The organism is Anaerotignum sp. (genome assembly GCF_040307045.1).
In the GTDB taxonomy this organism is placed as follows: domain Bacteria; phylum Bacillota; class Clostridia; order Lachnospirales; family Anaerotignaceae; genus Chakrabartyella.
The window spans coordinates 230,687-346,029 of record NZ_JAWRKF010000020.1; the positions used below are offsets into that span (position 1 = coordinate 230,687).

At 37.4% G+C, this 115,343-nt stretch carries 109 protein-coding genes, 1 tRNA gene, 1 pseudogene and 1 other annotated feature (2 of these 112 running past the window's edge); of the genes and pseudogenes, 78 read left to right on the plus strand and 33 right to left on the minus strand.

Annotated features, from left to right (window positions below):
- From ABVZ64_RS11130 to ABVZ64_RS11140, 3 genes are all read right to left on the minus strand, one after another.
- On the minus strand, window positions 1-227 hold the beginning of the coding sequence (locus tag ABVZ64_RS11130) for an ABC transporter permease (protein WP_352401084.1). The gene continues 592 nt to the left of window position 1, outside the view; only the first 227 of its 819 coding nucleotides appear in the window; the start codon lies at window positions 225-227; the stop codon falls past the left edge of the window.
- Complete coding sequence (locus tag ABVZ64_RS11135; RefSeq protein ID WP_352401085.1) at window positions 217-963, minus strand: ABC transporter ATP-binding protein; 747 nt, start codon at window positions 961-963, stop codon at window positions 217-219. Before ABVZ64_RS11135 ends, ABVZ64_RS11130 begins: the two co-directional genes overlap by 11 nt.
- 202 nt (window positions 964-1,165) lie before the next feature.
- Window positions 1,166-1,288 carry a hypothetical protein gene (locus ABVZ64_RS11140; protein ID WP_352401086.1) on the minus strand — a complete coding sequence of 41 codons (123 nt, stop codon included), beginning with the start codon at window positions 1,286-1,288 and terminating at the stop codon, window positions 1,166-1,168.
- A gap of 385 nt (window positions 1,289-1,673) precedes the next feature.
- On the opposite strand from ABVZ64_RS11140, the gene ABVZ64_RS11145 reads away from it, so the two are divergent.
- Window positions 1,674-2,054 carry a metallopeptidase family protein gene (locus tag ABVZ64_RS11145; protein WP_352401087.1) on the plus strand — a complete coding sequence of 127 codons (381 nt, stop codon included), beginning with the start codon at window positions 1,674-1,676 and terminating at the stop codon, window positions 2,052-2,054.
- A 466-nt stretch (window positions 2,055-2,520) separates the two neighbouring features.
- On the opposite strand, the gene ABVZ64_RS11150 is transcribed toward ABVZ64_RS11145, so the two are convergent.
- The 3 genes from ABVZ64_RS11150 to ABVZ64_RS11160 are packed head-to-tail and all read right to left on the minus strand — an operon-like array spanning window position 2,521 to window position 4,470.
- A complete protein-coding gene (locus ABVZ64_RS11150) occupies window positions 2,521-2,988 on the minus strand; it encodes a VOC family protein (RefSeq protein WP_352401088.1) in 468 nt (155 codons plus the stop codon).
- 29 nt (window positions 2,989-3,017) lie between these two features.
- A complete protein-coding gene (locus tag ABVZ64_RS11155; protein ID WP_352401089.1) occupies window positions 3,018-4,184 on the minus strand; it encodes a UxaA family hydrolase in 1,167 nt (388 codons plus the stop codon).
- A gap of 1 nt (window position 4,185) precedes the next feature.
- Window positions 4,186-4,470 (minus strand): UxaA family hydrolase, encoded by a 285-nt coding sequence (locus ABVZ64_RS11160; RefSeq protein WP_352401090.1) that lies wholly within the window; start codon window positions 4,468-4,470, stop codon window positions 4,186-4,188.
- 251 nt (window positions 4,471-4,721) lie between these two features.
- On the opposite strand from ABVZ64_RS11160, the gene ABVZ64_RS11165 reads away from it, so the two are divergent.
- A complete protein-coding gene (locus ABVZ64_RS11165) occupies window positions 4,722-4,994 on the plus strand; it encodes a hypothetical protein (protein WP_352401091.1) in 273 nt (90 codons plus the stop codon).
- Between the two features lie 49 nt (window positions 4,995-5,043).
- Here ABVZ64_RS11165 and proS read toward each other — a convergent pair whose 3' ends face one another.
- Window positions 5,044-6,480 (minus strand): proline--tRNA ligase, encoded by a 1,437-nt coding sequence (proS, locus tag ABVZ64_RS11170; RefSeq protein ID WP_352401092.1) that lies wholly within the window; start codon window positions 6,478-6,480, stop codon window positions 5,044-5,046.
- 116 nt (window positions 6,481-6,596) lie between these two features.
- Window positions 6,597-6,799, minus strand: a binding site (T-box leader).
- 181 nt (window positions 6,800-6,980) lie between these two features.
- Here proS and ABVZ64_RS11175 point away from each other — a divergent pair.
- From ABVZ64_RS11175 to ABVZ64_RS11190, 4 genes are all read left to right on the plus strand, one after another.
- Window positions 6,981-7,502, plus strand: coding sequence for a cysteine hydrolase family protein (locus tag ABVZ64_RS11175; RefSeq protein WP_352401093.1), 522 nt, complete (start codon window positions 6,981-6,983; stop codon window positions 7,500-7,502).
- A 9-nt stretch (window positions 7,503-7,511) separates the two neighbouring features.
- Window positions 7,512-8,633, plus strand: a complete 1,122-nt coding sequence (locus ABVZ64_RS11180) for an aminopeptidase (RefSeq protein ID WP_352401094.1) — start codon at window positions 7,512-7,514, stop codon at window positions 8,631-8,633.
- Between the two features lie 411 nt (window positions 8,634-9,044).
- A complete protein-coding gene (locus tag ABVZ64_RS11185) occupies window positions 9,045-11,120 on the plus strand; it encodes a methyl-accepting chemotaxis protein (protein WP_352401095.1) in 2,076 nt (691 codons plus the stop codon).
- Window positions 11,121-11,471: 351 nt separating this feature from the next.
- The gene (locus ABVZ64_RS11190; protein WP_352401096.1) at window positions 11,472-12,590 is read left to right on the plus strand and encodes a C40 family peptidase; all 1,119 of its coding nucleotides are present in this window, start codon (window positions 11,472-11,474) and stop codon (window positions 12,588-12,590) included.
- 220 nt (window positions 12,591-12,810) lie between these two features.
- On the opposite strand, the gene ABVZ64_RS11195 is transcribed toward ABVZ64_RS11190, so the two are convergent.
- Window positions 12,811-14,187, minus strand: a complete 1,377-nt coding sequence (locus tag ABVZ64_RS11195) for a serine hydrolase (RefSeq protein ID WP_352401097.1) — start codon at window positions 14,185-14,187, stop codon at window positions 12,811-12,813.
- Between the two features lie 396 nt (window positions 14,188-14,583).
- On the opposite strand from ABVZ64_RS11195, the gene ABVZ64_RS11200 reads away from it, so the two are divergent.
- Genes ABVZ64_RS11200 through holA form a run of 6 tightly spaced genes read left to right on the plus strand, consistent with a single transcriptional unit; the run spans window position 14,584 to window position 21,359 of the window.
- Window positions 14,584-14,856 carry a ComEA family DNA-binding protein gene (locus ABVZ64_RS11200; protein WP_352401098.1) on the plus strand — a complete coding sequence of 91 codons (273 nt, stop codon included), beginning with the start codon at window positions 14,584-14,586 and terminating at the stop codon, window positions 14,854-14,856.
- A 14-nt stretch (window positions 14,857-14,870) separates the two neighbouring features.
- The gene (locus ABVZ64_RS11205; RefSeq protein ID WP_352401099.1) at window positions 14,871-15,560 is read left to right on the plus strand and encodes a response regulator transcription factor; all 690 of its coding nucleotides are present in this window, start codon (window positions 14,871-14,873) and stop codon (window positions 15,558-15,560) included.
- A gap of 16 nt (window positions 15,561-15,576) precedes the next feature.
- A complete protein-coding gene (locus ABVZ64_RS11210; protein ID WP_352401100.1) occupies window positions 15,577-17,001 on the plus strand; it encodes a sensor histidine kinase in 1,425 nt (474 codons plus the stop codon).
- A 60-nt stretch (window positions 17,002-17,061) separates the two neighbouring features.
- Window positions 17,062-18,018: a GerMN domain-containing protein gene (locus tag ABVZ64_RS11215; protein ID WP_352401101.1), complete on the plus strand. Its 957-nt coding sequence runs from the start codon at window positions 17,062-17,064 to the stop codon at window positions 18,016-18,018.
- 4 nt (window positions 18,019-18,022) lie between these two features.
- Complete coding sequence (locus tag ABVZ64_RS11220) at window positions 18,023-20,383, plus strand: DNA internalization-related competence protein ComEC/Rec2 (protein WP_352401102.1); 2,361 nt, start codon at window positions 18,023-18,025, stop codon at window positions 20,381-20,383.
- Window positions 20,343-21,359 (plus strand): DNA polymerase III subunit delta, encoded by a 1,017-nt coding sequence (gene holA, locus ABVZ64_RS11225; RefSeq protein WP_352401103.1) that lies wholly within the window; start codon window positions 20,343-20,345, stop codon window positions 21,357-21,359. Before ABVZ64_RS11220 ends, holA begins: the two co-directional genes overlap by 41 nt.
- Before the next feature lie 265 nt (window positions 21,360-21,624).
- On the opposite strand, the gene ABVZ64_RS11230 is transcribed toward holA, so the two are convergent.
- The 4 genes from ABVZ64_RS11230 to ABVZ64_RS11245 form a co-directional block, all read right to left on the minus strand.
- Complete coding sequence (locus tag ABVZ64_RS11230) at window positions 21,625-22,182, minus strand: cyclase family protein (protein ID WP_352401104.1); 558 nt, start codon at window positions 22,180-22,182, stop codon at window positions 21,625-21,627.
- 292 nt (window positions 22,183-22,474) lie between these two features.
- The gene (locus tag ABVZ64_RS11235) at window positions 22,475-23,047 is read right to left on the minus strand and encodes an ANTAR domain-containing response regulator (RefSeq protein ID WP_352401105.1); all 573 of its coding nucleotides are present in this window, start codon (window positions 23,045-23,047) and stop codon (window positions 22,475-22,477) included.
- 29 nt (window positions 23,048-23,076) lie between these two features.
- A complete protein-coding gene (locus ABVZ64_RS11240) occupies window positions 23,077-24,351 on the minus strand; it encodes an adenylosuccinate synthase (protein ID WP_352401106.1) in 1,275 nt (424 codons plus the stop codon).
- A gap of 376 nt (window positions 24,352-24,727) precedes the next feature.
- On the minus strand, window positions 24,728-25,507 hold the full coding sequence (locus tag ABVZ64_RS11245) for a 3'-5' exonuclease (RefSeq protein WP_352401107.1): 780 nt from the start codon (window positions 25,505-25,507) through the stop codon (window positions 24,728-24,730).
- Window positions 25,508-25,639: 132 nt separating this feature from the next.
- Between ABVZ64_RS11245 and ABVZ64_RS11250 the strand changes: the two genes are divergently transcribed.
- The 3 genes from ABVZ64_RS11250 (at window position 25,640) to ABVZ64_RS11260 (ending at window position 27,636) form a co-directional block, all read left to right on the plus strand.
- Window positions 25,640-25,891, plus strand: a complete 252-nt coding sequence (locus ABVZ64_RS11250; protein ID WP_352401108.1) for a hypothetical protein — start codon at window positions 25,640-25,642, stop codon at window positions 25,889-25,891.
- Between the two features lie 21 nt (window positions 25,892-25,912).
- Entirely contained in the window at window positions 25,913-27,016 is a 1,104-nt protein-coding gene (locus ABVZ64_RS11255) for an iron-containing alcohol dehydrogenase family protein (RefSeq protein WP_352401109.1), read from the plus strand.
- A gap of 68 nt (window positions 27,017-27,084) precedes the next feature.
- On the plus strand, window positions 27,085-27,636 hold the full coding sequence (locus ABVZ64_RS11260) for an N-acetylmuramoyl-L-alanine amidase family protein (protein WP_352401110.1): 552 nt from the start codon (window positions 27,085-27,087) through the stop codon (window positions 27,634-27,636).
- A 413-nt stretch (window positions 27,637-28,049) separates the two neighbouring features.
- Here ABVZ64_RS11260 and ABVZ64_RS11265 read toward each other — a convergent pair whose 3' ends face one another.
- Both ABVZ64_RS11265 and ABVZ64_RS11270 read right to left on the minus strand, forming a co-directional pair.
- Complete coding sequence (locus tag ABVZ64_RS11265) at window positions 28,050-28,664, minus strand: SGNH/GDSL hydrolase family protein (RefSeq protein WP_352401111.1); 615 nt, start codon at window positions 28,662-28,664, stop codon at window positions 28,050-28,052.
- Between the two features lie 15 nt (window positions 28,665-28,679).
- Window positions 28,680-29,429 (minus strand): LytR/AlgR family response regulator transcription factor, encoded by a 750-nt coding sequence (locus ABVZ64_RS11270; RefSeq protein ID WP_352401112.1) that lies wholly within the window; start codon window positions 29,427-29,429, stop codon window positions 28,680-28,682.
- A gap of 86 nt (window positions 29,430-29,515) precedes the next feature.
- Between ABVZ64_RS11270 and spoIIIAA the strand changes: the two genes are divergently transcribed.
- The 19 genes from spoIIIAA to recN all read left to right on the plus strand — a co-directional run bounded on the left by spoIIIAA (window position 29,516) and on the right by recN (window position 44,531).
- A complete protein-coding gene (spoIIIAA, locus tag ABVZ64_RS11275; RefSeq protein WP_352401113.1) occupies window positions 29,516-30,484 on the plus strand; it encodes a stage III sporulation protein AA in 969 nt (322 codons plus the stop codon).
- A complete protein-coding gene (gene spoIIIAB, locus ABVZ64_RS11280) occupies window positions 30,481-31,002 on the plus strand; it encodes a stage III sporulation protein SpoIIIAB (RefSeq protein WP_352401114.1) in 522 nt (173 codons plus the stop codon). The genes spoIIIAA and spoIIIAB overlap by 4 nt, the downstream gene beginning before the upstream one ends.
- 20 nt (window positions 31,003-31,022) lie before the next feature.
- Window positions 31,023-31,217: a stage III sporulation protein AC gene (spoIIIAC, locus tag ABVZ64_RS11285; RefSeq protein WP_066051238.1), complete on the plus strand. Its 195-nt coding sequence runs from the start codon at window positions 31,023-31,025 to the stop codon at window positions 31,215-31,217.
- Between the two features lie 12 nt (window positions 31,218-31,229).
- Window positions 31,230-31,613 (plus strand): stage III sporulation protein AD, encoded by a 384-nt coding sequence (spoIIIAD, locus tag ABVZ64_RS11290; protein ID WP_352401115.1) that lies wholly within the window; start codon window positions 31,230-31,232, stop codon window positions 31,611-31,613.
- A 12-nt stretch (window positions 31,614-31,625) separates the two neighbouring features.
- Entirely contained in the window at window positions 31,626-32,723 is a 1,098-nt protein-coding gene (locus tag ABVZ64_RS11295) for a stage III sporulation protein AE (RefSeq protein WP_352401116.1), read from the plus strand.
- A 14-nt stretch (window positions 32,724-32,737) separates the two neighbouring features.
- Window positions 32,738-33,241 (plus strand): stage III sporulation protein AF, encoded by a 504-nt coding sequence (locus tag ABVZ64_RS11300; protein WP_352401117.1) that lies wholly within the window; start codon window positions 32,738-32,740, stop codon window positions 33,239-33,241.
- A 20-nt stretch (window positions 33,242-33,261) separates the two neighbouring features.
- Complete coding sequence (locus ABVZ64_RS11305; RefSeq protein ID WP_352401118.1) at window positions 33,262-33,819, plus strand: SpoIIIAG-related protein; 558 nt, start codon at window positions 33,262-33,264, stop codon at window positions 33,817-33,819.
- 12 nt (window positions 33,820-33,831) lie between these two features.
- Window positions 33,832-34,467, plus strand: a complete 636-nt coding sequence (locus ABVZ64_RS11310) for a SpoIIIAH-like family protein (protein WP_352401119.1) — start codon at window positions 33,832-33,834, stop codon at window positions 34,465-34,467.
- 469 nt (window positions 34,468-34,936) lie between these two features.
- The gene (locus ABVZ64_RS11315; RefSeq protein WP_352401120.1) at window positions 34,937-35,302 is read left to right on the plus strand and encodes an Asp23/Gls24 family envelope stress response protein; all 366 of its coding nucleotides are present in this window, start codon (window positions 34,937-34,939) and stop codon (window positions 35,300-35,302) included.
- A gap of 78 nt (window positions 35,303-35,380) precedes the next feature.
- Entirely contained in the window at window positions 35,381-35,785 is a 405-nt protein-coding gene (nusB, locus tag ABVZ64_RS11320) for a transcription antitermination factor NusB (protein ID WP_352401121.1), read from the plus strand.
- A gap of 181 nt (window positions 35,786-35,966) precedes the next feature.
- Window positions 35,967-37,202, plus strand: coding sequence for an exodeoxyribonuclease VII large subunit (xseA, locus tag ABVZ64_RS11325; RefSeq protein ID WP_352401122.1), 1,236 nt, complete (start codon window positions 35,967-35,969; stop codon window positions 37,200-37,202).
- Window positions 37,177-37,416, plus strand: coding sequence for an exodeoxyribonuclease VII small subunit (gene xseB / locus ABVZ64_RS11330; RefSeq protein ID WP_352401123.1), 240 nt, complete (start codon window positions 37,177-37,179; stop codon window positions 37,414-37,416). The genes xseA and xseB overlap by 26 nt, the downstream gene beginning before the upstream one ends.
- Entirely contained in the window at window positions 37,413-38,300 is an 888-nt protein-coding gene (locus ABVZ64_RS11335) for a polyprenyl synthetase family protein (protein WP_352401124.1), read from the plus strand. Before xseB ends, ABVZ64_RS11335 begins: the two co-directional genes overlap by 4 nt.
- Window positions 38,301-38,333: 33 nt before the next feature.
- Complete coding sequence (locus ABVZ64_RS11340; protein ID WP_352401125.1) at window positions 38,334-38,762, plus strand: divergent PAP2 family protein; 429 nt, start codon at window positions 38,334-38,336, stop codon at window positions 38,760-38,762.
- Window positions 38,763-38,785: 23 nt separating this feature from the next.
- The gene (dxs, locus tag ABVZ64_RS11345) at window positions 38,786-40,672 is read left to right on the plus strand and encodes a 1-deoxy-D-xylulose-5-phosphate synthase (RefSeq protein WP_352401126.1); all 1,887 of its coding nucleotides are present in this window, start codon (window positions 38,786-38,788) and stop codon (window positions 40,670-40,672) included.
- Window positions 40,662-41,471: a TlyA family RNA methyltransferase gene (locus tag ABVZ64_RS11350; protein WP_352401127.1), complete on the plus strand. Its 810-nt coding sequence runs from the start codon at window positions 40,662-40,664 to the stop codon at window positions 41,469-41,471. Before dxs ends, ABVZ64_RS11350 begins: the two co-directional genes overlap by 11 nt.
- A gap of 18 nt (window positions 41,472-41,489) precedes the next feature.
- Window positions 41,490-42,341 (plus strand): NAD(+)/NADH kinase, encoded by an 852-nt coding sequence (locus tag ABVZ64_RS11355; protein WP_352401128.1) that lies wholly within the window; start codon window positions 41,490-41,492, stop codon window positions 42,339-42,341.
- A 30-nt stretch (window positions 42,342-42,371) separates the two neighbouring features.
- Complete coding sequence (argR, locus tag ABVZ64_RS11360) at window positions 42,372-42,827, plus strand: arginine repressor (protein WP_313525994.1); 456 nt, start codon at window positions 42,372-42,374, stop codon at window positions 42,825-42,827.
- A gap of 21 nt (window positions 42,828-42,848) precedes the next feature.
- Window positions 42,849-44,531: a DNA repair protein RecN gene (recN, locus tag ABVZ64_RS11365; RefSeq protein ID WP_352401129.1), complete on the plus strand. Its 1,683-nt coding sequence runs from the start codon at window positions 42,849-42,851 to the stop codon at window positions 44,529-44,531.
- A gap of 69 nt (window positions 44,532-44,600) precedes the next feature.
- Here the strand turns inward: recN and ABVZ64_RS11370 are convergent, their stop codons facing one another.
- A complete protein-coding gene (locus ABVZ64_RS11370; protein ID WP_352401130.1) occupies window positions 44,601-45,020 on the minus strand; it encodes a helix-turn-helix domain-containing protein in 420 nt (139 codons plus the stop codon).
- Between the two features lie 280 nt (window positions 45,021-45,300).
- Between ABVZ64_RS11370 and nifS the strand changes: the two genes are divergently transcribed.
- The 9 genes from nifS (at window position 45,301) to sstT (ending at window position 56,929) form a co-directional block, all read left to right on the plus strand.
- Complete coding sequence (nifS, locus tag ABVZ64_RS11375; protein ID WP_352401131.1) at window positions 45,301-46,482, plus strand: cysteine desulfurase NifS; 1,182 nt, start codon at window positions 45,301-45,303, stop codon at window positions 46,480-46,482.
- Window positions 46,483-46,509: 27 nt separating this feature from the next.
- Window positions 46,510-46,950, plus strand: a complete 441-nt coding sequence (nifU, locus tag ABVZ64_RS11380) for a Fe-S cluster assembly scaffold protein NifU (RefSeq protein WP_352401132.1) — start codon at window positions 46,510-46,512, stop codon at window positions 46,948-46,950.
- Window positions 46,951-47,691: 741 nt separating this feature from the next.
- Window positions 47,692-49,773, plus strand: a complete 2,082-nt coding sequence (gene fusA, locus ABVZ64_RS11385; RefSeq protein ID WP_352401133.1) for an elongation factor G — start codon at window positions 47,692-47,694, stop codon at window positions 49,771-49,773.
- A 389-nt stretch (window positions 49,774-50,162) separates the two neighbouring features.
- Window positions 50,163-51,023, plus strand: coding sequence for an NAD(P)/FAD-dependent oxidoreductase (locus ABVZ64_RS11390; protein ID WP_352401134.1), 861 nt, complete (start codon window positions 50,163-50,165; stop codon window positions 51,021-51,023).
- Window positions 51,024-51,424: 401 nt separating this feature from the next.
- Window positions 51,425-51,712 (plus strand): co-chaperone GroES, encoded by a 288-nt coding sequence (locus ABVZ64_RS11395; protein ID WP_352401135.1) that lies wholly within the window; start codon window positions 51,425-51,427, stop codon window positions 51,710-51,712.
- A gap of 21 nt (window positions 51,713-51,733) precedes the next feature.
- Window positions 51,734-53,362, plus strand: a complete 1,629-nt coding sequence (gene groL, locus ABVZ64_RS11400; protein ID WP_352401136.1) for a chaperonin GroEL — start codon at window positions 51,734-51,736, stop codon at window positions 53,360-53,362.
- A gap of 585 nt (window positions 53,363-53,947) precedes the next feature.
- The gene (sdaAB, locus tag ABVZ64_RS11405) at window positions 53,948-54,610 is read left to right on the plus strand and encodes an L-serine ammonia-lyase, iron-sulfur-dependent subunit beta (RefSeq protein ID WP_352401137.1); all 663 of its coding nucleotides are present in this window, start codon (window positions 53,948-53,950) and stop codon (window positions 54,608-54,610) included.
- Window positions 54,611-54,734: 124 nt separating this feature from the next.
- Window positions 54,735-55,625, plus strand: a complete 891-nt coding sequence (gene sdaAA, locus ABVZ64_RS11410; protein ID WP_352401138.1) for an L-serine ammonia-lyase, iron-sulfur-dependent, subunit alpha — start codon at window positions 54,735-54,737, stop codon at window positions 55,623-55,625.
- A gap of 80 nt (window positions 55,626-55,705) precedes the next feature.
- Window positions 55,706-56,929 carry a serine/threonine transporter SstT gene (sstT, locus tag ABVZ64_RS11415; protein WP_352401139.1) on the plus strand — a complete coding sequence of 408 codons (1,224 nt, stop codon included), beginning with the start codon at window positions 55,706-55,708 and terminating at the stop codon, window positions 56,927-56,929.
- 282 nt (window positions 56,930-57,211) lie between these two features.
- Here the strand turns inward: sstT and ABVZ64_RS11420 are convergent, their stop codons facing one another.
- The 8 genes from ABVZ64_RS11420 to ABVZ64_RS11455 all read right to left on the minus strand — a co-directional run bounded on the left by ABVZ64_RS11420 (window position 57,212) and on the right by ABVZ64_RS11455 (window position 68,313).
- Window positions 57,212-58,411, minus strand: a complete 1,200-nt coding sequence (locus ABVZ64_RS11420) for an alpha-helical endospore appendage domain-containing protein (RefSeq protein WP_352401140.1) — start codon at window positions 58,409-58,411, stop codon at window positions 57,212-57,214.
- Window positions 58,412-58,590: 179 nt separating this feature from the next.
- Window positions 58,591-58,878, minus strand: coding sequence for an alpha-helical endospore appendage domain-containing protein (locus ABVZ64_RS11425; RefSeq protein WP_352401141.1), 288 nt, complete (start codon window positions 58,876-58,878; stop codon window positions 58,591-58,593).
- 1,289 nt (window positions 58,879-60,167) lie between these two features.
- The gene (locus ABVZ64_RS11430; protein WP_352401142.1) at window positions 60,168-61,139 is read right to left on the minus strand and encodes a glycosyltransferase family 2 protein; all 972 of its coding nucleotides are present in this window, start codon (window positions 61,137-61,139) and stop codon (window positions 60,168-60,170) included.
- Between the two features lie 189 nt (window positions 61,140-61,328).
- On the minus strand, window positions 61,329-63,635 hold the full coding sequence (locus ABVZ64_RS11435; RefSeq protein WP_352401143.1) for a stalk domain-containing protein: 2,307 nt from the start codon (window positions 63,633-63,635) through the stop codon (window positions 61,329-61,331).
- Window positions 63,636-63,715: 80 nt separating this feature from the next.
- Window positions 63,716-65,041: an ArnT family glycosyltransferase gene (locus ABVZ64_RS11440; protein WP_352401144.1), complete on the minus strand. Its 1,326-nt coding sequence runs from the start codon at window positions 65,039-65,041 to the stop codon at window positions 63,716-63,718.
- Between the two features lie 123 nt (window positions 65,042-65,164).
- A complete protein-coding gene (locus ABVZ64_RS11445) occupies window positions 65,165-66,586 on the minus strand; it encodes an NAD(P)/FAD-dependent oxidoreductase (RefSeq protein WP_352401145.1) in 1,422 nt (473 codons plus the stop codon).
- On the minus strand, window positions 66,586-68,040 hold the full coding sequence (locus tag ABVZ64_RS11450) for a glycosyltransferase family protein (protein ID WP_352401146.1): 1,455 nt from the start codon (window positions 68,038-68,040) through the stop codon (window positions 66,586-66,588). Before ABVZ64_RS11450 ends, ABVZ64_RS11445 begins: the two co-directional genes overlap by 1 nt.
- Window positions 68,041-68,094: 54 nt before the next feature.
- The gene (locus ABVZ64_RS11455) at window positions 68,095-68,313 is read right to left on the minus strand and encodes a hypothetical protein (RefSeq protein WP_352401147.1); all 219 of its coding nucleotides are present in this window, start codon (window positions 68,311-68,313) and stop codon (window positions 68,095-68,097) included.
- A 306-nt stretch (window positions 68,314-68,619) separates the two neighbouring features.
- On the opposite strand from ABVZ64_RS11455, the gene ABVZ64_RS11460 reads away from it, so the two are divergent.
- Together ABVZ64_RS11460 and ABVZ64_RS11465 are read left to right on the plus strand one after the other, a co-directional pair.
- Window positions 68,620-69,342 (plus strand): LytR/AlgR family response regulator transcription factor, encoded by a 723-nt coding sequence (locus ABVZ64_RS11460; RefSeq protein WP_352401148.1) that lies wholly within the window; start codon window positions 68,620-68,622, stop codon window positions 69,340-69,342.
- The gene (locus ABVZ64_RS11465; protein WP_352401149.1) at window positions 69,342-70,640 is read left to right on the plus strand and encodes an ATP-binding protein; all 1,299 of its coding nucleotides are present in this window, start codon (window positions 69,342-69,344) and stop codon (window positions 70,638-70,640) included. The genes ABVZ64_RS11460 and ABVZ64_RS11465 overlap by 1 nt, the downstream gene beginning before the upstream one ends.
- 510 nt (window positions 70,641-71,150) lie before the next feature.
- Here ABVZ64_RS11465 and ABVZ64_RS11470 read toward each other — a convergent pair.
- The 4 genes from ABVZ64_RS11470 to ABVZ64_RS11485 all read right to left on the minus strand — a co-directional run bounded on the left by ABVZ64_RS11470 (window position 71,151) and on the right by ABVZ64_RS11485 (window position 74,996).
- Window positions 71,151-71,723 carry a hypothetical protein gene (locus ABVZ64_RS11470; protein WP_352401150.1) on the minus strand — a complete coding sequence of 191 codons (573 nt, stop codon included), beginning with the start codon at window positions 71,721-71,723 and terminating at the stop codon, window positions 71,151-71,153.
- Window positions 71,724-71,801: 78 nt separating this feature from the next.
- Entirely contained in the window at window positions 71,802-72,524 is a 723-nt protein-coding gene (locus ABVZ64_RS11475; RefSeq protein WP_352401151.1) for a serine/threonine protein kinase, read from the minus strand.
- 782 nt (window positions 72,525-73,306) lie between these two features.
- Window positions 73,307-74,017: a metallophosphoesterase gene (locus ABVZ64_RS11480; protein ID WP_352401152.1), complete on the minus strand. Its 711-nt coding sequence runs from the start codon at window positions 74,015-74,017 to the stop codon at window positions 73,307-73,309.
- Window positions 74,018-74,030: 13 nt separating this feature from the next.
- On the minus strand, window positions 74,031-74,996 hold the full coding sequence (locus ABVZ64_RS11485; protein ID WP_352401153.1) for an MBL fold metallo-hydrolase: 966 nt from the start codon (window positions 74,994-74,996) through the stop codon (window positions 74,031-74,033).
- 794 nt (window positions 74,997-75,790) lie between these two features.
- Here ABVZ64_RS11485 and ABVZ64_RS11490 point away from each other — a divergent pair.
- The 4 genes from ABVZ64_RS11490 (at window position 75,791) to ABVZ64_RS11505 (ending at window position 81,730) form a co-directional block, all read left to right on the plus strand.
- Complete coding sequence (locus ABVZ64_RS11490) at window positions 75,791-76,615, plus strand: helix-turn-helix domain-containing protein (RefSeq protein ID WP_352401154.1); 825 nt, start codon at window positions 75,791-75,793, stop codon at window positions 76,613-76,615.
- Window positions 76,616-76,929: 314 nt separating this feature from the next.
- Window positions 76,930-78,276 (plus strand): putrescine aminotransferase, encoded by a 1,347-nt coding sequence (locus ABVZ64_RS11495; RefSeq protein WP_352401155.1) that lies wholly within the window; start codon window positions 76,930-76,932, stop codon window positions 78,274-78,276.
- A 154-nt stretch (window positions 78,277-78,430) separates the two neighbouring features.
- Window positions 78,431-79,810 carry an aldehyde dehydrogenase family protein gene (locus ABVZ64_RS11500; protein ID WP_352401156.1) on the plus strand — a complete coding sequence of 460 codons (1,380 nt, stop codon included), beginning with the start codon at window positions 78,431-78,433 and terminating at the stop codon, window positions 79,808-79,810.
- A 414-nt stretch (window positions 79,811-80,224) separates the two neighbouring features.
- Entirely contained in the window at window positions 80,225-81,730 is a 1,506-nt protein-coding gene (locus tag ABVZ64_RS11505) for a Na+/H+ antiporter NhaC family protein (protein WP_352401157.1), read from the plus strand.
- A gap of 576 nt (window positions 81,731-82,306) precedes the next feature.
- On the opposite strand, the gene ABVZ64_RS11510 is transcribed toward ABVZ64_RS11505, so the two are convergent.
- A complete protein-coding gene (locus ABVZ64_RS11510) occupies window positions 82,307-82,930 on the minus strand; it encodes a DUF4397 domain-containing protein (protein WP_352401158.1) in 624 nt (207 codons plus the stop codon).
- Window positions 82,931-83,364: 434 nt separating this feature from the next.
- On the opposite strand from ABVZ64_RS11510, the gene ABVZ64_RS11515 reads away from it, so the two are divergent.
- Complete coding sequence (locus tag ABVZ64_RS11515) at window positions 83,365-83,712, plus strand: four-helix bundle copper-binding protein (RefSeq protein ID WP_352401159.1); 348 nt, start codon at window positions 83,365-83,367, stop codon at window positions 83,710-83,712.
- Between the two features lie 303 nt (window positions 83,713-84,015).
- On the opposite strand, the gene ABVZ64_RS11520 is transcribed toward ABVZ64_RS11515, so the two are convergent.
- Both ABVZ64_RS11520 and ABVZ64_RS11525 read right to left on the minus strand, forming a co-directional pair.
- The gene (locus ABVZ64_RS11520) at window positions 84,016-85,011 is read right to left on the minus strand and encodes an SPL family radical SAM protein (protein ID WP_352401236.1); all 996 of its coding nucleotides are present in this window, start codon (window positions 85,009-85,011) and stop codon (window positions 84,016-84,018) included.
- Window positions 85,012-85,109: 98 nt separating this feature from the next.
- Window positions 85,110-86,651: a phytoene desaturase family protein gene (locus ABVZ64_RS11525; protein ID WP_352401160.1), complete on the minus strand. Its 1,542-nt coding sequence runs from the start codon at window positions 86,649-86,651 to the stop codon at window positions 85,110-85,112.
- A 345-nt stretch (window positions 86,652-86,996) separates the two neighbouring features.
- Here ABVZ64_RS11525 and ABVZ64_RS11530 point away from each other — a divergent pair, with 345 nt between their 5' ends.
- The 11 genes from ABVZ64_RS11530 (at window position 86,997) to ABVZ64_RS11580 (ending at window position 95,084) form a co-directional block, all read left to right on the plus strand.
- A complete protein-coding gene (locus ABVZ64_RS11530; RefSeq protein ID WP_352401161.1) occupies window positions 86,997-87,443 on the plus strand; it encodes a staygreen family protein in 447 nt (148 codons plus the stop codon).
- Window positions 87,444-87,681: 238 nt separating this feature from the next.
- Window positions 87,682-88,737, plus strand: a complete 1,056-nt coding sequence (locus ABVZ64_RS11535) for an NAD(P)H-dependent flavin oxidoreductase (protein WP_352401162.1) — start codon at window positions 87,682-87,684, stop codon at window positions 88,735-88,737.
- Window positions 88,738-89,436: 699 nt separating this feature from the next.
- Complete coding sequence (locus ABVZ64_RS11540) at window positions 89,437-89,598, plus strand: DUF1540 domain-containing protein (protein ID WP_352401163.1); 162 nt, start codon at window positions 89,437-89,439, stop codon at window positions 89,596-89,598.
- 230 nt (window positions 89,599-89,828) lie between these two features.
- A complete protein-coding gene (locus ABVZ64_RS11545; protein WP_352401164.1) occupies window positions 89,829-90,428 on the plus strand; it encodes a histidine phosphatase family protein in 600 nt (199 codons plus the stop codon).
- Window positions 90,429-90,535: 107 nt separating this feature from the next.
- Window positions 90,536-90,886: a YlxM family DNA-binding protein gene (gene ylxM, locus ABVZ64_RS11550; RefSeq protein ID WP_352401165.1), complete on the plus strand. Its 351-nt coding sequence runs from the start codon at window positions 90,536-90,538 to the stop codon at window positions 90,884-90,886.
- Between the two features lie 15 nt (window positions 90,887-90,901).
- Window positions 90,902-92,242, plus strand: a complete 1,341-nt coding sequence (gene ffh / locus ABVZ64_RS11555; RefSeq protein ID WP_352401166.1) for a signal recognition particle protein — start codon at window positions 90,902-90,904, stop codon at window positions 92,240-92,242.
- A 176-nt stretch (window positions 92,243-92,418) separates the two neighbouring features.
- Window positions 92,419-92,667 carry a 30S ribosomal protein S16 gene (gene rpsP / locus ABVZ64_RS11560; RefSeq protein WP_352401167.1) on the plus strand — a complete coding sequence of 83 codons (249 nt, stop codon included), beginning with the start codon at window positions 92,419-92,421 and terminating at the stop codon, window positions 92,665-92,667.
- A gap of 22 nt (window positions 92,668-92,689) precedes the next feature.
- Window positions 92,690-92,920 (plus strand): KH domain-containing protein, encoded by a 231-nt coding sequence (locus tag ABVZ64_RS11565; RefSeq protein ID WP_313526062.1) that lies wholly within the window; start codon window positions 92,690-92,692, stop codon window positions 92,918-92,920.
- A gap of 243 nt (window positions 92,921-93,163) precedes the next feature.
- Window positions 93,164-93,673 (plus strand): ribosome maturation factor RimM, encoded by a 510-nt coding sequence (gene rimM / locus ABVZ64_RS11570; protein WP_352401168.1) that lies wholly within the window; start codon window positions 93,164-93,166, stop codon window positions 93,671-93,673.
- The gene (gene trmD / locus ABVZ64_RS11575) at window positions 93,673-94,407 is read left to right on the plus strand and encodes a tRNA (guanosine(37)-N1)-methyltransferase TrmD (protein ID WP_352401169.1); all 735 of its coding nucleotides are present in this window, start codon (window positions 93,673-93,675) and stop codon (window positions 94,405-94,407) included. The genes rimM and trmD overlap by 1 nt, the downstream gene beginning before the upstream one ends.
- A gap of 107 nt (window positions 94,408-94,514) precedes the next feature.
- A complete protein-coding gene (locus ABVZ64_RS11580) occupies window positions 94,515-95,084 on the plus strand; it encodes an acetate uptake transporter (protein ID WP_352401170.1) in 570 nt (189 codons plus the stop codon).
- Between the two features lie 157 nt (window positions 95,085-95,241).
- Here the strand turns inward: ABVZ64_RS11580 and ABVZ64_RS11585 are convergent, their stop codons facing one another.
- From ABVZ64_RS11585 to ABVZ64_RS11595, 3 genes are all read right to left on the minus strand, one after another.
- Window positions 95,242-95,904 carry a helix-turn-helix transcriptional regulator gene (locus ABVZ64_RS11585; protein ID WP_352401171.1) on the minus strand — a complete coding sequence of 221 codons (663 nt, stop codon included), beginning with the start codon at window positions 95,902-95,904 and terminating at the stop codon, window positions 95,242-95,244.
- A 170-nt stretch (window positions 95,905-96,074) separates the two neighbouring features.
- Window positions 96,075-97,412, minus strand: a complete 1,338-nt coding sequence (locus tag ABVZ64_RS11590) for an MATE family efflux transporter (protein ID WP_352401172.1) — start codon at window positions 97,410-97,412, stop codon at window positions 96,075-96,077.
- Window positions 97,413-97,534: 122 nt separating this feature from the next.
- Window positions 97,535-97,607: transfer RNA gene (locus tag ABVZ64_RS11595), tRNA-Lys, on the minus strand.
- Between the two features lie 222 nt (window positions 97,608-97,829).
- Here ABVZ64_RS11595 and ABVZ64_RS11940 point away from each other — a divergent pair.
- The 17 genes and pseudogenes from ABVZ64_RS11940 to ABVZ64_RS11675 form a co-directional block, all read left to right on the plus strand.
- A pseudogene (locus ABVZ64_RS11940) lies at window positions 97,830-98,147 on the plus strand (response regulator); the annotation flags it as partial.
- Window positions 98,148-98,318: 171 nt separating this feature from the next.
- Window positions 98,319-98,510 (plus strand): winged helix-turn-helix domain-containing protein, encoded by a 192-nt coding sequence (locus ABVZ64_RS11945; RefSeq protein WP_502892598.1) that lies wholly within the window; start codon window positions 98,319-98,321, stop codon window positions 98,508-98,510.
- Window positions 98,485-100,743, plus strand: coding sequence for a histidine kinase dimerization/phospho-acceptor domain-containing protein (locus ABVZ64_RS11605; protein ID WP_352401173.1), 2,259 nt, complete (start codon window positions 98,485-98,487; stop codon window positions 100,741-100,743). Before ABVZ64_RS11945 ends, ABVZ64_RS11605 begins: the two co-directional genes overlap by 26 nt.
- 357 nt (window positions 100,744-101,100) lie before the next feature.
- Window positions 101,101-102,363 carry a chloride channel protein gene (locus tag ABVZ64_RS11610; protein WP_352401174.1) on the plus strand — a complete coding sequence of 421 codons (1,263 nt, stop codon included), beginning with the start codon at window positions 101,101-101,103 and terminating at the stop codon, window positions 102,361-102,363.
- 280 nt (window positions 102,364-102,643) lie between these two features.
- Window positions 102,644-103,456, plus strand: coding sequence for a transporter substrate-binding domain-containing protein (locus ABVZ64_RS11615; protein ID WP_502892596.1), 813 nt, complete (start codon window positions 102,644-102,646; stop codon window positions 103,454-103,456).
- A gap of 71 nt (window positions 103,457-103,527) precedes the next feature.
- Window positions 103,528-104,256 carry an amino acid ABC transporter permease gene (locus tag ABVZ64_RS11620; protein ID WP_352401175.1) on the plus strand — a complete coding sequence of 243 codons (729 nt, stop codon included), beginning with the start codon at window positions 103,528-103,530 and terminating at the stop codon, window positions 104,254-104,256.
- A complete protein-coding gene (locus ABVZ64_RS11625; RefSeq protein ID WP_352401176.1) occupies window positions 104,246-104,992 on the plus strand; it encodes an amino acid ABC transporter ATP-binding protein in 747 nt (248 codons plus the stop codon). Before ABVZ64_RS11620 ends, ABVZ64_RS11625 begins: the two co-directional genes overlap by 11 nt.
- Window positions 104,993-105,759: 767 nt before the next feature.
- Window positions 105,760-106,071 (plus strand): heavy metal-binding domain-containing protein, encoded by a 312-nt coding sequence (locus ABVZ64_RS11630; protein ID WP_352401177.1) that lies wholly within the window; start codon window positions 105,760-105,762, stop codon window positions 106,069-106,071.
- 87 nt (window positions 106,072-106,158) lie between these two features.
- Window positions 106,159-107,073: a magnesium transporter CorA family protein gene (locus tag ABVZ64_RS11635; RefSeq protein WP_352401239.1), complete on the plus strand. Its 915-nt coding sequence runs from the start codon at window positions 106,159-106,161 to the stop codon at window positions 107,071-107,073.
- A gap of 371 nt (window positions 107,074-107,444) precedes the next feature.
- Window positions 107,445-109,352, plus strand: a complete 1,908-nt coding sequence (gene thrS, locus ABVZ64_RS11640) for a threonine--tRNA ligase (protein WP_352401178.1) — start codon at window positions 107,445-107,447, stop codon at window positions 109,350-109,352.
- A gap of 283 nt (window positions 109,353-109,635) precedes the next feature.
- A complete protein-coding gene (gene infC / locus ABVZ64_RS11645) occupies window positions 109,636-110,130 on the plus strand; it encodes a translation initiation factor IF-3 (RefSeq protein WP_352401179.1) in 495 nt (164 codons plus the stop codon).
- A gap of 73 nt (window positions 110,131-110,203) precedes the next feature.
- On the plus strand, window positions 110,204-110,404 hold the full coding sequence (gene rpmI / locus ABVZ64_RS11650) for a 50S ribosomal protein L35 (RefSeq protein ID WP_304508867.1): 201 nt from the start codon (window positions 110,204-110,206) through the stop codon (window positions 110,402-110,404).
- Window positions 110,405-110,435: 31 nt separating this feature from the next.
- Window positions 110,436-110,789 carry a 50S ribosomal protein L20 gene (gene rplT, locus ABVZ64_RS11655; RefSeq protein WP_313526109.1) on the plus strand — a complete coding sequence of 118 codons (354 nt, stop codon included), beginning with the start codon at window positions 110,436-110,438 and terminating at the stop codon, window positions 110,787-110,789.
- Window positions 110,790-110,897: 108 nt separating this feature from the next.
- Window positions 110,898-111,815 (plus strand): AEC family transporter, encoded by a 918-nt coding sequence (locus ABVZ64_RS11660; RefSeq protein ID WP_352401180.1) that lies wholly within the window; start codon window positions 110,898-110,900, stop codon window positions 111,813-111,815.
- Window positions 111,816-112,053: 238 nt separating this feature from the next.
- A complete protein-coding gene (locus ABVZ64_RS11665) occupies window positions 112,054-112,611 on the plus strand; it encodes a cupin domain-containing protein (protein WP_352401181.1) in 558 nt (185 codons plus the stop codon).
- Between the two features lie 357 nt (window positions 112,612-112,968).
- Window positions 112,969-114,063, plus strand: a complete 1,095-nt coding sequence (locus ABVZ64_RS11670) for a YkvI family membrane protein (protein WP_352401182.1) — start codon at window positions 112,969-112,971, stop codon at window positions 114,061-114,063.
- Window positions 114,064-114,099: 36 nt separating this feature from the next.
- Window positions 114,100-115,343 carry the 5' portion of an aminotransferase class III-fold pyridoxal phosphate-dependent enzyme gene (locus ABVZ64_RS11675; RefSeq protein WP_352401183.1) on the plus strand. Its footprint extends 106 nt past the window's final position, so only the first 1,244 of its 1,350 coding nucleotides appear in the window; the start codon lies at window positions 114,100-114,102; its stop codon lies beyond the right edge, outside the window.

Consider the following 115,343-nt stretch of genomic DNA (forward strand, 5'->3'; position numbering starts at 1 on the left):
AGGGAACCGTCTTTTACCATTAAAACTCCTGAGGCTAGCATTCTGGTGGGTTGGCTAAAAATAAAAGGGTCAATCCAACCAAGGCGAGCCGCAATTTCCCATAGCAAAAAAAAGCCAATCAAAATAATCCACTGTATACCGTGAACTGCATTTTTCCTTTTCCGCAAATGGCTTAAAAATGCTGCTTGTTCTTTTGAAACAGATTTGATATTTTTTTTATGCCACATGAACATCAAGCTCCTTCCAAATTGCGTTAAAATACTCTCGGAATTCTGGCGCTTCACGTGCCTTCATGGGACTGTATTGGTCAATGGAAAGTGTAATATCATAAATTTTTTTTACGCTAGCTGGTCGAGCGGATAAAACAACCACTCTGTCTGCCAAGCTTATAGCCTCTGAAATATCATGGCTAACCAAAATTGCTGTTTTTCCTTCTTTTCTTATAATGGTTCCAATTTCATCGGCAACAGAGAGTCGTGTTTGATAATCTAGAGCGGAAAAAGGTTCGTCTAACAGCAAAATATCAGGGTGTACAGCCAATGTGCGTATTAAGGCCACCCTCTGACGCATTCCACCTGAAAGCTGATAAGGATAATGATCTTTAAAATCACCAAGCCCGTATTGATCCAATAATGCTTCTACGTATGCAGTATTTTCAGGCGTAAGTTTATTTTGGATTTCTAGTCCTAAAAGAGCATTACTGCGAATGGTGCGCCATTCCAATAGATAATCCTTTTGCAGCATGTATCCGATTTCTCCATTTACAGAAATCGTTCCTTCGGAAGGGGTGATAAGTCCCGCTAGCATAGAAAGTAGAGATGATTTTCCACATCCACTTGGGCCGACAATACTTAAAAATTCTCCTGATGGTACAGAAAGACATAAATGGGAAACAGCCAGTGTTTCACCGCTAATGCTGTGATAACGAAGGCTGACATCATCTAAAGATACGATAGGGCGCATGGGAACGACCTCCTTATAGATTTATACTCCCATTATATCAATCAAAGGACAAAAGGTGCTTTTCCAACGGAAAGAAAGTTGAGCAGAGCAAATACATTTTTAGATAACCTTGGTAGATCCATCTGTCTTAAGAGAGTGTTTTTTTTGCAAATAAGAACTGCCATCTTATAGATGACAGTTCTTATTTTGATCTACCATGAGGTTACCTGCAAGATTGATTTCTGTGTCTGAATTCTGCGTTCTGATAAGGTTCTTCCTGGTCAAAAGCCTTCATTTCTTCCAAAATTTCAGCAAGTTCTGTTGGATCTGTAATGTTAGCTAACATAGCAGGAGTCCATCCCCACCATCTGCGGCACCTACAGCACCTACAGCAGCAACAACAACAGCAACAGCAGCAACGACGTCTGTTCCAACCACCACCAGTTTGGGTTTGTCCACTCATAATATTCCCTCCTTTCTTTTTCTATGTAAATACTTGTACAATAGACTTACTATAAGATATGAAATAAGGGACAAAATGTGAAAGCAATTAAAACAAGCTGTAATAATAATATTAGATAAATTAATAATTTAAAAATTTTAGAATAACCGTTGCGAGAAGCCCAAGCCTTTACTGATCAGTTGGTATCATATTCATAGAAAGATAAAAAACAAATGCCTTATAAATCTTTCTTGTGCTATAATAAACTGTAGGGAAAGTAGGTGATTGAGTGATTTCTTTAGAAGGGTTTGCACTTTTGGCGGATCAAGTAGCCAATGAAATACCTGCAATTTTTTATGAAGGTTTAAATGGCGGAATTCAATTGAAGGAAGAAGAAAGGTTGCATCCTTTGTCTAAAAAGAACGCCCCCGTTTATATTTTAGGGTTATATATTAAAGACGATTTTATGGGCAGTCATATTGAACTTTACTATGGTTCCTTTGCAAAGGTTTGCAGGAGTTTTACTGAGGAGCGGTTGATAAAGGAGATTAGGGATGTTTTACGTCATGAGTTGCAGCATCATGTTGAACTCATGTGTGGAAATACCGACTTAATACAGGAAGATGAAAAGGAACTAATGAAAATTAGGAAAAGGCGAAAAGGGGATTAAAAGAAGAGGCACTGCTTGTATCAAAAATCAAAAAGATGGACTAATTTTTTATCATAAAGGCAAATGAAAAACGCAGAAAGTAGGGTAATCCTGTTTTCTGCGTTTTTCATTTGCCAAGCATAACAACAAATGGGAACCAGGGGATATTACCCACTGCCTTTCATTTGGTTTTTTCGATTGGAGATCTATACTTCTTAGTTTCCGATGCAAAACTAAGTGATAAGGCAGCAAGAACATTATTTATAAGTATTTACTGGACCATTCTTCCCATAACAAAGCCATGATACATTTGATATATAACACTGATTTATAAAATACTTTCAGTTGCCAGAAGCTTTATAAAAGACTAATCTTGGAAAGCACTATATTATTTTAGTCTTGGGTGATTTGATAGACAGCTTTTTAATATCGCTACCAAGTCTACCAAAGAATAAATTAATTTTATAAAATAGTAGGCAAGGGTTATTTACTTTAATAGCCTTTCAATATATTGCATTGGAACATCCATTCTATTGGCAATTTCAGATTTTGTGAGGCCGTTTTTCAAGAAACGAAAGCAAACAGACTTCATGTTTTCGCCGACCTCGATGATGTGTTTGTCTGGATCATAAAATCGAACAACTCTTTGCCCCCATCTATGCTCAAGCATAGGATGAACATAGTGAATAGAGGGAAGTCCTTTTAATCTTTGGATAAAGGAGTCAAAATCATCTTCCTCAAAATACAACTCGGTTGCCTTGTTCCCAAAAATAACATCATCATCTTTTCCGTGGATAAACGCTAGCCAGGATTCTTTTGTTTGCAAAGCAATGCCCCCCGTTAGGGTAACGTTAGCACCAAAATCCATTGTTACCCTAAGCCCTAATACGTCTTTGTAAAATACTTTTGATTTTTCCAAATCGTTCACAACCAATAATGGATTTTTAAATTTCATGCCTTTTGCCTCCTATTTCAAATACTGAATTAGAATGTATAACCGATGCGATAAATACCAAATTCTTTATGCCCCAATTGTTCTGATTTTGTTTGTTCTGCATTAGAAACAGAGCATATTTTTTGGAAAATTTCGTTTCCCAATTCTTCAAGGGTACAACAACCTTGAATTACTTTGCCCCCATTGATATCAATATTTTCTTCCATGGTTTTGAAGGTTTCAGGGTTTCCAGTGATTTTGATTACGGGTGCAATGGGGCAGCCTGTTGGCGTTCCTCGTCCAGTTGTAAATACGATGATTTGTGCACCTCCGGCCACCATCCCTGTGATAGAGTCGATATCTTCCCCTGGTGTATCCATAAAATAGAGACCGTGCTTTTCATCAGGAATTCTTTCACCATACTCCAAAGCACCCAAAAAGGGAGCTTTATCCCCTGCCTTATGCATACAGCCCAATGATTTTTCTTCGATGGTGCTAAGCCCACCTTGGATATTACCAGGGGTTGGTTGCGAACCTCGTAAATCCTCACCAACAGCCAAAGCTCGTTTCTCTACATCTTCCACCATCCGTAAAAATTTGTTGCGCTGTTGGAGGTCAGGAAATCTTTGTGCAAGAATGTGTTCAGCACCGATCACTTCTGTAGTTTCACTCAAAATACTGTTGCCTCCCAGAGCAACTATTTTATCCGAGGCGAAGCCAATGGCAGGATTTGCAACAATGCCGCTGGTGGGATCGCTTCCGCCGCACTCCATACCTAAGGTTAAGTGGGATATGGAAAAGGGGACTCTTTTTGCCTTAGAAATTTCTTCACCAAATTTAGAGGCTATTAAAAATCCCTTGTCAATTGTTTTTGTTGTTCCACCGCATTCTTGTATGGTAATGAATGCCACGGGTTTGCCAGTTTTTTCTATCTCTTGGGCGATTTGAGAAGGCTGGATACCTTCGCAGCCAAGCCCAACCACTAAAACAGCACCAACATTGGGATTGCAGCCAAAACCTGTGAGTGTTGCAACGGTTTGCCTGAAATCAGCACCCATCTGGCAACAACCATGCTGATGGGGAAGGGAAATGGCACCATCCAATTTTTGTGCAATGCGGGTTGCAACTTCTACTGCACAGATGGAGGCTGGAATAATCAGCAAGTGGTTCCTTATGCCAAAAGTACCGTTTTTTCTTTCATAACCCATCAAGTTCATCTTAAAAACCCTCCTTTTTATCGCCTCGGCCACGGGTGCTTTCCATGTTATGCACATGAACATACTCCCCTTGTTCAATTGCTTTGGTGGCAAGGCCAATCATCTGTCCATACTTGATAACAGGGCCATGTAAAGGAATATCTACCAAAGCGATTTTGTGGTATTGGGGGATATTTTCCTTTGCAGTTATGGTGATGGTATCAACGTCAAATTTATTATTTCTGACAATTGTTTTTAGGCAGGTGCCTACATTGTCTTTTTCATGAATCTTTAGAATAGGGTTCATTTTTAGCCTCCTCTTTTGTAAAAAACTTTTTACCTATAAATTAATTATTTAAAGGACAAGCCAGAAACTTTTTTCAAAGATGCTATTGTTTGTCATTGGAAAATCCTTTACTATATAATCATATATCACAGTTATAAGCCTTGCAACAAGAACATTAATCCGAACTGGTATCAATATCAATAAGCTTTTTATTTATAAGGGCAATTAGAGCGTTTTTAGACAAAGTAGACAAACATGAAAGGGGAAGATTTATGTCGAATTTTATGGACAAAGTAGGTAGTATGGCAAAGAAAGCAGCGGATAAGACTGGAGATGTAGTTGAAATTGGAAAGTTGAATGCCAAGATTTTATCCCAACAGCAAAGTATTTCTTCCATCAAAGAAAAAATAGGGGATAAGTTATTTGAACGTTACCAGCAAGGGGAAGTGGTTCCTGAGGAGTTGGGGGAGCTTTGTAGGCAGATTGGGGAAATTCAATTAAATATTAAATCAATGCAAGAAGAAATAAAAGAAATTAAACAATAACAAAAAACCGCCGAAGCTTAAAAAGTGCCGGCGGTTTTGTTTATTTATATTAATATGCTCTGCCCCAATATACCATGTGTTTTGCTTTCTTTCCACAGCAAACGCAGGTGTCGGAGATTTCTTCCTGTTCAAAAGGCATACAACGGCTGGTAGCAGCTGTTTTTTCTTTGATTGCATCTTCGCAAGCCTGGTCACCACACCACATTGCTTTAACGAAACCGGGAGTTTCGTTTAAGGTGCATTCGAAATCTACCATATTTGTGGCAACGTAAGTTTTGGAATCTCTTCTTTCAGTGGCATTTCTTAAAAGATTAGCCTGAATTTCTTTGAGTAAGGCTGGAATTTTTTCTTCCAGTTCATCTAAAGATACAATAATTTTTTCACCTGTATCACGTCTGGCCAGAACAGCCTGATTTTTTTCCAAATCTTTAGGGCCCACTTCCAATCGAAGAGGAACACCTTTCATTTCATATTCGCTAAATTTCCAACCAGCGGACTTATCAGAGTCGTCTAATTTGATGCGGCAAACGTTGTTAAGGCTTTTTCTCAAGGCTTCTGCTTTTTCCAAGACGCCTTCTTTATGTTGGGCGATAGGGATGATAATCACCTGTGTTGGGGCCACCATAGGAGGTAAAACAAGGCCGCTGTTGTCGCCGTGGACCATAATTAATGCGCCAATCAAACGTGTTGTTACACCCCAGCTGGTCTGATGAACATACTGAAGCTGATTGTCTTTATCGGTATATTGAATACCAAAAGCTTGGGCAAAGCCATCGCCAAAGTTATGGCTTGTGCCAGACTGCAAAGCTTTACCGTCGTGCATCAAGCTTTCGATGGTATAAGTTGCTTTTGCACCTGCGAAACGTTCTTTTGCAGTTTTTTCGCCCTTGATAACGGGAATTGCTAAGATTTCGCGGCAGAAGTCAGCATAAACATTGAGCATACGGATTGTCTCTGTTTCTGCTTCTTCAGCTGTTGCGTGGGCAGTGTGACCTTCCTGCCATAAGAATTCTGTGGTTCTTAAGAAAGGACGAGTGGTTTTTTCCCAGCGAACAACGGAACACCATTGGTTGTAAAGTTTAGGTAAGTCACGGTAGGACTGAATGATGTTTGCATAGTGCTCACAGAAAAGGGTCTCAGAAGTAGGGCGAACGCAAAGGCGTTCCTGTAATTTGTTTTCACCGCCATGGGTTACCCATGCAACCTCAGGTGCAAATCCTTCAACATGGTCCTTTTCCTTTTGCAATAAGCTTTCAGGGATGAACATGGGCATATAAACGTTTTCGTGGCCTGTTTCTTTAAAACGTCTATCTAATTCTTGTTGTATCAATTCCCAAATTGCATAGCCATAAGGGCGAATGATCATGCAACCTTTTAAGCTTGAATATTCGGTTAAGTCAGCCTTTTTTACTACGTCGGTGTACCACTGGGGGAAATCCAATTCCATATCGGTGATGGATTCAACCAGTTTTTTATCCTTAGCCATTATAGTTCCTCCTAACATTACATTGAATTTATATTATAAATTGCTAAACAGAGCTTCTCTTTTGCCTTAGGTGCGTATGCGTTTTTGCCACAAAAAAAGACCTAAATACCCTTATAAAAAGGGACCAAGGTCGAATCGGCGGTGCCACCCTTATTGACGGAGAAATTCCGTCCTCTCAAACTTGTTAACGCCAAGTTACGCCGCATTTTCCCTACGGAACTCAAGAGGTAGGTTCAAAAAGGTTTGCCAAGGCTTGCATCAACCGCCTTTTTTCTGTAGACAAGATCACTTTTTTACTATTCCCTATCGCTGTTTTTATCAGCTATTATCATAAACCGAAAGGAAATGTTCTGTCAAGGGGAAGCAAGGGAAATTTACTTTTTGCTTTATTTTTTTACATACATACCCCCCTAGAATGGAGAAAATGTGCATAGATATTTGCGGGCACATGATGTATGATTATTTTATTATGAAAAAATCAACTTTTTGGAGGCGAATAAATGAAAAAGATATTAATTGTTATTGATATGCAAAAAGACTTTATTGATGGCTCTTTGGGAACCAAGGAGGCACAGAATATTGTAAATTGTGTTTTGGATAAAATCAAACAGTACCCAAAAGAAAATATTATTGCCACCAGAGACACTCATGAAGAAAATTATTTGGAAACCCTGGAGGGTAAAAATTTGCCAGTGAAGCATTGTGTGAGAGGCACAGAGGGGTGGGAGTTAGATAAACGTATTGCCCAGGCTTTGGAGGGTGTAAGAATCATAGAAAAGCCCACGTTTGGTTCGGTTGAATTGGCAGAAATTGTGTATAATGAATCTAAAAATGATGAGTTAGAGGTGGAGTTGGTTGGTCTTTGCACGGATATCTGTGTGGTATCCAACGCCATTTTATTGAAGGCAAAAATGCCAGAAATGAAAATTAGTGTTGACTCAGCTTGTTGCGCAGGTGTTACACCTGAAACCCATAAAGCGGCACTTAAAACTTTAGCAATGTGCCAAATTACTGTGAAATGAGGTGCTGTTTTGAAAGATGAGCGTTTGGAGAAATTGGCGGATGTTTTGGTCAATTATTCAACAAAAGTGAAAAAGGGAGATCGGGTGGCTATCTCAGCGGAAGATGTAGCGTTACCGTTTGTAAAGGCGGTAACTAGGGCATCCGTAAAGAAAGGTGCTCTCATTGAATACTACATTGATATACCTGAAGTGGATGCAGAAATTTTGAAGAATGGCGTAAAAGAGCAGTATGCCCGTGAGAATATTCGTTTTGGTGCCTGTGCCAAAAGCGATGTATGGATTAGTGCGTGGGGTAGCGAAAATGTGAAGGTTTTCCAATCTATTGATGGAGAAAAACTGAAAGAACGACGCCTTGCTAATAAAGAAAACAGAAAAATATATTCCGAAAGAATGGGTAACGGTGCTCTGCGTTGGTGTGGGACCCAATTTCCCACAAATGGTGATGCACAAAATGCAGGTATGAGCCTTGATGAATACGAAGAATTTGTTTACCAGGCGGGCTTTTTGTATGAAGATGATCCCGTTTCTAAGTGGGAAGAGGTGGCACAGTGGCAAGAACGATGGGCCAGATATTTGAACGAGAAAAAAGAATTGCATATCTTAACGAAGGATACAGACATTCGTGTTTCTATCGCAGGGAGAAAGTGGATCAATTGTTGTGGGCAAGAAAATTTTCCTGACGGTGAAATCTTTACATCTCCAGTTGAGAATGCTATAAATGGTTTTATCACCTTTTCATATCCCTCTATTATGAATGGGCATGAATTTGAAAAGGTAAGGCTAACCGTAGAAGAAGGGCGGATTGTAAGTGCAACTTGCCATAATAAAGAAATGGAAAGTCTGTTGCTATCCTATATATATACCGATGAAGGTTCTCGATTTTTTGGCGAGGTGGCAATAGGTACGAATTACGGCATACAGCGTCATACGAAAAACATACTTTTTGACGAAAAGATTGGTGGATCCATTCATATGGCAATCGGTGATGGTTTTCATGAGGCTGGGGGAATGAATGAGTCTGCAATCCATTGGGATATGATTACAGATATGACCGCTGAGGGCAAAATATATGCTGATGGTGAGCTTTTTTATGAAAACGGAAGGTTTCAAGAAGAGCGATTAACGAAATAACAAAGCTTGGAAGTAATCAACAAGAAATAGAATGTTTGTTATTCAAAAGTGGCAATACATTCGTAATCCCATGGGAGATTAGACCTGTGCGATTTTTTTATAATGAAATCATAGTAATAACCATCATTTATGATGGTTATTTTTTCATTGCAAAAAACCCATTGGTTTAAGAGCTTGTTCACACAACTTCTTTAAGGACATATTTTATTTATAAGAGATAGTGAAAAACCTGGATTTTTTATGGTCTTCTATATTTGCTTTGAACCAAGGAGCATGAGGCTTTGAAGGTTTGTTAGCCACAGGTTTTCAACGGGAGAGTTGGGAAGGACACAACAAAATAATAAGTATTTTAGATATTGGTGGGGGTTGTTAACATGGGGAGAAATGCAAAAACTTGGAAGGAGTTTAGGAATGAAGTCCTTAAAATTGAGGTTGATGGCGGTTTTTACCTTAGTTATCTTTTTGGTAGCAGGGATATTGGGCTTTATAAATATTAGAATTATCAGCAATAACTTGATGGAGGATGCCCATAGAGATTTGGAAACCATGGTGGTTTCTGAAGCAAAGTATATTAAAACACTGGTAAATTCAAATTTAAGATATTTGGAGGGCCTGGCGCGAAATAGCATGATTTTAGACCCAGATACGTCTTGGTCAGAAAAAGTATCTTTTTTTGAGGAAGAAGCCAAAAGAGTTGGATATGAACAATTTGCAATTGCCGATAATACTGGAAATGCACGATACTTTTCTAATGAGGCTAAAAAAGAAAATATTAGCACGGAAGATTACTTTCAAAAAGCGTTGACTGGAGAGGCTAATATTTCAGATATAATGGTAGATCCAACGACAGGCCAATTGACAGTAGTTTATGCGGTGCCAATTTATGTGAATGAGACAATTTCGGGGGTGTTTTTAGCTAAAAAAGACGGGTCTACCCTCTGTAAAATTGCTGAATCCATCACTTATGGTGCTACGGGAGAATGCCAAATAATTGATAATAAAGGGACGGTTGTTGGCCATAAAAGTTTGGAGTTAGTGTTAAGGCAGGATAATATTATCCAAAATGCAAAGGCAAACGAAGAAAACAATGATTTAAACGGGCTGATACAAAAAATGTTAAATAGGGAGATTGGTAGCGGTAGTTATATAGATCAAGGGATTGATAAAATCGTTGCTTTTGCACCTGTAGAGGGCAACCATTGGATTGTTATAATGGGGATTCAAACGACTGAAGTTTTGACCAAAGTGAGCGCACTAAAGAGTATATTAATTACTATGATTGTAGGCGCAGTTATCTTCGGCGCAATAGTCACATTTATAGCTAGCGGGGCAATATCTAGGCCCATCAAAAAGATTACCCGTGCTGCAAAACAGATTGCCAGCGGAGATTTTAATGTTGCCCTTGATGTAAAGTCAAAAGATGAAGTAGGACAGCTGGCGGAAGCATTTAATTTAACCATTGCGCGCTTGGTTAATTATCAAGGCTATATCGATGAAGTATCGGATACCCTTTTGGCTATTGCTGATGGAAACTTAACCACACAATTGCAACGGGAGTATGTTGGCCAATTTGAAAAAGTAAAAATTAACACTGAGGCTATGCTCGAGAATTTAAACACCACACTGTCACAGATCAACCAAGCGGCAGAACAAGTGGATAGTGGTTCAGATCAGGTTTCAAATGGTGCCCAGGCTCTTTCCCAGGGGGCGACAGAGCAAGCAAGCTCGATCGAGGAGATTTCCTCGGAAATTGCTGCTTTAGCTATTCAAATTAGGCAGATTGCAGAAAAAGCCAGCCTGGTTAGTGAGCAAGCCCAGGTTTCGGGCAGGGTATTAGAGAATAGTAATGAAGAAATGAAGCAAATGATTGCTGCCATGGATCAAATTAGTCTTAGTTCTTCGGAGATCTTCAAAATCATTAAGCTGATTGACGATATTGCTTTTCAGACAAATATTCTTGCTTTGAATGCTGCGGTTGAGGCAGCAAGGGCTGGGTCGGCAGGAAAGGGATTTGCGGTGGTTGCTGATGAAGTTAGAAATTTGGCAGGTAAAACCACGGAGGCCGCAAAAAGTACCACCGTTTTGATCGAAGAGTCATTAGAGGCAGTAAAACGTGGCACGAGCATTGCCAGTACTACGGCAAAATCGTTACAAGAGAGTGCTTTGGGTGCGAAAGATGTTATTTCCTTTGTATTTGAAATTGCTGATGTATCTGAGCATCAAGCCTTAGCTATAGAACAGATTAATTTAAGTATTGAGCAAATATCGGCTGTTGTTCAGACCAATGCGGCCACTGCAGAGGAAAGTGCAGCAGCCAGTGAGGAACTATCTAGTCAAGCAAATTTGTTAAGGGAGTTAGTAGCAGAGTTTGAATTAAAGGATTGTGACTACCAGCCTGACTATCAGCAAAGCACGAAAGGACATAGCAAGAAAGACAAGGGGAGTCAAAGGCAAATAAAAAAAGAGCATAAGAATAGCAAGTATTAAGTAAGAGAACCAACAAGCCCTTTTATCAGAAGGTAAAAGGGCTTGTTGATTCACAAGAACTTCTTTCAAAAATGAGAGAGCAAAGAAAAAGCAGGGCTAATGATCAAGTATTTAGAAAAATTTAAAAAATCTTAAAAACTTTGTGCTGAAAAATGAATCATATTCGTGCTTATTGCAGATTTATTTTTAATGCTGTGAAAACCTTAGATTTTGGGGGATTATTATATGCTATTTATAAAAAAATATGCATCATTATGAAGAAATACGTTGACAAAAATATTAATTTTCCTTATAATTAATTTAACAATTATGTAACAATTCCATTTAGATGGTAACGGGGGAGATATTTAGATGATAGTTTCCAATGCGCTGAAACATATTTGTATTGCAACATCGATTTTAATGATGGGGTCTACGGTTGCTTTTGCTGCTGACGCAGGACAAGCTACTGGCGCGGCTGTAAATGTGAGAAAAGAAGCAAACACAGATGCGGATGTTGTTGGCAAAATTGATAAAGGCTCTGAATATACGGTGGTTGGTCAAAATGGTGAATGGTACCAAATTTCTTATGAAGGCCAAGACGCTTTTGTTTCTGCTGAGTACTTCGAATTAACAAAGACTGATGCAGTGGTTACTGCAGATAACGTGAATGTTAGAAAAACACCTTCTACCTCTGGCAAAAGCTTAGGAAAGCTAGGAGAAGGGGAAGGGGTAGTCGTAACTGGACAAAGTGGTAATTGGTATCAAATCACTTTTAACGGAGAAATTGCCTATGTGAGTAAAGATTATATTTCTGGCGACCTTTTAACAAAAGTTACAGCTGTTGCCTCAGAAGGGATTGAAACCGCAGGTCAGGATATAGAAAGTGCATATGGTGTAGTAACAGCTTCCACAGGTTTGAAGTTACGTAAAGAAGCATCTACCATTTCAACTGTTTTAGCTGTGTTACCTTACGGCACAGAAGTGAACATCGACCGTGTCGGCCAAGAATGGGTTAGAGTTATCACCGATGGTGGTGAAAAGGGCTATGTAAGTGCGGAGTACCTTTCTATACGCAAGGGTGAACGCACCAGTAGATCCAATGAATCTTCCAAAGGGGCTGAGGTTGTTTCCTATGCCAAGCAATTTATTGGCACACCCTATGTTTGGGGGGGAACCAACTTATCAAAAGGCGTGGATTGTTCTGGTTTTGTTTATGCTGTACTGAAGAACTTTGGTATTACTTTAAACAGATCCTCTTACGATATGGCAAACAATGGAGTTGCAGTGTCCAAGTCTGAATTGCAGGCAGGGGACTTAGTTTTTTTCAACAGTGGTGGAAATAGTCGCATTTCTCATGTGGGTATTTATATGGGAGATGGAAATTATATTCATTCCACAGATGGCGCTGCTTATGGTGTAACGATAACAGCCTTAAACAGTGGTTATAGTGCGAATACATATGTAACTGCTAGACGTGTAATCAGATAATAAAAAAATTTTAGGGTAAATGGACTTTATATTTCATTTACCCTTTTCTTATTTGAAAAAAATTTTCTTTGCATTGGTTATAGTATGGCTAGAAGAAAACTGTGGCAAAAATTCATGGTATGCTATCAAGAGGATATGATATGAAATTGAGTACAAAAAAAGAGGCACGGATTCATTTACCATGCCTCTTTAAGCAAATTACGGGGATTTCTGGGTATAGTTATTTAGTACAGCGTGTTATTTTTCTTTGCCTTTTTCTACGCAATGCCCGTTGTTTTCTTCTTTTTTTTCTTTTGTAGTAGCCAACGGTGCGCGTAATGCATAACAGAATTAGGCTGGCAAGGACAATTCCTAAAAGTACGATACCGCCCATCTTCACAAGCTTCATTCTTGTTTCTTTTTCTTGTGCAATACGAGCCTCCTGTGGTGTTTCAATCATAGATGTTTGTGCCACGAGGGGGATGGTTGAAATGGTTTTTTGCCCTGATTTAACAGTTAGCGTGCCAACTTCTTGCCCTGCGCTTACTGGTGCGCTTATGGTTTCTGGGTAGTTTACATCAATAGTAATGTTAGCTAAATTTGCGTTTGTTGAAATTGTTTTATACACATCCTCTACTGGGGAAACGATAATGTTACCCAGGGAGGATGTTTTATTTTTATAGGTTTCAACTACTTCTACTGACTTGGCAAAGTCTTGGGCTGAAAGAACTTTAGCAGTTTGGTAGTTTGCAAATCCATATTCAAACAGGGCCTTTGTATCCACATAATGCTGAGCCCCGTTACATTTTAAAACAACAGCAATGAGTTCGGTATCTCCTTTTCTTGCAAAGGTAACCAGGGTATTTAGTGCTTCGGTGACATAGCCTGTTTTGCCGCCGGTGGCGTATTCGTTATAGTAGATAGAGTTTTTATTCATCATTTGGTGTTGTCCGTGTAAATACCGAATTTCCGGCTGTTTATTCGTAGGAGGAATCTCATAATATGTAGCGTTCATCATTTTTCTATACGCATCCTGCGTTAATAACTCCTTGGCAATCAAGGCCATATCAAAAGCAGAGGTGTAATGATTTTCATGGAAAAGCCCATTTGCATTTACAAAGTTTGTTGTCTCGCAGCCCAGTTCTTTCGCTCTTTGGGTCATGCGTTGAGCAAAGGCAGCAACAGAGCCGTCAACATATTCAGCAACGGCGTTAGAAACTTCGTTGGCGGAACGTAACAAAATACCATATAAAGCTTGTTCTAAAGTGATTTGTTCACCTTCCTGCATGGCAATATGAGCGCTGTTGGGCTCAATGCTATACACTGCTTCATGGGAAAAGGTAATAACATCTTCCAAGTTCCCGTTTTCCAATGCCAAAAGCACTGTCATCAGTTTTGTTATGCTGGCAGGGTACATTTTATTTTTACTATTCTTTTCAAAGAGCACCTCTCCGGTGGTTGCATCTATTAAAATTGCGGACTCTGCATTGATTTCAGGGGATTCTAAGGTTTGTGAATTCATATAAGGTTCAACATCATCCGTGGGTTGGGCAAAAGCAGAAAAACATGGTAATGCGATACAAAGAGATAAGAAAAAAATAAAAAATGAATGTTTCATTGGCTTCTCCTATATAACTTTTGGAAAATTTGTGATAGAATAATATCAGTTTTGGGGGTGTTCAAGTATATAATTTTTGTTTTGCTTTTCATTCAAAGCAAAAATCTTTTATCCTTGTTCCCAGTTTTGTGATAGAATATATGTGAAGCATCTGGCAATTTAACTTAAAATAAATAAGCATTACCGTAATATGCTTATTTTGGATTATATTTCTATACATACTTTCTAAGTATAGCAAAATATCAAACAAAACAAAAGGGGTTTAAATTAAACTTGGATAAAAAATACGAAAATATACCATCTAGAAAGAAAAGTGTCCAGATTTTATGTGTGGTTCTATTGTTTTTTGTTCTAGGACTCATCTTTTTTTCTACGAAAAGTCAAGTGCCTATCCAAATGGGTGCTGCGATTGGGACGGAGGGGCTTGAGTTAAAGTGGTCTGGAGATTATAGGCTTTTCTTACCGGGTACAATAGACAAAATAAATATTAACACCGCAGACCAAGAAGCATTACAAGCTTTGCCGGGTGTGGGTGAAAAGTTGGCCAAGGCAATCGTTCAATATAGGAAAGAAAAGGGTCTTTATCATACAGTGGATGAAATTGTAAATGTTCCGGGAATTGGACTAAAAAAATTAAATCAAATAAAAGAGTTTACCATAGCGGAATAAATAGGAGGGTTAAAATGGCGTATCATGTGTTGGTTGTTGATGACGAAAAACTCATTGTAAAAGGAATAAAATTTTCTTTGGAGCAAGATGGAATGGAAGTTACGCCTGCTTATGATGGCGAAGAGGCTTTACAGCTTATCAAAGACTCCAGCTTTGATCTTATTGTTTTAGATGTAATGCTACCTAAGATGGATGGTCTTCAGGTTTGCCAACAGGTTAGAGAGTTTTCTCAGGTCCCCATTATTATGGTAACAGCAAAAGGGGAAGATATGGACAAGATCATGGGCTTGGAATATGGCGCTGATGATTATATAACGAAGCCATTCAATATTTTGGAATTAAAGGCTAGGATCAAAGCGATTTTGCGCCGTAGCGTAAAAAAAGTCCCTGTGGATGGTGCTTCTAAAAACGTGTTAAAGGCTAGAGAGTTGGAACTTTCTTATGATAGCAGACGGGTATTTATTCAGGAAAAAGAAGTCAATCTCACGGCTAAGGAATTTGACTTGTTAGAGCTTTTGATGGAGAACCCTGGAAAGGTTTATAGCCGGGAAAAATTGCTTGATACTGTGTGGGGCTATGACTATCCAGGAGATGTTCGCACGGTGGATGTTCATGTGCGTCGCCTAAGAGAGAAAATTGAAGCAAATCCCAGTGAGCCCAAATATATATTTACAAAATGGGGAGTTGGTTACTATTTTAATTAAGGGAAAAAAGCGTGCAATGAAGAAAAAGAAATCTTATTTTCTTAGCTTGCGATGGATTCTTTTGGCAACTTATGTTGTGATTGGGATTGTTCCCTTACTTTTAATTGCCAGCACCATTCTTCATTCCGTTCAAGATTATTTTATTGAAGAAAGAAAGAAGGACCTACTGAGTCAGGCCAATGTGATTTCTGGGCAGATAACTTCTTACGATTATATGGAAAATAAGGATAATCGGGATTCTTTAGAAGAAACAATGCTGGAAATGAGCCAGCGCCATGATTTTAGGGTTTTGGTTTTAGATTCTTCTTGTTTGGTAATGTATGATACTGGTTACAGTGATGTTGGAAAAACAGTCTTGATACCTGAGGTAATTGAAGCTTTAGAAAATAAGGATATTGCTAGAGTACAGGAAGATGGCATGGTTTATGCAGCAGTTTCAATTTATGGCAGGAACAACACACGGGTTGGCGTTGTTTTGGTTTCTGACGATTTAAGCGATATCTCTAACACTGTTTCCAATATTGCAAAAAAAGGCAATTTGCTTCTGGCAGGTCTTGCTATCATCGTAATGATAATGATGGTAATCATGTCTCAGATTTTTACGGAGCCAATTAAAAAAATGATTAAGGTTATTCAAAAAATGTCGGAGGGTCATTTTGAGCAAAGGGTTCAAATGCAAACCCAAATTCATAATGAAGTTGTGGATTTGGCGTTGGCTTGTAACCAGATGGCTGACCAGCTAGAAAAGGTAGAGTCAACAAGGCAACAGTTTGTTTCAAATGTATCCCATGAGCTAAAAACACCCCTTAGTTCTATCAAAGTCTTAAGTGAATCTATTTTGTTACAAGAAGATGTACCCAAGGAAATGTATGTAGAATTTTTACATGACATTAACTCAGAGGTAGATCGAATGGCGGCAATCATCAATGACCTTTTAACCCTAGTAAAGCTGGATCAAAAGGAAATTCCTTTGAATTTTAGAGAGACTGATTTGGGTGATGTGGTAGAGGGGATTATCAAAAGGCTTCTTCCTCTGGCCCAGGTGAAAAATATTCAAGTGAATTATGCAAAGGAAAAAGATGTGACTGCCATGGTTGATGAGATGAAGTTGACCTTGGCTATTGCAAACTTAGTGGATAATGCAATTAAATATACCCCTGAAAATGGCAAGGTTGAAGTAAACTTAGACGGTGACCATCAAAATGCCTTTATTAGTGTCTCAGATACGGGGATTGGCATTCCTGATGATGAAGTTGGACGGATCTTCGAGAGGTTTTATCGTGTAGATAAAACAAGGGATAGAGAAACTGGAGGCACAGGCTTGGGACTCTCTATAACCCATAGCACAATTATGATGCACAATGGTAGCATCAAGGTGCATAGTAAGGAAGAAGAAGGTACCACTATTTTGGTTCGAATACCCATACGTCAAAATTTATAATGTTGTTGATTGGAAACTTTGAGTTTAAAGCATTATGAGTTAAAGAATGGAGGTTGTCTTTTGGCAAGACAAAAGAGAGTTTTTTTGGGTTTGTTTATTTTTATACTAGTTTTACTGTTGGTAATCCCAAGTGGTTTATTCATAAAAGAGCGTTTTTTCAACAATGGAAAAAACGAAGTAGAACTTTACTTTATGGGTTCCAATGGTAAAATGAAAGCGACAAAAAAGGATATTCAGAAGGGCGAACCTGAAGATATGATAAAATCTATATTGGAAGATTTGCGCTTAGGCATTAAGACTGATGGAATTCAACCAACTGTACCTGGAAATTTAGAGGTTAATTCTGTTGACATAGCTGAAAAGGTTGCAACCATTGATTTCACCTCCAAGTATTATGGTTTGGCAAGTGTTGATGAAGTTATTTGTCGTTCATCTATTGTATGGTCAATTACTTCTTTGGACTTTGTGGATTCAATAATTTTTACAGTTGAAGGCGCCCCTTTGCTCTCTAGAGATGGTGAACCTTATGGTGCGATGAATAGACTGAATATTTTGATAGACCCCGTTGTTTCGGCAACAACAACGGAATATGCAATTTTAAAGCTTTATTTTGCCAACGCAGATGCTTCAGATTTAATTGTGGAGGATCGTGTGGTTGAAGTAAATGCAAATCAACCAAGGGAAAGAACCATCTTGGAGCAATTAATTGCTGGGCCTAAGGAGGTTGGCAATTATGCAACAATCCCAACTGAAACAAAAATTATGGATGTTACAACGACTAGCGATGGAGTTTGCTATGTCAACTTAAGTCAGGAGTTTGTATCCAAGCATAATGGAGGTTCCACGGGAGAGCTGCTCACAATCTATTCTATTGTCAATTCCCTTTGTGAGCTAGAGAACGTAAAGAAAGTGCAGTTCCTCATTGAGGGAGAGAAGATGCAGTCATTTAAGGGTCATATTGACTTTAGCACTCCATTTGTTGCGGTGAAAAGTTTAAAGACAGTTGGCATGAATTAGAGTTATGAATCTGAAAAGACCAGCTCTTTGGGCTGTAATATTCACAATATGTGGAATTTATTTCCGGCTAGGCATATCAAAAGAGATATGCTTAGCCTTTTTTGTTCTTGTGGTTTACATAGTTACATGTTACGTGAAAAACCGACAGATAAAAGGTGCTTGCTGTCTTTTCATAATATTAATACTAAGCTTTTTCGTAGCAGGGAAGTCTGGAGGAGATAAGTTTCCTTCTTTGGATGGTGTGTCACTCTCAAATTCAATGGGTGTTATTCGGGAGACGGGAATAACAACTACAGGAAAACAAAAGCTTTTTATCAGTCTGGAAAGTTCTTTTTCTGAAGGCAGACAAAAAGAGATTGGTATCTATGCAATTTACGCTGGAGAAAGTAACTTTAAAATTGGAGATGTGATACATATTTCAGGGCAGTTAATGCCTTTAAAGGGAAAAAGCGTCCCAGGTGGGTTTGATGAAAAGCTTTATCTGCAAACAAAGGGAATCCAATATAAAATTTATCCCCATGTCCTTGAAAAAATTGGCGAAACAAAGGGTATCGCTGTTTCTTTGCAAAGGCAAAAGGAAAAAGTATTTGATATTTTTGATACTGTTTTACCACAAAAAGAAAGTGGTATTGTTAAGGCCATGGTAACAGGTGAAAAAGATGCCATCGATGATGAAGTAAGGGATTTATATATTAAAGCAGGTATTAATCATATCCTTTGTGTTTCAGGCCTTCATGTATCCTTATTTGCTTTGTTTTTGCACCTTTTCATGGAGAGGTGCTTAAAGCAAAGCAAACGTGTAGCAGCGTTGATAACCTTGATATGTTGCATTGCTTTTTTATGTTTTACCGGTTTTTCCCCCTCATCTGTACGGGCAGTTGTTATGATAGTTATTTCACTACTTGGTGTGATACTTTTTCGTAAGGGAGATTGGTTGAATAATTTATCTATAGCTGGGATTATTATTTTGTTTATTCAGCCCTTATATTTATGGAATGCTGGGTTTCAGCTTTCCTTTATTACAGCTTTTGGTATTTGGGTGGGTCTACAAATCATTCCAAAAGACAAGAGCAAACTAGTAAAACTAAAGCAATCAGTAATTCTTAGTGTTTATGCGTCCCTATTTAGTTATCCTATTGTGGCCTACCACTTTTTCAGTATTTCCTTAGTGGGGGTGTTTGTAAACATATTGATTTTACCTCTTTGTGGGCTGTTATTGTTTTTCTCTTTTTTTACTGCTATGGCAGGTTTGTTCTTTCCGCCTTTGGCAGCAATCTCTGCGGGAGGAATCTATGCTATTTTAAAGTTCTATGAGGTAGTTTGTGCTACCGCAGTTTCGATACCAAATAGCTATATGTTAGTGGGAGCACCATCCATATTATCAATGGCCCTTTTCTATTTGGTATTAATCATGTGTAGTTTTTATGGAAAAAAGTATTGTAATTATAAGGGTATTCTTTGTGTTATGATTTGTTTGGGAGTTTCTGTTTTTGGTAATAGATTGTTTTTTCATAAAAATACCATAGCTTTCTTGGACGTGGGACAAGGTGACGCCACTGTCATATCAACTTATGATGGCAAAGCAGTTGTGGTTGATGGAGGAGGATGGTTTCATGTAGACATTGGCAAGAATACTGGGGTTAACGTGGTTCAACCTTACTTGGAATATTTGGGAATAAAAGAGTTAGAAGGGGTTTTTCTGACTCATTTTGATGGGGATCATATGTTAGGTGTTCTTGAACTTTGCCAAAACGTGCCCGTAAAGGCATTATATTTAGGAGATTACCCATATAGCAATTTGGAGTATTGGGGGGCTTTGAAAGAAATATTGGAAAAAGGAGATATAATGCTGTATACTTTGAATGAAGCTGATAGTACAACTTGGGGCAACTATGGAAAATTTGATTGCTTACTTCCCCTCGACCATGTGAAGTATGTTGGCAATGATGATAATCAGGGATCATTGGTGCTAAAATATGAATATGGTGGAACAAAAGCTTTACTCACAGGGGATGCCACCGTTGAATCAGAGCAGGTGATGCTTTTAAAGGAGGCAGATGTTACAGCGCAAATTTTGAAATTGGGACATCATGGATCAAAGTATTCTAGTAGTGAGGATTTCTTAAAAGTAGTATCTCCGGAAATCTCCATAATTTCTTGTGGAAATGGGAATATCTACGGCCATCCCAATGAGGAAACACTGCAACGACTGGATCACCAAAATTCAGCTGTTTATAGAACAGATTTACAAGGAACAATACTAGCAAAATTGTCTCCAAAAGGCGGTTATCAAATAGAAACTGTTGCGGAAAGGGAAACGGTTTATGAAAGAGTTAAAAAAACAATGGAAAAATGGAGAATTTAAGGGATGTTATTTATTTTATGGCCCTGAAACATATCTGATTAAAAATTATGAAAAGGCATTAATGGATGCCTTATTACCACCCGGTGCGGAAATGATGAACCATGATATTTTTCAAGACAAAAGAGCAACCGCTAGCTCAATTTTGGATGCAGCACAAACACTACCGTTCCTAAATAAAAAGCGTATGATTACGATTCGCAACAGTGGCTTCTTCCAAAAGGGTGCCACAAAAGAGGAAGGGGAAAAGCTGGTTGATTTTTTAGGGCAATTACCTGAAAGTGTTTGCATTCTTTTTATTGAGGAAAAAGTGGAAAAAAATAATCGTCTTTACAAATCTGTGGTAAAAAATGGAGAGGTCGTTGAGTTTAAAACCCCGGGGGAAAAGGAGCTTACAATCTGGATTAAAAAGGAATGTGGTAAAAATGGGGTTAAGATAGAGGATGGTGGGGTACAATTTTTCCTCCAAACAGTTCAAAACGAGATGGAGTCTATTGAACGAGAACTGCAAAAACTCCTTTCGTATAAGGGAAACCATGGGATTGTTGAGGTAAAGGATATAAAAGAAATTTGTACGCCTTCTTTGGAGGCTAAGGTCTTTGATTTGGTACGTGCTGTGGCAGAAGAAAAACCAGAAAAAGCATTATCAATCTATCGAAATCTGTTGCTTTTGAAAGAGTCACCATATATGGTTCTTTCATTAATCACAAGGCAGTTTCGTATGATATTGTTGAGTTCATTACTGTCTAATGATGGCTTTACTAACTCTGAAATTGCTCAGAAGCTGGAAATTAGAGAGTTTGCAGTGAAAGAATATATTCGTCAAGCAAAGCGTTTTTCTAAGGCAGAATGGAAAATGGCATTGGAAGACTGTTTGAAAACGGATTTGAATATAAAAATGGGACGGGCAGCAGAGGAAAGTGCTGTTGAACTGCTTATTATGAAATATAGTAACAAAGCTTTAAATCAGAGCAGATGATATGAAAGGGTAGTTTTGTGATTTTAAAATGTACCTAAAAAAGCTAGATAAAATAGAATTATGCCGCCGAGAGGGCTTGTTGTCTGTGATGAGCAGGCAGTAAGCCCTTTAGCTTTGCCTAAAATAGGGTGGTATCCCTAATGACCTTTGTTTTCTTCGTAACGAGAGGTAATTAATTCTTTAACAAATTCCCAATTCTCCCCAATTTATTTGGGATTCCCGGTAGTGATGACTTGTATATAAAAACTTCTTGCCAATCCGTATATTATATTTTTGCAACCACGCGGCAGGGTAAACCGGACATTTCCATAAGTTTCATTGGGCAGGTAATAGCCTTAAATGTCCCCCCATGATGAATAATTTCAGAAAGATTACATAGGTTTTCGATGACAAAAGCCCCTCTGTCTGCACAATGCTGATCTTTGAGGGTATGTTCCTTACCTCGACGAATACCGGCAAAATCAACACCAATAATGGATACACCAATTTCTAGTAATTTGTCAATTAATTCATTGGAAAGCTGAGGGTGTTCCGTAAAATAGGCCTTTGTTCCATATTCGGTTTGGTCCAGAAACCCGCTGTAAAAAGCGACGAACATCCCTTGACTTACCTTGCTTAGGTCAATATCTGAACTGTTTATGTCACGATTTGCAACTGCATTCACATCAAAAACTATGGCATCTCGCTCTACATATTCCAATGGAAACTCTTTGTTCATAGCGTCAAAATGTGTGCCTAAATGACCCAAAAGGGCTTTTTTCTCATTTCCTTGAGCATTTTTTATCATATCTGTCGTGATTTTAAGGGTAATATCGATATACATAAATGTCCTTCTTTCCCCAGTTCGTTTTTCTAATGGCAATGTTTTAGTATTAAATAATCCTTGTTTACAATATACAAAATAAAAGTTTAAAACTCAAGGTTTTTGAGTTATTAACTATTATATTTTTTTTATGTGTGCATCAATCAGAAAAGGGATTTAAGTTACAAACCATAGCACCCTTTTCTGGTAATTCATAATTCATTTCATCAGCTTTGTCAGGTGAAATAAATTCTAAAAGAAAAAGTGATACCCAAAAGTATCACTTCGTAGTTTTTGCAAAATAAGCAGTTACTTATACCTCGTGGTAGGAACGTAGAATATTGTTGGCCACCTCAAGTTTACTTTGTCTGCAGTCCATTGCATGCTTTTCAATGTAACGGTGAGCCTGAGGTTCCGTCATATGTAAATGTTGAATCAACAGACATTTTGCTCGGTGTACCGTACGAACTTCAGAAAGTTGCTTTTGCAATTTCTTGTTTTTCTCCTGGATTTTTGCAATACGTTTTTCAAATGCAATTGCAAATTTTATGGCACGTTCAAACTCAGAACGCTTAAACGGTTTATACAAAGTAAGAATTCCGTACTCCTCTGTACTATATTCTTTTATATTCCGATATGAATCGGGTAACAACATAATCACAGAAGCATCTGTGCGTTGTGTCATGAAGAGGCTTAAATCTTGAGCCGATTCATTGGGAAGAGGAGCATTTATGATGATGAGTGTGGGGGATTCGCTAGCAATTAATTCCTTTGCTTGTTTACTATTCGATGCATATAGAATTTGACTGGCAGAATAGCAATCTAAAAGACACACTAAATTCTCTTTTTCAGATTCTTTTCCTGCAATAATCAGTGCCTGGTTCATAAAGCTCCTCCTTTCTAATTCCAGTTTTGTTAAAACATAGTAATATAAGCGTCTCTTTCAGCGCCAACAGAAACGTATTTGATGGGGCAACCTACAGCATCTTCAATATATTTGATATAATGAAGCGCTTCTTTTGGTAGTTCATCGGCGTTACGGCAGCTGCTAATATCACACTTCCAACCCTTCATCGTTTCGATGATAGGTTCAGCTGTTTTCAAAACAGAAGAATAAGGGAATTCTGTAACTTCTTCACCATTGATTTTATACTTTGTGCAAACAGGTATTTCATCTAAATATGATAAAACATCCATCTTTGTCAGAGCAATTTCGCTACATCCTTGCACACGAATACCATAGCGGCTGGCAACAACGTCAAAGGGGCCAACACGACGGGGTCTGCCTGTTGCAGCACCGTATTCACCGCCTGCTTCTCTTAAAGCTTCTGCTTCATTACCAAACATTTCACAGGTAAAAGGACCTTCACCAACACAACTTGAATAAGCTTTCATAATACCAATCACGCTATGCAGTTGCAGGTTGGGTACACCTGCACCAATTGGAGCATAAGCTGCGATGGTGGAGGATGAGGAAGTGTAGGGATAAATGCCAAAGTCAATATCTCTGAGGGCACCAAGTTGTGCTTCAAACATAATTTTTTTTCCAGCTCTATGCGCTTTCGTTAAATACAAACCTGTGTCAATAATGTTTTCTTTAAAGGGAGTGCCGAAGGTATCTAACCACTGCAAAATATCTTCAAATTTAACAGGAGCCTCATGATAAACACCTTCTATTACCAAATTCTTATAGTCTACCAACTTTTTCAGTGTTTCAGGGTAATCCTCTGGATGTAGCAAATCCCCCATGCGCAGACATTTTTTCATATATTTATCACCATAAACGGGTGAAATACCTCTACGGGTAGAACCATATTTTGCATCACCCAAACGGTCTTCTTCTAAGCAATCCAAAAGCTTGTGATAAGGAAGGCAAATGATGGCTTTGTCGCTAATTTTCAAATTTTCAGATGTAATTTTTACACCTGCACTTTTTAACCGATCTACTTCATGATAAAGATGTTCTAAATCTATCACCATACCATTACCCATAATATTTACAACATCTTCACGCAAAATGCCAGAAGGTAATAAATTTAAAACGAACTTCCCCAAATGGTTAATGACAGTATGTCCCGCATTATTTCCCCCTTGATATCTGCAAACGATATCATATTCTTGTGAAAGCAGGTCAACCATACGACCCTTGCCCTCATCTCCCCAGTTGATACCAACGATAGAAGTCAACATGAAGAAAGCCTCCTTTGTATTTGATATAAAAAATTATGATTTGACAGTAAGTTCATATAGAAATTTTAATAGCGTTTTCAAAGAATGTCAATGAAGCGGATATTGAATTATTATACTATATTTTGGAATTAATATACATGGAGATTTCTTTTATTTTCAGATGATTCTATTTTATTGACAGAATGGAACATTTTTTTTACTAATACTATGTCTTTTTTAAATTTTCCGTAATTAAATGGTTGGCAGGTGAAACTTTATGCAAATAGATATTGATGAAATCATTCAAATTAGGCATAGAAATTTTTTATACCTACTATTACTAAATGGATGAAAAAAATAATCGCTGGCATTAAAATTTGCCAGCGGGATATGTGGATTATGTTTTATTTTTCTTTTTTTTCTTATCAGGCCCGGGAATGTCAAAAGTATGGGCTCTGCCTAAAAAATAGGCGATTTTTATCATTCTTTTTTCTTCTGAGGATAATTCCCTTTCCATTAGTTCAGACATATGCCGTAACAACGCCGCAGTGTTTGTGCGTGGAGATTTGGGTGTGTTAATGAGCAGGGAGGATGGCTTGAAAACCGTGGGTACAAATTCCTTTGGATGGACGATTTCAAATACCTTTGCTGTATAAATAGCATCGAATAACGCATCATGAAAAGGATAGTCTATGATTATATTTAATTCGGTTACGGCATTTTTTAAGCCGATGGCCTTACCGGCCTCGTAATTTAAATGTGCCGAAGCGAAGCTTTGTACATTCAAGTATTTGTTGGTGATGCTGTCAGTATTTAGTTTGTAATAAAGTATATTTCGAAATAATGATTTAATATCATCAGCACCCCAGGTGCAAAGCGTTGCATCTTCTTCACCTATGAAAGATACAAATTGGTGAAAAGCTTCTTTAAAATTTTTCTGGCCCTTTAATTTTTCTTCTGTGATTCCCGTTATTTTCTCAACAAATGGATGCAATCTAGGATAAATTTGTGGTTGAATCATTGCATTAAACGTATCAACTTGTTGAAAAGCTTCGTTTAATTTTACAGCACCAATCTGAATGATCTCAAAGGGACATTCAGCAACGGGTGCAACGGCTTCACCTGTTTTGAAAGGAAAGGACTGGTTGAATTCTAAATCCAAAACGATATAATTCATAAGATTTCCTCCTGTCTGAACCAAGTATACACTAATTTTCATTTCAATGGAAGAAGTAAATTTGCTTGTATCAACAATAGTCAAGTGTTAAAATAGTATAAATATTATGAACAAAAGCAGAGGAGGCGTAACATGAAGCTTTTTTTTACAGAAGAACAAAAACAACAGGAGCGAAACAAAATTTATTTGGAAGAAGATGATCTTCTCTTAGAAGGGGAATATGTAGAGGGCGAAGGCAGAAATTTTCTGATTTCAGGAATAGCAACGGTTGAAGGTGAAAGATATCACGATTTCGAAGTGGTGTTTGAACTGGTTCATGATGTAGCGCAAGATCTTGAATCTATTATGAACACGGATTGGGAATGGTATGATTTTAATTTCTAATATAAAATTAGGGGGAATATAATGGACAACTTTAAATTTTTCATGCCCACAAATACTTTTTTTGGCCGTGGATGCGTATTAGCCAATAAAGACGGATTTTTGTCATTGGGCAATAAAGCAATGTTGGTTACAGGCCGTACTTCTGCGAAGAAAAACGGCGCACAAAAAGATGTTACAGATGCCTTAGCTTTACTAAACATTCCTTGGGTTTTATTTGATGAGATTGGCGAAAACCCTGATGTAGAAACAGTTGAGAGAGGGGCAAAATTGGCGATTAGTGAAAAGGCAGATTTTATGATTGGTATTGGGGGAGGATCCCCTATGGATGCGGCAAAAGCAATTGCTGTTTTGGCTGCAAACCCAGAACAGAATAGTGAGATTTTATTTACTGAGCCAAGTGTCAAGGCACTGCCTGTTGTGGCCATACCTACCACAGCAGGAACAGGATCTGAGGTTACGCAATATTCCATAATGACCCTTCACGAAAAGCGTACAAAGAGGGGAATCGTTCAGCCGGTTTTTGCTGAGGTTTCTTTTATGGATCCTAAATATATGGATGACCTTTCACCAGAAATTACGAATAATACCGCTGTGGATGCATTAAGCCACCTTATTGAAAGCTACTTGTCTGCAAACTCAAATTTTATGAGTGAAAAAATTGTAGAGTTAGGTCTTTCTTTATTTAAAGACTGCATCCCTGCCCTAAAGGCCAGAAGCTATACAAAAGAAGTAAGAGATAGATTGATGCTTGCTTCTACTTTCGGTGGTGTTGCAATTGCACAAACTAGCACCTCTATTCCCCATTGTCTGGGTTACTTTTTGACTTATGAAAAAGGGATCCCCCATGGTAGGGCAAACGGCTTGGTAACACAAGCTTATTTAGAATTATTTCCAAAAGAAGATAAAAAGGTTCAGCAGTTATTGCAATGCTTAGGGATGAAAAGCACAGAAGATCTAGGAATGTTTTTGAAAGAGGTAATGCATACTTCGGAAACTTTTACGGTGGAAGAATTATCATACTATACAGACCGTGCTATGGAAAATCCTCAAAAAATTGCAACCTTTCCTTACCAGGTTGAGAAAAGGGATATTTTTAGGGTCTATGAAAAAAGCCTTCTATCTTAATTTAAAGGGACAATTTACTATTTCTGCTTTTATTCATAAGCTATTAGAAAAAAGCGGAGGGGGATTTTATGCCCAGAGTATATTTAAGCCCGTCTTTGCAAAACTATAATCTTTTCATAAATGGCGGCACAGAGGAAGAGTATGTTAATTTAGTTGCGGATGCTATGGAACCATATTTACTTGCATCAGGAATTGAATTTTCCAGAAATGAACCTGGAATGAACTTATCTCAAGTAATTGATGAAGTAAATAGTGGTGACTATGATGTTTATTTTTCCATCCATACAAGCACGGCACCTCCTTCTATGGCAGGTAAACTTCAAGGAGTGGAGGCCTTTTATTTTGTGAGAAATCCTTATGGGGCAGAATTGGCAGAGATTGTAACGGAAAATCTTGAAAATATTTACCCCAGCCCTGAAAATGTTAAAGCAACACCAACGGCATCGTTAAAGGAATTAATACAGACCACACCACCGGCGGTGTTGCTAGAATTGGGGTACAATGATAATGCAAAGGATGCCCAGTGGATCAAAGATAATATTAGGCCCATTGCAAAGGAACTTGCTCGCTCTATAGCGGAATACTTTGCAATTCCCTTTGTAGAACCTGAAATGGGGTAAAACATTTATAGAAGTTATCCAATCATATGGCTTCGGATAGGTCTGCAAAATAGGGTTTTTGTTGCATTATGGCAAGGATTATGGCATATCAAAAAAACTGCTTTTTTGAGTGCATAATATTATGAGAGGGTTTTCAAAACAATGGTAGATTAGGCAACAACAGTTTGAAATAAATACAAATATAAATTCTTTATAAGCCGACACAATATGATGTCGGTTTTTTTGCTAAATAAAGAAGTTAGCTTTCATTTTTAGTTCGCAGTTGGTTCTCTAGGGGATGGCAAATTTACTTTTGTCATTTATTAAAAAAGGTTAAAATATGCCTAGTAGCAGAAGGCGTAAAATAAAAAAATCCTCGCAAAAAATAGCGAGGAAGGGGATTTATATGAAGTAGGGGAATCAGGAAAAAAAGGTTATTTTTTTGTATGATTTTCTAGCATTTCTCGAATCATTGGGTATAACAAGGCATATCCCGCATTACTTAAATGAATACCGTCGTACTGAAAGAAGTCTTCATAGGCTTCTTGTTTTTTTGCCCAAAGGGCAGAGAAAAAGTCAACCACAGGGCAATGGTACTCTGCAGCAATTTTCTTCATAGACTCAGCATAAAGCTGAACACGGTCTGAAGTTGTAAAGGGGAAAAAATCTGTATCCACCACTGGAGGAGGCGTTATAAAAATTGGTAAAATTGCGCCGTTGTTAAAATTTTTTTCGTGACGAAAAGAAAGTACAAGTTCAGTAATGGAACGTAGATTTTTTTCATATTCTATCAAAGGGCGGTAATAGCCCTCAAGTAAAGAGCAATCGTTGGAGCCAAAGAAAATAGTAATGATTTGAGGATGAAAGACTAGCACATCTTTTTCCAATCGTTCTAATGCTTCTCTAGTTGTATCACCATTTACTCCTTTGTTGATCACGCGCCATTTGGGAAAATCTTTTTTAATGCAAGCTGGAAAAGCAATTTGATCAAGGACACCATAGCCATAGGTAAGGCTGTCCCCAAAAGCAACAATTGTAAAAGGATCCATTATTTTTACTCCATTTCAGTCAAGGTTCATTTCATCATCATCAATACCTTGGAAAAAAGGCGGAAGTGTTTTTTTATGACTTCTGCTAACAAAGGCTTCTTTATCCGAGTCAAAAAAGAAAATACCCCAAGGTTCTTTTGATTTATCAACATAAGAAATATTGTCAAGATTGACAATAAAGGATCTATGTGTTTGAACAAAATTCTTACCAGGTATCAGACGTCGCACCTGATATAGGGGGTAGGGAACATGAATTGCCTCTTTTTTTAGATGAACAATTGACTTTTTCATAGTGCTTTCCACATACAGAATCTCATTGCATGGGAGATTATAAATTCCTTTGGGGGTATTAATTTGACAAAACTTTTGGTTTGTAAAATGCATTTTTTCGTACATGCCCTCATAGTAATGTAACAGACTACTTAAGGCCTCTTTCTTTTCGTTGTCAAAGGGTAATAGAAAACACTCACAAGAACGCCAATGAACAAAGGCAGTAATAAGATATTCAATTTTGGTTGAAAAGAGGATGATAGGGGTGTGCTGATGGTGCTCATTGCTTCTTAAATTATAAATAACACTACGCACATTCACAATATCATCTTCAAATCCAAAAAAGAAACAGTCGAATTCATGTTGTTCGTAAAGAGCGAACCATTCTTCTTTTGTACTAGCGCAGGAAACGCTGATTGGCCCACATTTTTTGCAGAAATCTGAAAGATAATCTAGCATGGGCGCGTCAAGAAAGCCTAGCAAAATCGAAAACATTTTGGCACCTCTCATAAAAAGTTTGCTTTTATTATATCACAAAACATGAATAAAAAAAAGAGAATTTTGCTAAAAAATATAAAAATATGGAAAAGAAAGTTGGTGCAACCTTGCAGAGTATTGACGATATTTGGAAATTATTGCCTGATGATGTCGGAAAAAGGATTCAACAAGATAGAGACATAATGAGTGAGCATATACAAGAAATTCGCCTTCGTGTACTTAGTCCTTTGTTTGTAAAGACAAACAAAGGACGATATTTCTTAACCGATGGTCAGAAAAATTGGATTGTTACCAATAGGCACATAAAGGAAGCTGTAGAAAAGCTTGGAGGTTATTCTCTTTATGCATTTGAAGAAGAGTTGAGGCAAGGATATCTAACTGTTTCTGGGGGGCATCGTGTTGGGTTTTGCGGTCGTGCGGTGTTAGAGGCAGGGAAGGTAAAAACCCTTCGCCAAGTCAGTAGTTTAAATATAAGAATTGCAGGGGAGGTTATAGGATGTGGAGAACAATGGATACCATATTTGTTAGAAAATAACAGCCTATGTCATACGCTGATTGTTTCTCCGCCAGGTTGCGGTAAAACAACACTGCTGAGAGATATGATTCGTTGTTTCAGTTATGGTGTAAATGGAATGGAAAATTATAACGTTGGTGTGGTTGATGAACGTGGTGAGATTGCAGCAATGAAAGATGGTGTACCGCAAATGGATATAGGCCCATGTACGGATGTGCAAGAGAACTGCCCAAAGGCAGAGGGGATGGTGTTTTTACTTAGAAGTATGACGCCAGATATTATTGCTGTAGATGAACTGGGGAAGGAGGCGGATTTTGTTGGCGTTGAGGAATTGCTTCACGCGGGTGTTACGTTGATCTCAACGGTTCACGGAAACGATATGGAAGGGCTTCTAAAAAATAAAAAAATGCAAAAGATGATAGGGCAGATGGAAAACGGAAGAATTCTATTTCTTTCGAAAAAATGTGGCACAGGAACAGTAGAACAAATCTGGGATACACAAGGGAAAAAACACTACGAAAGAGGGTTAAAGCCATGATGATTCAGCTGATTGGTGCACTTTTGATTGTTTCGGCGACAACATTAGTAGGGTTTACTTTTGCCGCTAGAGAAAAATATAGGTTAAAAGAGCTTGAGGAAATTGAAAGAGGCATTTTACTGATGAAAAACCAAATTTCGTATTTGGGTACGCCGTTGGCGCAGCTTTTAGAACAAATCAGTTGGAAAACACAGGGTGTAACAGGACAGGCATTTCAAGACATTGCAATGAAAATGATGGAACGCCAGGGTAATTCTGCGGAAGAAATTTGGGAAAGGGTATGGCTGGAAATGGGGAAAAAGTCATATTTAACCGCAGTGGACATAGAAGAATTAATTGCTTTTGGACGAACTCTGGGTTTTTTAGAAAAGGAACAGCAAGAAGGAAGTATGGATATGCTTTTGTTTTATTTGAGAGAAAAGCAAGAACAAATTAAAAAGCGATTAGAAAAGAATGGGCGTTTATATTACAGTATGGGTGTGCTCAGTGGTCTTTTAATTGTAATTACGCTGCTGTGAGAAAAGGGGAGGACTAAGTTATGGAAATTAATATTGTATTTCGTATTGCTGCAGTTGGCATTTTGGTTGCTGTTCTGAATCAGGTTTTGATTCGAGCAGGCAGAGAAGAACAAGCGATGATGACAACATTAGCAGGGCTCGTGGTTGTTTTGTTTTGGGTAATTCAATACATTAGTACATTATTTGAAACGGTGCAAACGCTATTTCAACTGTAAGGGGGTCAAGCCATGGAAATGGGGCGAATTATTGCTCTGGGGCTGGTGGGGACAATATTTGCGATTATGCTAAAAAAAGAAAATCCACAAATGAGTGTCTTAGTTTCAGTTGCAGCGGGAATCCTAATCTTTTTTACGGTCTGCACGCCTTTGAGTGGATTAATAGCACTTTTACGGGATGCTGCCGAAAAAGCTGGTGTTGGCAGTGGATATTTTGGAATTGTTCTAAAGATTATTGGTATCGCTTACCTAGCACAATTTGGTGCACAGCTTTGTGCCGACGCTGGTGAAGGGGCTATTGCCGCTAAAGTGGAATTGGCAGGAAAAATTTTGATTATGGCAGCCTCTGCACCTGTACTAACCGCGTTGCTAGAGCTTGTTATAGATTTAGTGTAGAGGAGGGGGGGAATGAAAAAAGTCTTATTGCTTTTTATTGTTTTATTTACACTGATACCCTCGCCTGCATATGCACAGGATTTGTTGGAGAGTCAATTAGATTCTCTTGGTTTGGAAAATGTAGATGCCCACCTTGATGACGGGACGAGCTTTTCCTCCCTAGTAAGGGATGTTGTTTCTGGCAATTATAATTTTTCCTTTGAAGATTTGCCTAGAACCATCGGAGATTTGGCTTTTGGTGAATTTAAAACACAAAGCCGCTTACTTACCCAATTACTTTTAGTTGTTATACTTAGTGCTGTTTTAAAACAGCTCAGCGGTTCGTTTCATGGGAAGTCAGTGGGGGAAATGGGCTTTTATGTATGCTATATGGTGTTAATTGTAATAATTATTAATTCCTTTTATAGCATTTCAACGGCCGTGGTGGAGAGAGTGGATCAAACTTGCAAGGTCTTTTTGGGAATGCTGCCTGTATTTTTAGTGCTTTCTGTCTCTGGTGGAAACTTTACCCAAACTGCATTGATGGGTCCAACCATTATGGGTGGATCCACGGTATTATCCTTTGGAATTCGGGATTTTATCGTGCCAGCAATTCTATTGGCGGTTGCCTTGGAAATGGTGGACCATATTACGGAAAAACCCATGCTTTCACGCTTTGCCCAGTTGTTTCGCCAGGGTATTTCATGGACGTTAAAAGGAGCGGCAATCCTTTTTATGCTTTTATTATCCCTCCAAAAAATTGGTGGAGGTGCACTGAATGGCTTGGCGGCAAAAACAGCAAAAATAGCAGTTGGCTCAGTTCCAATTGTTGGCGATGTTATGGGAGGGGCTGTAGAAACAGCGGCGGCAGTGGCAGGAACCTTGAAAAGCGGTACTCTAGCTGCAGCGGCAATCTTCCTGTTATTGTTATGTATCCCACTATTGATTAAGCTGGCAGTAATCCTATTGGTGTTTAAAATTACTGCTGCTGCCGCAGAGTTTATTTGTGAAGAAAGACTGGTTGATTGCATCAGTGCAGCGGGGGATTACACCGCATTATTGCTTGGGGTAGTATTTCTGACGGAAGGCATGTTTCTTTTTTCTGCCTTATTACTTTTAGGCGGGTTATAGAAAGGAGAATTGGAATGATGGAGACGTTAAGCGCATATATAAAAACTATAACAGCTTTGACTATTTTTTCTGCGCTTGCTTGTATGCTGATGCCCGATGGCTCCTTTCGAAAATATGTAGAGTTGGTTCTTGGAGTGTTGGTTTTAACTGCTGTTTTAAATCCGTTTTTACGGATTTTTGGTACGGATAAAGGACATATGGAGCTAGGTTTACTTCAAAATCAGGTTCGATTGGAAAAGGTATTCTTATCCGCGGATGAGTATGAGCAAATCGAACAGCAAAGGGTGACACAAGCGTATGGTCAGGTGCTGGAGGATAGAGTCAAGGCGGATTTGGCAAAAAAGTATAGTGATATAGATTGGATAAGCATAACTTTTTGTCAAGATATCGAGGATGAGGACTACGGCACGATAGAGGGCATTTCCATCGGCTGTGCTGAGGAAGATGCAAAAAAAATACAGACCTATGCGGCTAAAAGATATGGATTGCCAGAAGAGGCAGTCACAGTGGAAAAATGACGAAAGAAGGGTGACATGAGATGCAAAAAGACTTTTGGCGGGATTTGTTCCGGCCGGAAAATAAAAAGACAGGCAATAACATACTGTTGGCATTATTAATTGGTGTGCTTCTTTTGGTTTTGGGTAAAACATTTTTTCCTTCTGAGGAAAAAACAGCGGAAGTTAGCCAAAAAGAAGAAATATCTCAAGTGCACGGCTCAAATGACCGAGAGATGGAGGTACGGATGGCCGAAATCCTCTCTAAAATCCAAGGGGCCGGAGAAGTAGAGGTAATGTTGACTTTTAGCGCAAGTACCGAAAGTATTGTGGCGCATGAAGAAAAGACAGAAGAAACTCGTTCTCAAGAGGGTGGGAAGACCAGCGAGAACCTAAGAAAAGAAACAACTGTTGTTATGACAGAAGATGGGAAAGGAAATACCTCACCTTTGGTTCTCACACAAAATTCTCCTCAGGTAGAAGGGGTGGTTATTGTAGCCCAAGGTGGTGATAATGCAGTGGTTTGTAAGGCGTTAAATAATGCAGCTCAGGCACTTTTAGATGTGCCAGCTCATAAAATTGCAATACTAAAAATGAAATAAGGGGGAAAAAAGATGTTTGTTATTAAAAGAAATCAGGTAGTAGTTACAGCACTGGCGGTTATGATTGCGGCAGCCGGATATTTAAATTTTCAAGAAAGTAAATCTTCCGAGGGGACCCAAACGGCATTACAACTGACGGAGGAAGGGGATGCAGCGGCTGTTGTATCCGACTATGCAACATTACCTGACGATGTTGCTGCTGATGAAGTGGGCCTTGACCCAATTACTGCAGAAGTTTCTGATACGACAGGTGATGGCGCCGCTGTATTTGTAAGTGCAGAAGCCGTTCAAGAGGGGTCACAATTTTTTGCCGAAGCAAAATTAGATAGAGAACAGGCAAGAGCGAAGCAAAAAGATATTTTAACAGAAATGATGAATAATGAAAATGTTAGTCAGGGTCAGAAAGATAAATGTGGAAACAGTATGTTGCAGTTGCAAGAGCGAATCGAAAAAGAAACTGCAGCTGAGGCGATGATTGAAGCAAAAGGGTTTAAAGAAGCTTATGTGCGTATTGATGATCAAACCGTTGATGTTGTTGTGGATAAAGCCACATTAACCGATGCTGAAGTTGCACAGATTGAAGATATTGTAAAGCGCAAAACCGGATTTAAGGCAGATCAAATTAGAATTAATCCTTTGCAAAAGTAAAAAACATAGTGAAATAAAGTAAAAATATTGTAATATTATACTTATATTTGTGCATAAGCCTGTTGGATTTTACTGTGGGTTTATCTAAAATTGAGAAAATTTGATACAGCTAGGGGCTTTCTTAGGTATATCTTAATAAATTTTGCAAAAAATAGTGGTAGATTAGGCGGCCAAAATAGAGACATTGATTCACCTGAAAAACAGTTTTACAGTTGCGTAATGCAGGTATCCAATAAGATTTTCTTATGATGGGACTTGACAAGAGAGTGGCTGGAAAACCGCTGTTGGGTGTTCCTGTAATCTATTTTTAGGCCGCTTAATTTTGTTTAATTATGTATGATTAAAGGATGCATATTTATTTGCATCCTATTGCTTTTTCTGGTATAATGAAAGCCAGCAATGCTTATTGTGTATGAACTTTCTATGAATGTATAGAATCATGTATAAAGAAAGACAGGAGGTAATGAAAATGTCTGAAAATAAAATGCTGGGTGGTCAAATAGAGATTGCCGATGAAGTGATTGGTGTCATTGCAGTTACTGCGGCCCTTGAGGTTGAAGGCGTATCTGGCAATGCCTCGAAAGTTTTGGTTGAGCTTTTCGGTAAAAAAGGCCAAACACGATGCGTTAAGGTAGCGAAGGATGAGAACGAAGTTGTTCTTGATATGGATATTATCGTAAACTTTGGAACAAAAGTTCAATTGGTTGCCGAGCAGGTACAAAAGAAAGTGAAGAATGCAGTTGAAACAATGACTGGCCTAAGTGTTCCTGTGGTGAATGTCAGCGTTTCAGGTATTGTGAAAGAAAAAGCTGTTAAGATCGAAGAAGAACTATAAACAGTGAGTCGTCGGAATACCACCCCAAAATTCGGGGTGGTATTTGTCCTTTTTATTTTTGCGGAGGGTTTTTAAATTATGAGCCGAAGAAGTGCCAGAAAAAATGCGTTTTTCCTATTGTTCCAGATGGATTTTAATCAGGCAGAGGAATATGAACAGGTAAAAGAAATTTTCTTTGCAGAGAAGGAAGAACCTGTTGAAGATGAAGATAAGCAATTTATTGTTAGTGAAGTGGAGGGAGCAAGAGCCCACCTGGATGAAATCGACCGTATCATTGGTGAATGTGCCAGAGGTTGGCACACCGATAGAATGTCTAAGGTGGATTTAGCTATTTTGCGTCTGGCTGTATATGAACTTCGTTTTAGTCAAGACACTCCTGTGGGGGTTGCCATAAATGAGGCAGTTGAGCTGGCGAAAAAGTTTAGTTCTGATGAAGCTCCTGGCTTTGTAAACGGTATTTTAGGCAAAGTTGCAGCAATGTAACTGATATTTGGTAATATGGTATTCAAGAGCTAGCCTTGAAGCGGGCAAAATAAATAATATCTAGGGGTAAGTTCGTTTTTTATTTCTAAAATAATTAAAAATCTACTTGTGTTTTAGGCTGACATTTTAACCTAATCTAGAGAAATAAATCAAATTTGTTTTTACGAAAAGGGGCGAGGTTATGATTGAACCAAAGGTTTTTTCTGTGGGACAAATTAATAGATATATTAAAAACCTCATGGAAAATGATTTTATACTAAGCAGCCTTTTGGTAAAAGGAGAAATTTCAAACTTCAAAGCCCATTCAGGGGGTCACTTTTATTTTAGTTTAAAGGATGCCTCTGGGGCTATTTCCTGTGTAATGTTTCGACAAGAGGCGTGCCGTTTGCCCTTTGTTCCAGAAAATGGAATGAGTGTAATTTTGTATGGACATATTTCTTTATATGAAAAAACAGGACAGTACCAGCTATATGCTGAAATGATGGAGCCGGTTGGAGTTGGCTCCTTGCAAATTGCCTTTGAACAGCTAAAGAAAAAGTTAGAAGAAGAAGGTCTATTCGACCAAGACTTTAAAAGAGAAATTCCATCTCATATTGAAACCATTGGGGTAATTACATCACCCACAGGGGCGGCGGTGCGAGATATTATTCAAATAGCAAAACGTAGAGATCCAAGAGTTAAAATAGCAATTTTTCCAGCATTGGTTCAGGGAGAAAAGGCTGCTGAGGACATTGTTCGTGCCCTTAAGCTCGTTAATGAGTGGGGGAAGGCGGAGGTCATTATTCTTGGACGGGGCGGTGGTTCCATGGAAGATTTATGGGCATTTAATGAAGAAAAAGTTGCTAGGGCAATTTTTGCTTCAAACATTCCCGTGATTTCTGCTGTTGGGCATGAAACAGATTTTACCATTGCAGATTTTGTTTCTGATTTAAGGGCGCCTACCCCCTCTGCTGCAGCGGAGTTGGCTACGCAGCCATTGATGCTAAAGCATGAGCGGATAGAACAGCTTGAATCTCGTTTGTGGAGAAATATGAAAGCAATTTTGGATGATTCGCAGCGTAAGCTGTTGTATATAAAAGAACGTCCTATACTAAAGCGTCCATTAGAACGTATTCATAACACCCAGTTGCTTTTGGAGAAGTTTGTCGTCGATATGGGCAAAGTCATGGACCAAAGATTACTGCGAAACAGTGAAAGACTAGGTATTGCTGAGGCGAGGCTTCAGGCTTCTTCACCATTGGCGCTAATGAAGCGGGGATATATAATGGCAACAAAAGAGAATGGAAGTGTTGTGGTTTCCGCAAAGCAAGTTGAACTGGAGGAAGTCATAAATTTGAGATTTCAGGATGGAACTTTGAATGCAAAGGTATTGGAAAAGGTGGTGATAACCTGTGGCGAAGAAGAAGTTGACGTTTGAAGAATCAATGGAGAGGCTTGAGGAGATTGTTGAAAAGTTGGAGCAAGAGGAAGTTTCCTTGGATGAGGCAGTAGCTTTTTATAAAGAGGGATTAACCCTATCTGCTTTTTGCAAAGAAAAATTAGCGATCGCTGAGGGTGAAATTCTTCTTTTGCGCAAAGAAGCAGGATTGTGGCAGGAAGAACCTTTTACAATAGAGGAGCAGGACATATGAGTAAATTAAACGAACAGATGAACCAATGGATACAATATATCGAAGAGAATTTAGATAGATATATTTTGAAGCAGGATGAGTTCCCCCCTGTAATTTTTGAAGCAATGAGATATAGTCTTTTTGCTGGTGGAAAGCGTTTGCGCCCGATGATGGTTTTGGCGGCTTGCCAGGCTGTTGGAGGGGATAAAGCTGAGGCTATTCCTTTTGCTTGTGGGATTGAGATGATTCATACCTATTCTTTAATTCATGATGACTTGCCAGCCATGGATAATGATGATTACCGTAGAGGGAGATTGACAAATCATAAAGTTTACGGCGAAGATATGGCAATTCTTGCAGGGGATGGCTTGTTGCATCAAGCCATGGAGATTATGGCTGATGCCTGTTACCTCAATCCTTGTGTTAAGACTGTTGGTGCCATGCAGGCGATTGCCCATGGGGCTGGCATTCATGGAATGTTAGTAGGTCAAGTAGTGGACGTTTATTTTGAGGGAAAAGCGTTGGACGAAAAAACCCTTGATTTTATTCATTTAAACAAAACAGCAGCAATGATTCGTGGTGCATTAAAAGCAGGCGCAATCCTTGGTGGTGCCACACAGGAAGTAGCGGAACAATTTGCATTAGCTGGTGAAAAAATTGGTGTGGCTTTTCAAATTTTAGATGACATATTGGATGTAACCAGCACCATGGAGGAATTGGGAAAGCCAATTCATAGTGACGAGAAAAATGATAAAACAACTTATGTGACTCTTTATGGAATAGAAAAATCTAGAGAAATTGCGTGCAAGCTTTCTGATGAGGCTGTAGCTATTTGGGAAGAAATGGGAGAAAGTTGTAATTTTCTAAAAGATTTAACGAAATATTTAACGCAAAGAACCTTTTAAATATTTGATGAACGAAAGAAAGAAGATGGTTGTATGGGATTTGGCCAAATCGCATCAAACGTACCTTTGTGGGCAGCAATGATTTCATGGGCAATTGCGCAGGGATCGAAAATAATTTTGACATTTATTACAGAAAAACGATTTGATGCTACCAGAATTGTTGGCACAGGTGGGATGCCAAGCTCCCATTCGGCGTTAGTAATGGCCCTCACCTTTAGTGTAGGTAAACATAATGGTTTTGGCTCGCCCTTATTTGCTGTTGCCCTCATTTTTTCCTTTGTGGTAATGTATGATGCAGCGGGAATTAGGCGAGCAGCTGGTAAGCAGGCTGAAATAATAAATATGCTGATTGTGAAGCATCAATTGCCGAATATGGAAAAACTCAAAGAGCTGTTGGGGCATACACCTTTAGAGGTTTTTGTAGGAGGTATCTTGGGGATCCTAGTTGGTCTTTGGGTATAAGTTTGAAGAGAGCAGGTGAATTTGTGGGGGGATTATTAGATAGAATCCAAGCCACCGGAGATATTAAAAAATTGAAGAAAGAGGAGCTGGAAGAAGTTTGTAGAGAGCTAAGGCGATTTTTACTGCAAAATGTTTCCAAAACAGGCGGTCATTTGGCCTCAAACTTAGGAGTAGTTGAATTAACCGTGGCACTAGAATATATCTTCAATCTTCCGGATGATAAAGTTGTGTGGGATGTGGGTCATCAAGCCTATATTCATAAAATACTGACTGGCAGAAAAGATGGATTTCCTTCTTTACGCCAGTTGGATGGATTAAGTGGGTTCCCGAAACCTGATGAAAGTGATGCAGATGCTTTTGCTGCAGGGCATAGCTCCACATCCATTTCTGCGGCTTTCGGTATAGCTAAGGCCAGAGATATTCAAGGCCTAAGAAACAATGTGCTTGCCGTAATTGGGGATGGCTCAATGACGGGAGGCCTTGCGTATGAAGCTCTGAATAATGCTGGGCGTGAGAAAACCAACCTGATTATTATTCTTAATGATAACCAGATGTCAATTGATCATAATGTGGGTGCAATAAGTAAACATTTAAATAGTTTGCGTACTAGCAATCGTTATCGCACTTTGAAAGACAATTTTAAGCAGTTTAGAGATCAAGTTCCAGTACTTGGAAAAGCTACGTATTTGGTGTTGGAAAAAGTTCGGGACAGTGCGAAGTTATTGTTTATAGAAGGCGCTGTTTTTGAGGAATTCGGTTTCAAATATTTTGGCCCTGTAGATGGTCATAATATAGAAGAAATGTTGGAAATTTTCCAAAACGTAAAGGACACACAAGAACCTATTCTTATCCATGTGAAAACTACAAAAGGAAAGGGTTATTTGCCGGCTGAAAAAAATCCCGGTCCTTTCCATGGAGTTGGACCTTTTGACATAAAAACAGGAAAAGGCATTGGGAAAAGCACGGGTCTTAGCTGGTCTGCTGTGTTTGGTAAAAAAATGGTGGAATTAGGTCAAAAAAACCCAAAAGTAGTGGGGATTACGGCGGCTATGTGCAGTGGAACAGGCTTTGAAAACTTCCAGGCCGCCTTTCCGGAGCGTTTTTTTGATGTTGCCATTGCTGAGCAACATGGAACTACGTTTGCGGCAGGTTTAGCAAGTCAGGGGATGGTGCCTGTTTTTGCAGTGTATTCTTCCTTCTTGCAAAGGGCGTATGACCAAGTGATACATGACGTATGTATGGAAAACCTTCACGTTGTATTTGCCATTGATCGGGCAGGGATTGTAGGTGCCGATGGGGAGACCCATCAAGGAGTTTTTGACCTTTCGTATTTATCACATATTCCTAATATGACGGTGTTGTCGCCGAAAAATGCCTGGGAATTGGCAGAAATGTTGGAGTACGCTGTAAATGTTTGCAAGGGACCAGTTGCTGTGCGCTATCCAAGAGGGACTGCTGACGAAGGTTTTGAGCAGAACAAGCAGCCTATTGAATATGGTAAAGCAGAAGTGATTCAAAAAGGTAAAGGCATTGCAGTTTTGGTTGAAGGGCATATGCTTCAGGCTGCAAAACAAGCGGTGGAACGATTGATGGAAGATGGTTTGGAGGCACCCATGCTTGTCAATATGCGGTTTATATCTCCTCTTGATGAGGCGCTACTGAAAGAAATGTCAAAGGAGTGTAAACGCATTTTTACTGTGGAAGATAACTTGCGAAAAGGTGGTTTTGGTTCAAAGGTGTTAGAATTTTATAGTGATGAAGAAATCCAGGTTTCTGTCTCCAACTTAGCCTTCCCTAATCGGTTTATTGAACAAGGCTCTCAAAGCCAGTTATTTGCTCGCTATGGCTTAGATGGTGAAGGAATTTACAAAACGATAAAAGAAAAATTAGGAGAGAACTATGGCAGATAAAGAAAGATTGGATGTCTTGCTGGTAGAACGGAATCTGGCGGCCTCCCGGGAACTGGCTAAGGCATATATCATGGCAGGTAATGTGTATGTCGACGGTATGAAAGAAGATAAGGCCGGAACAAAGATTTTGGTGACTGCTGATTTAGAAGTAAAGGGCTCACAAATGAAATATGTGAGCCGTGGTGGTTATAAGTTGGAAAAGGCCATAGATGAATTTGGTATTTCCCTAGAGGGTAAAGTTTGCCTGGATATTGGTGCTTCAACAGGTGGCTTTACCGATTGTATGCTGCAAAACGGAGCTATAAAAGTATATGCCATTGACGTCGGTTATGGCCAATTTGCTTGGAAATTACGAACTGACCAACGGGTTGTATGCTTAGAAAAAACCAATGTTCGTTATGTTACAGAGGAGCAAGTGCCTGACAAGGGGGACTTTGCTTCCATAGATGTTTCTTTTATTTCTTTAACAAAGGTATTGCCTGCGGTCTTAGGTGTTTTAGGTGAGGAAGGCCAACTTGTGTGCTTGATTAAACCTCAGTTTGAGGCGGGTCGAGAAAAGGTTGGTAAAAAAGGTGTAGTCAAAGACATGGCGGTGCATAAGGAAGTAATCGAAAAAATTGTTAATTACGTTAAGGAACAAAAGCTTGGCATTCTAGGGTTGAGTTTTTCCCCCATAAAGGGTCCAGAGGGGAATATAGAATATTTGATTTATTTGGATAAAAAGCAGGAGGGGTTATCCACTGATGGAGTGGCTCTCCTCGTGGATGAGGTTGTGGAGAAATCCCATGAAGTGCTTTAATGGGAAATGAGGTTGGCTATGAACAAAATCGGATTGATTCCCAATATTGATAAAGATAAAGACTTGGCTGTAACAAAGCGTCTCGTGAGACATTTATTAGATAAAAACTGCATCCCTCAGCTTCCAGAAAAAATCGCAGAAATGGCTGGACTGGAAATGTATGCTAGAAAAGAAGATGAGATATATGAGCACTCAGATTTTATTATCTCTCTCGGTGGGGATGGAACGTTGCTTGGTGTTGGCAGAAGGGCCTGCCAGTATAATACACCCATTCTTGGTGTGAACTTAGGCACCCTTGGTTTTTTAACGGCGGAGGAAAAAAATAGGGCAGAGTACGCTATTGATAAAGTTTTAATGGGAGCTTATAAAAAGGAAAAGCGGATGATGCTACAAACCTCTATCGCGAAGGAAGATGGACGCATTACAGGCATTACCGCCTTAAATGACATTTGCATTAGTCGTGGCTTATTATACAAAATTTTAGAATTTAACGTTTTTGTTAACGATGAATATGTTGATACCTTGCGTGCAGACGGTGTTATCATATGCACCCCCACGGGGTCTACGGCGTACAATCTATCCGCGGGGGGGCCTGTTTTGAAGGCAGATGCAGAAATAATAGCAATTACGCCAATCGCACCTCATACATTAACCAGCCGCTCTATTGTTGTTTCTGCTGATGACGTTGTGACAGTGGAAATCAACCCTAGAGAAGACACTGCATTTACCATTAGTGCTGATGGACAAGAAAGCTGGAGTTTAACGGGAAAAAAAGTTGTTCAAATTTGCAAGGCAAAAGTGTATACAACAATTATTAAAACAAATTCGCAGAACTTTTACGATGTTTTGCGTCATAAGTTATCAAGATAAAAATCGCAGAAGAAAAAGGAGGCGTGGGCGATGAAGATTGCCAGACATGCAAAAATTCTTGAATTAATCGAAAACTACGATATTGAAACACAGGACGAACTGGCTCAAAGGTTATGTGACGAAGGGTTTATGGTTACCCAAGCCACAGTTTCCAGAGATATTCGAGAGATGAAATTGACCAAAATAGCTACGGAAAAGGGACGACAAAAATATGCCGTGATTACTGGAAATGATACAGAAATTACGGAAAGATTAACTCGTGTTTTTAAAGAAGCTGTGGTCAAGATGGATTACGCTCAGAACATTATTGTGATTAAAACATTAGAAGGCATGGGAATGGCAGTTGGTGTTGCCTTAGATAATATGCAAAATACTGAAATTTTAGGTACTATTGCAGGGGATGATACAGTTTTCTGTGTGGTTCGTACCCACAATCAGGCGGCTGTCATTATTGAGAAGCTATACCGTATTATCCATAGTGCATAAGTGCCGATAGGGGGGATGGCTATGCTGGAAAATCTGCATATAAAAAACGTGGCGTTGATTAAGGAGTGTCAGGTGGCTTTTGGGCCCGGGCTAAATATTTTAACTGGAGAAACAGGGGCGGGTAAATCAATGTTGATTGACTCCCTTCAGTTTGCATTAGGTGGAAGGCTGGGAAAAGATTTCTTACGCAATGACCAAAAAATGGCATTGGTAGAGGCACTTTTTTCTGTAAAAGACAATAGTTTTTCAGATAAATTAGAGGAAAACGGGATAGAGCCTGAGGAAGACGGAACACTTTTGATTAGCCGTACCTTGAACGATGCAGGTAAATCTGTATGTCGTATCAACGGCAGTATTGTGACAGTAAGCATGTTGCGTGAGTTGGCAGCAGATTTAATTGATATTTATGGACAGCATGAGCACCAATCCCTGTTAAACCCTTCAAAACATATCCTCCTATTAGATAGGTTTTGCGGTAGTGGTTTTGATGAAGTGAAAGAGGCCTATGCCAATTGCTTTGGAAAAAGAAAAGAAATAGATAAACAGCTGGAAGAATTAATGGGTGATGAAGCCCAAAGAGAACAGAGGTTGGATATTCTTAATTTTCAAAAGGATGAGATTGAAACAGCTGCATTGTCCCCTCGTGAAGAGGAGGAACTGGTTGACAAAAAGAAACGTTTGACTCATATGGAACGCCTGATACGTTTGACATTAGAAAGTGCAAACCTTCTATATGACGGTGCCGATGATATGCCTTCGGCTTGCGATAATGTAAGTTGCACAGTGGACAAGCTTCGGGAGTGTGCTGGGCTAGACCCTTCTTTAGAGGGCTATTATAACGATCTTGAGGACGTGTATGCACGGTTAGAAGATATCTCAAGGGAAATAAAAAGATATGCTCAAAACCTGGAGGATGATCCTGAGGAATTGGAAAGGGTTGAAGAACGCCTTCAAACAATTTATAAATTGAAACGTAAATACGGCGGAAGCGTTGATGCTGTAATTAAGTTTTATGAAAAAATTTCTGATGAGATTGCGTTTTTCTCCAATAGTCAGGAAAAGGTTGAACAGTTAACGGCACAAAGGCTAAAAATCCAGAAATCTTTGGAAGATGCAGCCAATAAGCTTACAAAAATGCGTGAAGAGGCTGCACTGAGAGTAGCAAAGCAAATAGAAGACTCTCTAAAGGATATGGAAATGAAAAATGCAAAGTTTTACATACAAATTACGCCAAGGGAAGAATGGAATGCTCTGGGTAAAGATAAAGTGGAATTTTTAATTTCAGCAAATGCCGGAGAAAATTTAAAGCCGTTAGCTAAAATTGCCTCGGGTGGTGAGATGAGCCGCGTGATGCTGGCATTAAAAGCTGTTTTGGTTGATGCTGATGAGATAGAAACGTTTATTTTTGACGAGATAGATACTGGTGTAAGCGGCAGAACCGCAGGGAAGGTTGGTAGAAAGATGAGTCTTATAGGAAAGAAAAGGCAAATTCTTTGTATAACCCATCTGCCCCAAATAGCAGCAATGGCAGACAAGCATTTTCTCATTGAGAAAGAAACAAATAACGATGAAACAGTGACTAAGGTGAAAAGTCTGGATGAAGCATCAGCCGTAGCCGAGGTTGCAAGGTTAATGGGCAATGCAACAGTAACCCAGGCCACTTTAACTGCAGCCAGAGAATTACGTGCAGGGAAAGAGCAATAAGCGAACGGGAAAGACATAAATAAAAAAAGCGGTATCTGCACATGAGTGGATACCGCTTTTTACATACAACTAAAGTTTAAAGTCTTCAGGTTTTTGGGCAACCTGAAGAGAAGTGCCTTGAAAACTGTTAGCTTCAGCATAGGGATTTTCAGGTGAATTTTCCTGACGGCTAAGGAGCCACTGGATATACAGTAGCAACTCTTTTTTTCCCCGATCTTCAAGCATTTCAAAATATTCATTAAAAATTTCTGCATCATTTATTTTTTTATCAGGTTCGTAAGGACGACGAAAGTCATTTACACCCAAGAGATAATCCATAGATACATTAAATATTGAAGCAATCTTTTTTAAATCTGAAATGGATGGTTGATTATGCCCGGATTCATAATTAGAAATCGCTGTTGCACCATAGGTCAATTCTTTTGCTAAGGCAGCTTGAGTCATTTTTCTTTCCTTGCGAAGTTGTTTAAGTCGTTGGTGAAAGTCCATAGAAACACCTCATTGTATTAGAGTGTATAATTCAAATAATCATAAGTTTTTATATAGATATAATTATAGAGTGAAAAAGAATAATGCGAAAGATGAAATCATAAAAAAGGAAACGGAAAAATTGAAATACCATGATTTATGGATTATATGGTTATTTGTGACTTATGTCAAAAAAATATGGGGAAGGTATTGACAAGTCATAAAAAAGATGATATTTTTAAATCACATAAAACATATAAGAATACTATGATATAAAAAGGAAGCCGAAAGGAGCATTTTTATGGCAACGAAAATATATATGGACAACGCAGCAACCACCCCAGTAAGAGACGAGGTACTCAATACAATTCTTCCTTACTTTAAAGAGTATTACGGCAATGCCTCAAGTGTGTATAGCATTGCAAAAGAAAGCAAAAAAGCTCTAGAAAAAGCGAGAGAACAAGTTGCAAAAGGAATTGGTGCTAAGGCAGATGAAATTTATTTTACTGCTGGCGGTTCTGAAAGTGACAACATGGCACTTAGAGGGATTGCAGAAGCATTTCAAAATAGAGGTAACCACATTATTACAACAAAAATTGAACATCATGCAATTTTGCATACTTGTGAGTATTTAGAAAAACATGGCTATGAAGTAACTTATTTACCGGTAGATGAGTTCGGTAAAATTAGTTTGGATGAGTTGGAAAAAAGTATTCGCCCCGAAACAATTTTAATTTCTATTATGTTTGCGAATAACGAAATTGGAACGATCCAGCCAATCGCAGAAATTGGAAAATTGGCTCGAGAAAAAGGAGTATTTTTCCACACAGATGCGGTGCAGGCTGTTGGTCATGTTCCTATAGATGTAGAAGAAATGAATATCGATTTATTGTCTATGAGCGGTCATAAATTAGGGGCTCCAAAGGGCATTGGTGCCATTTATATTCGCAAAGGAATTGCCATCCAACCTTTGATTTTTGGTGGAGCCCAGGAAAAGAAAAAACGTGCTGGCACAGAAAATATCCCAGGTATTGTTGGTTTGGGTAAGGCTGTTGATTTGGCAGTAGGTGAAATGGAAGTTGAAAGCCAGCGTTTAATTGCATTGAGAGATAAGTTGATTTCTGGAATTTTAGAACAAGTTCCTGAAAGTCGTTTGAATGGCCACCCTACAGACAGGCTCCCCGGTAACTGTAATATTTCCTTTGCCTATATTGAGGGCGAGTCATTGCTATTGTTGTTAGATGCTTTGGGAATCGCAGCATCCAGTGGTTCCGCTTGTACCTCAGGTTCGTTGGATCCTTCCCACGTATTAATGGCTATTGGTTTGCCACACGAAATTGCCCATGGCTCTTTAAGGTTAACGTTAGACAGGGTGAATTCCGAAGCAGATGTAGACTTTGTATTAAGCAAAGTTCCAGATGTTGTACAAAAGTTAAGGGAAATGTCCCCTTTATATGAAGAAGTAGTTAATAAAAAGGCTTAAATCGAGGATACGAAGGAGGAGACTTATATGGAATACAGCGAAAAAGTAATGGATCATTTTATGAACCCAAGGAATGTGGGTGTGATTGATGACGCAAGTGGTGTGGGACTTGTGGGTAATGCAAAATGTGGCGATATCATGAAGGTATATCTGAAAATTAAAAACGGCCTCATTGAGGATGCAAAATTTAAGACATTTGGTTGTGGCGCTGCTGTAGCAACTAGTTCTATGGCAACAGAATTGGTAAAAGGCAAAACCCTTCAGGAAGCCCTCGAGGTTACTAATAAAGCCGTTATGGAGGCTTTGGATGGATTGCCACCAGTAAAAGTCCACTGTTCATGTCTGGCCGAAGAAGCGCTTCACGCAGCATTATGGGATTATGCACAGAAAAATGGAATTCAGATTGAAGGTTTGAAACCGCCTGTAGATGATGTTGAAGCTTTACACCATCATGGACGCGAAGAATAAAAATAGATTTTTTAGTAGCGATAACTATGAATGTGGTTATCGCTACTTTTTTTGGCAAAAAATTGCATACTATATGGCTTCAGGGCAAAAGGGTAGATTACCGCTCTACCAAATGAATAGGGCGCAAGAAAAAAAGTATACCAGATTACAGATGATGGAAAGGAGATTTTGAAACAAGAACTGTTAAGACTGGAAGAATTATTACGAAATGGGAGAGCTGTAATACCTTCCCATTGAATTTGTATGCAGGGGTGATTTGGGTATTGTTATGGGGGATTCATATTATTGGATTAATGAAAGTACGTAAATTAAAAGGAACGTAACAGGGTGAACAATGTTGTTTGAATAAGTTAGATATTTTAAGTAAAGCGGTTATTATTATGTAGCGGCATTTTTGTTATAAACAAAAATAATAATTAGAAATGTAAGCATACTTGCAGAAGTGTTTTAGGGGAATTTTTCTTGATTTTGAAAGGGAATACTGGTTTAGATAGCCCAACTATTATTATACTACAAATGGTTGCAAAAAATCATTGGGTTTTATTCTGAAAAAATCCTTTAAAATAATTTTGAATTAGTGTAAAATGACGAATATTTTTTTTTATTTAAAATTTTGGAGGGAAATGGGTACAAGTGGAGAAAGTTAATATATGTATATGTTGTTAAAAAATGATATTATGAATACGCATATATACAAGACGGCTTTTTCGCCATTTAAAATTGAATTAGGAGGTTGGTATTATGAAAAATTACACTGCAGACAAAGTTAGAAACGTAGTTCTATTGGGTCACAGCGGTTCCGGTAAGACAACATATGCCGAAGCAGCTCTTTTTTACTCCGGTGCAACAAAGCGCTTTGGTAAAGTAGATGAGGGCAATACCGTTAGTGACTATGAAGCAGAAGAAATTCGTCGTAAGGTATCAATCAACACATCTGTATTGCCCGTTGAGTGGCAAGGTACAAAAATCAACTTCCTAGATACTCCAGGTTATTTTGATTTTATTTCTGAGGGAAAAATGGCAATGAGTGTTGCCGATACGGCATTGATTATGGTTTCGGCAAAATCAGGCGTTGAAGTTGGCACGGAAAAGGCTTGGGAGCAGACGGAAGAAATGGGTCTGCCTAGGATTATTTTCGTAAACCAAATGGATGATGAAAATGCAGACTTTGAAAAAACATTAGCAGATTTAAGAAGCAATTTTGGGAAGGCCGTTGCTCCGTTGCAAATTCCTTTTAATGATGAGAATGGGAAATTTGTTGGTTTCATTAACTTAATTAAAAGAGATGCCAGAAAGAAAGTAAATGGAAAATTGCAAGCTTGTGAAGTTCCTGCCGATAAAGTAGACGAAGTAGAAGTTCTCCGTTCTATGTTGGTTGAGGTAGCTGCTGAAAGCAGTGAAGAGCTGATGGAGAAATTCTTTAATGATATAGAACTGACAGAAGATGAAATTTATGATGGTTTGTTGGAAGGTATTGAAAATCGAAATATTGCCCCTGTGATGTGCGGTTCCGCAACTTTGGGCTATGGTGTAAAATTATTAATGAATACAATTGTAAGGTTCACCCCTCCTGCTATGGAAGCAAAGAAAAATTTCCATGCGTTTATTGATGGGACAGATACGGTGCTTTGTAGTTCAGAGGATGAGAATTTTTCAGCTTTTGTTTTCAAAACAATTTCAGACCCTTATATTGGACGCTTAAATTTGTTTAGAGTAATGACTGGCAAACTAGATTCCTCTATGACAGTATATAATGTTGATAAAGATACCACTGAAAAAGTTGGACACCTTTATATAGTTAGAGGCAAAGAGCAAATTGAAGTTGATGAGTTGCACACAGGTGACATTGGCGCTTTAGCAAAGCTTTCTAACACATCAACGCAAGATACTTTGGCTACAAAAGAATATCCAATTTCAATTCCAAAGATTCCTTTGCCAAGCTCTGTTCTATCTATGGCAATTCAACCCAAAGGCAAAGGTGATGAGGATAAACTTTCAGCAGCCCTTTCAAAAATTAGAGAGGAAGATCCTACTCTGAAAATGGAAGTGAATAAAGAAACAAAACAGACTATTCTTTCTGGCATTGGCGAGCAACAATTGGATGTTATGGTTAATAAATTAAAAACAAAATATAAAATTGAGGTGGACTTGATTGACCCCATCATTCCTTATAGAGAAACTGTAAAAGGAAAAGCGTCTGTGAGAGGGCGCTACAAGAAACAATCTGGTGGGCATGGCCAATTTGGTGATGTTGTGATGGAATTTGAGCCTAGTGGTGATATGACATTACCTTATGTTTTCGAAGAAAAGATTTTTGGAGGCTCTGTTCCAAAGCAATACTTCCCCGCTGTTGAAAAAGGTTTGCAAGAGTGTGTGTTAAACGGTGTTTTAGCAGGATATCCTATTGTTGGCTTAAAAGCAACTTTAACAGATGGATCCTATCATCCTGTTGACTCTTCTGAAATGGCATTTAAAATGGCAACCTCAGTTGCCTATAAAGAAGGGGTTCCTCAGGCAAAACCCACATTGCTTGAGCCAATTGAACACGTGGAAGTTCTTGTCCCCGAAAGATACATGGGGGATATTATGGGGGATATTAACAAGCGTAGAGGAAGAATTTTAAGCATGGATGCCGTTGGCAATAAGAAGTGTATTGTGGCTGAAGTACCTACGTCAGAAATGCATAAATATGCTACTGATTTAAGGTCTATGACCCAAAGCCGCGGGGAATATACCCATCGTTTTGAACGCTACGAAGAAGCTCCTATGGAAATTCAAAAGAAAATAATTGAACGTAGAGCTGCAGAAAAAAAGATTAGCTAACAAACGTTTTAAAAAGTTGCTTTAAAAATTGACACGAACCTCAAGAGTTTGATGGATTATCTTTCTTTTGAGGTAAGTGTCTTTATTTATTTTAAAATTTGTCTTTAAAGGGATATACTAAGTTGAAAATTATGCATACTAACATGAAGTGGTTTATGAATCATTGGTGCATAAGTCACAGACAAAAAAAGTAATCTGTGTTACAATAAAATAAAAGGTAATTTTTGAAATAAATATGTTAAAAGTCATTTGAATTTTAGATCCTTTTGAGTGCCACAATTTGATTGGGTTTAAAGTGTATTTTATTATTCGTTATAAAATGGAATGGTTAACTTTAAAATGATAAACAAAATTGCAGATTTTTTTAGAAGGGTTAGGAGGTTTTCTTTATGTTTGATGTTGCAGTAATTGGTGGAGGCCCAGCGGCATTGTCCGCGGCACTAAACTGCCGCCAGAGAAATAAAACTGTTTGTATTTTTGGCAGAAGCTTGGATAGTTCATTGCTATTTTCCGCCGAAAAGGTGGATAATTATTTAGGAATGCCTGATGTAAACGGTGAGGAAATGCTAAATCGTTTTTATACCCATGCTGTAAAAAATGGCGTAGAATTTCAAGAGTGTCGTGTAAGCCAAATTTTAAATGTTGGTGAATATTATATGATCAATGCGGAGAATAATTTTATTGAAGCTAAGGCCATTATTCTAGCTACAGGGCTAAGCAAAAGCAAAGGGATTGCCGGGGAAATAGATTATTTGGGAAAGGGTGTAAGCTATTGTGCTACTTGTGATGGAATGCTTTATCGCAACAAAAAGGTAGTGGTAGTAAGCGAAAACGAGGAAGGGGAGGCGGAAGCGAATTTCTTGGCCGACATCTGTAAAGAAGTGCTTTACATCCCTCTTTATAAGAATATAACCAACTTAAAAGATAATGTTGCTGTTTTGGAGGCAAAGCCAAAAGCAGTAGTTGGATCGGGAGATAAACTAACTGCTCTCGAAACAGATAAAGAAACCATTTCTTGTGATGGTATTTTCTTTGCAAAAAACACTATGCCTCCTGATAGTTTGATTTTTGGCTTGAAAACAGATGGTAAAAATATTGTAGTGGATCGTCGTATGGCTACAAATCTACCTAATGTTTATGCAGCGGGTGATTGCACAGGTGCTCCCTACCAAATTGCAAAGGCAGTAGGGGAAGGTCTGGTTGCAGCGTTGTCAGCCGTTTCGGATATTGATAAACAGAAAAAAGTATAAAGGTATGTATTGCGTTAAAAAAATGGGGCATAAACATAGGTTATGCCCCTTGTACTTGTTTTCGTTTTATCTTGTTTATATATTCGAAAAAGCAATGAATTCCGCATTTTTTATAGTTTTTTGATTAGATGAAATAAGGGATATTGATTATTTTTAATATAACTTTTAACTTTGTAAAAACAAAATCTAAATATATATGAAATTTTGAGAAATTGGAAGATTTCTTGAGAAAAAAATAAAAAAATTACAGAAATATCTAAATTTTATTGTAATTTAATCAAATTTCATATAATATAGCTAATTATAGTGTTTGAATATTCTTGTAAAAATGCTAATATAATATCAGAAATCAGCACTCGATTAAGATGAGTGCTAACAGATATAATCAAGGAGGTAAGGAAATGAAACTTTCACCATTAGGAGATAAGGTTGTATTAAAGCAGTTAGCAGCAGAAGAAACCACGAAATCAGGTTTGATTTTAACTTCTCAGTCAAAAGAGAAGCCCCAGGAAGCCATTGTTGTGGCAGTAGGTCCCGGCGGAATTGTTGGGGACACAAAAGTTGAAATGGTTTTGAAAGAAGGAGATCATGTAATTTACTCCAGGTATGGTGCTATGGAAATCAAGTTTGATGGCGAAGAGTATCTGGTAATGAGACAAAATGATATTTTGGCAGTAGTAAAAGACTGATTTTTAGGAGGCGTTTAAGATATGGCAAAGGAAATTAAATACGGTGCAGATGCCAGAAGCCAAATGGCCGCTGGTGTGGATAAATTAGCAAATACAGTTAAAGTTACATTGGGACCTAAAGGTCGTAACGTAGTTTTAGACCGCAAATTTACATCACCATTGATTACAAACGATGGCGTAACCATCGCAAGGGATATTGAGTTGGAAGATCCTTATGAAAATATGGGTGCTCAGCTGGTAAAAGAAGTTGCAACGCAAACAAATGATGTTGCTGGTGATGGTACAACAACTGCAACTGTTTTAGCACAAGCCATGATTCAAGAAGGTTTAAAAAATATTGCTGCTGGTGCAAACCCTATTATCTTGAGAAAAGGTATGCAGAAGGCAACTGAAGTGGCTGTTGCAGGAATTAAAGAAATGAGCCAAGCTGTTACAACGAAGAAACACATCTCAAATGTTGCTGCAATTTCTGCTGGTGACGACGAAGTTGGCGATATGATTGCAGACGCCATGGAAAAAGTTACGAATGATGGAGTTATCACAGTAGAAGAATCCAAGACCATGAAAACAGAATTGGAATTGGTAGAAGGTATGCAGTTTGATAGAGGTTACCTATCCTCCTATATGTCAACGGATATGGAAAAAATGGTTGCTATCTTGGAAGATCCTTTTATCTTGGTTACTGATAAAAAAATCTCTAACATCCAGGAACTGGTGCCCCTTTTGGAACAAGTAATGCAGGTGAATGGTAAAATTTTGATTATTGCTGATGACGTTGAAGGGGAAGCCTTGGCAACTTTGGTTGTAAATAAACTCAGAGGAACATTTACTTGTGTTGCTGTAAAAGCTCCTGGCTATGGCGAAAGAAGAAAAGCACAGCTTGCTGATATTGCTGCATTGACAGGCGCTCAGGTTATTTCTGAGGAAATCGGCTTAGAATTAAAAGATACTACTTTGGATATGTTAGGCCGTGCAAAAACAGTTCGTGTTGAAAAAGAAGCAACTATCATTGCTGATGGCGCTGGTTCTAAAGCTGATATCGATGCGCGTATTCACCAGATAAAGGTAGCAATGGAAGAAACAGATTCTGATTTTGACAGAGAAAAATTGCAGGAAAGACTTGCAAAACTCTGTGGTGGAGTGGCGGTAATTAAAGTTGGTGCTGCTACTGAAACAGAAATGAAAGAAAAGAAACTGCGTATGGAAGATGCATTGGCAGCAACCAGAGCCGCAGTGGAAGAAGGAATCGTTGCAGGCGGCGGTACAGCTTTGGTTCATGTAATTGAAAAAGTTAAGGCAGCTTGTGAAAACTTGGTGGGTGATGAAAAAACAGGTGCAGCTATTGTTGTGAAGGCGTTGGAAGCACCTTTGCGTCAAATTGTTGAAAATGCAGGCCTAGAAGGATCTGTCATTGTAAATAAAGTAAAAGAGATGCCTGCCGGCGTAGGCTTTAATGCATTGACCGAGGAGTATGTTGAAATGGTTGAGGCTGGTATCCTTGATCCTGCCAAAGTAACAAGAAGTGCATTGCAAAATGCAACGTCTGTTGCATCAACTTTCTTAACAACAGAAGCCGTTGTTGCTGAACTGCCTTCAAAAGCACCTGCTATGCCTGATCCTGGCATGGGTGGTATGGGTGGTTATATGTAATAAAATGGTTGTTTGACAACAATCTATGCATGATACCGAATTTAACCTAGAAAAAGGAAAAACCTCTATCTTTTCAGATGGGGGTTTTTTGTGTGCTAAAAAATTTAAATTTGCAAATGATATAGAAATAGCTCGAAGGACAACAACTTAATGTAACAGTTTATATTTAGATGACAGAAAGCAAGTCGATACTATTCATTAATTTTCCTATAAATCCTTAATTTTTCAATTATATTGAATAGTATGTTCCCATTTAATGAATAATAATAGAATGAAATTTGATCTCAAAAATTTATTTCGAAAATGAAAATAATTTTAGTTTGGAGGAATATACCAGTCAGCAAGAATTAATTAACATAACATTGTTTTTTTGTATTTTTTGGCTTATTTTTTGGATAATGTCTATGAGTAAAAAACATATGTTTAATTTATGAAAAAAATGTCCGCCTATTAAAAACTTTTTTTGGTTTTTCTATTGACTTTGTATAAAAAATTCATATATAATTGCTGTACTAAGACAAAAAGATATTTCATTCATCATTTTTTTGTCTAATATGACAAGTTTATATGGAGGGAGGAGTAAGTATGTTACAAGCTTTCGATATTATCGGTCCAATCATGATCGGACCATCTAGTTCACATACTGCTGGTGCTGTTCGTATTGGTAAATATGCACGGTCTATTTTAGGGACAACCCCTGTTTCTGCCACAATACGTTTTAGTGGTTCTTTTTCAAAGACATATAAGGGTCATGGTACAGATAAAGCGATTATCGCTGGTATTTTAGGAATGGAAACAGATGATGAGCGCATTCGTATTAGCTTTGAAGTGGCACAAAAAGAAGGGTTAGAATTCTCATTTGTGGAAACCGAGATAGATGGAGCGCATCCAAACACAGCTCAAGTTGTTCTAAAGGATGCCGATGGGAAGGAAGTCTTGGTTCAAGGTGCTTCCATTGGTGGCGGAAATATCATTATAAATCGGATTAATGATACTGCTGTTTCGATTTCAGGTAAATCTGACACACTGATTATTCCCCATGAGGATGTTCCGGGAATGATAGCCGTTGTATCAAATATTCTTGCTGAGAATAGTGTGAATATTCATGGATTTTCTCTTTGTAGAGATCACAAAGGTGGAACTGCTGTAATGACCATAGAAATTGATGGAGACATCGATGAATCCATTAATAAAGTCATTTTAGAACAACCCAACATTTTGGCTTCTACAATTTTAAAAGCTATTTGATTTTATACAGACATGAAAAGAAATTGCCATACCCGAGTTTTTTGTAGGATGAGTGGTAATTTGCGCTGGTAATGTAATTTCATTTAAATGTGTATGATAAAAATTTTGGAATGGGGTGTTTAGATTGAAATATGATTCTTTATCAGACTTGGTGAAGGAAGCTGAATCCCAAAAACTTCCTCTATGTAAGCTGATTTTAAAAGATCAAGCTGAGGTCGCAGAAACAGATCAAAAAATACTATTTGAAAACATGAAACGCTCTCTTGACGTTATGAGGGAATCAGTTGAGAATGGTTTAGATGCAGAAAAACGATCCGCTAGTGGACTTACAGGTGGAGATGCATTTAAAATGAATGAAGCCGTAAAGGCAAACAAAAATATTTGTGGAAAAATTTTTGGAGAAGCAATGGTGAAGGCCCTTGCAGTTTCCCAAACCAATGCTTGTATGGGAAGAATTGTAGCAGCTCCAACAGCGGGAAGCTGTGGTATTTTACCAGCAGCATTGCTCACAATCTCCGAAGATCGAAATATTCCAAATGATGAAGTGGTTATGGCTCTCTTTACAGCATCTGCGGTGGGCATGGTAATTGCAAATAAGGCAAGCATTGCCGGTGCAGAAGGCGGATGTCAAGCAGAGTGTGGCGCAGCAAGTGCCATGGCAGCAGCCTCTTTGGTTGAGCTTTGTGGAGGTACGCCAAAACAGAGTGAACACGCTTGTGCAATTGCCTTAAAAAATATTTTAGGATTGGTATGTGATCCTGTGGCTGGTTTGGTGGAAATCCCATGTATCAAAAGAAATGCCATGGGCGTTGCAAATGCATTTGTAGCAGCAGAACTAGCACTGGCTGGTGTGGAAAGTGCAATTCCAGCAGACGAAGTAATTTATGCAATGAAGAAGATAGGGGAAGCAATGTCTCCAGCTTTAAAAGAAACTGCAGAAGGTGGCTTGGCAGCAACCCCAACTGGCAAAAAGCTTTGTGAAAAAGTTTTTGGTAGTTGCCAAAATTGTAAGTAATAAACTTTTTATTTGTTTTTCTTTCGTACAACTAACGTAACCGCAATAATATTATAAAACTAAATAGGAGAAATGATAAAATGACTAATTTATTTCAAAAATGGAATAATATCAGCTTGGTTAAACGTATTTTAGCCGGTTTGATAATCGGTGCTATTCTTGGTGTAGCATTGCCATCCTTAAGTGTTATCGCTATCTTTGGTGATTTGTTTGTTGGTGCATTAAAGGGTGTAGCACCTATCTTGGTATTCTTCTTGGTAATGAGCTCTTTAGCACAGCATAAAAAAGGCGCTAAAACAAATATGGGCTCAGTTGTAGCTTTATACTTAATTGGTACTTTTGCTTCTGCTTTAGTTGCAGTAGTAGGAAGTTTTTTGTTCCCTGTAACTTTAACATTGACTGAGGCAGCAGCAGGTACTGCACCTCCTGATGGTGTAGGCACAGTAATTAAAACATTACTCTTAAATGTTGTACAGAACCCTATTGCATCTATTTCTTCGGCAAACTACATCGGTATCTTAGCTTGGGCTGTTGTTTTTGGTTTGGCTTTGAAGCATGCTTCCGATTCTACAAAAACTATGCTTGGTAACTTTGCTGATGCAGTTTCTCAGGCAGTTAGATGGGTAATTAGCTTTGCACCTTTTGGTATCATGGGTCTGGTATATGCAACTGTTTCTACAAACGGTTTGGAAATCTTTAAAGACTATGGTATGCTGTTAGCGTTGTTGGTTGGATGTATGGCAGTCATTGCTTTCGTTGTAAATCCTCTCATTGTTTTCTTAAACATCAGACAGAACCCATATCCATTGGTATTCAAATGTCTAAGAGAAAGCTTTATCACAGCATTCTTTACACGTAGCTCCGCTGCCAATATTCCTGTAAACATGACTCTTTGCGAATCTTTAGGTTTGGATGAAGATAACTATTCTGTTTCCATTCCTCTGGGTGCAACAATCAACATGGGTGGTGCTGCGATTACAATTACAGTAATGGCTTTAGCGGCAGTAAACACATTGGGTTATACGGTTGATATTGGTACTGCATTAGTATTAAGCGTGGTTGCAGCAATCTCCGCTTGTGGTGCTTCCGGTGTTGCTGGTGGTTCCTTGTTGTTGATTCCTTTGGCTTGCTCCCTGTTTGGTATTTCTAATGATATTGCAATGCAGGTTGTTGGTGTTGGTTTCATCATCGGCGTTATTCAGGATTCTTGTGAAACTGGTTTGAACTCCTCTACGGATGCATTGTTTACAGCAGCAGCTGAATTCAGACAGTGGAGAAAAGAAGGAAAACCTATTAAATGGTAATATATATTACACGATAAATGAAAATTAGTTGTACGAAAACTGGTTTTAGCAGTGGTGACAAGCGCGTTATTTACTGCAATAAAATGAATGAAATGTATTTTTGCAGGCAGTGAGTATACTCACTGCCTGTTTTTTCAATATTTTCTCAAATAAAAAAACCCGCACAGAGTCAGACGTACGGGTTATGGCAATAGGGCTATTATTTTCAAGGTCTTGGTATTCTTTAAAGCTTTGTGAATTTTTTCTTGAATAATCAATACTTTAAGAATCTTAAGGATCCTTCTAGTTTTCTGTTTCTTGCACCGGCGTTTGCTTCTCATTTGCTTCTATTGATTCAGTATTGAAATCATCAACAGTAGAGGATTTGATTTCTTTTTCCTGGGACTGTAATTCCGTTATATAACACTCATCAAGAGTTAGCTGTTCCCCTTCCGTTAAAAACTCGTCACAAGGGACATCATCCCAGCAAGTGCAATTGTCGTTGCAAATATCCTTCAATGCACCACATTCAGCCAAAGCGTTGAGTTTTAAATAAAGAAGATATTCCAATTGAGAAACGTTAGAAATGGTTTTATTTACTTCTCTGTTTGCAGCTAGAATAAGATCTACATTATCTGTTTCCTGCAGGATTTTTTGCATTTTCTCGCCTTCGCAGTTTAAAATGTGAGCGATTCCGGCTTCTACCAAAGCGATGGACTCCAGAATTGAGGCGCAGTGTTGGCAGCAATCTTCTGGGTCACAACAACATTCATTACAAATATTAAAGTTGCACTGGCAAGGTTGGAAAGGTAATCTATCCAAGAATAAATGGTATTTTAAAATATAAGGATAGCATCCTCTTTTTAGAATGAAGAAGTCCAAATAAATTTGATTATCATTTTTCATGCAGGGATTAAATAGTATGTTTTTAATTTTATTGTCAAAACTAAGAGGATAAGAATATTGGACTGTACCGCAAGTATCTAAGACATACACATATTGTTCGTTGTTTTTGACACCACTAATTACTAAATTAGGACATAAGCTTAGCACACTGGTGATTTGAACATAGTTTGATTTGTACATTAAAATAGAATGACCATTTTCTTTGTTAGTTCTTAGAACGCAGTTGCAAAATGAAAGAACAAGGCTGTTGGTACAACAATTAAATGAGATGCCAGTGACATCTCCTATTAAATCTAGACATCCGTGAATGGTGATACAATCAATTTCGCACATATTGCGATTTAGCTTATAGATGGCGTTACTTTGCTTTTTGGTTGTAGCCCAAAAGCATTGATCTTTTTCATCATAGCAAATGCAATCATATTCCTTACAGGTGTTGTAGCATTCGTTAATGTAGAAGCAACAATCGGTTTTGATAATTTCACAAGAGCACTGGACCGTAAAGTAATAAAAGCAACCATCAAACGCGCAGTTGTTATATTTTTTTGCGCAGGTAATGGAAAGGGCGATGGAGTCGGTCAGCTCAAACAGTTTCATGTAAACCCCCCCAATGGATATAGTCTGAGTCATTACTATATGATATGAGTGGATTGGGCGTATTGCTAATCCAATTTTCAAATCTTTTGACATTCTGTTCTAAAAATAAATATCGCCACCTTTTAGGGGGCGATATTTATTTTTAAGTGAGAGGCTCTCGTATAAAAGCTGATATCAGGTTATGCATCTTCCTGGCATAGGCACTCCGAGAACAATTCAAGTTTTGTTTGCAAAAGTACTTCTAAGCGAGTAATGGAATTAACCATATGCTTTACAGATTTATTTGTTTCTAACATATAAAGAACATCATTTGGTACTGCAGAGAGTGCAACAACCTTCTGAATTTTTTCGCCCTCGGCATTTAAAATGTGAGACAGTGCAGTTTGTTCCAACGCAATAGATTCAATAATATCTGTAATTGCTTGACTCCTTGAAATTCCACTGTTTTTGATTTCTGGCATACCCATTTAAAATTACCCCTTTCAGAATTAAGTTTCGTGCTTTGTGAAGAAATTGAATATTGAATGGATTTTATTTTTATCATAGCCATACCTGGTGCAGATAGTTTTTGTTTGGGGCATAAAAACCGAACCAACTTATTTTTCTCAGGATGTTACTTTGTTGTTATTTCCTTTTCAGCACTGGTTATGATAGTACATAGTATGACGAATGTCCCAAACTTGTGAAGTGGATATAATTTAAATCAGTCAGAATTAAGGTTGTTTTTAGAGAAATTTTAGGATAGCTAACATTTGGGCTAAAAATATATTTATAAAGATGATTTGTCGAGTTAAATCAACCATTTTATGTACAAAAATTTGCTTTAATGCTTGCTGGCTCAGACATTTATTCTTGATTTTAAAAGAATAAGGCTATGTATTAATTCAGTTGGCTTACAAAGGTGGATATTTTCCTTTGGTTAAAACTCCATTAGTCAATGTGGGAATTATTGTTGCATTTGTGTTCCAGTGATGAATTAATAATCAGAAAACATGATTAAATGGCCGGATAATGCACCCAATGCTTGGTACTATACAGCGGTACAAGAAGCAACCAATTCTCATGACTATATACGCATTGAAAACAATTTTGAAAGATGGACAAAAATTCTTCCAAATCCAGATTGGAATGCAATAGAACAGTCAAGGTGAAAAAAAGAAAATGAATTGTGGTGATGGAAGGGTAAATTTACTATGTGTATAATTATTGGATCAAAAGTGAAGCTGGTTGAAATGCAGACAACAGTGACTATGATATGGATAAAATGGAAAGGGTAAAGCTGGTTCACAATACTTTCATTTTTCAGCAGGCGAAGTTATTCATGTCTGAACTGTAGAAAATGGCCTGATTTCACAAAAGGGGTTATGGTATCCTATGCCCGACAATTGGACCTACCCCTGGGGAATCAGCTTCTATTCTTCTGGATTTGGTGATGTATTTTATTTGTTATAAACCACAAAAATAAACTTTTAATGGGAGGCGGTGAGCAAAAATGCTTGCTGCCTCCTTTTTCATAGAATTTCCATGCTGCCTGCGTAAAAGTAGTAATACCCTAAATGGCTTTATAATATAAGAGCGAGTATAACTGAATAATTTTCATGGGATAGAGGTTGATTAGTAGGTGCGTAACAGCTTAAAACTGTACAACCAATGCAGACAAACGAAAGTTTTCCTGCCTAAAAATATTACAGAATAGGTTTCATTTCTCTAACGGGTAGCTGAAATTTGGAATTGTAAGAAAGTATATCCTTATGTGTCAATGGTCTTTATGGATTTTTTCTTTGTTATGAAAAATCTCCTGAATTATGTAACGGGGTCGTTGCTTTGTTTCTAAATAAATTTTTCCTATATATTCGCCTATAATTCCTATGCTTATTAACTGTATACCTCCAATGAACCATAACGACAAAAGGATTGTGGTATACTCTTGAATGAAATTTCCCATTAAACTTGAGGCGAAAAAGTAAACTGACAAAATAATACTAAAAAGAAAAAGCAAAGAACCTAATATTGTAATAAATCGAATGGGTTTAATGGTTAATGAAGTTATACCGTTTAGTGCTAAGCTAATCATCTTACCCAATGTGTATTTAGATTTACCAGCAAAACGCTCATAAACCTGGTAATATACGATGTCACTTTGAAAACCAACCATAGGAATAATTCCTCGTAGAAAAAGATTTATTTCTTTAAAATTCATTAGCTCCTGAATAGCCTTTGAAGATATTAAACGGTAATCAGCATGATGAGGAAGCATCTCGCAGCCAAGTAAACCCATGATTGTGTAAAAACTGTTGGCAGTAATTTTTTTAAAAAAGGAGTCTGCTCTCCTTGAAGTACGAATACCATAAACAATTTCATTTCCATCATAGTATTTATCAATAAACGACTCTATTTTAGTAATATCTTGTTGCAAATCAGCATCCATAGTAATAACAGCATCACACAAAGGCCATACTTCGCTCATGCCTGCTAAAATTGCATTTTGATGACCAAAATTTTTTGAAAGGTTAATACCGACAAATATACAATCCTTCTTACATAGTTTTAAAATAAGTTGCCATGTATTATCCATTGATCCATCATTTACAAAACATATTTTACTCTCATTTGATATTAACTTTTTTTCTGCCAAGCGATTTATTTCCCGTTTTGTTCTTCTGGCCGTTTCTTCAATAACTTCCACTTCATTATAGCAAGGTATTACTAAATATATTATTTTTTCCATAGACTTATCCTCTTGGCTATATGACTTTTAGCACTTACTGTGTTCCCAATTCGCAAGAGCCATAGTCGGTGATGTATTAGATACTACGAATTTTTTAGACCCTTTGAGATATAGCATTAAAAAGCGCTCAATCAGGAAATTCCTGATTGAGCAATTGACTAGAGTTATGCTTTTAATAATCATTAATGACTATTTTTTCTTAATAACAACCTTTTGCTCTGATTCCAACCAGGTAATGGTTGCACCGAGTTTTTCTGAAATAAATCTAATTGGTGTGTATGTCCTGCCACCTTCTATAAAAGCAGGGCTTTCCAGTTTTATTTCTTTTCCGTTTACATAAGCAATTTCTGAGTTGATGTAAATAATAATAATAACTTCTTCACCAAATTTATTATTGCCCTTGATTGTAACTTCTTGTTTTTCTCCGTTCCAGGCCACCACAGCTCCCAAGTTTTCTGCTACATATCTTGCAGGAAGCATTGTTCTGTTATTTTTGATAATGGGAGCAACATCGTTTGCTTTATGTATACCAAAAACACTTGCATTTTTATTACCTATTGTGAAGACTATTTCATTTGAAGTGCTATCTTCAAGTTTAATATCTTCTTTGATCCACTTGGCAAAAAGTGTAGTCGATGCAGATATTTTTGTATTGGCATCATATGCAAATGTGAGCTCTTTATTAGCATACCATCCTTCAAATACAAAGCCTTCTTTTGTTGGTGATGGTATTTCTCCAATTGTTGAACCTTTCTTTATGTTCTTGATTCCAACAGTGGTTCCACCATCTGTATTAAATGTAACAGTAACCGTTGGTGTTGGTGTTGGAGCTGTGCTTTCGTCGCTACTTGAGGAATTTTTCCGAACAATATTGAAGTTCTTCATCATAGTACCGCTATAGTTACCCGTAAAGGTTACAGTTGCAGTTGCCGTACCAACATTGATATTGTTTGAATAAGCAACAGTGTAATCTGTACCTAGGGCAAGGGTAGTTTCACCGTCTTTTATCATAAGAGTTGGCTCTATAGCGCTGCTTCTATGAACATGATTTGGAATATCTGCAATAGTTACACCATTTGGCGTTTCGTTGGAAACGGTTTTTGTAGCTAACGTTGAAAAAGTTGATGATTCAACCGCATTACTTTCAAATCCATTTTCGTCGGCAATATGCTTTGTATAGACTTTATAGCTTGTTTCTGGTGTTAGCCCAGGGAATTCAGAGGAAGTTCCCCAGTTTAAAGAACTACTACTGCTTGTAGCCCTAATAGCGAATTCACATCCATCTAATTCATTTGTGTTTGTAACCTTTGCGGTGGTTGCAGTATATGCGATCACTGGCATTTTTGGTTCATTGTGTTTAAGAGGAACAAACTCTGAGTCAAGTAATATATCTGTATTCTCTGAATTCAAACGAAGTCGTGCCAAAGATTCAAAAGAGGATAATCCCTCATAGCAAAATCCACCTTCAGCATCTGTACCAATTGTTGCATATTCCCAATTAGAAAGAGGGTATGCGTAGGTTCTATTAGACAAGAGATTTGCTACCTTTTTGTTTGTTAAATCCAGCGTAAAGGTAGGCTTTATTTCCTGATACATAGCCTTAAGCTCACCGGCATCGCTAACTCTTGGTATAAGAGATGATGGATTATCATGGCTTACATTTGCAAGTGATACATATGTATCATCAGTTTTTTTCCAGCCATAAAAATCAAAATTGTCTAAGGAAACTTCGGGAAGCACCATACTGTCAATTGTGGCCTCTGGTGTTGCATACATTGTTATTCCAGTCAAGTCAGGTGAACCTGTATTTTCATCAAAGGTTACCTCTACGGTGGGTAAAAGCGTTAGTTTCAGGCTATACGGACTTTCGCTTTTGTCTGTAAGTACGACAGTATAATAAAGATCCGTCAAATCTGGCAAATGGTAGCCTGAATCGTTTAAAGCAGATTCAAAATCTTCACCTACATATGAACTCAGTTGTGGTATAGTAGGAAGTGTAACAGAAGAAGAAGATGAATTTTTTAACAGGGTGTCTTCTACATAAACGCTGACATTGATTTCTGCACCTGTAGTTGCAAGTGTTGTACCCGCTGGTAAGGTCATTTCTGTGTCAATAGGTACAATTTCAAGAGAAGTATCGGGGTATGCTTTGAAGTAATATGTAGTAGGATTCATAGTTGCCGAGTTGTCTTGTACTTTTTCTACAAATGTTACATGCCATGCATATGGTTTTGTGGCGATACGAAGGGAGCCAATTGTACTTGCATATCTGTCCTCGTAAATAACAGTATTTGAATCCGCAGATTCATAATAACGAATGGTTGCATAGTACCAGCCCTCTGCATCTATAGATGTTCCGTCAGTAATTACTTCATCGGTATCTTCACCAATGATAATTGTTTCAGATGCGTAAGCTGTGATGTTTGTGGATACTATGCTTGTGAACATAAGTACAAATGCAAGTAGCCACGAGAATTGTTTTGAAAAGTGATTCATTGAATTTCCTCCTTAACGATTTTATTGTTCTTTGTTATATACTTAATTTACCTTTGGGTAAAATTTAAGCCATAATGATATTAAATAATACAAAACATAAATATGGATAAAAGTGAAAAAATGAGAACCACTCCACCGGATATACCATAAAATACCATGCTGAATTTTTTATCATGATGCTTGTCCAAAAATCTTCCGAAAAGAAGTGAATTTATAATAAAAACAGGTGCAACATACCGAAAATCCATGGTGCAGCCATAGGGGTACTTTATGTTGAATATGATATATGATACCAAAAGTACTGTTGCTGACAACAAAAGATAACTTACCTCTATATCCTTATCTCGCAAGGAGCAAACAACGGAAATCATCATTAAAATGCTTAGTATTGTATATATAAAAAGCATTATGGCAGGTATAGCAACTGCAATGTGAAACCGAAATTCTCCATACAATCCACCCTTTAATAGGTAAAGCCAGAGGTTATAATCTGTGTAGGGATTATTATATATAGGGTTAAACATCTTTGTTATTGGAAATGCTAAGAACCTTTGAAAGTACGAGTAATTCTGTGATATAAATCCCGCAGAACCAACATCGAGCACATAATGAAAAGGCTGATGAAACAAAACAAAATTCCGTATGGCATAAGAAAGGCCGAGAGGTATACTTGCTGCCGCAAAAAGACACAAACCTCTAATTGTTTGAAATAAATTATGTTCTTTAAAGCTTTTTATTAAAGTACATAGCATCAAAATGCCTGTGGAAATTGCCAAAATGGCCACTGACAACTTAGATATCATTCCAAGCGCGAAGGATAGGGCGAGGATAACTGTGTTTTTTGTATTTTGATCTTGATACCATCTAATACTGAAAAGGATAATTAAAGTCATAAAGAATAATGCAATGGCATCGTTATTTACCCTACCACCCATAAGGTAAAAGTTTGGCAAAAAGCCAACCATGCTAAGGGGGATAAAGTTATTTATTTTAAGCTGGTAGCACAGTGACTTTACACAGTAAAGGGTTATGCATGAAAAAATACAAGAAACCACTCTTGCGCAGTTTATGACGTCCATATCACTTGTTAGATGTAAAATTGGTTTAAGGATCAAAATAACAAGAGCGCTTAATATATGATATAGGGGAGGGTGATAAAACTGTCCCTCGTTGCTTGTGGGCAGATGTCCCTCAAGAATATTTAGGATATATGCAGCATGCCCATCGGAATCAATGGAGATATTCTTCAAATCGTGGGGTCTGAGGGTACATGGAGTATAAAGCATATAGCCTATTCGCATAACAAATGCAATCAAAAGAATGTAGCTTGCCAGCTGTTCATGGTCAAAACTTTGGCACAGATTATATCCGCCAATGCAAGCAATGGAAAGTATGAGTAGTATCATACTTATTTGCACATTATTTTGAATGCCAAAGAGAAACACTAAAATATATAATACAAATATACATATACTTAAACAAATACAATTTATTAAATTTGTTCTTTTTAGTGATGTTAAATTCAACATTTAGTTATATTCCTTTTCGGTATTTACCTTCCAAATATTATCCTTGCACTTATTATTTTCTATAATGTTTTTCACACATTCAAAAGCCGTTAGCATGGAATGATCCATATTGTTATAGCGGTGTTGTCCATTTCTTCCTATACAATACAAATTATCAAAACTGTCCAGAAATTGAATGATTTCATGCATATTCTCATATGTTCCGAAATAGGCAGGGTATGCTTTTTCAAGTCTTTCAGTATGTGTGTCTAGAATAGAGTGCGTATCTAAAATTATTCCAGCCTTTACAAGCTCGTCTGCGGCTAACTGAGCCATTTCATTGTCTGATTTGTTCCAAAGGTGGTCACCCTTGGAACAAAAGTATTCAAGACCAAGCCATACAGTTTTTCCAGACTCCCTCACAAGGCTTTCAGACCAATTGTTAAAAATTTGGATTCTGCCCATTGTGACGCTTTTGTCTTGCATATATATCCAGCAGTCATCTGTTTTTATATCCATGCTATTAACCAGGACACCCACAGTTATAAAATCACGATAAACTAAACCATTGGATACTTTTCTTATCGCATCAGGGACACTTTCTATACCTGAAATTAGAGTTTTTATAGGCATGGAGGATATAATGATTTCCGTTTGTTCATATGTTTCCATGCCGGCGTATACATAAGAGACCTCTACAATTTGGTTTTTTTCTGTATGAAACCGGCTGACGTTGCAGTTGAATTTAATTTTACCGCCCATTTTTATAATTTCTTCTGCTACTGCATTCCATAGCTGGCCTGGCCCATAAGGGGGATAGTAAAATTCATCGATTAATGAGGTTTGTGTATTATGGGTGTTTTTTATATTCAGTGCTGACTTATAGCAATCCTTGAATACCTCAAAAATATTTAATCCTTTTACTCGCTGACTACCCCAATCAGGTGATATTTTATCAGGTGAAATTCCCCAGACTTTTTTGGTATAATCCTTAAAGAAAATCTCGTATAGCCTTTTACCAAACCGATTTATATAAAAGTCTTCTAGCGAATTTTCCTCTTTCTTTACCAATTGTGCTTTTATGTAATCTATGAAAATTAACATAAGCTCTTTTAAGCCCAGTGCAGATAAGTTCTTATAATTTAACTTGATCGGATAATCAAAAAAATTTCGATTGAAATATATTTCAGATTTTCTTTTCTTATTGAGTAGGGGAACCTGTGGAACAGTTTGCCACCATTTTGTAATGAAGTCACATTTTGAATAAAATCTATGTCCCCCTAAATCCATATAATTTTCGTTGTGGCAAACAGTACAGGCAATGCCGCCGATTCTGTTCGTTTTCTCCAGAATTGTGACCTCATATTCATCTGATTTTTTTAAAATTTCATAAGCAGCCGTAAGGCCAGCAGGGCCTGCACCGATTATAGTTATTTTTTTCATTACAAGCCTTCCGCCTTTCTATATAAAAAACCGCAGTTGTTGTTAAATACTTCAGTATACTCCGCCATTATAATCTCTGAAAGTTCAGAGGATATATTTGTATTGTTGATTGGGAAGTAAGACAAAATCCATTTTGGTTTGTTCTCCTTTACATAATAGGTACAATACTTCTCTATATCCGGGTCTGTTTTAGCCATCCATGTTTGCATTGTAAAATATTTGCAAGGCGTATATAAATCTACCTCATAAATGAACATGGAGGGCATATTGAATGCAAAGCAGTCTTTCTTTTCATCATGGGGTATTACATCATACATTTGATGTGCTTTCCTTTTATACTCCATAATATAGCTTTTTTTCTCTGCTACTTCCGTTCCCAAAAAGCTATTAAGAAACATTAATGGCAAAATCAATAAAAGAGCAATTACAGCTTTGGAATTTTTTTTGGAGTTCATTCCGAATTTAATGATAAATACAACAGAATATGAGCTTAGGGGTGCAAGTAGCGTCCAATAATATATAAATGGGCGCCTACTTATCAGTATTGCTAGGGAAATAATCGTGGAAGAAAGGATAATAAAATTTCCCATATTTATTTCGTCACTAGAATAACAAATGCACATTGCAACAATAATTAATCCAAAAGCAATAAAAAAACATAAAAGCTGTTGGTTATTGCCATTGGGAATCAGACGGAATGCTTCGATACCAACTTTGCAATAATTTATGTTGTGTAAAAATGTTGCATAAAACATATCGTATAGCGTTCCCATACTTAAATGATAAATCATTATAGGCAGCGTTACGGTTAGAAGCCCTAAACAGCCAAAAATAAATACAGTTTTGATAGAATTTCGACTTTTTTTAATAATATAAAGCCCTATGAAAAGGATAACCGATACAATTAAGGCAACATTATTTGGGCGTAAAAAGGTTACGAAAGCCAAACATAAGCCTAGTATGTATATCATAGATGGGCTCAGTGTTTTATCTCGTTGCCATTTGTCGAAAACGAAAAGGGAAATTACGCAAAAAAAATTACTATATTCTTCTGTGTAGTTTCCGCCGTTAAATAAGGTTACGGTAATCCAAATATAAACTAGAGGTGCACAAAAGGAGCAAGGATGACCTATATTCCGATTTGCAATTTTATATAGAATTGATGCGGAAATTGTAATTAGGCAAAGTTCAGTTATCCATATTCCTATAGTTCCTTCCATCAAAAGCTGGGGAAGCATATTAATAATAAAAATAATGGGGCCTTTATGATCGAAAAGGCTTGCATAAAGAGGTTCGCCTTGTGCCATTGCTTTGCCTATTACGAGATACATTCCGCTGTCTACACCCAAATATTGGGAAAAGGGGCTGGTATTATATGCAAAAAACAGCATAAACAAAGTAGACGCTACAATTAGAATGATATATGAAATTGCTGTAGTTCTATTTTTTTGCATATCAGTCTCCCGTTATGATTTGTTGCTTTTTTGATAATTCTTTTTTCTAAGTGCTTAGCTTTTTCTATCTTCCTTCATTGATTGAAAGCCCATCAAAAATCCGGGAATAAGGTTTTGAGGCTGATGTAACGCTTGGTTATAAAGCAACACAGACTGACGATAGATATCTTGGCTTCGTGTGAGAATAAATTTTATATTCTGCTCATCGCAACCGTCTATTGTCTGCAGATGTTTCCTACGGCAGGCGGACAGCTGGCTTTGTGCACTTTTCATCGTATCTTTTCTGGTTTTAAGTTCTTGATACACTACCCAAAACCATAGTGATAAAAATGCTGATGTGGCTGAAAAAGCAATGATAGAGGCAATTAATGTACTCAGGCTACATACCTTCTTTCACGTTATAGTTTGCGGAATCAAAACCATTTTTTATAATTTTATTATGCCAAAAATTTTTGGAATAGGTTTATGTTTGCGCAAAATGTCGCAGAATTTGACCTGAAATGTAATAAATACTAGAAATAATAAAATTTTTATGATAGATTTAATCTAAATATCTTAATTTTTGGGAGCTGACGTGATATGAAAATTGCAGTTTGTGATGACGACTCACAGGAACTTGCTCGAATTTCTACATTTGTTGATACATACCGACTGAATAAAAGGGTCGGCTTAATATGCAAGACATTTCAAAATGCTACAGAACTTCTGATCACTTTCAATCGTTCAGATTACGACATTTTGTTTTTGGACATTCTCATGCCAGGGTTGACTGGAATGGAGGCTGCTCATGAGATTCGTAGTTTTGACAAGGAAGTAAAAATTGTTTTTCTGACATCTTCGCCTGAATTTGCAGTAGAAAGCTATGAAGTTAAGTCATATGACTATATTTTAAAGCCAGTTTCTAAGGAAAAACTTTATTCTCTCCTGGATGCAGTGATTGCTGAGGAACAAAAACCGTTAGAGGGTCTGACGGTTAAGACGAAGTCGGGTTTGACACGCATTTTGTTCTCTAACCTTGCTTTTATTGAAGTGATAAACAAAAAGCTGTATTTCAACCTTGCAGACGGTAGTGTAAGGGAGGTGACCTCCACTTTGGCGGAATTGGAGGACAAGCTTTTGACTCTCCCTGAGTTTGTCAAGGTACATCGTTCTTATATTGTAAATCTATGGCAGGTGGGAGAGCTTAGGCCTAAAGAGCTTATTACGCTTGCGGGCAAAAGTGTACCCATTTCACGTCTGCTCAGTGGGAAGGTGCGGGAGATATATATGAAGCATTTGTTTCTGGAAAAAGGAGTAGAGTGATGACTGCTTTTTCAGGGATTTTAATATGTACCACAATCCTGTTTGGCATAATTGCCCAGATGCTTCTTTTAGATACCAACATTAAAAACCTAGAAGGTAGAAAACGAATATTTTTCGTGGTAAGCAATTTCCTGGTTTTAGGGGGAAATATGGTGCTTTCCCTTGTTTTGCCTACGAGCCAACATATGAAACTATATGTATTGGTTATTCATGTGCCCATCTTTTTTATTTTTTGGATTTCCACCAAAACATCAGCAGTAAAAGTAATTTTCGCATTACTTACTGCCGTTTTTATGATTTATCCAGCAAATATGGTGTTGACTATAATTTCTCACCCGCTGAGATGGCTTTATCCAGTAGGTCTTTATTTTATCTACATAGGTGTTTGTGTCACGCTGTTGTGGATTATAAAGCGTTTTTTCAAAATATATTTTTATGATCTAAACAGATACTGTAGCAATTTTAGCTTTATAAAGCTTTGCCTTCTTCCGTTAACGTATAATATAGGCAACTACTGGCTTGGGATGTATGGGTTTCCTAATGCTAATTCAGCAGAAATTTTTCTACAGCGGAATTTGATATTTGTAGTAACCCTTATTTCATACATTCTGATTTTTGATATTGCAAAATCAGTTCGTGAGAAGGAGGCCTTAGAGGGAGCAAAATTGGCCCTAACCATGTTGCTAGAGAGTGGGAATAAGCAGCTAGCTGCCCTCCAAGCTACACAGGCGCAGGCGGCTGTATACCGCCATGATATGAGGCATCATCTTTCTTTGATCGGCGGGTATCTGGCAGATGGCAACAGCAAAAAAGCGGAGGAATATGTTAGGCTTGCCCAAGAGGATATAGAAACAATTACGCCTAATCTTTATTGCGGGAACAATACCGTCAACCTTATTCTGAGCTCGTTTGCAGCAAAAGCGAAAAAATATGGCATCGTTTTTTCAGTGGATGCCCAACTGCCCCATTCGTTATCAATTTCCGATACCGAACTTTGTGCCCTGTTATCAAACGCTTTGGAAAACGCCACAGGAGCGGCTAAGGAAGTAATGGATGAAAAATTTAGAAATGTACGAGTCAGTTGTCATATCCATAAGAGGAATTTATTGATTTTAGTTGAGAACAGCTTTACTGGAAAAGTAACAATGGAAAATGGGTTGCCCCAAAGCCACTGTGAAGGCCATGGTCTGGGTGTGAAAAGTATAAGGATGATTGCTGAGAAGCATGGGGGCTTTTGTTCCTTTGAGGCAAGGGACGAAATATTTACCCTTAGAATTGTTTTGCCCCAAGAAAGTTGACCCATTAAGAGGGGCAGACTTGGTTAAATGTGTCAATACCGGGAGCAAGGCAACGTTTAGAATATCCTGTATTAAAATGAAAAGTTTAGAAATCAGTGGTTTTTATGAGAGGGTATTTGAAAACCTGATGTAAAAGTATATTTTTTTTGAGCTTAATGAAAGTAAACAACCTTGTCTAGGGTAGACAAGGTTGTTTGATGGTGATGATTAAAGTATGAAAAGGTCTTGAATTAAAGCCTTTTTCTTCTTTTGTAAAGGGAAGAAGATTGGTTTATGATACAAGATGGATTTTATGAATTAAGGTTAAGGTGTAATTACAAAACTATGGATATATACTCTTGTTGTGAGGGTTGTTACTCTACATTAAAACAGTAGATTTATCAAATTTAAGATGTGTGGAGAGGGAGGCGGGCAGAAACCTTAAATAGTGCTGCCCGTCGAATACTGCAATTATAGAAAACAAGTCATTTGTCTACAAAAATTGGAATTATTCCCAAATGCTAAAAATTATTAATATTGTGTCTGAAGAAAGATATCTTGTATTAATCTTTCAAAATTTTCTTTTTGGGAATGTTTATTGCCTCTGTAAGTGAGTGGTGAACTTAAGGTTTTATTCAATAAATTAGCATCAAGAAAATTTATTTGACAAAATTCATTCTTTTCATATAAATCTTTCAACGTTTTGCCTATTTCTAAAAGGGCTTCATAATGTGTACCGTTGGAAAACCCCATAATTTTTGAGTCATCAATGAAGTCACTAAAAAAGAAAAGAGATTTGGCAAGCCAACCTTCCTCGGCTGAGCTACCATCAGTAGTGTTTGTCAAAACAAAGTTCAAATAGTCTGTAAATTCTGTAAAAAAACCCGTATTGGTTTTTATTCCTAGAATAGGATACCATAATCCTTTGATTTTTCCATTGTTAGTGCCTGAAGAACTATAATATGCTAATGTTACCCGTTCAACCCCATCACTATATGAAATGGATACTTCGATTAAACCTATCATTCTAAAGTGTTTCATTGAGTATATATTAGCGCAAAAACTATTTTTGTGAATTTCCGTAATACAAGGTGAGTTATTCATAATACGCCCCCCTGTTTAAATTATTTATAATATAAACCATATGGCTTAGAAATTAATTTTCAACCATATGGTTTATCATTAAATACCGATTTCATTTTTAATTTGATTCAACTCATTCTCTATCTCTTCAATGCTCATAAAGCTATCGTCTACAGCCATAAGTTTTTTTAGAAATTTTTTTTCATGGTCAGTAATGTTAAGTTCATCAAACCAAGGCTGTTCTTTTAAGCCTAAGTCCTCATAACACGAAGTATAGAACAAATGGATTAAAAAATCTCCTAGATACCAAAAATCTGCTTGTTGAGTGTATTTTTTATGATCTATATATCTAGCTAAGCCAAAATCTATTAAAACAATATCGTTATTTTCTTTTATTATTACATTGGGTGGCCTTATATCTCTGTGCACAATATTGTTTTGTTGCAATATAGAAATAATTTCTAAAAGCTGTGAGGCAATTGTATAGATTTGACTCTTAGGAAATACATAGTCTTCATCCATTAACAAATCTTCAAGAACTACACCCGGTATATATTCTAAAACATACCCTTGCAATTCTTTCTCATCTATTTTTTCAATAAAAGTAGGAAATTTCTCATCATTTAGATTTTTTAATATCTCTTGTTCGTAAAACAATTTACTTTTGCTAGACTTTAGCATATCATTCTTAAGTTGCTTAATTATACATTTGCCTAATTTATCAGTTTCTGCTAAATAAACGATGCCATATCGTCCTTCGCCAACTATGCTTATTATGGTGTAATCTTTTATTTTTTCCCCTGGAGCATAATACTTATCCATATGGCAGCACTTCTTTTATCTTTATAAAACTATCTGCTGTAGCTATAGGAGCGACTGGATCTACTTGATGCACTGGAGCGACTAGCCCTTCTGTAGTAAACATGGCCTTTTGTGGATTCGGATTTTTCACTTTTCATAATAACCCTCCTTACATTTATTATTCAAGTTAAATACAGTTGACTTATAGACTTCTATTCTGCATTTCAGATTTGGATTAGCTATACTTTATTTTATGTTATTCTTGTACATTTTGTTACTATAGGGCCTCTAGCTGGCTTTAGTCCATTTGTGTCTTACTGATATAGGAATTTGATCAGTTCAAATGGGGCTGATTAATGAGGAAATGGATGTTTGATGGATTATGAAAACTAGAAATTTACATCCCTTATAGTTATAAAGGACTAAATATATAAACGACTCCACAGGAACTGTCATTATAAATTTGAACCTAAGAGAGGCTATTTAACAGGATAATGATTTAACATTCGTAGTTATACTAGGTTATTTGAACCCTAACTTTCAATTTGTGAGTTGGCAAGTAAAAACATATATAAAGAACTTTTTTTAGAGGCGATATTGCTATGTTTTAATCAGGATGTATGTAAAAATGCGACATCATGCAGGGAGGGGCAGAACCAATTAAATTGGTTCTGCCCCTCTGAAATAATGACTAGTCTTTTTAAAAGTTTTAGACTCCATGGTACATAATGTGCTTATCTTGTCCCTAAAAAAGTTTGCTCATTGACTCGGTTTAAGTAATTTAAAACGAAAGATTACAAGACTTACCAAATGGGCTTTTCTTCGTCTACCAAAATAATATCTGTGTGTACACCTCTTAATTTTGGTGTTATAACTTGATCAACATGCATATGACCAAAGTACCATTTTTTAAATCTTGAGGATTTCTCTATGAAATGATACCACTCCTCAAGATGTGTGGGAAAATTATAGTCTTTGTCAATCTGTTTAAACCTAGAGATGTATTCTCTGGCAAATAAAGGTGTTTCATGAGTAATGATATAATCAATTTCACTATATTTTTCAACAAGTTGTTTTCTGCCATGTTGGATTTCTTCTAGGGTAGGTTCTTCTTCTTTCCACCAGCTTATTCCTTCCTCACGCCTATCTTTATCAACTGAGCGGGCGCCGCCAAATGTGAAAAAATTACTACCGTAAATAGAGTAAACTTCACCACGCATTAAGTGGTATACGCGTTCGCCTACTCGGTGCACCTTTCCACCATTCCACTGGCAAATTTCCAAATTATTTAATAGCGCATGATTTTCATGATTGCCATCAACAAATACCATCGTGCCAGGGAAAATCTGCTGTAAAGTTTCGATTCCATAAGAAAAATCCTCATTCCAAACATAACCTGCATCTCCGGTAATAATTAAAATATCATGTTTCTTTAATTCTGCTTTTTCGGCAAGACTAAACAAAGGAAGAAATGTTCCGTGTTTATCTCCCGTAATTAAAATTCTTCCTGTCATACATTCCCCCAAATTATTTTCTATAGTAATATATCCCATTTTTTTCTTCACGCTTGATTTTACCTGTGAAAAACAAATATTGCAAATGAGAGATGGCTTCCCCTGTCGCAAACCATTTTTGAGGCTGAGGAAAATCCTCCCAATCCTTGCAGTCTATTTCCCATGTCATATCTCTTGCAACCATGTAACTTGTTTTCCATTGAGTGCCTAAAACTGTCAGAACTTCTTCCAAGCGTTCTTGGTGATGCAGTTGTAATTCCTTAATACGTGCATACATATCATCTATTGGTGTTCCATGGGATGTAAGCAACAACTGTACATCTAGTTTTTCTATCTTTGCAAGGCTATCTAAATAATCTTTTAATGGGTTTTCTACACCCAATTCTATACAGATATTTGGTGTAATGGTACCTAAAATATGGTCACCACAAAACAAAATTTTCTTGTTAGCATCATATAAACAGGCGTGTCCAGGTGTATGACCGGGTGTCAAAATCACCTCAAGCTCCAAGTCAGCATATTGTAACACATCCCCTTCAGTGACATATTTAAAATCTACTCTTGCATCGTGACAATATTTTCTGCCTGGGTGGATGTCTGTATTTCTTCCAAACTCTGCCTTGGGAAAGCCGTATTTTACAAACAAGTCATCTAATATTCGCCAATAAAGGTTTCCTACTTCAAAATTGATCAGTTCTCCATCTGTTTCACTAGCGAAAATTTTGCTTGATCTTGTAGAAAATTTCGGAACCAGACCACAATGGTCTGAGTGCAAATGGGTAATGAACAAATCTGTGTTGGTGATTCCTAACTCCGAAAAGGCGGTTTTCAAAGCCTCCTCGCACTCGGGTCTATTGAAGCCTGTATCGATCAAAAGATTTTTTTCCCCTGTGATAATATAGGCGTTAATTTCACGCAGTGGATTATTTGGTAATGGCACTACTTTTCTGTAAACATTATCCGCTACTTGTGTAAGCATAGTACTCCCTCCTGAATCTAATGGATTTCTTATACAAAGATGTAACGCTAATTATAACATACCCGTCAACTTCTGCATAGCATTGGTGATTGTTAATTGAGGTCTTTTATTCTTGTGTTCCACCTTTGCCATATTGGAGAGCTTTGACGGTCTTTATGCTTTCACTTCTTGCAGATTATTCGCAAACATTCACATTTTGGTCAAGACATAAAGGGAAATATTTACTCTGAAAATTAAAACCTTTTAAATCCTATACAGAATTAAATGAACAAAACTACTCTGCAAGCTTTTGTGAGACAACAAAGGCATTTTTTTTTGCAATCCCAACATTAGGACTGTACATTTGAAATTTGGGATATTTTTGTCTAAAAACGATAGAAAATGTTTCTTAACCATAGTAATATTTCTTTTAATGAGAAAAATTAAGGCAAAACAATTATCTGAAAATTATATTTTAGGAAGGAAAGAAGTATAAAAAAATAAAAAATGGTATTAAAGGAGTAGAAAAATAGCATTTTCAGATTATTGCCACTTTATTGTATATATAGTATAATAAACAAACAAAGAAGGGGAATTTAATAGTGCAAAAAAAGGGTTTATTTGATTTTATAAAATAAAATACATATTAATTTTACATAAAAAAGTCGAATTTTAAAAAATAATGGTTAATTTTTTTACAATTCCTTAAATGAAAAAGTACTCTTTTATCTGTAAATGATTCTAAAATAAAGTTTACTTTAGAGAAACAAAAAAGGGTCTAAATTTTCTAACCAATAGATGGGATAAATTTCAAAATGGGCTTATGGCAGAAAAATTCATTTGTCCATGATAGATGCTTACATCGAAATGTGAAAGGATGGGTTATTCTGAATACAATCGATAATAACGACTTTATGATTCTAAATAGCATTGTTTATAAAATACATACCAATACTGATTTTTTAGCAATGAGAAAAGAACTTTTGGAACAATTAAAAATGATAATGGACTTTGACAGTGCAGATTTTCACCTCTCAAAAGGTGATGGTAGCACGTCTTTGGTATCTCGTGTTTCCTATAACAACAATAGTTCTCTAGACTTTTCTAGAGAATATGAAGCCATTGATTATAGTCAGGGGATACTGGGGACTGGAAAAAGTATGGTCTACCGTGAAACAGACATCATATCTGACGAGAAAAGGGTTGAAACGGAGTATTATAAAAATGTATACGAAGTGAATAATTGGCACTACTCATTACAACTCATACTGGGTTATGACGAACGTTTTCTGGGAGTGATCACATTTTACAGAAATAAAGAAAAAGAAGATTTTAAATATATGGATGTATTTAAAATGCAACTGGTAAAGGATCATCTTGCCTATAGAATATTTAAAGAGCAAGAAAGTGCAACAAAGTATGGAGATAAAATATCCATACAAGATGCAGTGGAATTATTCGGATTAACGAAAAGAGAAAGTTCCATATTGGAATTGTTAATGAGTGGCTATAGCAACGAGGAAATTTGCAATCAGAGTGCCATTTCCAACAATACATTAAAAAAACATGTTTTGAATATCTATCGAAAGCTAGGCATTAAAAACAGAGTACAATTGTTTCGCATGATAAAAGAAACATAAGTCAAAGAGTTTGGATAAATGAGATTTGTGTGTCATTGCAATCCATTTTCAATGGAGTGAAATGAGTTCAAATAAGATCAGAGGGTTATGAACCATGAAATGCCATAATCTTCTATGGGGTGAAATTCTATTCGCATTTAAATCAAATTGAGGTGATAATCCCAGAGAAAAAGTACCGTTTATCTTGTCTATGATGAAAAGAGTGGAGGGGTAAAAAACATTTATAGGATCAGCGTGTAAATAGATTGCGTTACACAAAGAAGATGTGCAAGGTATTTAGGTGACTATAGTATAATGACTAGGGAGGAATACATATGAAATTTGAGGAAACAAGCAAGTATTTAGAAAGAATTTTAGGTTATATTCATTCAGACGAAATCGATAATGCAGACAAAGAATTGATGACAAAAGAAACAATGCACCACTTTGATAACTACGTTAGTCCTGGTTGGTTAAAATATCGTAAATCTGTATCTACAAATTCAGCTATGTTAGAGTGGCAAGACCATGATAGTAGCGTTGAAAGTTTGTATGGCGAAGAATTCATTGACTGCTTGGGTGGTTTTGGTATATATACTTGTGGACATAGAAATCAATATATTGTTGATACAGTAAAAGCCCAGCTGGATCACCAGGCACTTCATTCTCAAGAGTTATTGGATCCCCTTCGTGGCTATCTTGCAAAAGCTGTTTCTGAAATCACACCTGGAGATTTGCAATATTGCTTCTTTACAAATGGTGGTGCAGAGGCAAATGAAATGGCATTAAAATTAGCAAGAGTTGCAACAGGTGGCCGTTGGTATATTTCTACTGTAAATGCCTTCCATGGTAAGTCTATGGGTGCAGTTTCCATGGGCGGTAAAGGTACATATAGAACACCATATACACCAATGGTGCAACAGGTTGTTCATGTTGAATATGGTAATGCAGAAGATGCAAGAAAAGCAATTAAAAACTTAATTGCTGTTGGAGAAAAGGTTGCTGCGTTTATTGTGGAACCTGTGCAAGGTGAAGCGGGCATTATCATTCCACCAGCTGGATACCTAAAAGAACTTAGAGAAATTTGTGACGAATACAATGTGGCACTGATTTTTGACGAAATTCAGACAGGTATGGGACGTACAGGTCATATGTGGAGATGTGAGGGAGAAGACGTTGTTCCTGATATTTTGACTTTTGGTAAAGCATTTGGCGGTGGCGTTATGCCAATTACAGGTTTGATTTGCCGTCCTCATATGTGGACACAAGATTTGATTGACAATCCTTGGCTTCTTGGATCTCCTACATTCGGCGGAAACCCTGTTTGCTGTTCCGCAGCGTTGGCAACCATCAAATATATGATCGACAATGATATCCCCGGCGAATGTGCAAGAAAGGGAGAATTGTTCAAAGTTGGCCTTGATGCATTAAAAGTTAAATATGCTGATTTAATTGATGATGTACGTGGCATTGGTTTAATGCTTGCAGTTGAATTTAAAACTTCTGAAATCGGTTATGAAGTGGCAAAGGGCATGTTTGCTCGTAAAGTAATCACAGCTGGTACATTGGTAAATGCGAAATGTGTTCGTTTTGAACCAGCTGCAGTTATTACAGAGGAGCAAATTGCACAGGTTCTTGAACGCATGGATGCTGCTTTGGCAGACACAAGAGCATCCTTATAATCCTATTAAAACATAATTGAAAAGAATCTCATCCCCCACAGGTAAGCAAATATTTTCATGTGGGGGAGATAGTAAAATTTCGATAATTCCGATTGAATTTTTTGCCGTTCTTTTTTCTGAATATATCTATAAAAAAGGGTGGGAGAATTGCAAAATGCAGGAAAAGAAAGGGAGAATGAACATGACAATCCAAGAACAGATTGATAATGCCAGAAAAGCATTAGATCAAATAAAGAATTATACTCAGGAACAGGTTGATGAATTGGTATATGCCAGTGCAAAAATAATCTATGACAATGCGGTACCTTTAGCTAAACTTGCAGTTGAGGAAACTGGCTTAGGTAAGTTTGAACATAAAATTGCAAAAAACACAGATACAGCTGCTGTTTTCTACGACTACCTAAAAGATAAAAAATCTGTTGGTATCATCAATGAAATTCCAGAAGAGGGCATTATTGAAGTGGCTCATCCAGTAGGTGTTATTGGTGCAATTACACCAGCGACAAACCCTACTGTTACACCCTTGGGCAATTTTATGCATGCTATCAAAGGTAAAAATGCTATTATCATTTCTCCAGCACCCCGTGCTGAGAAAACGACTACAGATACAATCAACTTAATTCGTCAAGCTTTGGTGGAAAAGAATGCTCCTGCAGACTTAATTCAGGTGGTTTCTGGTGCGACAATTGAAAAATCTGTAGAACTGATGGAAAAATGCGATTTGGTTCTTGCGACAGGTGGCCCTGGCCTAACAAAAGCTGCATACTCTAGCGGAACACCCGCTTATGGTGTAGGCCCTGGCAACCCCCCTGTTATTTTAGATAGAGATTTTGATCTTACAGAAGCAGCAAAGATTACATTAGTAGCTGTTGGCAGTGATAATGGTATCCTTTGCGATGGCGATAACCTACTGTTATACCCTCAGGAAACAGAAGGGAATTTATTTGATGAATTAAGAAACGTAGGCATAGTTGTTTATGAGGATGCTAAGGACGTTGAAAAATTCCGAGATGCCCTGTTCCATGACGGGAAAATTGATGGAGATTTAGTTGGTAAGGATGCGGCAGTTATTGCGAAAGCTGCGGGCTTTGACCTTCCCGCTGAAACAGAAGTAATTGCTCTTAGAATTGAGGGTGTAGGCAAGGATGATATTTTAGGCAAGGAGATCATGGGCCCTATTGTTGTTATGAAGGCTTATGAAACCTTTGAAGAAGCCGTTGATATGGCAGTCAGAAATATGGTTGAAGCTGGCGGTGTTGGACATACCGGAGGGATTCTTACAAACAATAAAGATCATGTTAGATATGCAGGTGAGAGAATTCCTGTGGCACGTTTGTTGGTAAATCAACCTACGCCAGATGCATGGGGCCCTGCTACCAATGGTCTGTCTCCAGCAGTATCTGAAGGATGTGGTACTTGGGGAAATAATATTCTGTCTGCAAACGTGGATTATCTACACCTGGTTAATGTTTCTCGCATTGCGATGCCTCTGGATGTTAAGCCAGTTGTTGCAGAAGAAGTTTTTAAAGATTGACAGTGTTGGCAATATAGGGTGGCTAATAACAGGTTAGACTAGAATAATCATGTGAACACAAGTTTTTTTGTTGTAATATTTGTTAAAATTGCAAAGTAATCGTGGGGCTTTTTAAAACTCCTTTTGCAGTTTTTTTAGACAAAATCGATACTGTAAGACGGCAAAAACCGTTTACTGGTGGGTAAATTTAGATGGTTTTGACAGTAGGCTAAAATATGGATTTATTGATTGATTTTGCAGACACTTCGTTGTTCGGCGAAGGTATTCTGTAAGTAAAGTCACATCTTCCCTCCCAAATTTTAGCTACTGTCGATATCAGCTAGGGTTTTTAACAGATTTCGAATATGATTTGGACAAAAAGACAATAAATTGTAGTTTCAGAAAGCCCCTACTACAAAAAAAGGGGTTTGGTCTATGGAAAATATACCAGAATTGTCAAATGTGGAAAATATAACAAAATTGTCAAAAAAAGACCAGATGAGGCAAAATATAATTGTGTATGGAATTTTGCTTGCTTCATTTTTTATCGTAGGGATGTTAATGCCCGAAAATCCAGCTGACTTCGGAGTACTTACTTGCATTCCAGCTACATTCTTAATTATTTTTATCTTTAAAACAAAAAGAATTGTAGAAGGACTTACATTATCAGTAATATTATGCTGTATCATGGTATACAAAATGGATTTTTTATCTGCATTTGCTGAAATAGCAATGAATACCATGATGGATGAAGACATTGCGTTCTTAATCATTGTATGTGGTTTGATGGGAAGTCTGGTTTGTGTTATTGAGAGAAATGGTGGCGGATTTGCTTTTGGTAACTTAGTTGCTTCTAAAGCAAAATCTGAGAAATCGGCTCTTTTTGGAACTATGCTTTGTTCAGCCATGTTCTCTATGGATGATTACTTAAGTTCACTAACATCAGGTATAGCAATGACACCTGTAACGGATAGATATAAAACACCTAGAGAAATGACTGCTTATGTAATAGATACAACAGCAGCGCCGGTTACTGTTTTAAATCCAATTTCTACATGGGCGGTATTTATTGGTGGTCTTTTAGTTGCAAACGGCTTGGCAGAAGAGGGTAAACAATTACCTGTTTATTTGAAAACCTTGCCATATAATTTCTATGCTATTCTAACTCTGATCGTTTTAGTACTTGTTGTTCTTGGCGTAATTCCTAAATTTGGTCCAATGAAAAAAGCTTATGAGAGAGTAGCGGCTGGTGGCCCTTTGGCTCCTCCGGGATCAGAAAAAATCGATATTCGTGCCGGTCAGGATACAGTTGAAGTTCCAACAAATCCTAAACTACGGAATTTCTTTGTTCCAATCATTTTATTAGTAGCTGGGACTTGCTTCTTTGATTTTAATATGCAGATGGGTGTAATAACAGCTATTTTTGGTAGTTTTATTTTCTTTGTTGCACAGGGAATGGATCCAGAAGAATATGCGGAAGCGGTTATTCAAGGTTTGAAAAATATGCTTCTTCCTATTTTGCTTATGATTCTTGCATTTTGTTTTGCAGAAGCAAGCGAACAAGTTGGATTTATTAGCTATATTATCGATGTAGCAGTAAGAAATATTACACTTCCTTTCTTACCTGTAACTGTTTTCTTAATCTTTGCAGCAACAGAGTTTATTATGGGTATTAACTGGGGAATGTACATCATTGCAATTCCTATTGTTGCACCAATTACCCTTGCTTTAGGCGGAGATATTGGCGTAACGATTGGTGCAGTTGCAGCTGCAGGTGTTTGGGGAAGCCACTGTTGTTTCTATTCAGACGCAACCATATTAACTTCCGCATCTACCGGTTGTGATAACTTTAGGCATGCCATTACTCAGATTCCTTTTGGTCTAATTGCCGGTGTAATTTCTGCAATTGGTTATTTGATTTTAGGGTTTGCAATATATTAATCAGAATATGATTGCTACCTTATAGCGTTTTAATCATTAACGATTGGTTGTCCGTTCTACAATCAAGATGAGATACATAAAGTAGCCCAGGGTAAAGGTGGTTTTTGCGATTATGCAAGAATCACCTTTGTTATGTTTTGACTTACAGATTAGAACTTGAGGTTTTTATCTGAAGCTTTGGGTAAAAAAGCAATATGTTGTATGGAGGTTGTTTTGAAGCCACCTCCAATTCATATTCATTTGTATTCGTTAACATGTGTATGTTACAAATGTTATGAAAGATAATTTTGGGGAGTTGGTATTTCTTTGGAATAAGAAAAAAAGAAACATTATTCCCTTTGAGAAAAACAGAGTGTTAAAATAGTAGGCTATTTCGAATAGTTTTAGGATCTTCATTAGGTTTCAAATTTTTATTATATACAGATTAAAATAAAAAGTAGACTAGTGGTAAAATGACTAGTCTACTTTTCATGTTTTACCTAATCATGATGATGGTGATATAGACGTGTATCCATAAAAAATTGCTCGGATTAAACCATGGTTTTATAGATCGTTCCCTTAAACAAAGGTTATTTTCTATTTTCCATCCTCTATTAACAAGGCTTGCAGCTCTGGCTCTTGGCCTACAAGACCAATTGCATATACTGTATAGAATTTTTCCTTGCTTAGGTCAACATTAGGTACTGTAAGAACTACGTTATCGGTTCCGGCGACTCTAACTTGTAGGGTATAATTCATAGGCAAAACGTCAATATAAGACGTGATGTTTTCAAAGGGAATATTGCTGAAAATAACAGTTCCATTGGGCAAAGTGATATCCACTGCAGGGGCATTTGGGGAGAGATGTAAAAATCTTACCATAGCTTTGCCTGTTTTTTTGGCTTGATCAGAATCGTTAATTGCTCGCAATTCAATTTCACTGAGGTTCCCTGCTGCTGCAACAGTAGTATAGGAATTTCTATTGACCGATAACATATCAGTGATTACTGGAGAATCTTTTGTTCCAGCAACATAGAGGGAAATGCTATAGTTACCCTCAGGTATGGCTAAATATTCAGTATACTCTCCAAATGCAAGGTTGCTTACAATTAGGTTGTCATTTGCATATATATCAACATTAGGGGCATCTGGAACAGTATGAATTACGCGTACATAACTTACGGGCATTTCTGTTTGGTTGTTTTGGCTATTTTTATACATGTTTTAATTCACCTCAATCAAAGTATGTTATAATATATGCATAAAAAACATCTTTGTTGCAGGATAAAGCTTGGCAAATTTAATATAATCTTTGATATTTTTCGCCGCAATAAAGGTTAATAGTCAGTTGAGGATTGGACATATTTATAATTTTTATCTATTTGATTAAACTATGTTCTGGCTTAGTTCCAATTTTCTTATGGGCAAAATACCTTGCCGACTAAAATTGCTTATATTTTTAAGTTTTGAGAAACCTAAATGAAACAGTCTATAAAGATGATTTTGCAAAGTTTTTGTTGTCTTCAATTTGAAAGGATGCTACATTCACTTAATAATGAAGGATATTAAAATTTTTCTGAAGTTTTTGCAGGGAGTTTGAATACATTTGCTTGTTATTATAAATAATAAACACAAAATGTTAGGGAGGTTTTAATATGGGTGTTGTAACAACAGCAGCAGATAAATTTCGAGTATGTATTGATGCTTGTGTAAAATGTACACAGGCTTGTTATGAATGCTATGATGCTTGCTTGAAAGAGTCGGATTTGAACAAGAGAAAAAGATGTCTAGCATTGTTAATGGAAAGTGCAATGATGTGTCAAATGTCAATTGCTTTAATGTCAATGAATAGGGAAGAAGCCTATGATCATTGCGAACTGTGTGGTAAAGTTTGCGCAAAATGCGCACAGGAATGTGCCGATATGGAAGGAGAATATTGTAAAAAATGCGCTGAAATCTGCAAAATGTGTGCGGATGAATGTATTAAGGTTTCTTCAACTTGAAAATTTAAAAAATAGGGCACAGATAACGTGCCCTATTTTTTTTTGTAGTTTTTTAAATATCTATAAGAAAAAGATATGTTTTTATAGTTGCTTTAAGGCATAAGTGTTGAATGCAGGTCTATTTTTAAGAATCAAAAGAGCTATTTGTTCAATAGAGACATTTGAAATTCAATTGGTATTTTTTCAGTTGTTTATTTATGTTTTTATAGAGTTGAAATTTTTTGTTAGTTTTTTAAAATAAATGCCATCCCAAATTAGCGGATAGTGTGTGATTGATGGGAAGTCATGATATTACTTGAAACATTATGAAATATAGATAATTTTCATTAAGGGAAGTTTTTTTCCAAGTATTTCTTGTAAAAAAACTTCAGCTTCTTTGCGACTATCTTCTTTATAGCAATATTTTCCTCTTCCTCTACCAGTCATAAGTTCACGGTCGAAAATTTGGGTGGTATTGGGAAAAGCTTCCGTATTGATAGCATTTTGCACAAAGCTATATGTCATCAATATAATTTCGATAAAACCAGTGGTTTTTACTTTATCGCTTAGTTGCTCAGAGAGCTGTTGTATTAATTCGGAATATAGAATTTTCCAATTTGGCAACAAAATTACCGGTGCAATTAACATCCCTACGGGGTACTTAGCATCTGCCATATCATTTAGTGCTTTTATCCTTTCTGAAAGCATGGATGTGCCAAATTCAACTTTTCGAATGATTTCATCTGGGTTTACGCTCATTCTAAATATTGTTTTTCCTTTATGATTTAGCCCTAATAATGGTTCTACCATATCAAATTTTGTTGGGAAAGTAAGTTTGCCTCGGCCTTCTTTTGCGAATTTTTCAATGGTCCAAGTTAAATTATTGGTTATTTTGTTTTCTAACACTAAATCACTATTGCTTCCAATCTCAAAAGTTTGGGCCGAGGGTGCCTTGGCATCAAACTTTAATAGTTTATTTAACATTTCCTCTCGATTTACAAACAACCTTAGGTAAGAACATTTGTTGTAGTTACATACAAGATAACAGTATAAGCACATGGCTCGGCAACCAGAGGAAGTATAGGGCACTAGCCAGTCAGAAATTTTATGATTTTCAGTATACTTATGTGTTTTCCGTATCCCTAGAACTAAGTGCTGTTTCAGTTTTGGAAAACTCTTATTGTCTAAATTACATAATTCAGGAATTCGATTATGGGAGTCAATTTCTATCCAAGGTAGGGCTTCATATTTTGTTTTAAGAAACATACCCAATTCATAGTTGAGAATTTGGGGTTCATAATAAACAGCATCAAAATCTATTTTCACAATTTGCACCTCCAAAGAATGTTAAAGTAATAAACAAAGCTAGTAGCTTTTCAGCTATTTGAGATAAGTAGAATACTTCTTGTAATTTCATGCTAATTAGGCTGTTTGTTTTTTATAATTGAATGAACTACTTGCGTTGCATTTTTCATTACAATCGAAACACCGTTTCCTGGATGAATAGAACTTCCCACAAAATATAAATTTTTTATAGAAGGTATTGAATGTTGTGGACGAAACATCATATTTTGAAAACGGGTAGGTGCGATTCCAAATGCAGCACCTTTCGTTAAATTATATTTATTTTTTAATGAGGTAGGAGTCAAACATTCTTCATATACAATGGACTTTTCAATTTGATGACATTGCGTTATTTTTTCTAAGGTGTTCAAGCAGATAAAGCGAAGCAAAGCAATGGTTTTTTTGTCCCATCGTATATTTTTATACGATAAGTTGGGTACCCGAATCATGATATTCATACAGCTATATCCTTTACTTGCAAAGTTATCATCAATGCTAGAGGGATAGTAAATGTATAAAGGTGGGGATTTTGGCAGTTGCCCTTTAAAAATATAGTTTATCTCTTTTTTAAATTCTTCATTTATATAAATGTTATGCACGCTGAATGTTTCAAACTTTTTATTAAGGCATAACCTAAGAATGAAAACTGAGCATGTATGATGATAAGCTTTACAGTTCCTTCTTATTTTTTTCAACCCCCTCTGTTTTTTTAGTAATTTAGAAATGGTATAACAATAGTCAGCATTGGAAATTACATATTCACTAGGGATTTTTTTGCTGTTTACAATAACTCCAGTTGCTTTATGATCAGCCATAGTTATACTTTCTACGTTGGAGTTCAGGTGAATCGAACCCCCCAATTGTTCAAACACTTGTTTCAATCCTTCTATATAAGCACCCATACCACCTTTTATGTGATAGATACCTTTTGACTGAGCTACAGCAGGAATGATAGAATAGGTTGCCATCAATTTGTAAGGGGAAATCCCCATATAAAGGCATTGGAATAAAAGCACCTTTTGAAATTCTTTGTTTTTAATATAATGACGAATGAGAAAAGACGCACTTTGAAAAGGTTTTAGGACGTAAATTTTTTTAAGCATACGGGGTGATACAAAGCTTAATTTTTTGAAACGAATAAATGGTTTGGTTAAAAATTCTTGTGTTGCTATTGTATAAACGCGGTTTAACTGTTTAACAAACTTTACGTAGTGGCAAAAGGGCTCGTGAAACATTTGCTCAAAATTCTCTTTTTGATGATATAAATTTCTAGAGAGTAAAAAAGTCTCATTGTTATAAAAAAATACTTTATATAAATTTTGTAAAGGCATAAACGTAAAAAAATCATCTGGGTTTAATTGTATGTCATAAAAAATCTTCTTGTATTCATTGGGTTCAATAACAATGGAAGCACATTCATCAAAATGAATGTTTAGAGGTGGTATTATTTTTGTTGCTGCCACACCCCCAACTTTGCTTTCCTTTTCAAAGATTTCAACCTCAAAGCCCGCGTGTAACAACTTGATTCCACAATATAGACCACCAATTCCACTGCCTATAATGATTACTTTTTTGTTTACCTTCATGAGACACCTCCAAATTAATAAACTGTGCATTACGATCAATGAAAAGTGGGAAAACTTTAACCACCGATGGGTGGAATTTTTGACAGAAACAGTCAGTTTCTTTTTTATTACTATCAGTATTGCCCATTTTACAAGAGAAATCCAAGTTATGTTTTATGTTCAAAATTGTTGATGTTGGTGTTAGAATTGGTATTATAAAGTGTCGAAGACAATAATGCATAAGTTAGCTACCTTTCTATGAAATAATAAGTAGTGATTAAAATCCATTCTTTTATCAAAGAGTTGCCTCATTAATAAACGAAAACAAAAATTGAAGTCACATTTTAGGAATCGAAGAATAAAATCTTAGTAATGAGATTTGGGGTGGTCGAAATCATGAAAATACTGGATCCAAGGAAGGTTTTTGTTCAATATAGGGATGACATGAACCCCTATGAACCTATTATGGAAAGGAAATATACCATAACACATTCAGATTTAACCGCTGATCTTTTTGTCTTTATAGCAAGCAATTATGCGGAGGATCAGATTTCGAAAACGAGGGACGAAGTGAGAATTGCCTGGGAAGAGGCCCCAAAAGGTCTTATGTTAGTGGGCTCTGTGCTTGTTGATGATATTAATATAGAAGGGATTTCTTCTATTAGAAATAGGATTTTCTATCATGAGATGCCTACTGCATTACAAGCATTGCGACAAGCTGATAGATTCTTATTTATAAATAGACCTGAGCTGGATAAAACACCAGTATTTATTCATTTCATTTCTAATGATCCTGAATTTTATAGAATATACCGATTTGGTGAAATCGGAAACTTTCAGTAAAAAACTAAGGACGTTGTCCCAAAACTTATCGTTTGCGATTCATATTGTTTCTATGACCAAAAAGTCATAAGAGATTATTAAGTGGTCATTCTATGGTTTCTGATATTTTTTGGAATATTTGATACCAAGTTGAAATAGATCAAAGGAATCTCTATGTGGTTTTTGTTGACACAGAATATGATATATATTATCATATTCTCAGATTAACTATGATCAATAAATACTAATGAGGTGTATAATGAATAAACTCAAAGGAGTACGAATCGGTGATTTAGAAATAAAAGTGCCGATTATACAAGGCGGTATGGGTATAGGTATAAGCCTTTGGCGTTTAGCTGGGGCTGTTGCTGCCCAAGGTGGAATCGGTGTTATTTCTGCAGCACAACCTGGTTTTCTGAAAGAAAATTTTGCCAAAGAGCCTTTAAAAGCCAACCTAGAGGCTTTGGCGGATAATATAAAAAAAGCAAAAGAGGCGAGCAAGGGCGGCATTATTGGCGTAAATATAATGCGAGTTTGTAGAAATTATGACCAGTATGTGAAATGCTGTGTTGAAAGTGGCGCTGACGTTATTATTTCTGGAGCAGGGTTACCCTTGGAACTGCCAGAATTACTTAAAGGCACAAAGGTTAAATTTGCGCCAATTGTCTCATCTTTAAGAGCTACCCAGCTTATGTTTAAAAGATGGGACAAAAAATGTGAGCGAGTATCCGATTTTGTGATTATTGAAGGACCAAAAGCCGGGGGTCACTTGGGCTTTACAGCTGAAGAAGCCCAAGATCTGAGCAATGAGGAATACGATCAAGAAGTTGTAAAGATTGTTGATTATGTAAATAGTTTTGAAGAAAAATATGGACATATACCTGTATTTTTTGCGGGAGGGGTATATGACAGGGCAGATATTGATCGCTATTTAAGCCTTGGTTGTAGTGGTGTGCAAATGGCAACCAGATTTGTAGCCACAGAAGAATGTGATGCGGATGTTGCTTACAAACAGGCTTATGTAGATGCAAAAAAAGAAGATGTTATGATTGTAAAAAGCCCCGTAGGTTTGCCTGGTAGGGCCATACGCAATAGTTTCACTAAAGAAAGACAAACAAGTCGTCAGCCAGTAGAAAGGTGTTTTGGATGTATCGAAACCTGCGATCCAGCAACAACGCATTATTGCATTTCTCGTGCCCTAATGCAAGCAGCGTTGGGAGAGCGAGAAGACTCACTACTTTTCTGCGGTGAAAATGTATGGCGTGTAGATAAGATTACCACCGTGAAAGAAATTTTCGATGAATTAAATAACTAATGAAAGCAAACTTATAACCTTAGGAGTAATTTTAACAGACTCCTAAGGTTTATTTTTTCCTTAATAAGAAGTAAAAAAAGTTATGACTAGAGTGGGTTAAACAACAACCACAGTGACTTTTATAGAGTATTGGAAAGAAAACAATTTGTAGGAGTGCGTCATAAGGAGAACTTATGTCTTAGACAGTTTTAGTGAATGGTTAATAGTTGTTATTGGTATTGTTCATGATAATCGGAGAATTGGTGAAACTCTCAGTTCATACCCCCTTTCATTGATGCAGAGGAATATAGCTGGGATGATGCCACAGCCATGTTGAAGGAAGGATGCCATTGGGGTATACCAATGGGTGAAATCTACAAAACCCAGGGGGAACGAATCTCTAATTTCATGGATGGTAGTATAGATTTCATTTGTTTATATTAAAAAACCTTTACTTGCCCATTAGGGAAAATAAGGGAAAATACTTTCTCAAAAAAAGTATTGGGAAAATATTTTAGCTGGAATTACTTTATTCAAGGCCCTCAAACTGCAATTGCGTTTATTACCTCACAATGGTTAATCAAAAGAAATTTGAAATAGAAATGTTACTACTAATAAATATGTACCATTTTAGAGAAAAATTTTCACTGAGAATGCTGTAATATTTTTAAAATTGCGGGACACAATAATATCGAAGTAAATGCAAAGGAGGGATTGAACATGGAAAAGTGTAATGAATGTATTAGATGTACAGTTGAAAAATGTAGACATCACCACAATACAAAAAACTACTGTACACTTGAAGCAATTCAGGTAGGTACTCACGAAGCAAATCCGACAATGGATCAGTGTACAGACTGTAAATCTTTCGTTTTAAAGTAAGATAACCGGTTATTTTTTGATAGCGGGCGCCTTTTTATGAATTTTCGTAAAAGGGTGCCCGCCTTTCAATGTGAAACAATATGATTTTTTACTAACAAGGAGTGCGTAAAAATAATGGGTGATTTGAAAACACAAAAATGTTTTTTCCATTAACTTAACTAGACTTAACTTTAAATTTTCTTGCTAGGATAAGCAACTTTAGCGTAAAATAGAAGTGGGGTGATAGAATTATGAAGGTATATCTGATAAGACATGGTGAAACAGACTGGAATTTGAGGGGTATGTTTTATGGCTGGACGGACTGCGATATTAATGAAAAAGGAATAGAGCAGGCAACCAAGTTAAAAAACTATTTTAACACGGTTTCATATGATAAAATTTATTCCAGTGACTTATTGCGGGCTGCCCATACCGCACAAATCATTGCTTCTGATAAAGGGATAGAAGTAGAGAAAAAAGATTGCTTTAGAGAACTTTTTTTTGGGGAATGGGAAGACAAAGAAGGTACTTACATAAGAGAAAATCATGGAGATGTGTTAAACTTATGGATTAAAGAGTGGAAAACCAGCTCTTTGCCTGGAGGCGAGGCTTTTCAAGATTTTTATCAAAGGGTCACTGAGGGACTGGCGCGGATTATCCAAGAAAATAAGGGGAAAACAGTGGTTATTGTCTCTCACAATGGACCTATGAGTGCTATGCTTTGCTATCTAACTGGAGTTGGACCTGATGGTTTTTGGCGGTTTTTTTCTGAACAGGGTTGTTATAGCTCCATATTAGTTTCTGAAAGGAAGATAACCATTGAGAAAATCAATTGTCCAATTGTAATTTGAAAAATTCTTGAAGACTGTAAAGGGAAAATACTTGACAGCCTGCTTTTTTTTTAGTATGATAGTTCAGGTGGTTGTAAAGTTAATTTCCTTTACAGGGGGAATGAAAGATGGATGAAATTCTAAAACTGACTTTGCTCTATGATTTTTATGGCGAGCTTTTGACAGAAAAACAAAAGCAAGTATTCGAGATGCATTATCAGAATGATCTTTCTCTTTCTGAAATCGGAGAAGAATTATCAATCAGTCGCCAGGCTGTACGAGACCAATTAAAGCGTACAGAAAAAATCTTAATTCAATATGAAGAGAAACTTCGTTTGGTAGAACGCTTTCAAGAGCAGCAAAGAGCTGTTCGCAAGATGAAAAGTATCCTTGATGAAATTGGCACAGGAGAAATCAGCTTAAAAACAACACAGGCGATTACTATAATGAAGCAGATTGCAGATGCAATATTATCCTAAAAAGGAGGGCGATCTATGGCATTTGAAAATCTTTCCGCTAAGTTGCAGGAAGTATTCAAACAACTCCGCGGGAAAGGCGTTTTAACCGAGGATGATGTAAAGGTTGCTATGCGAGAAGTGAAGATCGCACTTTTAGAAGCGGACGTAAACTTTAAGATCGTCAAAGACTTTATTAAAAAGGTCACAGAGCGTTCCGTTGGCGTTGAAGTTTTAGAAGGGTTAAACCCCGGCCAACAGGTTATTAAAATTGTAAACGAAGAGTTAATTGCACTGATGGGTAGCACACAAAGTAGATTAACATACTCAAACCGTCCACCCACAGTTTATATGATGGTAGGCCTGCAAGGTGCAGGTAAAACTACCAGTAGTGGTAAGTTGGCAGGACAGCTTAGAAAGCAGGGAAGAAACCCTCTTTTAGTAGCATGCGATATTTATCGTCCAGCCGCTATCAAGCAGTTGCAGGTGGTAGGGAAAAACTACGGTATCCCTGTTTTTGAAATGGGAACAGAAGTGAGCCCTCTTGAAATTTCCAAAAAAGCTTTGGAATTTGCCGCCGAGCAGCATCATGATGTCATTCTAATTGACACTGCAGGTCGTTTGCACATCAACGAAGAGTTGATGCAGGAGTTGCAGGATATTAAGACAATTGTAAGGCCACAGGAAGTTCTTTTGGTGGTTGATGCTATGACAGGTCAGGATGCAGTAACTGTGGCAAGTAGTTTTGACAGCCAGTTGGGTGTAGATGGTATTATCATGACTAAGCTAGACGGTGATGCCAGAGGTGGTGCCGCTCTTTCTGTTAGAAGTGTTACCAACAAACCCATCAAATATATTGGTATGGGCGAGAAGATGGAAGACCTTGAACCCTTCTTCCCTGACCGAATGGCTTCCCGAATTTTAGGGATGGGGGACGTGCTTTCTCTGATTGATAAAGTACAGCAAAATATTGACGAGCAAGAGGCAATGGAGATGCAAAAGAAAATGCGCTCCAATGACTTTACCTTAGAAGACTTCCTTGTTCAGATGCAACAAATCAAAAAAATGGGTCCTCTAAAAGATTTAATGGGGATGATACCCGGTATGAACGGGCTTAACTTGGACAAGGCAATGGAGGGCGTTGACCCTTCTAAGGAGATGGTAAAAGTGGAAGCTATTATCCAGTCCATGACCAAAGAGGAACGCGCAAATCCATCCGTTCTCAATGGCCCAAGAAAAAAACGTATTGCCAATGGATGCGGAAGAAGCATTGCAGAGGTAAATCGTCTGCTAAAACAATTTGAAGAAATGAAAAAAATGATGAAGCAGATGAACAATATGCAAAAGGGTAAGAAAGGAAAACTTCCTTTTTTCCGATAAAATAACGGATGCTAAGAAAGAAACCCCCTTGATGGAGGTGCTTCCTTGCATTTTCAATAAAGGGTGCTGGTAACTGTTTGTTGAAAATGGGCGTGGTTTAAACACCATCTGTTATATGTATTTTTGTAAGGCAAAAATGCAAAAAAGTTTTAATTATCATTAGGAGGTGAAATGACATGGCAGTAAGAATCAGACTGAAAAGATTGGGTGCTAAAAAGGCTCCTTTCTATAGAATCGTTGTTGCGGATTCCAGAACATCCAGAAACGGTAAATCCATCGAAGAAATTGGTTACTACGATCCTACTAAGGAACCCGTTGTTCTGAATGTTGATGCACAAGCAGCTAATAAATGGCTTGCAAACGGTGCACAGCCTTCCGAAACTGCAAAGGCTCTGTTGAAAAAAGCTGGCGTAATCGGCGAATAATCCGAAGGCGGGAGGCTTGACTATGAAAGAATTATTAGAGGTCATTGCAAAAAATCTTGTGGATCAACCAGAGAAAGTTCAGGTTTCTGAAACCGAAAGCGAACGCGCATTAGTGCTGGAGCTAAAGGTTGCCCCTGAAGATATGGGGAAGGTTATCGGAAAACAGGGCAGAATTGCAAAAGCAATTCGTACACTGGTAAAAGCTTCTGGCGTTCATGAAGATAAAAAAATTATCGTTGAAATTATTCAATGAAAATCTACCCCGATTTATTTTGGGGCGTATAAGGGCGTAGACTTTGTCTACGCCTTTTATAAAAGTACAGTTTTGTAAATTGATAGTAGACAGCAATATTGACCGTTGCAAAAAGCTGCCTATGGGAGCTTGATTAGAGCTTTTAATTATTTGCTTTTTATAAAAAGGTTTTTGTTGCTGTTTTGGCATGGTGCTTGCACCTTGCCTCATTTTCTTGTATAGAATTTAATTTTCGAGGTGTATATGGAACAGTATTTTGAAATAGGAAAAATTACTGGTACTCATGGAATTAGAGGAACAATGCGCGTTTTTCCAACAACCCAGGATCCCACCAGGTATGAGCAGTTAAAAGAGATTATCGTAGAAATCCGTGGGAAGAGGGAAACTTTTCACATACAAAAGGTAGCATATCATAAGCAGTTTGTTTTGCTCACTGTAAAAGAAATCACAGACATTAATGTGGCGGAACTGTATAAGACAGGGACAATTTTAATTCCTGACTCCGCTGCCATTCCTTTAGAGGAAAATGAGTATTACACCAGAGACTTGTACGGCTTAAAAGTTGTGACCGATGATGGAGAAGATTTGGGAGAGTTGACCAAGATTTATGTTACTGGCGCAAATGATGTTTATGCTGTGCAAAAAGATCCTGGGGACAAGGAACTTTTAATTCCTGCCATAAAGGATTGCATTAAAAATGTTGATTTAAAAGCAGGGGTCATGACAGTAAAGCTTTTGGAAGGATTGAGATAATGAAGAACTTTTTTGTTTTGACGTTATTTCCTGAAATGATTCAAGAAACATTGTCCCATAGTATTTTGGGTAGAGCGCAAAGGGAGGGCTTTGTTTCAATAGAGGCTATTAATATCAGGGAATTTTCCAATAATAAGCATTTGCAGGTAGATGACTATCCTTATGGCGGTGGTGCTGGTATGGTTATGCAGCCTCAGCCTATCTACGATGCTTATCAGAGCATAGTGCCAAGGGCGGGAAAAGCTAGGGTTCTTTATATGACACCCCAGGGAAAGCCATTTACCCAGTGCATGGCTAAAAAACTGGCGCAGGAGGAGAACCTTGTTTTTTTATGTGGACATTACGAGGGTGTGGATGAGCGCGTCATTGAAGAAATCGTTACCGATGAAGTATCTTTGGGAGATTTTGTATTAACGGGAGGAGAGTTGGCGGCAATTACTATGATTGATGCCATTTCTAGATTAATGCCAGGTGTTCTTGGCAAAGAGGCTTCTTTTGAGGAGGAGAGCTTTTCAGAGGGCCTTTTGGAATATCCCCAATATACAAGACCTCCTATTTTCATGGAAAGGGAAGTGCCTCCCATATTGTTGAGTGGCCACCATGGAAATATTGAAAAATGGCGTCGAGAGCAGTCCCTTCTTCGTACTGCTTCTAAGAGGCCTGATTTATTGAAAAAAGCTGAGTTAAGTAAAAAAGATTTAGAAACACTTCAAAAAAATGACATTGAACCATGACCTACAAAAGAAACTGATCATCCAGCGGCTCAAATAGCAAAAGTTTGGGCGGCTGGGAGATTGGTTTAGTAAACAATGGAAAAAGTGAATATTAAGGAGGAAATTTTATGAGTAACCACGCCAGTAATGTAGCAAATCCGGCACCCTTAGGCCTATTGGGGTTTGGTATGACTACTATTTTATTGAACTTACATAACGCAGGTATCATTTCTTTATCCGCAGTAATTATTAGTATGGGTCTCTTCCTTGGCGGCTTTGCCCAGGTTGTGGCTGGCATTATGGAGTTCAAAGCAGGGAATACTTTTGGTGCAACTGCTTTTACTGCTTATGGCGCGTTTTGGTGGTCTTTGGTAGGTATTTGGGTATTGCCCTTTATGATACCACAAGGTGGAGTTCAAGGTGCAGATGAGATTTCTATGGGATTCTATCTGTTACTATGGGGTATTTTTACACTAGGTATGTTTATCGGCACTTTTAAACATAATATTGTTACCAGAGTCGTATTTGGTTCTTTAACACTATTATTTTTCCTGTTAGCATTGGGTGACTTTACAGGAAGTCATTTTATTAAGACAATTGCCGGTTACGAAGGCATTTTCTGCGGGGCGAGTGCTATTTACTCTGCTCTTGGCCAAATTATCAATCATGAATTTCAATCAGATGTACTAAAGCTGTAATCATTTTGCGGTGGGTTTAGGGCATGTTGTCTTCTTTTGAGAGAATGGCCTTTTACGTACAAAGCTTATTTTGCAAAGCAACAGGCGTTTTTAAATAAAAAAATAAAGCGTCCTTTTATGCCATTATAATGGTTACGAAGGCCGCTTTTTTTCTTGTCTATTTATTCATATTTCGTATATGCATATAAACAGTGTTCTTTGAAATACCTAGATGTTCTGCAATGGTGATTACAGAATCCTTTAAATTAAAAATGCCCTTTTGATATAGGAGAGAAACAATTTCCTTGTTTTTATTGGAGGATGAAATGGAAAGATTGCTGTAAACTGTTTTCTTAGCTTCCTCTAAAGCGTGCAACATAAGCTCTGTTGTATTTTCCACAAAAGTTTCAGAAATGTTCTCTTGCTTTGCATTTTCCCCCGGAGTCATGCATTGAATCAAAGAAGAAATAGGTGTGGCAAGATACATATTTAAGCAAAACAGGCCAATGATATTACCTTTTTCACCGACAATAGCTGAGATAGAAGCCTTGAATGTTTCGCCTCTTTTATTTTTTGCAAAATAGTAAAGATGTTTTAAGTCTGGTTCAGCCATCATACGATTCAAAAAAGATAGGGTAACTTCAGAAATTGCAGCACCAATTTGTCTGCCTGAAAGATGTCCATTAAGAATATGCATAACGGAGTGATCCATATTCTCTAGGTTATGTATTACGACTTCGCAAAAGTCACCCCAAAATTCCGCCACTCCATTCGCAACATTTATATAGGAATACAAAATTTCTCTATCTCGCTCTGACAATGTAGAGATTGGACTTTCCATGGTACACCTCCAATAAAGTTATATATTCAATAGTATACCTAAAAGCGTGTACCATTTCAAGTACAATGAAGAATTTTACATAAAAACACTAGTATATGTGTAATTAATTAGAATATTCTATAAAAAAAATGGAATGGCAATGTATATTAAAAAGAATTTGCATATAAAAGTTAAAATAGTTCAGTCTCCTTTGGCATACGTCGAACCACTTGTGCCAATGTTGGCACAAGAAAGATCAAAGAACCCACCCAAGCTAGGGGGTTAGAGGCACAAGCACCAGAATAGCCCAAAAGCTTTGCTAAAATAACTACGGACAAACAACGCATAATCAATTCTGATATGCCTGCCAAAGTTGGAACGAAGCTGTAACCCAAGCCTTGCAAAGAATAGCGAAATACAAATAGCAAAGCCAATAAGGAATAACAAGCACCATTGATAATCAAATACTGATGAGAAAGGGCAATTGCCTCTGCATTATCTTTGAGGAACAATGCAGATAGAGAATCTCCCCAAAATATATCGATATAGCCCATCAATAGAGCAAAAAATACGGACAATAAGCTACATTGGAAAATGCCTTGACGAATTCGGGCTGGCTGATTGGCACCATGATTTTGACCGACAAATGTTGCCATGGCAATGCCGAATGACATCAATGGCAAGATGCCGAAAGCATCAATTTTTTGTGCCGCTGTATAGGCAGCAACCGCTTGAGACCCAAGGTTGTTCAGTGCATATTGAACAACGATGGTGCCGATAGCAATAATGGAAGACTGAAAGCCCATAGGTAAGCCTAGACGCAAATGGTGGTGCCAATCCACTCTATTGAACTTGAAGTGTTCCTTGCTTAAGCGAAGAATAGGGATCTTTTTGTTGATATAAATGATACATAATAATCCGGAAATAAGCTGAGCGGTCACTGTGGCTATGGCAGCGCCTCGCACACCCATCTTCATTGAAAGAATCAGAAAATAATCTAATACAATATTTAAAATGCAAGCGATAATTAGGAAATACAGGGGGCTGTTACCATCTCCCACAGCACGCATTGCATTTGATGTTAAATTAAAGAGCATACAAGTTCCAATGAATCCCATAATGATGATTATGTAGCCATAGGCGTCTTCCATAATTTCTGCTGGTGTATGTAAAGCTACTAATAATGGCTTTGTTATCAACAAACCAAAAATTGTGAGAAAAATTGTAACAACAAGCCCAATTAAAAGGGAAGTGGCAAAGCTACGTTTTACACCTTCCTCATCCTTTGCTCCAAAACGTTGTGCGGTTATGATGGACATACCTGAGGTTAGACCAGTGGCGAAGCCTACCACAAGAAAGGTCAATCCACTGGTGCAGCCAACTGCCGCCAATGCGTCAGAACCAAGTATTCTACCAACGATAAAAGCATCAGCCATATTGTAAAACTGTTGAAATAAATTCCCAATTAAAAGGGGTAGTGAAAAAAGAAAAATTTGCTTTGCAGGATGCCCTACAGTCAAGTTTCTCATGAAAATAACCTCCTTTTTTAAGTTATTATTTATAAAAAAATATCAAAGCAAAGAAAAAATACCTTAAAAAAGGTATTTTCTTTTTGTAGTGAATTATTCAATTGAAATTTGGGTTTGAAAAATGAGTCACTCGGGGCTCGAACCCGAGACACCTGGATTAAAAGTCCAGTGCTCTACCAACTGAGCTAGTGACCCACAACGAAACTTAGTATACAAGATAAAATGCTATCTGTCAATCACTTTTTTTAAAGTTACTAGAAAAAATTTTATCTTTCTTTTATTGGTGGATTAGGATAGAATAAAAAGAAATTAAGAATTATGTAAGGAAGTATGTATAAATTTGTAAAACAAATTTGCTATGATAAAATAGTAACTTTGTGTAAAAAAAGGGGGTTCCTTGGGATGGATAAGTTTAATATTCTTGTTTGTGATGATGACAAATCTATTGTTGATGCAATTGAAATTTATTTGAGGCAAGAGGGCTATAATATCATTAAAGCCTACAATGGTCTTGAGGCATTAAAGGCTCTGGAGAATCACGAAATTCATTTAATTTTACTAGACATTATGATGCCCAAGTTGGATGGATTGAATACTACGGTAAAAATTAGGGAAACATTAAACATCCCTATTATAATACTCTCTGCAAAGTCAGAAGATACGGATAAGATTTTGGGCTTGAATTTTGGTGCAGATGATTATATTACGAAACCGTTTAACCCATTAGAGCTATTGGCTAGGGTAAAAAGCCAGATGCGCCGTTATACAGCCCTGGGAAGCATTGCTGAAAAAAGTAATGTCATTAAAATTGGAGACTTGGAATTGGACAAAGACGCTAAAGAAGTCCGCGTGGGTGGAGAACCTGTTAAGCTTACAGCCACAGAGTATGGCATTTTGCAGCTTTTGATGGAAAACGCTGGAAAGGTTTATTCAATTGATCAAATTTATGAAAAAGTTTGGAATGAACTTTCCTTTGCCCCTGAAAACACGGTGTCAGTTCATATCAGACGTATCCGTGAAAAAATCGAAATTAACCCGAAAGAGCCCAGATATCTAAAGGTGGTGTGGGGCATTGGATACAAAATTGAGAAAATATAGGAGTTATCAAACCAAATGGAAGATAGTCGCAGTTGTAGTGCTTTTTATATGTGCGATGGCAAATTTTTTCTGCGGAATCGTAACGGCCAATATCTCTAGTCATTGGGATAAAGATATTATAGAGGCGGGTTCTGTGTATGAAACCTACGAGTTTAGAAGTCAATTTGCCCAGGTTTTAGATGATGTCATTATGACAGAGGTTTATTATCGAAATGAAAACCGCATTCTAAGCGGTGAGTTGGTTGATCGGGATGAATTGATTGTTGACTTTAAACGATATTATGGCATCAAAGACGGTATTATAACAGGCAATACTTCCATCAATGAAGATTTTGATGGGCTTGTGATTCATGGAAGTATTCCAAATTCTTTAAAAACCAATTTTAACGAGTATAAAGAGTTAGTGGAGAGTCGATTGCCTTTATACCGAAAAATGTATATACAGAATCAGTTGGATGAATATAAGCGTAGTGTACGATTTTTAAGCGGGTTAACGAATTTTGTTTATTACGTTGAAGATGCATATGGAAATGTTGTTGCAGGAAACACAACCCGAGGGGAAATGAGCAATATTGATCGTACTGTTGTTCTTTCAGCTGGCTTTAGCAATGATACCATGGGTGTTATGCCTTTTTGTCAAAAAAATGCCTTGATGGAAAATAGCGACTACAAAATATATGCAGGTATTCGGGAGCCTTTTGCATTTGGTGATGATTTTTATGATCTTGGGCAAGAATATACCTTTGCAAAAACGAGTCTACCAATTTTATTTGGTGTATTTACGGTCTCAACGATAATCATTTTACTATGCCTTATTTATTTATTCCGTGTTTCAGGGCAAGGTGAAAAAGGTGGAAAAGTTACATATTTAGCGGTAGATAAGATTTATAACGAGGTACACTTTTTATTAATATGTGGATTAATAACGTCTTCTACACTATTTGGATTTGCCCTACTATCTAATATTTTAAGGGAAACAGCTATTTTTTGGGCATATATTTTCACCACTATCCTTGGTGTAGTGTATATTGCTAATGTTGCAGCAATTGTTTCATATATTTGTTCTGTTGCAAGGCAGATAAAGGGCAAGATTTTCCTACGAAATACGTGGGTGTCTGTAACCATTCGACGGATGGCAGAATTATTCACCGGTAAGACCTTTAGGGGATGGATGATTTTTGTTATGCTCTGTTACGGTTTAGGAAACTGTGTAATTATGGGAGCAATCATTTTGACAGCACAGCTGGGGCTTATTTTTATTTGCTTCTTGTCTGCACTGGGTTTACTAATTTTCAACGCTTTTTGTATGTTTTTATTTTTAAGGGCATTGCGTTCTTTAAAAAGAATTATGATTTCTGCCAGAGAAACATCAAAGGGCAATTTGCAATTCAAACTGAATCTGCAAGAAATCTCTCCATCATTTTTAAATTTTGCTACTGATATAGCAAATATACAAGATGGATTGAAAAACTCTGTTGAAGATGCAGTCAAAGGCGAGCGGATGAAAACGGAGTTGATTACAAATGTTTCTCATGATTTAAAAACCCCCTTAACCTCCATTATTTCCTATGTTGATTTACTGCGCAGTCTGAAGTTGGAGGATAAAAGAGCTTCAGAGTATGTAGATATTTTGTATGATAAATCCTACCGGCTAAAACAACTTATCGAGGACTTGATAGAGGCAAGTAAGGTTTCTAGTGGTAACATTACTGTAACAACAACAAGGGTGGATTATCGACAGATAACTTTGCAGGCTATTGGAGAATTGGAAGAAAAGATTGAGGCAGCTGGGTTGGAAATCAAAGTAAGTTGCCCGGAGCCCCTTTATATTTCTGCAGATGGTAGGCATTTATGGAGGATATTGGAAAACCTGGTTTCGAATGCAGCAAAATATTCCATGCCGAATTCTAGGGTATATATAGATATCTTCCAAGCTGAGGGGAGAGGGATTTTGGTAATGAAAAACATTTCTGCCAGCCCTATCGACTTTGATGAAACAAGATTGACAGATCGCTTTGTGCGGGGTGATGCTTCTCGTACGACTGAAGGCTCAGGGCTAGGTCTTTCCATCGCTCAGAGTCTAGTTGAGGCACAAGGCGGAACTTTTGGGATTAAGGTGGATGGAGATTTATTTAAGGCTATCGTAAGTATGCCTCTTTGGGAGAGAAAGAACGAGCCCTATTATATGGAGGATGACGATACAACAGAACAAGCTACATCAGAAAAAGAGTAATCTTACATGTATAGTGATTAAAGTGATATGGTTTTTCCATATTGCTTTTCTTTTTGTAGTCTTTCAAATCTTTCTGACAAAGATGTAGTTTATAAGCTATAAACCATAAGAAATATAACTAAATTTATGGTTTTTCGTGGAAATATGCTCTTGATTGTCTGAATGACAGTGTTGTATACTGATGAATGGGTTTAAAGCCTTTCTGAAAACTCCATTCGTCTATCTTTTTTACTACTTTCTAATGTTAAAAGTTTCCTTAGATTAGAGTAAGTATCAATTTTACCATTAATTATTGAGTGATAACTTACGGGATGGGGTTTTTAAAAGTGCATTATTATTATAGAAGGAGGGATTAATTTGTGGGGAAATTTGAAGGCCCACATAAGCGGTGGTGAAAGTGCTTTTTTGATTTTTCTAAAATGGGTAATTATTGGGGGTATTGTTGGGGCGGTTGTTGGTACCATTGGTATTGCCTTTCATTGGGTGCTAGAGGTGGCAACCTCTTTTCGAATGGTACATCCTGTCATAGTATGGTTTCTCCCAGTTGCTGGTCTTTTGATTATTGGTCTTTATCATCTTTTGGGCATGAAAAACGACAGGGGAACAAATTTCATTTTGGTTGCAGTTCGACAAAATGAGGAAGTATCCCTTAGAACGGCGCCGCTGATTTTTTTAAGCACTGTATTGACCCATCTTTTTGGGGGTTCGGCAGGTAGAGAAGGTGCGGCATTGCAATTGGGTGGAAGCATTGCCTCTTATATGGGGCGCATTATAAATCTTAATGAAAAAGATAAAAGAATTATTACTTTAAGTGGAATGGCAGCAGGGTTTTCGGCTCTTTTTGGCACACCCCTAACAGCAGTTATTTTCTCAATGGAGGTAATTTCTGTGGGAATTATGCATTATTCTGCCATTGTCCCTGGAACTGTTGCAGCTTTGGTTGCCGCGGGTTTAGCCCAAAGTTTGGGGTTTCATGCAACTGCCTTCACTCTTTTTGGCGTACCTCAAGGGTTAGACCTAAAGATAGCATTTTCTGTGGGGGTTTTGGGCATTATTTGTGCCATGGTTAGTATGATGTTCTGCATCGTTATGGACAAAATGGCTCATGGATATAAATTATACATAAAAAGTCCATATATAAGGGTTTTTATAGGCGGAGCCTTAGTAATTGGGCTAACCCTCCTTTTGGATTGTAATGACTATAACGGCGCAGGTATGGATATCATTCAGAAAGCAGTAAATGGGGAAGCAAAGTCAGAGGCGTTCTTATTGAAAATTTTATTTACTGCAATCACATTGGGTGCAGGCTTTAAAGGCGGAGAGATTGTTCCTACATTTTTTGTTGGGGCAACCTTGGGGTGTGTATTGGGGCCTATTTTAGGGATTTCCCCCTCGTTTGCGGCTGGGTTGGGCATGACAGCCGTTTTTTGTGGGGTGACAAACTGTGCAATCGCATCGGTAGTGCTTTGTATTGAGTTGTTTGGCGCCACGGGAATTGCATATTATGCTCTTTGCTGTGGAATAAGCTATATGTTATCTGGTTATTATGGGCTATATAGCGAGCAGAAAATTATGTATTCAAAGGTTAAGCCAGAATTTATAGACAGAAGTGTAGTTTAAATAAGTGAATGCACGAATATACAGTGTTTATGCAAATATATATTCATGCTTAAATCTTAATTTTAAATTAGTAACCTTCCTTTTAAAAGGGTATTTCATGGCACTTATAATGTCAAAAACGGCATGAGGATGCAATATGCACAAAAAATGAGTGAATATTATAAATTTATAGTGAAAAAATATTATTGTATTTTATGCAATAATAGAGTATAATTCCTAATGTAGATAAGCACAAAGAAATGTGCCAAAGGAAACGTGAAAAAATGGGAGGAAGAAGAATATGAAAAAAATTTTAAAAGGAATTTTGGCTACAACAATGGTAGTTACAATGACAGCAGCATTGGCTGGCTGTGGCGGCGGTTCTGATGATGCAGCCCAGTCAGATGCAGCTCAGGATGGGGCAAGTGATCAGAAGGAAACTCTGATTATGGCAACGAATGCAGAGTTCCCTCCTTATGAATTTTATGAAGGCCAGGGCATTGTAGGTATCGATGCAGAAATTGGTGCTGCCATTGCAGAAAAATTAGGATTTGACTTTACAATTGAAGATATGGCTTTTGATTCCATTATTCCTGCTGTTGCAAGCGGCAAGGCAAGCTTTGGCATGGCTGGCTTGACAGTTACACCTGACCGCTTGGAAAGTGTAGATTTTTCTGATTCTTATGCAACAGGTGTTCAGGTTGTTATCGTAAAAGAAGATTCTCCAATTACAACTGTTGATGATTTGTTTGCTGAAGGTGCGAACCACACTGTAGGTGTACAGACAGGTACAACAGGTGATATTTATGCTTCCGATGATATCGAAGGTGCGGGCTTAGGTACAATTGAACGTTACAATAAAGGTGCTGACGCAGTTCAGTCTTTGGCGACAGGTAAAATTGACTGTGTAATCATTGACAATGAACCTGCAAAAGAATTTATTGCAGCTAACGAAGGTTTGAAAATTCTTGAAACAGAATATGCAGTAGAAGATTATGCTATCTGTTTTGCTAAGGATAGCGAATTAACAGAACAGGTAAATTCTGCTTTGAAAGAACTTATTGCTGATGGAACTGTTCAGGCAATTGTTGATAAATATATCAGTGCAGAATAAATTTTATTACGCTTTAGAAATAGGGGCGAACTTCGCCCCTATTTTGGTCTTTAAAAAGAAGGAGGGTTTCTATGGCTGAATGGCTGGAACAACTAAAAGCCCAGTTTGAATTAAACTTTATAAAGGACGACCGGTGGCGTTATATTCTAGATGGTTTGGCTGTGACGCTAAAGGTAACTTTTTTTGCCGTAATTTTAGGTATTGTAATTGGTGTTTTCATCGCAATTATACGTTCTACCTACGATAAAAATAAAAAAGAAATGCGCCCTGGCTTTGGGAAATTTATTTTAACTTTTTTGAATGCAATTAGTCAGGTGTATCTAACCGTGATTCGTGGTACCCCTGTTGTTGTACAGTTAATGATTATGTACTACATTATTTTTGCTTCCTCCAATAACAAAGTAATGGTAGCTGTATTGGCATTTGGTATCAACTCAGGTGCGTACGTGGCCGAAATCGTACGAAGTGGTATCATGTCAGTGGATGGAGGACAGTTTGAAGCAGGACGCAGCTTGGGCTTTAATTATGTGCAAACCATGCGTTATATTATTGTTCCACAAGCCTTTAAAAATGTATTGCCAGCTTTGGCAAATGAGTTTATCGTTTTATTAAAGGAAACATCTGTTGCGGGTTATGTTGCGTTGCAAGATTTGACAAAGGCCGGTGACATTATTAGAAGTAGAACTTTTTCTCCCTTTATGCCCTTGATTGGTGTAGCACTCATTTATCTGGTTATGGTAATGTTCTTCACCTGGCTAGTAGGTAAGTTAGAAAGGAGGTTGAGAAATAGTGAACGCTAATGAAACCTTGATCAAAGTTGAAAATGTGCAAAAGTATTATAATAACGGTGCTATTAAGGCGCTTGATGGCATCAATACAGAAATAAAAAAGGGTGAAGTGGTAGTTGTAATTGGTCCTTCGGGGTCTGGCAAGTCAACGTTCTTACGTTGTTTGAACTTATTAGAGGTGCCCACAGGGGGTAGCATATACTTTGAAGGTGTTGATATTACGGATGTAAAAACAAATATCAATACGCACCGTCAGCGTATGGGGATGGTGTTTCAGCACTTTAATTTGTTTCCCCATATGACTATTTTGAAGAATATGATTATTGCTCCAATGAAACTTCAAAAGAAAAGTGAAGAAGAGGCAACTGCATTAGCAATGGAACTTTTAAAAAGGGTTGGCTTGGAGGACCGTGCCAATGCTTATCCCTCTCAGCTTTCAGGAGGGCAGAAACAGCGTATTGCCATTGTACGTGCGTTATGTATGCAGCCCGAGGTTATGCTTTTTGATGAACCCACTTCCGCTCTAGACCCAGAAATGGTAGGCGAAGTTTTGGAAGTAATGAAACAGCTGGCAAAAGAAAATATGACTATGGTTGTTGTTACCCACGAAATGGGATTTGCAAAAGAAGTCGCTTCTAGAGTTATGTTTATGGCAGACGGGAAACAAGTGGAAGAGGGTATTCCTAGAGAAATTTTTGAAAATCCGAAAAGTGACCGTTTACAGACTTTTCTTGCAAAGGTTTTGTAAGTTATTTTAAAACGATATCAAATCAAACATAAAATAGACCTGCTTTCGTTTATCTGAAGTAGGTCTTTTTTATGAAAGATGTAGAGATTTAAACAATGTTTTCCAGTGGGGAAATTCCAATGAATGGTAATGACTTCATTTGCTAGAAGTATTTAACTTATTAAGGGTTTTCGCTTTTACGCCACCGGGTTGCTAGTAATAATATAGAGACATTGCTTTTCTGGCTGACTTAAAATGCAGTAAATAGGCGCCTAAAAACTGGTAATTGTAATATTTTAAAAGAGGATGGGTTGACAGGATGATCCAATGGTATTACATTTGAACATAAGACCTTAGAAAAATTGATAGGCTATAACAATTTTCAAATATTTGCTATGTTGAAGAAAAATTTTTAAGGTTTCATGCGCTAATGATATATTTATTGGTTAAGGTAGTAGACAGTTGCTATACTCAGTGACTTTCACATGGATAAGCCGATTTATATCAATTTATGTAAATGCCCCTTTTGTTTGCCTGTGTTCTTTCTAGAGTTTAGGGGTTTTAAAAGAGGGAATTATAAAATAAGGTAGAAAAGAATTTGAAAAATAATATCGTGGGAAGGCAACAGATCACATAGTTGCACTATGACATTGATTTTGTTGTAACCGATGAAACCTAATTACCAAAATGGCATTAAGCCGTATATATAGGAAAAAATCAGGGAAGAAAATGAGTTTGAATTATTTATAATAACAATGATAATAAAAGTCAGAATTAGGAGGTATACTATGATTTTAGTTAATACAGATTATATTACGGGAAAGGAATTGCAAATGATTGGATTAGTACAAGGGGCTACGATTCAGTCTAAAAATATTGGGAAGGATATTGGTGCAGGACTTAAGGGACTAGTTGGCGGGGAGTTATGCGGATACACAGAAATGATGACAGAGGCAAGAAATATTGCAACCCAGCGCATGATAGACATGGGAAATAGCTTGGGAGCAGATGCCATAGTGAATGTTCGTTTTACAACTAGCTCGGTTGCGGCAGGGGCAGCAGAGGTGATGGCCTATGGCACAGCGGTTAAGTTCAAATAAAAGTCGCATCTTTAGTATATATAAAGTTGTTCAGCTGGGTTAATGTTTTGAATAGCTTTATTTTGGAGGGAGCAGTTTGCTGTGTTTATGACAATTGGTGATGGGGACTATCAAATAAGCCAGTTCCTGGATAAAAGTCAGGCAAAGGATACAGAGTTTTTATCTGTGTCCTCCTATGATGAAATGGAAAAAAGATCCAAATCTTGGGGGATCTCCATGACGATTCTTGAGGAGGCCCGTCGTTTTGGTTATGCAAAGTATGATTCTTTTGAAAACTTTGACTGTATTAGTTTGGAAATGCCGGACTTTCATAATATATTGATCAGCTATGGCAGCGTCATTATTTATCTTGAGAAGGGCAGGGCGTTTTTTTTTACTTCTCAAAAACAAAGAGTTATGGATATTCTTGAGGAAAGTGCTAAAAATTTAGGAGAAAGAATTTCCTTAAATCGCATTATTTATTTATTTTTTGAATCACAAACTAGGCAAGATTATGAAGTTTTTGATACCATCGAAAAGGAAATTATGGACTTAGAACAGCTTTTAATTACTTCGCAAAATCACAATTGTGTCAGTGATATTATAAGTTTGCGAAAAAGGCTAATGTTTTTAAAGAGGTTTTATGAACAGTTTTTAAATGTCCTTGATATTTTGGGGGAGAACGAAAATGGTATTTTTGATGGAAAGACCTTGCGTTCTTTTAAAATGCTAAACCGAAGAACAGAACGAAGATTTCAAAGTGTTTTAAACCTACGGGACTCTGTCACTCAAGTCAGGGAGTCTTATGAGGCGGAAGTAGACATAAATTTAAACTCTACCATGAAAGTTTTCACCGTAGTAACTACTATTTTCCTGCCTTTAACGCTTATTGTAGGTTGGTATGGTATGAACTTTAGCATGCCGGAATATAGCTGGAGATATGGTTATCACTTTGTAATTATCATTTCAATAATTTTTATTGTGGCAGGAGTTTATTTTTTTAAAAAAAACAAATGGTTTTGAGATGTGGAATTTTCTGAAAAAGTGTTGACAGAAATGATTTTGGTGCTATAATCATAAGTGTTTCAAAATGAAGATTTCAAAGCGTTGATGAGGATAGTAGTCTTTTCGAAACGGACAGAGAGGGACATCTGATTGAAAATCATGGGTGGAAATGTCCTGCGTTAAGAATGTGTACGAATACCACCTCGGAGTGGCTCTAATAAAGCCCGTTGACTACGTTACAGTCCTAAATGAGAGGTTTTTTAACAAAAAGGGTGGAACCGCGGGAGATAGTTGCTCTCGTCCCTTTCCGGAAGGAAAGTGGATGAGAGTTTTTTTATTGCAATCTGCTTTCTGTTGAAACTTTTATTTTCGAAAAGGAGAGGAAAATCATGAAAATTACATTAAAAGATGGCGTTGTAAAAGAATTTGATCAGGCAGTATCTGTATTGGATATTGCAAAATCGATTAGCGAAGGCTTAGCAAGAAATGCGTGCGCTGGTATTGTTGATGGAGAAGTAAAAGATTTGCGATTTGTTGTAGATCAGGATGCAGAGGTAAGCATTTGTACATTTGAAGATGAAGCAGGTAAAATGGCATTCCGCCACACAACTTCTCATATTTTGGCCCAAGCTGTAAAAAATCTTTACCCTGATACAAAATTGGCTATAGGGCCTGCAATTGCAGATGGTTTCTATTATGATTTTGACCGTGAGAAGGCATTTACTCCAGAAGAATTAGAAGCAATTGAAGGGGAAATGAAAAAAATCGTTAAGGCTGATTTGGCTATCGAACGCTTTGAATTGCCTCGTGCAGAAGCAATTCAATATATGGAAGAAAGAAATGAACTTTATAAGGTGGAATTGATTCAGGATTTACCTGAGGATGCAAACATTTCTTTCTATAAGCAAGGGGATTTCACAGATTTATGTGCAGGCCCTCACTTGATGAGCACAAAATATGTAAAAGCCATTAAGTTAACTTCTGTTGCAGGTGCATACTGGAGAGGTAGCGAAAAAAATAAAATGCTCTCTCGTATTTATGGTACTTCCTATCCTAAGGCTTCCGAATTGGAAGCATACTTAACAATGATGGAAGAAGCAAAGAAGCGTGACCACAGAAAATTAGGCAAAGAGTTAAAACTATTTGCAATGTTGGATGAAGGCCCTGGTTTCCCTTTCTTCTTGCCAAAGGGTATGGTTCTGAAAAATACTTTGTTAGAGTATTGGAGAGAAATCCACAAAGAAGCTGGGTATGTTGAAGTTTCCACACCAATTATCATGAACAGACAGCTTTGGGAAAGAAGCGGTCATTGGGATCACTACAAGGATAATATGTATACAACAGTGATCGATGATATGGACTTTGCCATTAAACCAATGAACTGCCCTGGTGGTATGTTGGTGTACAAGCAGGATATGCACTCTTACAGAGATTTGCCGATGCGTGTTGGCGAAATCGGCTTGGTTCATAGACATGAAAAATCCGGTGCTTTACATGGTTTGATGCGTGTTCGTTGTTTCAATCAGGATGATGCTCATATTTTCATGACTGAAGAACAGATTAAAGATGAAATTAGTGGCGTTATTCGTCTGATTGACAGCGTTTATAAGCTGTTTGGTTTCAAATATCATATTGAGCTTTCCACAAGACCTGAAGACAGTATGGGTTCTGACGAAGCATGGGAAATCGCTACAAGTGGTTTAAGAGATGCTTTGGATGAAAATGGAATTCAGTATGTGGTTAATGAAGGCGATGGTGCATTCTATGGCCCTAAGATTGACTTCCATTTGGAGGACTCTATCGGCAGAACATGGCAGTGTGGCACAATTCAGTTGGATATGCAGATGCCTGAACGCTTTGAATTGGAATATACAGCAGCAGATGGCAGCAAAAAACGCCCTATTATGATTCACCGGGTTGCGTTTGGTTCCATTGAACGTTTTATCGGTATTTTAATTGAGCATTTTGCAGGCCAGTTCCCTACATGGTTGTCCCCTGTACAGGTTAAGGTGCTACCTATTTCAGAAAAATTTGCGGATTATGCAAAACAGGTTGCAGGTTCTTTGGATCAAGAAGGAATTCGTGTAGAAGTTGATTATCGTGCTGAAAAAATCGGCTATAAAATTAGAGAAGCAAGAAACGAAAGAGTGCCTTATATCATCGTTGTTGGCGAAAAAGATGTAGAGGTAAACAAAGTATCCTTGCGTTCTAGAAAGAATGGCGAAGAAGGCCAGGTAGATTTGACCGATGTCATTGCCAGAATAAAAGAAGAAATTGCTACAAGAAGCATGGATTAATCATATTCCGGGCATAGATAAAGCGTATCTCTGCCCGGAATTTTAAAAAAATAAAAAATATGTTGACGAAGCTTACATAAAATGATATACTACTACGGTAATAAAGAAGAAGTTCCGCTTCTCACCTTATGGCATGGGCTGAATAGGGTTAATACACGATTTGTAAAACAGGGATGTTGCTCTGTTTTTCTGTGTGCGGCGGATTTCTTCCGGCGCATTTTTTTTGCGCACTTGCGGAATAACGGTACAATAATTTGGGAGGTGCTTTGCTATTACAGACTTAATGATCAACGAGCAAATCAGAGACAAGGAAATTAGATTGATTGATGAAAATGGGGAACAGCTGGGAATTGTTTCTTCTAGAGACGCCCAGAAACTTGCAGATGAAAGAAGGCTGGATCTGGTTAAGATTGCGCCTACTGCGAAGCCTCCAGTTTGTCGAATCATGGACTATGGAAAATATAAATTCGATCAGGCTAAGAAAGAAAAAGAAGCCAGAAAGAAACAAAAGACCGTAGATGTGAAAGAACTTCGTTTGTCTCCAGGTATCGATGCCCATGACGTTCAGGTAAAAGTGAAAAAAGCAAATGAGTTCCTGAAGGACGGGGATAAGGTAAAGGTTAGCATTCGTTTTAGAGGCCGTGAAATTGGTAATTCCAAAGCAGGCATGGTCATTCTGGAAAACTTTGCGAAAGAAACTGCAGAGTTTGGTGTGGTTGAAAAAGAACCCAAGATGGAAGGCAGGAGCTTAGTAATGTTCCTTGCGCCAAAGAGCTGATCCGCAGGACGGAAGAAAGCAATAAGACACAAGCAGGATTACCTGTAATGATTATTTTAGGAGGATTAACATTATGCCTAAGTTAAAAACAAAAAAAGCAGCAGCGAAAAGATTTAAAATCACTGGCACAGGTCAGTTGAAAAGACAGAAATCTAATACACAGCATATTCTTGGCAAAAAGTCCAGAAAGAGAAAAAGAAACTTAAGACATGCTACAACAGTTGATAAAACTGTATTGAACAGTATTAAGAAGAGATTGTTACCATACGCATAATTTTGAGTATATTTTTTAGGAGGACTTTACCATGGCAAGAGTGAAAGGCGCGTTAAACGCGAGAAAAAAACATAAAAAAGTATTAAAGCTGGCTAGAGGTTACCGTGGTGCTAGAAGCAAGCAGTACAGAGTTGCAAAACAGTCTGTAATGAAAGCTATGGCATTTGCATTTGCTGGCAGAAAACAAACAAAGAGAGAATACAGAAGCCTTTGGATCACAAGAATCAATGCAGCTGCAAGAATGAACGATATTTCTTATAGCAAATTGATCCATGGTTTAAAAATGGCAGACGTTAACATCAACAGAAAGATGTTGGCTGACTTGGCTGTTTCTGATCCTGCTGCATTTACAACATTGGTAAATACAGCAAAAGCAAAACTGTAATTCACATTTGAAAATCCGACCTTTTGTTTCGAGCAAAAGGTCTTTTTTCATGCCTACTTATGGCATTGCAACATACAGCAAAAGAAAAATCGGAGAGGTGGCTCTGAGATGGAAGTGGTTTTAACAAAAGCCTTTGGGTTTCTTTTTATGATTGCAATGGGCTTTGCCTTAAAACGGGGAGGACTATTTTCCCAAAAGGATACGGATCTATTATCAAGGTTGGTTATGAAGATCACACTACCAATGGTTATCATCAGTAATTTTCGCAATTTGGACTTAAATTCATCTTTTTTAATTGACATTACCCTTGGATTTCTGACTAATTTTTTAGTAATAGGGTTTGTACTTTTACTCACACGAAGAAAACAACCTGCACAAAGGTCATTTTTTATTATAAATGGGTCTGGCTATAATATCGGCCTTTGTACCATGCCTTTTATGCAAAGCTTCTTTGAGGCAGAGGCGATTGCCATTGTTTGTATGTTTGACGTGGGGAATGCAATTATGGTTTTTGGAATTACGTTTACAATTGCAATGATCATTGCCAAAGGGAGAGGAAATATAAGAGGGAAAGAAATATTAAAGACTCTTTTCTCATCGATGCCTTTTGTTGCTTATGTGGTCATGATTTTGATTAGCATATTGAGGGTAAAGCTGCCAAGTATTGTTTTTGATTTAGCAGCAATGATGGGACAAGCAAATACATTCTTAGCAATGATACTAATCGGTATCATGTTTGAGCCTAAGATTGAAAAACGGGTGTTAAAAGATATGGGAAGTGTGTTGATTTTGAGGCTTGTTGTGGCTTGTATCTTTTCTTACCTTATTTATCACTACTTGCCAGCTCCCTTATTACATAGGCAGGTACTGTCCATTGTAGTTTTCTCACCAATACTAAGTATTGCGCCCATTTATACAGAACGCTGTGGTTACGACCGTTCTGCAGCAGCGGTACTAAATTCTTTAATGCTACCTATTAGTTTAGTTTTAATGACAATATTGTTAATTGCGCTGCAACTATACTAGCAAAACAAGCCAGGTTTCACAGGGGTGCTATGAATAACTAAGAATTCATTGATAGATCAAGTGTATTTTCTTTGAACTTGTATAAATACTGTGATATAATTATATTAAAAAAATGAATTAAATTTAGGTATGTCCAAAACAATCAAAAGAATGATAGGAAAGAATACGAAAAAGGAAAGTTCTTGAAATTGGTTCCTGCTAAGATTGCTAGAACCGCAAAAATAACTGGGGGGATATCATGATAGGCGAAAAAATTAAATCTGTAAGAATGGAAAAAGGAATCACCGCTAAAGATTTAGCTGAAAAAGCTGAGGTAACCCCGGGGTACATCTCTCAGATTGAAAGGAATTTAATCAGTCCATCTTTATCTGTTTTAATGCGAATTGCAGAGGCAATTGATATACCGTTGGTTTCTCTCTTTTCTCAAGAGGAGCAGGAGCAAGTTACCGTTATTCCAAAGGACAATAGAACTAAAATACAATTTGCAGACATTAACATGGAGTATCAATTTGTAACACCTTATAGTAGAAGTAAAAACGCCTGTACGCAAATGGAGATGCTGTGTTTCAAATTAGGACCCAAAAGTTGGGGGAGCACCATGGTTCAGTATCATGAGGAAGCAGCAGAATGTACTTTGGTTTTAAAAGGTACTTTAGAATACCATATTGGTGATGATGTTTATGTTCTGAAAGAAGGGGATAGCATTTATGTGCCGCAGCAAACATATCACCAGCTTTATAATCCAGGAGATGAAGATGTGGAAGCAGTAGCTGTCATTTCCCCTGCGCTATATTAATACCACTAATATTAAGAGGGAAAAGCAGGTATCTGACCTTCAATATGGAAAAGGCAAAATAGTGTTTTTGGTCCATATATAAATATACTAAATTAAATTTAGTAGAGCTTATTATTGTATATTAATTTATACAAAAGATAAGCTCTTTTTTTTATTTATTTTGATAAAAGCAAGATATAAAGAGTGTAAAGTATACAAAAAGAACTTTGACACATAAGAAATTTACAAATGCTAAATTTTGTTTAATATATAATTGACATTTAAATATATTAAATATAGAATTATATTAAATAAAATTTAGTATAATTAATGTGTGGCGAAATGAAAACGAGTTTTGAAAATTTAAGGAGGGATATTATGAGTATTTTATCATCAAAAAAGTTTCAAAAGTACTTTGTTCCCGGTATCGTTTTTCAATCTTGCGTAATTGCCGGAGGATATGGAACAGGAAGGGAATTGGTCGAGTATTTTATGGGCTATGGCCCTCTGGGTGGTATTTTAGGAATGAGCATTGTATCTATGCTTACTTGGTCCATCATCTGTGGTGTATCCTTTGCGTTTGCCCATGCATTTAAAAAGTATGACTACAAAAGCTTTATGAAAAAGCTGATGGGCCCAGGATGGGTCGTATTCGAGATTGCTTACATCATTTTTATTTTGATCGTTTTGGCTGTGGTGTCAGCTTCGGCAGGGTCGATACTCCATGAACTGTTTGGTTTGAACAAGTGGTTTGGGATCATTGGTATGTCTGTTGCTGTATTTTTGTTAGTAATGAATGGTTCGGAAATGATCGAAAAGGTGCTTTCATTGTGGTCCTTTGTTCTATATGGCGTATATATTCTTTTTTTGGTTTTGGTGATTTCAAGGTATAGTTCAGTGATTGGGCATAATTTTGCTTCCGTACCCATCAATGGCAATTGGGCAGTGGGCGGTTTTCAATATGCATTTTACAACCTGGCTATTATTATTGCTGTACTTTACACCATAAGGCACTGCGACAGTGAAAAAGAAGCCTTTGTATCAGGCTTAATAGCGGGCGTAATTGGTATTTTACCAGGGATCATCTTATTTGTCGCTATGTGTGGGTTCTACCCATTGATTATTGAGCAAGAGCTTCCTGTGGATTTTATTTTGACCCAGATGAAAATGCCTTGGTTGCGCTATATGTTCCAGATTGTTTTGTTTGGCACACTGATTGAAACTGGCTCGGGCTTGATTTATTCTATCACAGACCGTATTGGGGAGGGGTATAAAAGCAAGGGAATGCAAGTGCCTAGTTGGACAACACCCATAACTGCACTTATTCTTTTGGTATCAACAACATTTATTTCTTCGTATGGACTGATTAATCTGATTGCAAAAGGTTACGGCACGTTAGCGTGGGTATTCTTTTTTGTATATGTAATTCCTATTATGACACTTGGCATATTTAAGCTATTGAAACGAAAATGAGAAAGCTTTAAGGGCAACAACAAGGAGATGAAGATCATGAGTTTGACAACAACAAAATGCAATGAATGGGTGGAGCGTGACAAAAAGGTAATTGCTCCCTGCCAACATTTATCCTACTATCCACTTGCTGTGGCAAAGGTAGAGGGGGATACAATTTATGACGAAGATGATAATAAGTATATCGACTTTCTTAGTAGTGCATCCTCTTTGAACTTGGGTAGCTGCTTTCCCGTTGTAACAGAGGCTATCAAAAAACAATTGGATCAGTTTGCTCAATATACACCTGCTTATACATATAATGCAACCAATATTGCCTATGCAGAGCGTTTGGTTTCAGTTTTTCCAGGGGGGGGTGAAGCAAAGGTTTGCTTTGGAAATTGTGGATCCGACGCCAATGATGCTGCAGTAAAGTTTGCCAGAGCTTATACTGGTAGAAGTAAAATTATCACTTTTATTAATGGCTATCATGGCAATACCTATGGTTCAATGTCTTTGAGTGCTGTTACAACCAGAATGCGTTCTAAAATGGGGCCTTTTTTGCCTGAGATTTATAGTTTTCCTTTTTTCGGTGATGACGTGGATGATATAACTTGTGAACGTGAGTGTATCAAAGAAATTGAAAGAGCATTTGCCACCTACTTGCCGGCAGAGGAGGTTGCAGCGGTAATCATCGAGCCAGTGCAGGGGGATGCAGGGTTAATTGCTGCCCATAAGATTTTTATGGAAAAGCTGTTTGACCTTTGCAAAAAAAATGGCATTCTCTTTATTTCCGAGGAAGTACAACAAGCCTTTTTTAGAACAGGTAAATGGTTTGCCATTGAGCACTATGGTATTATTCCCGATGCTGTGGTATTGGGGAAATCAGTGGGAGCCGGGCTAACATTAGGTGCATTTATGGCAAAGGCGGAGATTATGGATGCACTACCTGCTCCTGCCCATTTATTTACCTTAGGTGGAAATGCGTTGGCTTGTGCCGCTGGATGTGCAGCGTTTGACTATATGCAGAGTAGTGAATTTCAAGAAATTTTGATGCAAAATGAAAGCATGATGGAGCACTTACTGGATGAAACATTAAGAAAGTTTCCTGGGTTTGTAACTGGAAAAAGAGGCATTGGAATGTCTAGAGGGTTGGTTTTAATGACCAAAGATGAAAAAACAGGAATTCAAATGCCTGATGATATGGGGACCTATAAGGTTTTATATCGTGCTTATGAAAAAGGCCTGGTTATTATTTCCCTAGGAGAGAATGTACTGCGTATTCAACCTCCTTTAAATATCAA

Coding starts and splice junctions, on each gene's coding strand:
- ABVZ64_RS11135 (WP_352401085.1), bottom strand. CDS start 963: ATGCGCCCTATCGTATCTTTAGATGATGTCAGCCTTCGTTATCACAGC.
- ABVZ64_RS11140 (WP_352401086.1), bottom strand. CDS start 1,288: ATGTTAGCTAACATTACAGATCCAACAGAACTTGCTGAAATTTTGGAA.
- ABVZ64_RS11150 (WP_352401088.1), bottom strand. CDS start 2,988: ATGAAATTTAAAAATCCATTATTGGTTGTGAACGATTTGGAAAAATCA.
- ABVZ64_RS11155 (WP_352401089.1), bottom strand. CDS start 4,184: ATGAACTTGATGGGTTATGAAAGAAAAAACGGTACTTTTGGCATAAGG.
- ABVZ64_RS11160 (WP_352401090.1), bottom strand. CDS start 4,470: ATGAACCCTATTCTAAAGATTCATGAAAAAGACAATGTAGGCACCTGC.
- ABVZ64_RS11165 (WP_352401091.1), top strand. CDS start 4,722: ATGTCGAATTTTATGGACAAAGTAGGTAGTATGGCAAAGAAAGCAGCG.
- proS (WP_352401092.1), bottom strand. CDS start 6,480: ATGGCTAAGGATAAAAAACTGGTTGAATCCATCACCGATATGGAATTG.
- ABVZ64_RS11175 (WP_352401093.1), top strand. CDS start 6,981: ATGAAAAAGATATTAATTGTTATTGATATGCAAAAAGACTTTATTGAT.
- ABVZ64_RS11185 (WP_352401095.1), top strand. CDS start 9,045: ATGAAGTCCTTAAAATTGAGGTTGATGGCGGTTTTTACCTTAGTTATC.
- ABVZ64_RS11190 (WP_352401096.1), top strand. CDS start 11,472: ATGATAGTTTCCAATGCGCTGAAACATATTTGTATTGCAACATCGATT.
- ABVZ64_RS11195 (WP_352401097.1), bottom strand. CDS start 14,187: ATGAAACATTCATTTTTTATTTTTTTCTTATCTCTTTGTATCGCATTA.
- ABVZ64_RS11200 (WP_352401098.1), top strand. CDS start 14,584: ATGGGTGCTGCGATTGGGACGGAGGGGCTTGAGTTAAAGTGGTCTGGA.
- ABVZ64_RS11205 (WP_352401099.1), top strand. CDS start 14,871: ATGGCGTATCATGTGTTGGTTGTTGATGACGAAAAACTCATTGTAAAA.
- ABVZ64_RS11210 (WP_352401100.1), top strand. CDS start 15,577: ATGAAGAAAAAGAAATCTTATTTTCTTAGCTTGCGATGGATTCTTTTG.
- ABVZ64_RS11220 (WP_352401102.1), top strand. CDS start 18,023: ATGAATCTGAAAAGACCAGCTCTTTGGGCTGTAATATTCACAATATGT.
- holA (WP_352401103.1), top strand. CDS start 20,343: ATGAAAGAGTTAAAAAAACAATGGAAAAATGGAGAATTTAAGGGATGT.
- ABVZ64_RS11230 (WP_352401104.1), bottom strand. CDS start 22,182: ATGTATATCGATATTACCCTTAAAATCACGACAGATATGATAAAAAAT.
- ABVZ64_RS11235 (WP_352401105.1), bottom strand. CDS start 23,047: ATGAACCAGGCACTGATTATTGCAGGAAAAGAATCTGAAAAAGAGAAT.
- ABVZ64_RS11240 (WP_352401106.1), bottom strand. CDS start 24,351: ATGTTGACTTCTATCGTTGGTATCAACTGGGGAGATGAGGGCAAGGGT.
- ABVZ64_RS11245 (WP_352401107.1), bottom strand. CDS start 25,507: ATGAATTATATCGTTTTGGATTTAGAATTCAACCAGTCCTTTCCTTTC.
- ABVZ64_RS11250 (WP_352401108.1), top strand. CDS start 25,640: ATGAAGCTTTTTTTTACAGAAGAACAAAAACAACAGGAGCGAAACAAA.
- ABVZ64_RS11255 (WP_352401109.1), top strand. CDS start 25,913: ATGGACAACTTTAAATTTTTCATGCCCACAAATACTTTTTTTGGCCGT.
- ABVZ64_RS11260 (WP_352401110.1), top strand. CDS start 27,085: ATGCCCAGAGTATATTTAAGCCCGTCTTTGCAAAACTATAATCTTTTC.
- ABVZ64_RS11265 (WP_352401111.1), bottom strand. CDS start 28,664: ATGGATCCTTTTACAATTGTTGCTTTTGGGGACAGCCTTACCTATGGC.
- ABVZ64_RS11270 (WP_352401112.1), bottom strand. CDS start 29,429: ATGTTTTCGATTTTGCTAGGCTTTCTTGACGCGCCCATGCTAGATTAT.
- spoIIIAA (WP_352401113.1), top strand. CDS start 29,516: ATGGAAAAGAAAGTTGGTGCAACCTTGCAGAGTATTGACGATATTTGG.
- spoIIIAB (WP_352401114.1), top strand. CDS start 30,481: ATGATGATTCAGCTGATTGGTGCACTTTTGATTGTTTCGGCGACAACA.
- spoIIIAC (WP_066051238.1), top strand. CDS start 31,023: ATGGAAATTAATATTGTATTTCGTATTGCTGCAGTTGGCATTTTGGTT.
- spoIIIAD (WP_352401115.1), top strand. CDS start 31,230: ATGGAAATGGGGCGAATTATTGCTCTGGGGCTGGTGGGGACAATATTT.
- ABVZ64_RS11295 (WP_352401116.1), top strand. CDS start 31,626: ATGAAAAAAGTCTTATTGCTTTTTATTGTTTTATTTACACTGATACCC.
- ABVZ64_RS11300 (WP_352401117.1), top strand. CDS start 32,738: ATGATGGAGACGTTAAGCGCATATATAAAAACTATAACAGCTTTGACT.
- ABVZ64_RS11305 (WP_352401118.1), top strand. CDS start 33,262: ATGCAAAAAGACTTTTGGCGGGATTTGTTCCGGCCGGAAAATAAAAAG.
- ABVZ64_RS11310 (WP_352401119.1), top strand. CDS start 33,832: ATGTTTGTTATTAAAAGAAATCAGGTAGTAGTTACAGCACTGGCGGTT.
- ABVZ64_RS11315 (WP_352401120.1), top strand. CDS start 34,937: ATGTCTGAAAATAAAATGCTGGGTGGTCAAATAGAGATTGCCGATGAA.
- nusB (WP_352401121.1), top strand. CDS start 35,381: ATGAGCCGAAGAAGTGCCAGAAAAAATGCGTTTTTCCTATTGTTCCAG.
- xseA (WP_352401122.1), top strand. CDS start 35,967: ATGATTGAACCAAAGGTTTTTTCTGTGGGACAAATTAATAGATATATT.
- ABVZ64_RS11335 (WP_352401124.1), top strand. CDS start 37,413: ATGAGTAAATTAAACGAACAGATGAACCAATGGATACAATATATCGAA.
- ABVZ64_RS11340 (WP_352401125.1), top strand. CDS start 38,334: ATGGGATTTGGCCAAATCGCATCAAACGTACCTTTGTGGGCAGCAATG.
- ABVZ64_RS11350 (WP_352401127.1), top strand. CDS start 40,662: ATGGCAGATAAAGAAAGATTGGATGTCTTGCTGGTAGAACGGAATCTG.
- ABVZ64_RS11355 (WP_352401128.1), top strand. CDS start 41,490: ATGAACAAAATCGGATTGATTCCCAATATTGATAAAGATAAAGACTTG.
- argR (WP_313525994.1), top strand. CDS start 42,372: ATGAAGATTGCCAGACATGCAAAAATTCTTGAATTAATCGAAAACTAC.
- recN (WP_352401129.1), top strand. CDS start 42,849: ATGCTGGAAAATCTGCATATAAAAAACGTGGCGTTGATTAAGGAGTGT.
- ABVZ64_RS11370 (WP_352401130.1), bottom strand. CDS start 45,020: ATGGACTTTCACCAACGACTTAAACAACTTCGCAAGGAAAGAAAAATG.
- nifS (WP_352401131.1), top strand. CDS start 45,301: ATGGCAACGAAAATATATATGGACAACGCAGCAACCACCCCAGTAAGA.
- nifU (WP_352401132.1), top strand. CDS start 46,510: ATGGAATACAGCGAAAAAGTAATGGATCATTTTATGAACCCAAGGAAT.
- fusA (WP_352401133.1), top strand. CDS start 47,692: ATGAAAAATTACACTGCAGACAAAGTTAGAAACGTAGTTCTATTGGGT.
- ABVZ64_RS11390 (WP_352401134.1), top strand. CDS start 50,163: ATGTTTGATGTTGCAGTAATTGGTGGAGGCCCAGCGGCATTGTCCGCG.
- ABVZ64_RS11395 (WP_352401135.1), top strand. CDS start 51,425: ATGAAACTTTCACCATTAGGAGATAAGGTTGTATTAAAGCAGTTAGCA.
- groL (WP_352401136.1), top strand. CDS start 51,734: ATGGCAAAGGAAATTAAATACGGTGCAGATGCCAGAAGCCAAATGGCC.
- sdaAB (WP_352401137.1), top strand. CDS start 53,948: ATGTTACAAGCTTTCGATATTATCGGTCCAATCATGATCGGACCATCT.
- sstT (WP_352401139.1), top strand. CDS start 55,706: ATGACTAATTTATTTCAAAAATGGAATAATATCAGCTTGGTTAAACGT.
- ABVZ64_RS11420 (WP_352401140.1), bottom strand. CDS start 58,411: ATGAAACTGTTTGAGCTGACCGACTCCATCGCCCTTTCCATTACCTGC.
- ABVZ64_RS11425 (WP_352401141.1), bottom strand. CDS start 58,878: ATGGGTATGCCAGAAATCAAAAACAGTGGAATTTCAAGGAGTCAAGCA.
- ABVZ64_RS11430 (WP_352401142.1), bottom strand. CDS start 61,139: ATGGAAAAAATAATATATTTAGTAATACCTTGCTATAATGAAGTGGAA.
- ABVZ64_RS11435 (WP_352401143.1), bottom strand. CDS start 63,635: ATGAATCACTTTTCAAAACAATTCTCGTGGCTACTTGCATTTGTACTT.
- ABVZ64_RS11440 (WP_352401144.1), bottom strand. CDS start 65,041: ATGATACTACTCATACTTTCCATTGCTTGCATTGGCGGATATAATCTG.
- ABVZ64_RS11445 (WP_352401145.1), bottom strand. CDS start 66,586: ATGAAAAAAATAACTATAATCGGTGCAGGCCCTGCTGGCCTTACGGCT.
- ABVZ64_RS11450 (WP_352401146.1), bottom strand. CDS start 68,040: ATGCAAAAAAATAGAACTACAGCAATTTCATATATCATTCTAATTGTA.
- ABVZ64_RS11455 (WP_352401147.1), bottom strand. CDS start 68,313: ATGAAAAGTGCACAAAGCCAGCTGTCCGCCTGCCGTAGGAAACATCTG.
- ABVZ64_RS11460 (WP_352401148.1), top strand. CDS start 68,620: ATGAAAATTGCAGTTTGTGATGACGACTCACAGGAACTTGCTCGAATT.
- ABVZ64_RS11465 (WP_352401149.1), top strand. CDS start 69,342: ATGACTGCTTTTTCAGGGATTTTAATATGTACCACAATCCTGTTTGGC.
- ABVZ64_RS11470 (WP_352401150.1), bottom strand. CDS start 71,723: ATGAATAACTCACCTTGTATTACGGAAATTCACAAAAATAGTTTTTGC.
- ABVZ64_RS11475 (WP_352401151.1), bottom strand. CDS start 72,524: ATGGATAAGTATTATGCTCCAGGGGAAAAAATAAAAGATTACACCATA.
- ABVZ64_RS11480 (WP_352401152.1), bottom strand. CDS start 74,017: ATGACAGGAAGAATTTTAATTACGGGAGATAAACACGGAACATTTCTT.
- ABVZ64_RS11485 (WP_352401153.1), bottom strand. CDS start 74,996: ATGCTTACACAAGTAGCGGATAATGTTTACAGAAAAGTAGTGCCATTA.
- ABVZ64_RS11490 (WP_352401154.1), top strand. CDS start 75,791: ATGGGCTTATGGCAGAAAAATTCATTTGTCCATGATAGATGCTTACAT.
- ABVZ64_RS11495 (WP_352401155.1), top strand. CDS start 76,930: ATGAAATTTGAGGAAACAAGCAAGTATTTAGAAAGAATTTTAGGTTAT.
- ABVZ64_RS11500 (WP_352401156.1), top strand. CDS start 78,431: ATGCAGGAAAAGAAAGGGAGAATGAACATGACAATCCAAGAACAGATT.
- ABVZ64_RS11505 (WP_352401157.1), top strand. CDS start 80,225: ATGGAAAATATACCAGAATTGTCAAATGTGGAAAATATAACAAAATTG.
- ABVZ64_RS11510 (WP_352401158.1), bottom strand. CDS start 82,930: ATGTATAAAAATAGCCAAAACAACCAAACAGAAATGCCCGTAAGTTAT.
- ABVZ64_RS11515 (WP_352401159.1), top strand. CDS start 83,365: ATGGGTGTTGTAACAACAGCAGCAGATAAATTTCGAGTATGTATTGAT.
- ABVZ64_RS11525 (WP_352401160.1), bottom strand. CDS start 86,651: ATGCACAGTTTATTAATTTGGAGGTGTCTCATGAAGGTAAACAAAAAA.
- ABVZ64_RS11530 (WP_352401161.1), top strand. CDS start 86,997: ATGAAAATACTGGATCCAAGGAAGGTTTTTGTTCAATATAGGGATGAC.
- ABVZ64_RS11535 (WP_352401162.1), top strand. CDS start 87,682: ATGAATAAACTCAAAGGAGTACGAATCGGTGATTTAGAAATAAAAGTG.
- ABVZ64_RS11540 (WP_352401163.1), top strand. CDS start 89,437: ATGGAAAAGTGTAATGAATGTATTAGATGTACAGTTGAAAAATGTAGA.
- ABVZ64_RS11545 (WP_352401164.1), top strand. CDS start 89,829: ATGAAGGTATATCTGATAAGACATGGTGAAACAGACTGGAATTTGAGG.
- ylxM (WP_352401165.1), top strand. CDS start 90,536: ATGGATGAAATTCTAAAACTGACTTTGCTCTATGATTTTTATGGCGAG.
- ffh (WP_352401166.1), top strand. CDS start 90,902: ATGGCATTTGAAAATCTTTCCGCTAAGTTGCAGGAAGTATTCAAACAA.
- rpsP (WP_352401167.1), top strand. CDS start 92,419: ATGGCAGTAAGAATCAGACTGAAAAGATTGGGTGCTAAAAAGGCTCCT.
- ABVZ64_RS11565 (WP_313526062.1), top strand. CDS start 92,690: ATGAAAGAATTATTAGAGGTCATTGCAAAAAATCTTGTGGATCAACCA.
- rimM (WP_352401168.1), top strand. CDS start 93,164: ATGGAACAGTATTTTGAAATAGGAAAAATTACTGGTACTCATGGAATT.
- trmD (WP_352401169.1), top strand. CDS start 93,673: ATGAAGAACTTTTTTGTTTTGACGTTATTTCCTGAAATGATTCAAGAA.
- ABVZ64_RS11580 (WP_352401170.1), top strand. CDS start 94,515: ATGAGTAACCACGCCAGTAATGTAGCAAATCCGGCACCCTTAGGCCTA.
- ABVZ64_RS11585 (WP_352401171.1), bottom strand. CDS start 95,904: ATGGAAAGTCCAATCTCTACATTGTCAGAGCGAGATAGAGAAATTTTG.
- ABVZ64_RS11590 (WP_352401172.1), bottom strand. CDS start 97,412: ATGAGAAACTTGACTGTAGGGCATCCTGCAAAGCAAATTTTTCTTTTT.
- ABVZ64_RS11945 (WP_502892598.1), top strand. CDS start 98,319: ATGGAAAACGCTGGAAAGGTTTATTCAATTGATCAAATTTATGAAAAA.
- ABVZ64_RS11615 (WP_502892596.1), top strand. CDS start 102,644: ATGAAAAAAATTTTAAAAGGAATTTTGGCTACAACAATGGTAGTTACA.
- ABVZ64_RS11620 (WP_352401175.1), top strand. CDS start 103,528: ATGGCTGAATGGCTGGAACAACTAAAAGCCCAGTTTGAATTAAACTTT.
- ABVZ64_RS11630 (WP_352401177.1), top strand. CDS start 105,760: ATGATTTTAGTTAATACAGATTATATTACGGGAAAGGAATTGCAAATG.
- ABVZ64_RS11635 (WP_352401239.1), top strand. CDS start 106,159: ATGACAATTGGTGATGGGGACTATCAAATAAGCCAGTTCCTGGATAAA.
- thrS (WP_352401178.1), top strand. CDS start 107,445: ATGAAAATTACATTAAAAGATGGCGTTGTAAAAGAATTTGATCAGGCA.
- infC (WP_352401179.1), top strand. CDS start 109,636: ATGATCAACGAGCAAATCAGAGACAAGGAAATTAGATTGATTGATGAA.
- rpmI (WP_304508867.1), top strand. CDS start 110,204: ATGCCTAAGTTAAAAACAAAAAAAGCAGCAGCGAAAAGATTTAAAATC.
- rplT (WP_313526109.1), top strand. CDS start 110,436: ATGGCAAGAGTGAAAGGCGCGTTAAACGCGAGAAAAAAACATAAAAAA.
- ABVZ64_RS11660 (WP_352401180.1), top strand. CDS start 110,898: ATGGAAGTGGTTTTAACAAAAGCCTTTGGGTTTCTTTTTATGATTGCA.
- ABVZ64_RS11665 (WP_352401181.1), top strand. CDS start 112,054: ATGATAGGCGAAAAAATTAAATCTGTAAGAATGGAAAAAGGAATCACC.
- ABVZ64_RS11670 (WP_352401182.1), top strand. CDS start 112,969: ATGAGTATTTTATCATCAAAAAAGTTTCAAAAGTACTTTGTTCCCGGT.